The organism is Bacillus paranthracis (assembly GCF_001883995.1).
Lineage (GTDB): Bacteria > Bacillota > Bacilli > Bacillales > Bacillaceae_G > Bacillus_A > Bacillus_A paranthracis.
The window spans coordinates 57,672-173,014 of record NZ_MACE01000009.1 but is presented as its reverse complement, the minus strand read 5'-3'; the positions used below and the strand labels follow the sequence as shown (position 1 = coordinate 173,014).

123 protein-coding genes, 1 tRNA gene, 4 pseudogenes and 2 riboswitches (2 of these 130 cut by a window edge) are annotated in these 115,343 nt (G+C 35.3%); of the genes and pseudogenes, 40 read left to right on the top strand and 88 right to left on the bottom strand.

What is annotated here, in order from left to right:
• From BAQ46_RS03255 to BAQ46_RS03220, 7 genes and pseudogenes are all read right to left on the bottom strand, one after another.
• Positions 1-210: the 5' end (the start) of a nuclease gene (locus BAQ46_RS03255; RefSeq protein WP_001997017.1), read on the bottom strand. The gene continues 558 nt to the left of window position 1, outside the view; the window shows 210 of its 768 coding nt (coding positions 1-210); the start codon lies at positions 208-210; its stop codon lies beyond the left edge, outside the window.
• Between the two features lie 189 nt (positions 211-399).
• Positions 400-978, bottom strand: a pseudogene (locus BAQ46_RS03250) (ribonucleotide-diphosphate reductase subunit beta); the annotation flags it as partial.
• Between the two features lie 154 nt (positions 979-1,132).
• Positions 1,133-2,083, bottom strand: coding sequence for a ribonucleotide reductase large subunit (locus BAQ46_RS03245; RefSeq protein ID WP_074543497.1), 951 nt, complete (start codon positions 2,081-2,083; stop codon positions 1,133-1,135).
• Positions 2,084-2,465: 382 nt separating this feature from the next.
• Positions 2,466-3,593: pseudogene (locus tag BAQ46_RS03240) on the bottom strand (ribonucleotide reductase N-terminal alpha domain-containing protein); the annotation flags it as partial.
• Positions 3,580-3,939 carry a class Ib ribonucleoside-diphosphate reductase assembly flavoprotein NrdI gene (gene nrdI / locus BAQ46_RS03235; protein ID WP_000959450.1) on the bottom strand — a complete coding sequence of 120 codons (360 nt, stop codon included), beginning with the start codon at positions 3,937-3,939 and terminating at the stop codon, positions 3,580-3,582. The pseudogene BAQ46_RS03240 and the gene nrdI, both read right to left, overlap by 14 nt.
• Before the next feature lie 477 nt (positions 3,940-4,416).
• Positions 4,417-4,734, bottom strand: a complete 318-nt coding sequence (locus BAQ46_RS03225; RefSeq protein ID WP_000502211.1) for a hypothetical protein — start codon at positions 4,732-4,734, stop codon at positions 4,417-4,419.
• Positions 4,735-4,759: 25 nt separating this feature from the next.
• Complete coding sequence (locus BAQ46_RS03220) at positions 4,760-4,954, bottom strand: hypothetical protein (RefSeq protein ID WP_000356683.1); 195 nt, start codon at positions 4,952-4,954, stop codon at positions 4,760-4,762.
• A 245-nt stretch (positions 4,955-5,199) separates the two neighbouring features.
• Here BAQ46_RS03220 and BAQ46_RS03215 point away from each other — a divergent pair, with 245 nt between their 5' ends.
• Positions 5,200-5,778: a GNAT family N-acetyltransferase gene (locus BAQ46_RS03215; protein WP_071741613.1), complete on the top strand. Its 579-nt coding sequence runs from the start codon at positions 5,200-5,202 to the stop codon at positions 5,776-5,778.
• Between the two features lie 33 nt (positions 5,779-5,811).
• On the opposite strand, the gene BAQ46_RS03210 is transcribed toward BAQ46_RS03215, so the two are convergent.
• Together BAQ46_RS03210 and BAQ46_RS03205 are read right to left on the bottom strand one after the other, a co-directional pair.
• The gene (locus tag BAQ46_RS03210; protein ID WP_071741612.1) at positions 5,812-6,414 is read right to left on the bottom strand and encodes a histidine phosphatase family protein; all 603 of its coding nucleotides are present in this window, start codon (positions 6,412-6,414) and stop codon (positions 5,812-5,814) included.
• Between the two features lie 88 nt (positions 6,415-6,502).
• Positions 6,503-6,685: a hypothetical protein gene (locus BAQ46_RS03205; protein ID WP_001997014.1), complete on the bottom strand. Its 183-nt coding sequence runs from the start codon at positions 6,683-6,685 to the stop codon at positions 6,503-6,505.
• A gap of 232 nt (positions 6,686-6,917) precedes the next feature.
• Here BAQ46_RS03205 and BAQ46_RS03195 point away from each other — a divergent pair, with 232 nt between their 5' ends.
• Positions 6,918-7,103, top strand: coding sequence for a YkvS family protein (locus tag BAQ46_RS03195; protein ID WP_001165081.1), 186 nt, complete (start codon positions 6,918-6,920; stop codon positions 7,101-7,103).
• Positions 7,104-7,158: 55 nt separating this feature from the next.
• Here BAQ46_RS03195 and queF read toward each other — a convergent pair whose 3' ends face one another.
• From queF to queC, 4 genes are read right to left on the bottom strand one after another with little or no spacing between them, the layout of a single operon-like run.
• Complete coding sequence (gene queF, locus BAQ46_RS03190; protein WP_064476718.1) at positions 7,159-7,656, bottom strand: preQ(1) synthase; 498 nt, start codon at positions 7,654-7,656, stop codon at positions 7,159-7,161.
• 18 nt (positions 7,657-7,674) lie between these two features.
• A complete protein-coding gene (gene queE / locus BAQ46_RS03185) occupies positions 7,675-8,391 on the bottom strand; it encodes a 7-carboxy-7-deazaguanine synthase QueE (protein ID WP_000036283.1) in 717 nt (238 codons plus the stop codon).
• Positions 8,384-8,875: a 6-carboxytetrahydropterin synthase QueD gene (gene queD, locus BAQ46_RS03180; protein WP_000368413.1), complete on the bottom strand. Its 492-nt coding sequence runs from the start codon at positions 8,873-8,875 to the stop codon at positions 8,384-8,386. Before queD ends, queE begins: the two co-directional genes overlap by 8 nt.
• On the bottom strand, positions 8,875-9,537 hold the full coding sequence (queC, locus tag BAQ46_RS03175) for a 7-cyano-7-deazaguanine synthase QueC (protein WP_000711607.1): 663 nt from the start codon (positions 9,535-9,537) through the stop codon (positions 8,875-8,877). The genes queD and queC overlap by 1 nt, the downstream gene beginning before the upstream one ends.
• 93 nt (positions 9,538-9,630) lie before the next feature.
• A riboswitch (PreQ1 riboswitch) is annotated at positions 9,631-9,674 on the bottom strand.
• A 207-nt stretch (positions 9,675-9,881) separates the two neighbouring features.
• On the opposite strand from queC, the gene kinB reads away from it, so the two are divergent.
• Positions 9,882-11,090: a sporulation sensor histidine kinase KinB gene (kinB, locus tag BAQ46_RS03170; protein ID WP_001993722.1), complete on the top strand. Its 1,209-nt coding sequence runs from the start codon at positions 9,882-9,884 to the stop codon at positions 11,088-11,090.
• A gap of 11 nt (positions 11,091-11,101) precedes the next feature.
• On the opposite strand, the gene BAQ46_RS30995 is transcribed toward kinB, so the two are convergent.
• The 4 genes from BAQ46_RS30995 to BAQ46_RS03150 form a co-directional block, all read right to left on the bottom strand.
• Positions 11,102-11,218, bottom strand: a complete 117-nt coding sequence (locus BAQ46_RS30995) for a DUF6254 family protein (RefSeq protein WP_000066280.1) — start codon at positions 11,216-11,218, stop codon at positions 11,102-11,104.
• A gap of 99 nt (positions 11,219-11,317) precedes the next feature.
• Positions 11,318-11,851: a DinB family protein gene (locus BAQ46_RS03160; RefSeq protein ID WP_000941973.1), complete on the bottom strand. Its 534-nt coding sequence runs from the start codon at positions 11,849-11,851 to the stop codon at positions 11,318-11,320.
• Between the two features lie 138 nt (positions 11,852-11,989).
• Positions 11,990-13,684, bottom strand: a complete 1,695-nt coding sequence (locus BAQ46_RS03155; RefSeq protein WP_000008565.1) for a M3 family oligoendopeptidase — start codon at positions 13,682-13,684, stop codon at positions 11,990-11,992.
• Positions 13,685-13,845: 161 nt separating this feature from the next.
• A complete protein-coding gene (locus BAQ46_RS03150; RefSeq protein ID WP_000203342.1) occupies positions 13,846-14,292 on the bottom strand; it encodes a MarR family winged helix-turn-helix transcriptional regulator in 447 nt (148 codons plus the stop codon).
• A gap of 190 nt (positions 14,293-14,482) precedes the next feature.
• Between BAQ46_RS03150 and BAQ46_RS03145 the strand changes: the two genes are divergently transcribed.
• Positions 14,483-15,979: a DUF3149 domain-containing protein gene (locus tag BAQ46_RS03145; RefSeq protein ID WP_071741611.1), complete on the top strand. Its 1,497-nt coding sequence runs from the start codon at positions 14,483-14,485 to the stop codon at positions 15,977-15,979.
• Positions 15,980-16,008: 29 nt separating this feature from the next.
• Here the strand turns inward: BAQ46_RS03145 and BAQ46_RS03140 are convergent, their stop codons facing one another.
• Entirely contained in the window at positions 16,009-16,290 is a 282-nt protein-coding gene (locus BAQ46_RS03140) for an aspartyl-phosphate phosphatase Spo0E family protein (RefSeq protein ID WP_000493391.1), read from the bottom strand.
• 336 nt (positions 16,291-16,626) lie between these two features.
• Here BAQ46_RS03140 and BAQ46_RS03135 point away from each other — a divergent pair, with 336 nt between their 5' ends.
• Positions 16,627-17,397 (top strand): divergent polysaccharide deacetylase family protein, encoded by a 771-nt coding sequence (locus BAQ46_RS03135; protein WP_001234121.1) that lies wholly within the window; start codon positions 16,627-16,629, stop codon positions 17,395-17,397.
• A gap of 67 nt (positions 17,398-17,464) precedes the next feature.
• On the opposite strand, the gene cbpA is transcribed toward BAQ46_RS03135, so the two are convergent.
• The 11 genes from cbpA to BAQ46_RS30390 all read right to left on the bottom strand — a co-directional run bounded on the left by cbpA (position 17,465) and on the right by BAQ46_RS30390 (position 30,022).
• The gene (gene cbpA / locus BAQ46_RS03130) at positions 17,465-18,088 is read right to left on the bottom strand and encodes a cyclic di-AMP binding protein CbpA (RefSeq protein ID WP_001264219.1); all 624 of its coding nucleotides are present in this window, start codon (positions 18,086-18,088) and stop codon (positions 17,465-17,467) included.
• A 125-nt stretch (positions 18,089-18,213) separates the two neighbouring features.
• Positions 18,214-18,843, bottom strand: a complete 630-nt coding sequence (locus BAQ46_RS03125; RefSeq protein ID WP_000895995.1) for a class II aldolase/adducin family protein — start codon at positions 18,841-18,843, stop codon at positions 18,214-18,216.
• Positions 18,844-19,092: 249 nt separating this feature from the next.
• Positions 19,093-21,429: an NEAT domain-containing leucine-rich repeat protein gene (locus BAQ46_RS03120; protein WP_084638293.1), complete on the bottom strand. Its 2,337-nt coding sequence runs from the start codon at positions 21,427-21,429 to the stop codon at positions 19,093-19,095.
• A 413-nt stretch (positions 21,430-21,842) separates the two neighbouring features.
• Entirely contained in the window at positions 21,843-22,625 is a 783-nt protein-coding gene (locus BAQ46_RS03110; protein WP_000117662.1) for a DeoR/GlpR family DNA-binding transcription regulator, read from the bottom strand.
• Between the two features lie 40 nt (positions 22,626-22,665).
• Entirely contained in the window at positions 22,666-23,850 is a 1,185-nt protein-coding gene (locus tag BAQ46_RS03105; protein ID WP_071741609.1) for a saccharopine dehydrogenase family protein, read from the bottom strand.
• A complete protein-coding gene (phnW, locus tag BAQ46_RS03100) occupies positions 23,847-24,944 on the bottom strand; it encodes a 2-aminoethylphosphonate--pyruvate transaminase (protein ID WP_071741608.1) in 1,098 nt (365 codons plus the stop codon). Before phnW ends, BAQ46_RS03105 begins: the two co-directional genes overlap by 4 nt.
• A 15-nt stretch (positions 24,945-24,959) precedes the next feature.
• Complete coding sequence (phnX, locus tag BAQ46_RS03095) at positions 24,960-25,754, bottom strand: phosphonoacetaldehyde hydrolase (RefSeq protein ID WP_000687359.1); 795 nt, start codon at positions 25,752-25,754, stop codon at positions 24,960-24,962.
• A 21-nt stretch (positions 25,755-25,775) separates the two neighbouring features.
• Positions 25,776-27,533: a putative 2-aminoethylphosphonate ABC transporter permease subunit gene (locus tag BAQ46_RS03090; protein ID WP_000425420.1), complete on the bottom strand. Its 1,758-nt coding sequence runs from the start codon at positions 27,531-27,533 to the stop codon at positions 25,776-25,778.
• Positions 27,534-28,535, bottom strand: coding sequence for a putative 2-aminoethylphosphonate ABC transporter ATP-binding protein (locus tag BAQ46_RS03085; RefSeq protein ID WP_000006183.1), 1,002 nt, complete (start codon positions 28,533-28,535; stop codon positions 27,534-27,536).
• A 20-nt stretch (positions 28,536-28,555) separates the two neighbouring features.
• Complete coding sequence (locus BAQ46_RS03080; RefSeq protein WP_000750887.1) at positions 28,556-29,632, bottom strand: putative 2-aminoethylphosphonate ABC transporter substrate-binding protein; 1,077 nt, start codon at positions 29,630-29,632, stop codon at positions 28,556-28,558.
• 228 nt (positions 29,633-29,860) lie between these two features.
• Positions 29,861-30,022, bottom strand: a complete 162-nt coding sequence (locus tag BAQ46_RS30390; RefSeq protein ID WP_001997002.1) for a hypothetical protein — start codon at positions 30,020-30,022, stop codon at positions 29,861-29,863.
• 139 nt (positions 30,023-30,161) lie between these two features.
• Here BAQ46_RS30390 and BAQ46_RS03065 point away from each other — a divergent pair, with 139 nt between their 5' ends.
• Positions 30,162-30,497, top strand: a complete 336-nt coding sequence (locus BAQ46_RS03065) for a DUF3905 domain-containing protein (RefSeq protein WP_000725962.1) — start codon at positions 30,162-30,164, stop codon at positions 30,495-30,497.
• 38 nt (positions 30,498-30,535) lie between these two features.
• On the opposite strand, the gene BAQ46_RS03060 is transcribed toward BAQ46_RS03065, so the two are convergent.
• The 5 genes from BAQ46_RS03060 to phaR all read right to left on the bottom strand — a co-directional run bounded on the left by BAQ46_RS03060 (position 30,536) and on the right by phaR (position 35,742).
• Positions 30,536-31,885 carry a TrkH family potassium uptake protein gene (locus BAQ46_RS03060; RefSeq protein WP_001204709.1) on the bottom strand — a complete coding sequence of 450 codons (1,350 nt, stop codon included), beginning with the start codon at positions 31,883-31,885 and terminating at the stop codon, positions 30,536-30,538.
• Between the two features lie 23 nt (positions 31,886-31,908).
• Positions 31,909-33,102, bottom strand: a complete 1,194-nt coding sequence (locus BAQ46_RS03055) for an NAD(P)/FAD-dependent oxidoreductase (RefSeq protein ID WP_071741607.1) — start codon at positions 33,100-33,102, stop codon at positions 31,909-31,911.
• Between the two features lie 94 nt (positions 33,103-33,196).
• Positions 33,197-34,282, bottom strand: coding sequence for a class III poly(R)-hydroxyalkanoic acid synthase subunit PhaC (phaC, locus tag BAQ46_RS03050; protein WP_000206335.1), 1,086 nt, complete (start codon positions 34,280-34,282; stop codon positions 33,197-33,199).
• Positions 34,283-34,364: 82 nt separating this feature from the next.
• The gene (locus tag BAQ46_RS03045; RefSeq protein WP_000250412.1) at positions 34,365-35,108 is read right to left on the bottom strand and encodes an acetoacetyl-CoA reductase; all 744 of its coding nucleotides are present in this window, start codon (positions 35,106-35,108) and stop codon (positions 34,365-34,367) included.
• A gap of 151 nt (positions 35,109-35,259) precedes the next feature.
• Positions 35,260-35,742 carry a polyhydroxyalkanoic acid synthase subunit PhaR gene (gene phaR / locus BAQ46_RS03040; RefSeq protein ID WP_000566940.1) on the bottom strand — a complete coding sequence of 161 codons (483 nt, stop codon included), beginning with the start codon at positions 35,740-35,742 and terminating at the stop codon, positions 35,260-35,262.
• Positions 35,743-35,940: 198 nt separating this feature from the next.
• Between phaR and phaQ the strand changes: the two genes are divergently transcribed.
• The 7 genes from phaQ (at position 35,941) to BAQ46_RS03005 (ending at position 41,416) form a co-directional block, all read left to right on the top strand.
• Entirely contained in the window at positions 35,941-36,393 is a 453-nt protein-coding gene (gene phaQ, locus BAQ46_RS03035) for a poly-beta-hydroxybutyrate-responsive repressor (protein ID WP_000903020.1), read from the top strand.
• Between the two features lie 42 nt (positions 36,394-36,435).
• Positions 36,436-36,960 (top strand): polyhydroxyalkanoic acid inclusion protein PhaP, encoded by a 525-nt coding sequence (gene phaP / locus BAQ46_RS03030; RefSeq protein ID WP_000448589.1) that lies wholly within the window; start codon positions 36,436-36,438, stop codon positions 36,958-36,960.
• A 101-nt stretch (positions 36,961-37,061) separates the two neighbouring features.
• Positions 37,062-37,505 (top strand): MaoC family dehydratase, encoded by a 444-nt coding sequence (locus BAQ46_RS03025; RefSeq protein WP_071741606.1) that lies wholly within the window; start codon positions 37,062-37,064, stop codon positions 37,503-37,505.
• 148 nt (positions 37,506-37,653) lie between these two features.
• Positions 37,654-37,839, top strand: a complete 186-nt coding sequence (locus tag BAQ46_RS03020) for an alpha/beta-type small acid-soluble spore protein (RefSeq protein WP_001140707.1) — start codon at positions 37,654-37,656, stop codon at positions 37,837-37,839.
• Positions 37,840-37,953: 114 nt separating this feature from the next.
• Complete coding sequence (locus BAQ46_RS03015; protein WP_071741605.1) at positions 37,954-39,273, top strand: TrkH family potassium uptake protein; 1,320 nt, start codon at positions 37,954-37,956, stop codon at positions 39,271-39,273.
• A gap of 38 nt (positions 39,274-39,311) precedes the next feature.
• A riboswitch (yybP-ykoY riboswitch) is annotated at positions 39,312-39,477 on the top strand.
• A 90-nt stretch (positions 39,478-39,567) separates the two neighbouring features.
• Positions 39,568-40,362, top strand: a complete 795-nt coding sequence (locus BAQ46_RS03010; protein WP_000383322.1) for a TerC family protein — start codon at positions 39,568-39,570, stop codon at positions 40,360-40,362.
• 202 nt (positions 40,363-40,564) lie between these two features.
• A complete protein-coding gene (locus BAQ46_RS03005) occupies positions 40,565-41,416 on the top strand; it encodes a formate/nitrite transporter family protein (protein WP_061131191.1) in 852 nt (283 codons plus the stop codon).
• Positions 41,417-41,443: 27 nt separating this feature from the next.
• Here BAQ46_RS03005 and BAQ46_RS03000 read toward each other — a convergent pair whose 3' ends face one another.
• The 9 genes from BAQ46_RS03000 to BAQ46_RS02960 form a co-directional block, all read right to left on the bottom strand.
• Positions 41,444-41,755 carry a cyclic-phosphate processing receiver domain-containing protein gene (locus BAQ46_RS03000; protein ID WP_001103780.1) on the bottom strand — a complete coding sequence of 104 codons (312 nt, stop codon included), beginning with the start codon at positions 41,753-41,755 and terminating at the stop codon, positions 41,444-41,446.
• Between the two features lie 14 nt (positions 41,756-41,769).
• Positions 41,770-42,492, bottom strand: a complete 723-nt coding sequence (locus tag BAQ46_RS02995; RefSeq protein ID WP_000495748.1) for a prepilin peptidase — start codon at positions 42,490-42,492, stop codon at positions 41,770-41,772.
• A gap of 112 nt (positions 42,493-42,604) precedes the next feature.
• Entirely contained in the window at positions 42,605-43,315 is a 711-nt protein-coding gene (locus tag BAQ46_RS02990; protein WP_000147208.1) for a LutC/YkgG family protein, read from the bottom strand.
• Positions 43,315-44,736, bottom strand: a complete 1,422-nt coding sequence (locus tag BAQ46_RS02985) for a LutB/LldF family L-lactate oxidation iron-sulfur protein (protein ID WP_000061914.1) — start codon at positions 44,734-44,736, stop codon at positions 43,315-43,317. Before BAQ46_RS02985 ends, BAQ46_RS02990 begins: the two co-directional genes overlap by 1 nt.
• Positions 44,737-44,752: 16 nt before the next feature.
• On the bottom strand, positions 44,753-45,472 hold the full coding sequence (locus tag BAQ46_RS02980; RefSeq protein WP_000869149.1) for a (Fe-S)-binding protein: 720 nt from the start codon (positions 45,470-45,472) through the stop codon (positions 44,753-44,755).
• Between the two features lie 168 nt (positions 45,473-45,640).
• On the bottom strand, positions 45,641-46,330 hold the full coding sequence (locus BAQ46_RS02975; RefSeq protein WP_255256540.1) for a FadR/GntR family transcriptional regulator: 690 nt from the start codon (positions 46,328-46,330) through the stop codon (positions 45,641-45,643).
• Between the two features lie 223 nt (positions 46,331-46,553).
• The gene (locus BAQ46_RS02970; RefSeq protein ID WP_048557209.1) at positions 46,554-47,954 is read right to left on the bottom strand and encodes a sensor histidine kinase; all 1,401 of its coding nucleotides are present in this window, start codon (positions 47,952-47,954) and stop codon (positions 46,554-46,556) included.
• Positions 47,955-47,957: 3 nt separating this feature from the next.
• The gene (locus tag BAQ46_RS02965) at positions 47,958-48,629 is read right to left on the bottom strand and encodes a response regulator transcription factor (RefSeq protein ID WP_000049872.1); all 672 of its coding nucleotides are present in this window, start codon (positions 48,627-48,629) and stop codon (positions 47,958-47,960) included.
• Positions 48,622-49,596, bottom strand: a complete 975-nt coding sequence (locus BAQ46_RS02960) for a YncE family protein (RefSeq protein WP_001232400.1) — start codon at positions 49,594-49,596, stop codon at positions 48,622-48,624. The genes BAQ46_RS02965 and BAQ46_RS02960 overlap by 8 nt, the downstream gene beginning before the upstream one ends.
• Positions 49,597-49,732: 136 nt before the next feature.
• On the opposite strand from BAQ46_RS02960, the gene BAQ46_RS02955 reads away from it, so the two are divergent.
• The 4 genes from BAQ46_RS02955 (at position 49,733) to BAQ46_RS02940 (ending at position 54,996) form a co-directional block, all read left to right on the top strand.
• Positions 49,733-50,848: a CdaR family transcriptional regulator gene (locus tag BAQ46_RS02955; RefSeq protein WP_000898625.1), complete on the top strand. Its 1,116-nt coding sequence runs from the start codon at positions 49,733-49,735 to the stop codon at positions 50,846-50,848.
• A 117-nt stretch (positions 50,849-50,965) separates the two neighbouring features.
• A complete protein-coding gene (gene glcD, locus BAQ46_RS02950) occupies positions 50,966-52,378 on the top strand; it encodes a glycolate oxidase subunit GlcD (protein ID WP_000890742.1) in 1,413 nt (470 codons plus the stop codon).
• On the top strand, positions 52,375-53,703 hold the full coding sequence (locus BAQ46_RS02945) for a (Fe-S)-binding protein (protein ID WP_000209638.1): 1,329 nt from the start codon (positions 52,375-52,377) through the stop codon (positions 53,701-53,703). Before glcD ends, BAQ46_RS02945 begins: the two co-directional genes overlap by 4 nt.
• A gap of 465 nt (positions 53,704-54,168) precedes the next feature.
• The gene (locus BAQ46_RS02940; protein ID WP_000747582.1) at positions 54,169-54,996 is read left to right on the top strand and encodes a CAP domain-containing protein; all 828 of its coding nucleotides are present in this window, start codon (positions 54,169-54,171) and stop codon (positions 54,994-54,996) included.
• 40 nt (positions 54,997-55,036) lie between these two features.
• On the opposite strand, the gene BAQ46_RS02935 is transcribed toward BAQ46_RS02940, so the two are convergent.
• The 11 genes from BAQ46_RS02935 to inhA1 all read right to left on the bottom strand — a co-directional run bounded on the left by BAQ46_RS02935 (position 55,037) and on the right by inhA1 (position 68,173).
• Positions 55,037-55,642, bottom strand: a complete 606-nt coding sequence (locus BAQ46_RS02935; RefSeq protein WP_048557212.1) for a DUF1648 domain-containing protein — start codon at positions 55,640-55,642, stop codon at positions 55,037-55,039.
• Between the two features lie 91 nt (positions 55,643-55,733).
• On the bottom strand, positions 55,734-56,657 hold the full coding sequence (locus tag BAQ46_RS02930; RefSeq protein ID WP_000448363.1) for an RluA family pseudouridine synthase: 924 nt from the start codon (positions 56,655-56,657) through the stop codon (positions 55,734-55,736).
• 98 nt (positions 56,658-56,755) lie between these two features.
• A complete protein-coding gene (locus BAQ46_RS02925; RefSeq protein ID WP_000490297.1) occupies positions 56,756-57,172 on the bottom strand; it encodes a hypothetical protein in 417 nt (138 codons plus the stop codon).
• 101 nt (positions 57,173-57,273) lie between these two features.
• The gene (locus BAQ46_RS02920) at positions 57,274-59,466 is read right to left on the bottom strand and encodes an MMPL family transporter (RefSeq protein ID WP_071741603.1); all 2,193 of its coding nucleotides are present in this window, start codon (positions 59,464-59,466) and stop codon (positions 57,274-57,276) included.
• A gap of 110 nt (positions 59,467-59,576) precedes the next feature.
• Positions 59,577-60,194 (bottom strand): phosphatase PAP2 family protein, encoded by a 618-nt coding sequence (locus tag BAQ46_RS02915; protein ID WP_002027288.1) that lies wholly within the window; start codon positions 60,192-60,194, stop codon positions 59,577-59,579.
• A gap of 86 nt (positions 60,195-60,280) precedes the next feature.
• On the bottom strand, positions 60,281-61,330 hold the full coding sequence (gene potD, locus BAQ46_RS02910; protein WP_000772498.1) for a spermidine/putrescine ABC transporter substrate-binding protein PotD: 1,050 nt from the start codon (positions 61,328-61,330) through the stop codon (positions 60,281-60,283).
• Between the two features lie 39 nt (positions 61,331-61,369).
• Positions 61,370-62,170 (bottom strand): spermidine/putrescine ABC transporter permease PotC, encoded by an 801-nt coding sequence (potC, locus tag BAQ46_RS02905; protein ID WP_000714198.1) that lies wholly within the window; start codon positions 62,168-62,170, stop codon positions 61,370-61,372.
• 6 nt (positions 62,171-62,176) lie between these two features.
• A complete protein-coding gene (gene potB, locus BAQ46_RS02900; RefSeq protein ID WP_000715494.1) occupies positions 62,177-63,025 on the bottom strand; it encodes a spermidine/putrescine ABC transporter permease PotB in 849 nt (282 codons plus the stop codon).
• Entirely contained in the window at positions 63,022-64,005 is a 984-nt protein-coding gene (gene potA, locus BAQ46_RS02895; protein ID WP_000720320.1) for a spermidine/putrescine ABC transporter ATP-binding protein PotA, read from the bottom strand. Before potA ends, potB begins: the two co-directional genes overlap by 4 nt.
• A gap of 238 nt (positions 64,006-64,243) precedes the next feature.
• A complete protein-coding gene (locus BAQ46_RS02890; protein ID WP_071741602.1) occupies positions 64,244-65,611 on the bottom strand; it encodes an aldehyde dehydrogenase in 1,368 nt (455 codons plus the stop codon).
• Positions 65,612-65,782: 171 nt separating this feature from the next.
• Positions 65,783-68,173 carry a M6 family metalloprotease immune inhibitor InhA1 gene (inhA1, locus tag BAQ46_RS02885; protein ID WP_071741601.1) on the bottom strand — a complete coding sequence of 797 codons (2,391 nt, stop codon included), beginning with the start codon at positions 68,171-68,173 and terminating at the stop codon, positions 65,783-65,785.
• A gap of 341 nt (positions 68,174-68,514) precedes the next feature.
• Between inhA1 and BAQ46_RS02880 the strand changes: the two genes are divergently transcribed.
• Together BAQ46_RS02880 and BAQ46_RS02875 are read left to right on the top strand one after the other, a co-directional pair.
• Complete coding sequence (locus BAQ46_RS02880; protein ID WP_000276215.1) at positions 68,515-68,649, top strand: anti-repressor SinI family protein; 135 nt, start codon at positions 68,515-68,517, stop codon at positions 68,647-68,649.
• Between the two features lie 79 nt (positions 68,650-68,728).
• Positions 68,729-69,052: a helix-turn-helix domain-containing protein gene (locus BAQ46_RS02875; protein ID WP_000578880.1), complete on the top strand. Its 324-nt coding sequence runs from the start codon at positions 68,729-68,731 to the stop codon at positions 69,050-69,052.
• A gap of 75 nt (positions 69,053-69,127) precedes the next feature.
• Here the strand turns inward: BAQ46_RS02875 and calY are convergent, their stop codons facing one another.
• From calY to BAQ46_RS02845, 6 genes are all read right to left on the bottom strand, one after another.
• Entirely contained in the window at positions 69,128-69,721 is a 594-nt protein-coding gene (gene calY, locus BAQ46_RS02870) for a biofilm matrix protein CalY (protein ID WP_061131183.1), read from the bottom strand.
• 318 nt (positions 69,722-70,039) lie between these two features.
• Positions 70,040-70,834 carry a DUF4047 domain-containing protein gene (locus BAQ46_RS02865; RefSeq protein WP_071741600.1) on the bottom strand — a complete coding sequence of 265 codons (795 nt, stop codon included), beginning with the start codon at positions 70,832-70,834 and terminating at the stop codon, positions 70,040-70,042.
• A gap of 134 nt (positions 70,835-70,968) precedes the next feature.
• On the bottom strand, positions 70,969-71,556 hold the full coding sequence (locus tag BAQ46_RS02860) for a TasA family protein (protein ID WP_061131181.1): 588 nt from the start codon (positions 71,554-71,556) through the stop codon (positions 70,969-70,971).
• A gap of 62 nt (positions 71,557-71,618) precedes the next feature.
• Entirely contained in the window at positions 71,619-72,188 is a 570-nt protein-coding gene (sipW, locus tag BAQ46_RS02855) for a signal peptidase I SipW (RefSeq protein ID WP_061131180.1), read from the bottom strand.
• Between the two features lie 193 nt (positions 72,189-72,381).
• Positions 72,382-73,668 carry a D-alanyl-D-alanine carboxypeptidase family protein gene (locus tag BAQ46_RS02850; RefSeq protein ID WP_061131179.1) on the bottom strand — a complete coding sequence of 429 codons (1,287 nt, stop codon included), beginning with the start codon at positions 73,666-73,668 and terminating at the stop codon, positions 72,382-72,384.
• Between the two features lie 155 nt (positions 73,669-73,823).
• Positions 73,824-74,051 carry a hypothetical protein gene (locus tag BAQ46_RS02845; RefSeq protein ID WP_000251865.1) on the bottom strand — a complete coding sequence of 76 codons (228 nt, stop codon included), beginning with the start codon at positions 74,049-74,051 and terminating at the stop codon, positions 73,824-73,826.
• A 364-nt stretch (positions 74,052-74,415) separates the two neighbouring features.
• Here BAQ46_RS02845 and BAQ46_RS02840 point away from each other — a divergent pair, with 364 nt between their 5' ends.
• The 6 genes from BAQ46_RS02840 to BAQ46_RS02815 all read left to right on the top strand — a co-directional run bounded on the left by BAQ46_RS02840 (position 74,416) and on the right by BAQ46_RS02815 (position 78,639).
• Positions 74,416-75,171: a class I SAM-dependent methyltransferase gene (locus BAQ46_RS02840; RefSeq protein ID WP_071741599.1), complete on the top strand. Its 756-nt coding sequence runs from the start codon at positions 74,416-74,418 to the stop codon at positions 75,169-75,171.
• 283 nt (positions 75,172-75,454) lie between these two features.
• Positions 75,455-75,679 (top strand): hypothetical protein, encoded by a 225-nt coding sequence (locus BAQ46_RS02835; RefSeq protein ID WP_000929648.1) that lies wholly within the window; start codon positions 75,455-75,457, stop codon positions 75,677-75,679.
• 189 nt (positions 75,680-75,868) lie between these two features.
• Positions 75,869-75,941: transfer RNA gene (locus BAQ46_RS02830), tRNA-Val, on the top strand.
• Between the two features lie 120 nt (positions 75,942-76,061).
• The gene (locus BAQ46_RS02825) at positions 76,062-77,147 is read left to right on the top strand and encodes a tyrosine-type recombinase/integrase (protein WP_249024543.1); all 1,086 of its coding nucleotides are present in this window, start codon (positions 76,062-76,064) and stop codon (positions 77,145-77,147) included.
• 122 nt (positions 77,148-77,269) lie between these two features.
• A complete protein-coding gene (locus BAQ46_RS02820; RefSeq protein ID WP_249024542.1) occupies positions 77,270-78,007 on the top strand; it encodes a hypothetical protein in 738 nt (245 codons plus the stop codon).
• Between the two features lie 137 nt (positions 78,008-78,144).
• A complete protein-coding gene (locus BAQ46_RS02815; protein WP_071741596.1) occupies positions 78,145-78,639 on the top strand; it encodes a DUF6998 domain-containing protein in 495 nt (164 codons plus the stop codon).
• 315 nt (positions 78,640-78,954) lie between these two features.
• Here the strand turns inward: BAQ46_RS02815 and BAQ46_RS02810 are convergent, their stop codons facing one another.
• From BAQ46_RS02810 to BAQ46_RS30545, 10 genes are all read right to left on the bottom strand, one after another.
• The gene (locus BAQ46_RS02810) at positions 78,955-80,697 is read right to left on the bottom strand and encodes a phage major capsid protein (RefSeq protein WP_071741595.1); all 1,743 of its coding nucleotides are present in this window, start codon (positions 80,695-80,697) and stop codon (positions 78,955-78,957) included.
• Entirely contained in the window at positions 80,678-82,003 is a 1,326-nt protein-coding gene (locus tag BAQ46_RS02805; protein ID WP_071741594.1) for a phage portal protein, read from the bottom strand. Before BAQ46_RS02805 ends, BAQ46_RS02810 begins: the two co-directional genes overlap by 20 nt.
• 277 nt (positions 82,004-82,280) lie before the next feature.
• The gene (locus BAQ46_RS02800) at positions 82,281-82,511 is read right to left on the bottom strand and encodes a hypothetical protein (protein WP_249024541.1); all 231 of its coding nucleotides are present in this window, start codon (positions 82,509-82,511) and stop codon (positions 82,281-82,283) included.
• Between the two features lie 168 nt (positions 82,512-82,679).
• Positions 82,680-84,179: a terminase large subunit gene (locus tag BAQ46_RS02795; protein WP_249024540.1), complete on the bottom strand. Its 1,500-nt coding sequence runs from the start codon at positions 84,177-84,179 to the stop codon at positions 82,680-82,682.
• Between the two features lie 187 nt (positions 84,180-84,366).
• A complete protein-coding gene (locus tag BAQ46_RS02790) occupies positions 84,367-84,864 on the bottom strand; it encodes a phage terminase small subunit P27 family (RefSeq protein WP_000113655.1) in 498 nt (165 codons plus the stop codon).
• A 172-nt stretch (positions 84,865-85,036) separates the two neighbouring features.
• Positions 85,037-85,420 (bottom strand): HNH endonuclease, encoded by a 384-nt coding sequence (locus BAQ46_RS02785; protein WP_071741592.1) that lies wholly within the window; start codon positions 85,418-85,420, stop codon positions 85,037-85,039.
• Positions 85,421-85,470: 50 nt separating this feature from the next.
• Positions 85,471-86,337, bottom strand: coding sequence for a replication initiator protein A (locus BAQ46_RS02780; RefSeq protein ID WP_071741591.1), 867 nt, complete (start codon positions 86,335-86,337; stop codon positions 85,471-85,473).
• 29 nt (positions 86,338-86,366) lie between these two features.
• Entirely contained in the window at positions 86,367-86,537 is a 171-nt protein-coding gene (locus BAQ46_RS30550; protein ID WP_169823859.1) for a DUF5659 domain-containing protein, read from the bottom strand.
• A 51-nt stretch (positions 86,538-86,588) separates the two neighbouring features.
• Entirely contained in the window at positions 86,589-86,930 is a 342-nt protein-coding gene (locus BAQ46_RS02775; RefSeq protein ID WP_071741590.1) for a hypothetical protein, read from the bottom strand.
• Between the two features lie 30 nt (positions 86,931-86,960).
• Positions 86,961-87,113, bottom strand: a complete 153-nt coding sequence (locus tag BAQ46_RS30545; protein ID WP_169823858.1) for a hypothetical protein — start codon at positions 87,111-87,113, stop codon at positions 86,961-86,963.
• Between the two features lie 455 nt (positions 87,114-87,568).
• Between BAQ46_RS30545 and BAQ46_RS02770 the strand changes: the two genes are divergently transcribed.
• From BAQ46_RS02770 to BAQ46_RS02745, 6 genes are all read left to right on the top strand, one after another.
• Complete coding sequence (locus BAQ46_RS02770) at positions 87,569-87,814, top strand: hypothetical protein (RefSeq protein WP_071741589.1); 246 nt, start codon at positions 87,569-87,571, stop codon at positions 87,812-87,814.
• A gap of 227 nt (positions 87,815-88,041) precedes the next feature.
• Entirely contained in the window at positions 88,042-88,290 is a 249-nt protein-coding gene (locus BAQ46_RS02765; protein WP_071741588.1) for a hypothetical protein, read from the top strand.
• A gap of 156 nt (positions 88,291-88,446) precedes the next feature.
• Positions 88,447-88,659 (top strand): hypothetical protein, encoded by a 213-nt coding sequence (locus BAQ46_RS02760; RefSeq protein WP_071741587.1) that lies wholly within the window; start codon positions 88,447-88,449, stop codon positions 88,657-88,659.
• On the top strand, positions 88,656-88,832 hold the full coding sequence (locus tag BAQ46_RS30540; protein WP_071741586.1) for a hypothetical protein: 177 nt from the start codon (positions 88,656-88,658) through the stop codon (positions 88,830-88,832). The genes BAQ46_RS02760 and BAQ46_RS30540 overlap by 4 nt, the downstream gene beginning before the upstream one ends.
• Positions 88,833-89,156: 324 nt before the next feature.
• Positions 89,157-89,660, top strand: coding sequence for a hypothetical protein (locus BAQ46_RS02750; RefSeq protein WP_071741585.1), 504 nt, complete (start codon positions 89,157-89,159; stop codon positions 89,658-89,660).
• Positions 89,661-89,866: 206 nt separating this feature from the next.
• Positions 89,867-90,361, top strand: a complete 495-nt coding sequence (locus BAQ46_RS02745) for a hypothetical protein (RefSeq protein WP_071741584.1) — start codon at positions 89,867-89,869, stop codon at positions 90,359-90,361.
• A gap of 105 nt (positions 90,362-90,466) precedes the next feature.
• Here BAQ46_RS02745 and BAQ46_RS02740 read toward each other — a convergent pair whose 3' ends face one another.
• Positions 90,467-91,204 (bottom strand): hypothetical protein, encoded by a 738-nt coding sequence (locus BAQ46_RS02740; protein WP_071741583.1) that lies wholly within the window; start codon positions 91,202-91,204, stop codon positions 90,467-90,469.
• A 255-nt stretch (positions 91,205-91,459) separates the two neighbouring features.
• On the opposite strand from BAQ46_RS02740, the gene BAQ46_RS02735 reads away from it, so the two are divergent.
• Positions 91,460-91,918, top strand: coding sequence for an NUMOD1 domain-containing DNA-binding protein (locus tag BAQ46_RS02735; RefSeq protein ID WP_071741582.1), 459 nt, complete (start codon positions 91,460-91,462; stop codon positions 91,916-91,918).
• 219 nt (positions 91,919-92,137) lie between these two features.
• Here BAQ46_RS02735 and BAQ46_RS02730 read toward each other — a convergent pair whose 3' ends face one another.
• From BAQ46_RS02730 to BAQ46_RS02695, 8 genes and pseudogenes are all read right to left on the bottom strand, one after another.
• Entirely contained in the window at positions 92,138-92,734 is a 597-nt protein-coding gene (locus BAQ46_RS02730) for a DUF4878 domain-containing protein (protein ID WP_061131178.1), read from the bottom strand.
• A 157-nt stretch (positions 92,735-92,891) separates the two neighbouring features.
• Positions 92,892-93,065, bottom strand: a pseudogene (locus BAQ46_RS02725) (DUF6183 family protein); the annotation flags it as partial.
• Positions 93,066-93,230: 165 nt separating this feature from the next.
• On the bottom strand, positions 93,231-93,686 hold the full coding sequence (locus BAQ46_RS02720) for a hypothetical protein (RefSeq protein WP_071741581.1): 456 nt from the start codon (positions 93,684-93,686) through the stop codon (positions 93,231-93,233).
• A gap of 88 nt (positions 93,687-93,774) precedes the next feature.
• Positions 93,775-94,041 (bottom strand): hypothetical protein, encoded by a 267-nt coding sequence (locus tag BAQ46_RS02715; protein ID WP_071741580.1) that lies wholly within the window; start codon positions 94,039-94,041, stop codon positions 93,775-93,777.
• 18 nt (positions 94,042-94,059) lie between these two features.
• Positions 94,060-94,419 (bottom strand): hypothetical protein, encoded by a 360-nt coding sequence (locus tag BAQ46_RS02710; RefSeq protein WP_071741579.1) that lies wholly within the window; start codon positions 94,417-94,419, stop codon positions 94,060-94,062.
• 135 nt (positions 94,420-94,554) lie between these two features.
• Positions 94,555-94,737, bottom strand: coding sequence for a DUF3976 domain-containing protein (locus tag BAQ46_RS02705; RefSeq protein ID WP_001178301.1), 183 nt, complete (start codon positions 94,735-94,737; stop codon positions 94,555-94,557).
• A 28-nt stretch (positions 94,738-94,765) separates the two neighbouring features.
• On the bottom strand, positions 94,766-95,143 hold the full coding sequence (locus tag BAQ46_RS02700; protein ID WP_001109914.1) for a hypothetical protein: 378 nt from the start codon (positions 95,141-95,143) through the stop codon (positions 94,766-94,768).
• A gap of 2 nt (positions 95,144-95,145) precedes the next feature.
• Positions 95,146-95,355: a helix-turn-helix transcriptional regulator gene (locus tag BAQ46_RS02695; protein ID WP_000428510.1), complete on the bottom strand. Its 210-nt coding sequence runs from the start codon at positions 95,353-95,355 to the stop codon at positions 95,146-95,148.
• An 825-nt stretch (positions 95,356-96,180) separates the two neighbouring features.
• Here BAQ46_RS02695 and odhA point away from each other — a divergent pair.
• The 6 genes from odhA (at position 96,181) to BAQ46_RS02665 (ending at position 106,672) form a co-directional block, all read left to right on the top strand.
• Entirely contained in the window at positions 96,181-99,048 is a 2,868-nt protein-coding gene (gene odhA / locus BAQ46_RS02690; RefSeq protein ID WP_000197153.1) for a 2-oxoglutarate dehydrogenase E1 component, read from the top strand.
• Between the two features lie 133 nt (positions 99,049-99,181).
• The gene (gene odhB, locus BAQ46_RS02685) at positions 99,182-100,441 is read left to right on the top strand and encodes a 2-oxoglutarate dehydrogenase complex dihydrolipoyllysine-residue succinyltransferase (protein WP_000569915.1); all 1,260 of its coding nucleotides are present in this window, start codon (positions 99,182-99,184) and stop codon (positions 100,439-100,441) included.
• Between the two features lie 124 nt (positions 100,442-100,565).
• Positions 100,566-102,485 (top strand): putative thiazole-containing bacteriocin maturation protein, encoded by a 1,920-nt coding sequence (locus BAQ46_RS02680; protein ID WP_071741578.1) that lies wholly within the window; start codon positions 100,566-100,568, stop codon positions 102,483-102,485.
• Positions 102,482-104,431: a TOMM precursor leader peptide-binding protein gene (locus BAQ46_RS02675; protein WP_061131564.1), complete on the top strand. Its 1,950-nt coding sequence runs from the start codon at positions 102,482-102,484 to the stop codon at positions 104,429-104,431. The genes BAQ46_RS02680 and BAQ46_RS02675 overlap by 4 nt, the downstream gene beginning before the upstream one ends.
• 16 nt (positions 104,432-104,447) lie before the next feature.
• Complete coding sequence (locus tag BAQ46_RS02670) at positions 104,448-105,989, top strand: SagB family peptide dehydrogenase (RefSeq protein ID WP_071741577.1); 1,542 nt, start codon at positions 104,448-104,450, stop codon at positions 105,987-105,989.
• A 92-nt stretch (positions 105,990-106,081) separates the two neighbouring features.
• Positions 106,082-106,672 (top strand): class I SAM-dependent methyltransferase, encoded by a 591-nt coding sequence (locus BAQ46_RS02665; RefSeq protein ID WP_000025740.1) that lies wholly within the window; start codon positions 106,082-106,084, stop codon positions 106,670-106,672.
• Positions 106,673-106,704: 32 nt separating this feature from the next.
• Here the strand turns inward: BAQ46_RS02665 and BAQ46_RS02660 are convergent, their stop codons facing one another.
• From BAQ46_RS02660 to BAQ46_RS02650, 3 genes are all read right to left on the bottom strand, one after another.
• The gene (locus BAQ46_RS02660; protein ID WP_000996789.1) at positions 106,705-107,115 is read right to left on the bottom strand and encodes a DUF3908 family protein; all 411 of its coding nucleotides are present in this window, start codon (positions 107,113-107,115) and stop codon (positions 106,705-106,707) included.
• A 146-nt stretch (positions 107,116-107,261) separates the two neighbouring features.
• The gene (locus tag BAQ46_RS02655; RefSeq protein WP_061131561.1) at positions 107,262-107,750 is read right to left on the bottom strand and encodes a GNAT family N-acetyltransferase; all 489 of its coding nucleotides are present in this window, start codon (positions 107,748-107,750) and stop codon (positions 107,262-107,264) included.
• A gap of 102 nt (positions 107,751-107,852) precedes the next feature.
• Positions 107,853-109,187, bottom strand: a complete 1,335-nt coding sequence (locus BAQ46_RS02650) for an FAD-dependent oxidoreductase (RefSeq protein ID WP_071741576.1) — start codon at positions 109,185-109,187, stop codon at positions 107,853-107,855.
• 199 nt (positions 109,188-109,386) lie between these two features.
• Between BAQ46_RS02650 and BAQ46_RS02645 the strand changes: the two genes are divergently transcribed.
• Positions 109,387-109,818: a hypothetical protein gene (locus BAQ46_RS02645; protein ID WP_000332405.1), complete on the top strand. Its 432-nt coding sequence runs from the start codon at positions 109,387-109,389 to the stop codon at positions 109,816-109,818.
• 42 nt (positions 109,819-109,860) lie between these two features.
• On the opposite strand, the pseudogene BAQ46_RS02640 reads toward BAQ46_RS02645, so the two are convergent.
• Together BAQ46_RS02640 and BAQ46_RS02635 are read right to left on the bottom strand one after the other, a co-directional pair.
• Positions 109,861-110,087 (bottom strand): annotated as a pseudogene (locus tag BAQ46_RS02640) (YARHG domain-containing protein); the annotation flags it as partial.
• 76 nt (positions 110,088-110,163) lie between these two features.
• A complete protein-coding gene (locus BAQ46_RS02635; RefSeq protein WP_000649987.1) occupies positions 110,164-110,937 on the bottom strand; it encodes a zinc ribbon domain-containing protein in 774 nt (257 codons plus the stop codon).
• Positions 110,938-111,287: 350 nt separating this feature from the next.
• On the opposite strand from BAQ46_RS02635, the gene BAQ46_RS02625 reads away from it, so the two are divergent.
• Positions 111,288-112,121 (top strand): hypothetical protein, encoded by an 834-nt coding sequence (locus BAQ46_RS02625; RefSeq protein WP_000424508.1) that lies wholly within the window; start codon positions 111,288-111,290, stop codon positions 112,119-112,121.
• A 14-nt stretch (positions 112,122-112,135) separates the two neighbouring features.
• On the opposite strand, the gene BAQ46_RS02620 is transcribed toward BAQ46_RS02625, so the two are convergent.
• The 4 genes from BAQ46_RS02620 to trpA form a co-directional block, all read right to left on the bottom strand.
• On the bottom strand, positions 112,136-112,819 hold the full coding sequence (locus tag BAQ46_RS02620) for a DUF2278 family protein (RefSeq protein WP_001128586.1): 684 nt from the start codon (positions 112,817-112,819) through the stop codon (positions 112,136-112,138).
• A 90-nt stretch (positions 112,820-112,909) separates the two neighbouring features.
• Complete coding sequence (locus tag BAQ46_RS02615; protein WP_000974168.1) at positions 112,910-114,409, bottom strand: L-lactate permease; 1,500 nt, start codon at positions 114,407-114,409, stop codon at positions 112,910-112,912.
• A gap of 114 nt (positions 114,410-114,523) precedes the next feature.
• Positions 114,524-114,883 (bottom strand): DUF4029 domain-containing protein, encoded by a 360-nt coding sequence (locus BAQ46_RS02610; protein ID WP_061131559.1) that lies wholly within the window; start codon positions 114,881-114,883, stop codon positions 114,524-114,526.
• A 74-nt stretch (positions 114,884-114,957) separates the two neighbouring features.
• Positions 114,958-115,343, bottom strand: the end of a protein-coding gene (gene trpA / locus BAQ46_RS02605) for a tryptophan synthase subunit alpha (RefSeq protein WP_061131558.1). The gene runs 391 nt beyond the window's last position; the window shows 386 of its 777 coding nt (coding positions 392-777); the start codon falls outside the window, past its right edge — the gene reads right to left on this strand; its stop codon occupies positions 114,958-114,960.

Sequence of the window (115,343 nt, the reverse complement as noted above, 5' to 3'; positions counted from 1 at the left end):
CAATTCTTCCAATGAACATTCTATCTCCTCTAGAACTCCATATTCTAAGGTGAATTCATATTTACAGTATGCTGCTTGTAAATACCTATTATAATGTGTGCCACTCTTTAACATCCACATATGTTCCTTAATTCGTTTTAAATTCGAAACTTGCACATCTTTACCAATATAATACTTCCCATTGATTTTCAAATAGTAAATTCCGTACATGTTATCGCTAGATAAAGGCTTCGCTGCTGATTGCCCTATCAGCTATTCTCCTTTCCATCCATTGATAGTTAGAGAATAACCTGAATGTATGTATTCATCAATAATATAACAGATAAATTTACAATAGGGGTTCCCAGCAATTAAAAGGGTTTTTCAATTGGTATCTCTACCAAAAGCCGCTATTAGTTAACGGATAATAAGGTTAATAATCTCACCACTTGCTGTTAGTTTTCCTTGACCAGCTAAGTAAAGTGGATAGAAGAATCCACTATAGAATAGGTAACTTTCTAAGAACACACTTGCTACCATTGCCATGTATAACTCTTTTTTCGTTACTTCAGGCTTTAATAAACGACGATAGTAACTTGTAATAATACCAGCCTTTTTCTCAAGTAACGGATGGTTGTCTACCCATTCGAAAATATCATCGATTTCTTCTTCAGTAGCTAACGTTGTGAAAATATGACTGTAACTCTTCGCATGTACTTCTTCCATAGCACCCATGAAAGCTAATACACTTTTTGCTTGTAAATTTTCAAGATGAACAAGTACAAGAGGCATTCCTTCGCCACCTTGTTTCGTATCTAAAAGTGTTAAACCACCTAATACACGCTTATAAGCAATTTGCTCTTCTTTCGATAATTGCACCCAAGTATTTTTGTCAGACGAAACCGCAATTTCTTCTTCTGTCCAAAACTGAGCGATGTTTTGCTTCCAAAACATTAAACTGAAATCGTCTTCTTTTTTATTCCAGTTAACAGCGCGCATTGAATCACCCCTATATCTATTATTGTTCTACTGAACGGTTAAATTTCCATCTAATAATGAAAAGCTAACCGTTTAGTAGAACAAACCAAGTATGAGCAGGGTTCATAACCCTGCTCATACTTTTGGGTTATTCATTTAGTATGGCAATATGCCATTAAACGGTACAAGCCACACACTCTTCCACGCTTAATTTACGTGTTCTCGTATAATACAGACTCTTTAAGCCTTTTTTATGTGCATAGATGTAGTAACGTGCTAATTCACGTGTTGAAATATCACTATTAACGTAAAGAATTGTACTAATACCTTGGTCAATATGTTCTTGAATTTCTGCGATTAAATCAATTAATTTAAACTGATTCATATCGTAAGAAGATTTATAGTACCAGAACGTATCTTTTGATAAATACGGCATTGGATAATATGTTGTCGCATTCGCATACGTTCTTGATTCGATTTGACTTACGATCGGCATTACGCTTGAAGTTGCATTTTGAACGTAACTGATTGATTGCGTAGGAGCGATAGCAAGACGATATGAGTTATATAAACCATTCTTCTGTACTTGCTCTTTTAAACTTGTCCAATCTTCTTTTGTTGGAATATGAATTCCTTCAAATAATTGCTGAACTTTTTCAGTTACTGGACTGTAATCTGTCGTTTCATACTTTTCAAAGTATGTGCCATTCGCATAATCAGATTTATCGAAGTCTTTAAATGTCTCGCCTTTTTCTTTAGCGATTTCCATACTTTTCTCAATAGAGTAGTAATTTAACATCATAAAGAATGTACGAGCGAATTCTTTCGCTTCTGCACTTTCATAAGCGATTTTATTTTTTGCTAAATATCCGTGTAAGTTCATTGCGCCAAGCCCTACTGAATGAAGCTCATCATTAGCTTTTTTCACAGTTGGTGCATTCGGAATAATCGTCATATCAGAAACAGCTGTTAAAGCTTCCATTCCCGCATGAACCGCTTCACGAATTTCTTTGTTTTCCATTACATTTACGATATTTAACGATCCTAAGTTACAGTTAATATCACGACGAATAATGTCATCTGTACCGTAATCATTTATTTCAGAAGTTTCTTGAAGCTGGAAGATTTCTGTCTCGAATGTTCAACCGAGTTCGCTACTCCTCAGTCCGTTGCTCATGCAACTGCTGTATGTCACCATACAGGACAGACTATATCATCACCTACAGCATTACCTGATTAGGTGCTCCGCTTTTCGAACGCCAATCGCTTGCGCTCTACTCCCATAAGGGATAGTCGTTAGGCTTTTACTTATCTTAATCTTTCAGAAAGTCTCTTATTACTTTATGTTGTCCCATAACTCTGCTATACAAAATAATAAGATACATTCTGAACTTTTATATTTTCATTCTAAGATAAGATTTAGCACGGTAGGTTACCTCAAATTTGAGGCTTTCCCCGTTTAACGGAGTTTTCGACTAGCATTTCTACTAGAAGGTGCTACATATTTAACACAAGTTCGACATCTTCACAGTTCCAATATCCTTCAGTGGATGTTGATTATTTGCATTTGATTTAAACATTAAGTACGGATAACCCGACTCAAGCTGAATCATAGCAATTTTAATAAGCATATCACGCGCACTAATATCTAGCGGCTTCTTCTTCACTTTCGGATTGCTCATTAATTCATCGTACATTTCATCGATATCAATATCATCTAAATGCTTTCCGTATTCTTTATACACCGTATAAGGCGCGAAAACATGGAAAGGTTCGTTTTTCTCAGCAAGCTCAAAGAACTTACTTGGAACGATAATTCCGATTGATAGAGACTGAATACGGCTCTTCTCATCGGCATTTATTTTTTTCGTATCAAGGAATTCAATAATATCCCAATGGAAAATGTTTAAGTATACTGCGCCAGCACCTTTTCGTTGGCCAAGCTGATTCGCATATGAAAACGAATCTTCAAGTAACTTCATAACAGGTACTACACCACTTGCAGCGTTGTCGATACCTTTAATTTGCTCACCGCGTGCGCGTAGCTTAGATAAGTTTAAAGCTACTCCTCCGCCGATTTTTGATAATTGCATTGCAGTATTAATGTTAAAGCCGATTGAATTTAAGCTATCATCCATCTCTAACAAGAAACAAGACACCATTTCTCCTCTTCTGCTTCTTCCCGCATTTAAAAAGGTTGGTGTCGCTGGTTGGTAGTTTTGTTTGACAATCATGCTTGCGAATTGTTTTGCCTTCGCAACATCACCGCGTCCTAAGTATAATGACACAATTGCTACACGATCTTCATAGCTTTCTAAGTATTGTTTTTGATCATTTGTTTTTAACGCATAATCTTTGTAGAACTTAGATGCTGCCATATAAGATTGGAACTCGAAGTTTTCACCATAAGCGATGTTATATACCTCTTCTACTTCCTCCAAGTTATACTCGTCCAGAACGTTGTAATAGTAATCATGTTCTTTCATATACTCCATTCGCTCTGCCACGCTATTAAAATGAACGGTATTCTCTCTAGCTTCTTCCATAAAGACTTCTAATGCCTCTTTATCTTTATGAAGCTGATAAAAACCGTCCTGCATTTGCGTGATTTCATTATTCAGTTCAATGTGTCGCAATCTCCCGCACCCTTTCCTTAAAATATTCTACATCGTTATTTGTTCCTGATAACTCAAATTTTGATACAATAGGCACTTCATATTTAGCAGAAATTTTGTCAGCACTTGCACCGAACATGTCTCCCCAGTTACGATTGCCGCTTGCAGATACGCCTTTTAATTTTTCATTATTGCGCTCTAAAAATTCTAAAACACGTTCTGGTACATTGCCAAAACCTGTTGTATACGTAATTAAAATAAAGTCTTCATCTATTACTAGATCTTCACCAATTTGAACGGCCGGCATATTTAATTTGTGGATGAAACGCTTCACGTTTCCTGTCATAGAATCATATGCAACTAACATTTCCGACCCTCCCTTTTCAATCTATACTCTCTGTATGTTGTTTCTTGATTTCTCTATATATTGTATTACGTTTCAAAATAAGACACAAGATATATGTATAAATTCTTTCTTTTTTTTAACTTTTACTTTTCGACAAGACCGTCGATTTTTTTCAATACAATGACTATGAAACAACATTCTAAAACTCATGTCAATAAAGTGCTTTTCAAAAAAGTTGTCAACGAATTTAACCTTATTTTAAAAAAAGTTAACAATATATTTTGTCATAAAACGGCAAATGCTGGAGGAATATATTTCTCCAGCATCACGCAAAAAAGAACAGACATGAAACGATAATCTGTTCTAAAAAACGATTACATTTATCAACTTTACTTTATTAAATATTATACATATACTTTCGATTCGCGTTACATACTAAAAGATAACTATTATAGAAAAAGATTATTATTATGGAAATTCAACTTATTTATGAAAAGATTATGCAGAGTGCTCAATACGCAAAATATCTTTTACAAATATATGATGTGGATTTTCATCTTTATCAATCATTGTACATACAGGAGCTTCTTCATCAAAGTACACAATCATTCCTTCAACGTACTGACATGTATGTTGAACTTGTACAGTTACTTTAATTTCTACAGCCTCTTCATATGCTCTTTTTATTTTCTGAAGCATTTTTGTCGAACACTTTCTTTTCTCTGGATACATGACCATTCCCATAAATCGGTTGCCGGCTCTATCTTTCCACATATAATCCCAATGCGGTAATATGCCTTGTTTAAAATCGCCCATAAGTCTCCTCCCTATATTCTTCTAGTTACGAACGTGGCGTTTCTGAGTATGTATAAATGACTTGTCCGCCGCGCTGTGCGTTACCAATGAAATGTTTAAAGTCTTCTCGATTTACTAAAACTTCTCTGAACGTATAAAATACATCTTTCGTAACAACATACTCCTTTATTTCACCATTTTTCAGCTGATCCAAAATTGTATTTGCTAATTCTTTATCCATGTATTTCACCTCTATGCAATATTTTATTTTAACTTATATTCTATAGGTCAACAACTGTAAAATTATCCAGATGCTATACCTTCATTTCATTTTCATTATTTTTCAAAAGATATCTCTTAATTATATGTCCACTAAATATCATATACTAACATAGCTACTTCTCTATATCAAACATTTCGACATTCAATTATGCAAAGTTTCACACCGCTATGCTACAATATATGAATAGAACTAGGAGGGATACTATGATTCGGAAAGCAAAAAAGACAGATGCGAAACTGGTAGCACCTTTATTGTATAACGCTCTGCACGAAATTGCTGAAAAAATCACAGGTAGCACAGTTGAGACAGAAGTATTACTAGGACTTGAAACATGGTTCTCAAAAGAGAAAAATCGACTGAGCTATGAAAACTGTTTTGTATATGAACAAGACGGGGATGCAGTTGGAGTTATTGTCGCTTATCACGGTAGTGAAGCAACAATGCTTGATGCACCAATCGTACATCACTTAAGAGAATTACATAAAGATGAATCGATTACGTTAGAAAAAGAAGCCGAGCTTGATGAATATTACATTGATACTTTATCCGTTTCAAGTGTATATGGCGGAAAAGGAATTGGTTCTAAATTAATTGAAGCTGCTGAAATACATGCAACTGAAAAGGAGTATGAAAAAATCGCATTACTTGTTAATTTAGAAAACAAACGTGCCTATTCACTATACGAAAAACTAGGTTATAAAAAAGATCAAATCGTTATGCTTGTAGGCGAACCTTATGCACATCTCGTAAAACCATTAAACATCAAAATTTCTGTATCTTAAAAAAAGCACACGATTTATATAAATCGTGTGCTTTTATATTAAATTCGTATTTAATACATTTCCATTCATCGCCTCATGAAACGTATATGTTGTACATCCCCATGGCTCTCTGTGCAAGATAGGAGAACCAGACCACCCCATCGCTCTCAGTTCGGCACCAATCATTCCATTCATATAATTATGACCTACAAGAGCAATACTTCCATGTACGAGAGCGTAACGGTGTAATACGTAAGCCGCCTGCTTTGCCCTTTCTCTTGCTTCCTTATAAGACTCAACATCTTTATGGTAACCAAGTATCCATAATGTTCGTCCGATAAACATCCATACGTTAGGCTTGCATTTTATCCATTTCGGAGCATAAAAGCTCGTGGGAACTGCAGCTTCTCTAAAGAGAGGATTTTGTATAAACGATAAAGAATCCATTAATTCAGCTGCTGACTGTACAGCACACCGTTGATCACTTGATACAATCAATTTTGCTGCCTCAACCACTTCTCTTGTTTCCATTGGTATAGGTGCTTTTTCTGTTATAGTATGTAAGTCATATCCTTTCATCCATTCATGAAAGGATGTAACCGTCATTGGTTCTATAGTACGATTTAAGCGACCATGACGAATAAAAGAAATCTTCATTCTTTCCACTCTCCATTCATCACTTACGAACTCTATTATGTACTATTTTTACATATCATACCACGCAAAAAAAGAAAGTTATACACCTTTACATATCCCCGCCACTCTCATGTGTGACCCCAGCATGTATACCATCCATCCCATCAAAATATGTAGTCGTTTCATGATGACGAATCTTTTTTAAATGTATATAAGAAAATACAAATAAAATTAATGCTATAACACTCCCCACAAATTCAAACATCATTTTACCGCCTCTAATTTCTCCCACTTTAATAGGTTATTGTATTTCTTTATTATAACTCTATATAAAGATTTTTTCATTTCTCCTATTTTTTCTCAAAAAACATGGCTTTTCTACATATTTTCTTACAAAAAGTGAATATTTTTCGAATTTTTACTTTGAAAACATTTACAAAACAGGAAACATAGTTCAAAATAAAGGAAAATAAAAAATCCCAAATTATTCTTTTTTGGAAAAACTGTAACAAGGAGAGTTGCTTATGCAGATCGCAGAAACTGGAGATATCATTGAATTTAAAGGTGGAATGCAAGGCCGTGTTCAAAAAGTAAATCAAAACTCTGTTATTGTAGATATAACAATTATGGAGAATTTTAGAGAACTAGATATGGAACCTCTTACAGTTGTTAGTCATAAAAACTATACTGTCATTAATCAAAATGCATAATATAATAGAAAGAAAGGATCTGTATAACATACAGATCCTTTCTTTCTATTATATATTAACGATTATCAATTGTTTCTGGATATAAATCATGGTTCATCATGCGGTAGTCAGCCATTTTTTCATACTTCGTTCCTGGGCGACCGTAGTTACAGTAAGGATCAATTGAAATCCCTCCACGTGGTGTGAATTTACCCCATACCTCGATGTAACGTGGATCCATTAATTTAATTAAGTCATTCATAATAACGTTCATACAATCTTCGTGGAAGTCACCATGATTGCGGAAACTAAATAAATATAGTTTTAAAGATTTACTCTCTACCATTCTTTGTTCTGGAATGTAGCTAATATAAATTGTCGCAAAATCTGGTTGGCCTGTTTTCGGACATAAGCTTGTAAATTCAGGACAATTGAATTTTACAAAATAATCACGGTTTGGATGATTATTATCAAAAACCTCTAAAATTTCTGGGCTATATTCAAATAAATATTTTGTATTTTGATTTCCTAATAATGTTACATCTTTTAAATCTTCATCTAATCTTCCTGCCATTTTAAACATCCCTTCTCATTATACTCCGCGTTTATTTCCCCATACTAACGCATGAAGCTGCGGCAATACTTTTGCATTATTCATTTCTTTGCAGTTAACCGCTTTTTCAATAAGCCACTCATACTTATCTAATAGCTTTTTAATCAACATCGCATCATCCACAGTTTTTGTATCATCATTTCCTACTTGTAAGAAAAATGGTACATCTGGATAACGTTCGTGCATCTTAACTGCATACTCAAAATCATAATCGTCAAATACTACTACCTTTAAGCTAATATCTTTTCCTGCTAGCTTCTGAATTACATCATCTAACTTCTGAAAATCAGTATTCATCGTCGAGCTTGGCGGCTTCGGAGAAATCGTTATTTCATCAATTTCAAGTAACCAATCTTGCCATTTGCTCCCTTGCGTTTCGATTGCCGTTCGCATTCCATTCTCTTTTAATATAGAAAGAAGAAACTCAATATTTTTCAACAATACCGGATTTCCACCTGAAATCGTAACATGAGAAAAATTTTCGCCGCCAATTTCTACAAGCTCATTCCAAACGTCTTCTGCTGTCATCTGTCTAATTTGATCTTTAGCCGATCCATCCCACGTAAAAGCAGAATCACACCAAGCGCAGCTATAATCACAGCCAGCTGTACGGATAAACATCGTCTTTTGTCCTACAACCATTCCTTCACCTTGAATAGTCGGACCAAATATTTCTAAGACAGGGATTTTACTCATCGAGCATCCACTCCCGTCTTACTTCTGCATAACTAGTCGGAGTCTCAAATAGACGAACAAATTCAACACGAGCTCCTTTATATTCATTCACACGATTATCTTTTGTTAACGCTTCTGCCATCTTTTCATAAATCCAAACGACCATATTTTCAGCAGTTGTATTCATCGCTGGTAACGTTTCGTTTAAATAACGATGATCTAAATAAATTTCTATTTCATTCTTCCAAATTTCTTTTATATCTCCAAAGTCAATTGCAAGACCGATTTCATTTACATATCCACTAATCCCAAATACAACTTTATATGTGTGACCATGTAAGTTTTTACATTTCCCTTCATAACAGTGTAAATGGTGTGCTGCATCAAATGTAAATTCCTTGCTGACCATTACTCGTTTATTATGATATTTGAGCTGTTTACGCTGAATATCCTTGTCCATTTTTTGCAAATTTTCTACGATGCGAAATCCAAAGAAATTATCCATTAGTTACTCGCTCCTTCGCGTTCTTGTAGGTACGTATCTAATCCTGCTTTACGAAGTTGACATGCTGGACATTCACCGCAACCATCACCAATGATTCCGTTATAACATGTTAATGTTTTTTCTCGAACAAACTCGAATGCTCCAAGTTCATCTGATAATTTCCATGTTTCCGCTTTATCAATCCACATAAGTGGTGTATGAATCACAAACGGATAATCCATGGATAAATTTAAAGTAACGTTTAACGATTTCACAAACACGTCACGGCAATCTGGATAACCACTAAAATCAGTTTCACATACACCCGTTACAATATGACGTGCTCCAACTTGTTTTGCTAATACAGCAGCAAATGATAAGAATAGTAAATTTCGTCCATCTACAAACGTCGATGGTAATTCCCCTTCTTCATGTGTAATCTCCATATCCGTTCTCGTTAACGCATTTGGAGCAAGTTGATTTAATAGACTCATATCTAGTACTGTATGTTTAATTCCTAGCTCTTTTGCAATTTCCGCTGCACAATCAATTTCTAACTTATGACGTTGATTGTAATTAAACGTTACAGCCTCTACTTCTGCAAACTGCTCCATTGCCCAAAATAAACATGTCGTACTATCTTGTCCTCCACTAAAAACAACAACTGCCTTTTCTTTTTTCATTTCACTCATTCTCCTTCTCTACTACGAATAAGAAGAAAGAACGTTCTTGAACTGTCACAATAAAAAAACAAAACAATACCTAAAGATATTGTTGTTTCCATAGTTTTTTATAGAGGGAGTTCGCGAACCTCTCCCGTGCATTGCACGGAATTCCTTCTTTCATTGACAAAGCTTATTGTAACATATTGTATACTACCAGAAAAAATTTCTGATTTTTCCGCTATTTCTCATTTCATTTCTTTCATTTTATAGTATGATTAATTTACTATAAGAAGAGAGGAGGCATCCCACTGAAATCCTTTATTATTTATCTCTTTCTAAATATATTATTCATCCTTGTTACAATGCTCGTATACCATTTATTTTGGAATCAAAAAGGGAAACGCTCTCCTAAATTAAATTCAGCTATATTTATTGTATTATGCTGCCTCGTTACTATACTATGTATCACTTTCGCAGCAAAAACAAATTATGGATTTCAATTTGATATGCGTCATATCGTATTAGTTGTCGGTACATTAACCGGAGGTCCTATTGCTGGTGGATCAATATTAGTTGTATTAAATATATATCGCTTCTTATTAGGAGGAATAGGTGTTTTCCCATCGCTTATCGGTTCTATCCTTCTATTTATTGTTCTACTATTTACATATAAATTTTTCAATCGAACTTCTAATCGTATAAAAATAATACTCGCTATTATATACAGTCTCACATACGGATTGAGTTGGATACCTTTCTTCCTTTCAAAGGTTACAAATAAGACTGATTATATACCACATATTATTGTGTATGAGTTATGTACGATACTTGGTACGATTCTTATTTTATATTTACTACACATATTACAAACTCAAGTTCGTCTCCAAAACGAACTTATGAATGCTGAAAAATTTCATTTAATTGGCGAAATGGCAGCGTCCATCTCTCATGAGATTCGCAATCCGTTAACTTCAACAAAAGGATTTTTACAACTTTTGCAGTCAGGTACATGCACTGAGCAAGAGCGAAAATTATATATTGACATAGCCATCAACGGAATCGAACAAGCAAATCACGTTCTTACAGATTATTTAACCTTTGCAAAACCAAGTATTGAAAAAGAACAAACATTACAGTTAGAAGAAGAACTACTGCATGCATTATCGTTAATTACACCGCTTGCTAATTTAACAAATGTGCGTACACATTATATAAAGCAAAGTACTTCTTTTTTTATCGCGGGAGAAAAACAAAAACTAAATCAATGTTTGTTAAATATTTTAAAAAACTGCATTGAGGCCATGCCAAAAGGCGGTGATCTTTATTTCACATTAGTTCCTGATCATAAGCATATTCAATTATATATAAAAGATACAGGAGTTGGTATGGATCAAGAACAAGTAAAACGTCTTGGATCCCCTTTCTATTCAACAAAAGAAAAAGGTACTGGTCTTGGAATGATGGTCGTATTCAGTGTTGTGCAAGCTATGAACGGAAAAATTGATATTATAAGTGAAAAAGGTACAGGTACAACTTTCTTATTAACTTTTCCACTCATACAAAAAACGTGATGAAATACTCATCACGTTTTTTCTGTTCCTTCAACTAATTCAGCAAAAGCTTTCACTTTTCCATGTGGTTTTTGATTTTCTTTACGTGCTTTCCAAGCGCGCTCTTCTTCTTTCTTTTTATTGGACATACTTTTCAACTCCTTCTTTTCTTTCTCTCTGTAGTATTCCAAAATAAGAAGAAAAACTATGCACATATGAAAAAGAAGTGGTCTCCCACTTCTTCCTAATTATCGCTGTAAAATTGCGTGTTTCGCTTCTTTTAACTGCGTAAGATGTCTTTGTTCATGCAAATCAAGAAATTGAACCCACTGATATAAATTCAGATCATTAAAAACAGGATGCTTTAACCCATTTTCAAATAGGTCTTTTTCATCTATAACGCTATGAAGCGCATGTAATAGTTCTTGTCGTGAATGTTCTAGTAATTGGATTCCTTGCTGTTTTTTCATTAGCGTTTCTGTTGGTTTCATTTGCTGAGGAGCTTCTCGTTTATGTGTGCGATCCAGCGTAAGTTGGAGGTCTTTAAATGGAGTCGTGTTTCTTTCATTTTTTTGTAAGGCATATACAAGGGCAGACGTGACAGATTGTTCAACTAAATGCAAGTGATGCAAAATTTGAATAATACTCCATTTATCACGACGTGGCTTTACATTCACTTCTGTATCATTTAACATTTCAATTTCTGACAATAGCGTGCTTCGGGTAGACTGTAATGAGTTCACTAAACTTTCTAAACTCACATCCATATTAGATTGAAGCATACTTCTTTCCCCCCTTTTGTTGGTGAAAAGAGGCGCTCCTTATCAGAAACACCTCTTTAGTATTCTGAATTTTCTTTTATTATCTCATCATTTTCTCATTATGTCGATGTTAAACATGTGAAAAAAAGCGCATGTTTTTTACAATTTTGTGTCGTCAATTGCTTGTAGCCATGCTTCGATTTCTGTAATAACACTTTTCACACAGCCTTCAGCAAATGGCGATGTTAAATTGGCAACCTCTACCAATTCCAAGAATGATTTACTTCCACCTTGTTGGCACAGATTCACATAATCTTCCCACGCCTCTTGTCTATTATCTCTTGCACGTTTCCAAAATTGCAGTGCACAAATTTGCGCTAACGTGTAGTCAATATAGTAGAACGGCGAGCTATAAATATGTCCTTGACGTTGCCAGAATCCACCGCGCTCTAAATAATCATTATCTTCATAATCACGATGCGGTAAATACTTTTTCTCTATATTACGCCATGCTGTCTTACGATCTTCTGGTGATGCTTCAGGGTTTTCATATACATAATGTTGATATTCATCAACAGATACACCATACGGTAAAAACAGAAGTGCTGAACTTAAGTGAGAGAAGTAATATTTATCTGCATCTTCTTCAAAGAATAACTTCATCCATGGCCATGTGAAGAATTCCATACTCATAGAGTGAATTTCACACGCTTCATATGTTGGCCAATTATATTCTGGAATTTCAAATTTACGACTTTCGTATACTTGGAAAGCATGGCCTGCTTCATGTGTTAATACGTCAATATCACCAGACGTTCCGTTAAAATTCGAGAAGATAAACGGCGCTTTATAATTCTCAATATATGTACAATATCCACCGCCAGCTTTTCCTTTTTTCGCAACTAAATCTAATAAATCATTATCTAACATGAAATTGAAAAATTCATCTGTTTCAGCCGATAACTCTTTATACATCGTTTTTCCATGATTAACAATCCAATCCGCATCTCCTTTTGGAGTTGGGTTACCTGTAGGGAATTCAAAGTTTTCGTCGTAATATGCTAACTTCTCTACACCGATACGTGCTTGTTGACGTTTTCTCAATTCCGTTGTAACGGGAACGATATAATCTAGCACTTGCTGACGATAATTTGCTACCATTTCCGCATTATAATCTGTACGATACATTCTTGCATATCCAAGTTCAACAAAGTTTTTGAAACCTAAAGATTTGGCGATTTTCGTTCTCACTTTAACAAGCTCGTCATAAATACGATCTAACTCTTCTTCATTCTCAGCTAAAAATCCGTAATACGCCTCACTTGCTGCTTTACGTTCACTTCTCTCTTTCCCTTGCATAAATGGAATAAGCTGTGATAAAGTTCTTTCTTCTCCTGCAAAATTAATTTTTGCAGATGCTAATAATTGTGTATATTGTGAAGACAATTTATTCTCTAATTGTAAATCCTTCACGACTTCATCAGAATATGTTTTTAAATCACACTCCGCAAGAGCAAATAATTGCTTTCCATAATACGCTTCTAATTCTTCACGGAATGGAGAATGAATTAACGCATTATAATATTTTGTACCATATCCTTGTACAACTGGAGAGAATTCATCAAAGAAATCTTGCTCTTTCTTATAAAAAGCATCTGTTGTATCAACAGAATGACGAATGTAACAAAGATTCCCCATTGTACCAAAATCGTTACGAATTTCGTTAATTGAATGAATGACTTGTTTTTGTTCCTCTACAGTTTTTGCGTTATCAAACCTCTCTAAAGCAGCTGTAAACTTCTCTTTTAATTCTTCAATATTTGGCCTTTTATATTCATAGTCTTTAAATGACATGAACGAGCCTCCTCTCCATTAAATGCATCCTTTACTATAATTCAATACTTACTTCCAAATCTCCTCTTATTCTTCAACAAAATACGGCATATACTGCCATCATTACATGTAAACAAAAAAGCTTTGGATTTCTTTATCCAAAGCTCCTTTGGAACATATTATTACTTTTCATACTTTCCAATCTTTTTTAATAGATCCAGTAATTCTTCCTTTTCCTCTTTCGTTAACATTTCAAAAGACTGATGAATAACTTGCTCATGCCCTGGAAAAATAGAAGAAATAAAGTTCTCTCCAGATTCAGTTAATTGTGCATAAATAACACGTCGGTCATTCGGGCATGGAATTCTCTTTACTAATCCCTTTTTCTCTAACTTATCTACAACATATGTAATGCTGCCACTAGCTATTAAAATACGCTCACCAATTTGCTGAAGTGGTTGACCGCCTTTATGATATAGCAGTTCTAATACAGCAAACTCAGTTGGATTTAAACCGTTACTTTGTATAGACTTATTTGTCGTATCCATAACAGAACGATGTACACGAGATAATGCAATAAATACTTTTAAAGATTGAGAAATATCTTCTCGTTCATTATTTGATGTCATACAACTTTCAACCCTTCACTTAAATTCTCAATAATAAAAAGAACAAAATAGTACTTCATATAAATTCCGAATGAGTATTCACTCATTCATTATCTCTCCCCAAATATATTATGAATGATTCTTGAATAAAAACATGACAATTTTAACATAGTTTATATATAATGATAATAAAAAAGAAGGAGTACCAAATTTGAAATTCAAATTCCACAGCATAGTTTTATATATATTGCTTGTTATCCTACCAACAACAGGGATTGGTGCTACATTTTATTCATATCATTCGTATAAAATGAAACAAGAAAATAAACAAGTTGCCCATACGGTTCTCTTTTTATATAGAGACTATTTAGATCACCACCTTGGCGAAGCAATTTCTGCCCTAGAAATGCTCGCAAAGGTCGTAGGAACCGAGACTGGAAATATTAATGGGATGAAAGAAATTGTACATGATACAGATGGAAACGATGCACGTTTTTCTGGTCTATATTACGCTACACCAGAAGGTATCATTACAATCGCATCGGAAGGTGACCGACCACCTGTTGATGTCTCAGATCGTAAATATATTCAAAACGCATTACAAACTAAGAAAACAACTGTATCATCCGTCATTACAGATCGTGTTCTTGGCCATCAAGCTATTATGATTGCTTCCCCCATTTTTAATAAACAGAAGGAGCTCTCAGGCTTATTGTTAGCAAGTTTACGCTTTGACTACATTTCATCATCTTTAAATGCCATTAAGCCACAATACCATTTTGAAGTAACTGATAAGTATAATGTAGTTTTTCTAACCGATGATAATAACGAAACAAGTGATGCACATTCTAATATGCTTACTACTCCACTCCAAAGATTAGATTGGAAGGTCTCTGTTTCTCCGTTACCTATTCATCAAAAAACTTTAAACCAGTGGGTTGCCGTAGAATGTATAGCTACTTTATTTTTAATGTCAATTTTATTTTTACTCGCTCAATATATGTTGTTAAAACGACAAACAAAACTAGAAAGACAACAAAATGAACTACAAAAAATTGAATTAGTTGGAACTTTTGCAGCTAGTACCGCCCACGAAATCCGTAATCCACTTACCGGAATTAAAGGGCTCGTCGCTCTATTAAAAGAGAAATATAAAGATGAACAAGATCAGTTCTATTTTTCCATCATCGAACAAGAAATAGAACGAATTAATGAAATTGTAAGTGAATTTCTTATTCTGGGAAAGCCAACTGCAATCATTGAACAAACATATGATGTGAGAACCATTCTAAATGAGGTAGCATTAATTATTCAATCTGAGGCGAATCTACATAATATTGTATTCCATTTACATTTGCCAGACCGTCCTGTTCATATCCGATGCTCGAAAGACCATATGAAACAAGTGGTTTTAAACATTACAAAAAATGCAATTGAAGCTATGACTTTTGGCGATACACTAACTATTTTCGTAACAAACAATGAAACACACGCACAATTGCAAATTATAGATACTGGAAAAGGGATTCCAAAACATATTCAAAAACACCTCTTTCATCCGTTCTTTACTAATAAAGATACTGGAACAGGTCTTGGACTTGTCATATGTAAACGAATTATAGAGATGTACAACGGGCATATTTTTATTAACAGTATAGAAAACGAAGGAACGACAGTTCATATCGAAATTCCGTTACACATAGTATAATTATCCTTATCCCTAAAGGGTAATTATACTTATTTCATAAAACCAGCCACAAGCATTCGCCAAAAATTACTTGATTTCCCTTCATACCCAATTTGAAAAATAGGTACCTTTATAATTGATAACCATTTTGGTGTTTGTTTTTCTTTATAACACTGGTACTGTAAAATAAGCTTGTCCAATTCTTGACTAACTTGAATCGTCTCCGTACTATTTAACCCACTCGTTAAACCTAATTGAATCATCTCTTCACGTTTCATATGAATATCACGTGAAAGCTTTTCTAATGTGTACTTCCTTTTTGCAGTAAACATTCATATCCCCCTTATTATACTTCCATGCTCTCTACTTCACTTCTCCATTGAACTTTTAACTGCTTATCATATTTGAATTTGAAGAATCAGAAAATTAAACATTTTCTCCCTGTAATTTACAAATCTTTACCCTCACTTTGAGAATTATTACAAATTATTCTATCTTTGTAAATACATTCGCAATAATAGACAATTTTTTTATCTCCTTTTTTTACAAACACCAATTAAATAGCGGATTCCCTATTTTCCATATACTTTTCTTCGACATTTTTTGTTTAATTTATATAAAAACGCAAACCATAATGGTGATTGATAATATAGAAAGGAAATAGTTATATGCGCAAATATACGATTGCATTGCTTATTTTGACTATGTTTTTACCAGCCTTCTTGTTTCCTATTGAGGCTAAAGCCCATACAAATAAAGTAGCTATTGTCATTGATGACTTCGGCAATAATATGAAAGGAACTGATAAAATGTTATCACTTCCTATTCCACTAACTGTTGCTGTTATGCCTTTTCTTCCTTCCACAAAGGAAGATGCGATAGCGGCTCATAAGAAAGGACACGAAGTTATTATACATATGCCAATGGAACCGATTAAAGGTAAAAAAGAATGGCTTGGACCAAAAGCAATTACAACTGATTTAAGCGACGAAGAAATAAATAATCGACTCGAACAAGCGATTCAAGAAGTACCACATGCAATTGGGATGAATAATCATATGGGATCAAAGGTGACTGCAGACGAAAGAATTGTACGACTTATACTCGCAGCTTGTAAAAAACACGGTTTATTTTATTTAGATAGCAAAACAAATCCTAAGAGTGTCGTCCCAAAAATCGGGAAAGAATTAGGAGTACCAATTATTGAAAATCAATTATTTTTTGATGACGTGTACACAGCGGCACATATTTCAAAACAAGCCCAATTACTCATTAAAAAACTTCAAGAAAAACCGATTATGGTAGCTATCGGACATGTTGGGCCTCCAGGTGAAATTACATCACGTGTTATAGAAACCTCTATTCCTAAAATTCGTGAACATGCAGATTTTATTTTTTTATCCGATTTAGCATTATCTCCGCCTCCTGTTTCAAAATAAGATTCATGACTCAAACTAAAAAAGAGAGCAATCTGCATATAGCAAATTGCTCCCTTTCCTTTTCATCTTAAATATAATCTACATGACTCACCCTGAATCCTTTTTTCTCTATTTTTTCGATTAATTGCTTTAATCTTTTTTCATTTAACTCATCTGTTATATTGACAATAACGCGGCGAATATATTGATCGCCGTTATCTAGCGTAAATAGTCCACCGATATGAAATGCTTTCAACAATGTCCCAAGTTCTTTAATCGTTCCCTTACAATCTTGTGTTGCAATTGTTAATATATAACCACCCGTCCGCATACCAAATGAATCCTCAATAACATCAAATATATTGGAATGAGTTAAGATGCCAACAAATTCATTATAATCATTTAATACAGCTAAAAACGGCAAACGACGAATAACATAAAATGCTCTGAAAAAAGAGTCCTTTTCAAAAATAAATGCAGTGGAATCTTCCAGCATATGTTCCGTACTTAATTCCTCTAATCCACCATTACACTTCTTTTCTAAAAGATCCACTTTATAAATAATCCCCATGAATTTCTTTTCATCTTCTGCTAATACAGGGATTGCTCGAAATCCCGTTTCATTCATAATTTGCAGAGCCTTCTTACCTGAATCGTTCATTTTGCAAAATGTTACTTGCTGTTTTGGCAGAAAATGATATTTAACTCGCAAAATATGTTCCTCCTTACATGTCAACATGTAATCTATATATAATAAGGAGACCTATATTTTATGAGTAAAATTATTTTTAAAACGCTTTCATTTACTTATTGACTTGTAACGACATCACAAACATTTCATATAACAGAGCTCTTTGCACCTTTTATCATTAACAATTTTACATGGTAGTTCATTAAATATTCTATACCCTCCAACCATTTTTTCGCGTATTCTGGAGTTTTTCCCCACACAATCATGCCATAATTATGAACGAGAACTACTCCTCCACCTTCAATAAAATTCGGCACATTATTCTCTAATAAATCTGCGAATTTTTTCTCATCTTCTACAATGGGAATTGTCATTTCTGTTATACCTTCTTTTCCAAAAACACGTTCCACGCTACGTTTATCGAATGTTACTTCCCCTTTTTCTCCATACAACTCTGATATTAAATGACTATCTACAGTCTGTACTTGTAAAATACATTCTGCACTACTTTTTTTATAAATATCTGCATGCATAAATGATTCCGCAGCTGGTTTTTCTTCATTTTCAAATACTGGTTCACACATACAGTTTACAACAATAAAATCTTCTTCTGAAAATAACCCTTTATCTCTTCCTTCAACGTTTACTAAAAAAGTTAACGGCTCTTTTGACGTACAAAGTGATAAGCTAATTTTTGTACCATAAAACCAATCACGAAGTGCTAGTTCAGATTTCACATCTTTTAATTCATTCCATTTCTTTAGAAAAAATAACATTTCGTCACCCCCGGCGTAATATTCATATAATGTTCGAATCCTTTCTATGTAAAAGGAGTATTTTTTTGATTATTCTAAAAATTTAATTGAATTATCACATGAGAACGCCTTTTTGTCAATATAGTTTCACGTCTCTTCTTTAAAAAGGGCTATTCATATGTCTATACTCATGTATCTTGACTATTTCATTTTATACATAAAAAATACGTTATTCTTTTTCAATCAAAGAATAACGTATTTTCTCATCTTTTATTTCGTCATTGCGTTATATAAGAACTGTGCATATTGTTCACGTGTTACAAAATCATCACCTAAAAAGTTTCCTTTTCCATCACCTTTTGATATGTTATTGTCCGCTAACGCTTTCACATATTCTTCTGCCCAATGACCAGTTGGTACATCATTAAAGTTCACTTTATTATTTTCATCTTCTTTTAGCTGAAATACTTTATATAATACTACAGACATTTCGTATCGAGTTAATACTCCATCTGGACGAAACTCCCCAGTACCATCTCCTTGCATAATTCCAGCTTGCGCAACTGTAGCAATATCTTGCTCAAACATATGTCCTTTCGTATCTGTAAATCTCTCTTTCTGCTCTACTTTATGTTCTAATTTCAAATACCTTTGTACTAAAGACGCAACTTGTCCACGAGTAATACGATCCCCAAATCCAAATTGTCCATTTCCATATCCCTTAAAAATATTTTCTTTCGCTAAATAATGAATTGCTTCCTCTGACCAATGTCCTTTTGGTACATCTTTAAATTCTACTACTCCTACTTTTTCATCTTCTTTAGAATTATTGTCTTCTTTAGAATTATTGTCTTCTTTAGAAGTGTTATCTTCTTTACTTTCTACCACATTTTGAATCACAGATCCTGTGAAGAAGATTCCTGTATCCGCAAATGGATCTTTTACACCAAATTCATATACTTTCTCACCCGGTGTACTCCACTTAACTGCATCATTACTATACGTACCACCTTCGCTCTTTAAACGAACTTTTGTAGAGATTTTACCATCTTTCTCGTATATAGGTACTTTTACTTCTTTATTTACTTCTGTTTCCTCTAAAAATACTTTTTGATTTTGAACATTGATATAGGCTGTTTTACTTAGTTCTATAACTGGTCGAACATCACGAATTTCATTTGCAACAAAACTTAAGAATACTAACTTTTTCAAATTGCTAGCTGGTATTAAGTCTGAAATATAATTCGCTTCTAAATCAAGCTTTTGTAAGTTTACTAGACTTGATAATGGAGTAATATCCTTTAACTCATTGTTAGGTAAGTGTAATTGTTTTAACTGGGTCATCTTACTTAGAGGAGTAACATCTTTTATTTCATTTTTCCCGATCCACAATTCTTCTAATTGCTTCATTTGCTCAATACCGGATAAATCTTTTACTTTATTACGTGTTAATACTAAGTCTTTTAAAGGTAATGAATATAACGGTTTAATATCTTCAATTTGATTACCTGCTAAAGTTAAATATGTTACATTTTTCAACGCGCTTAATGGCGCAACATTCGTAATTTTATTATTTGCTAAATTCAAGTAATCTAGTTGTTCCATTTTCGCTAATGCTGTTACATCTTCTATTTGGTTACCTGATAAATATAAACTTTTTACATTTTTCATTTCAATTAGTGGTGCAACGTTCGTAATTTTATTATTACTTAAATCAAGAGAATCTAAATTATCCATCTTAACAAGTGGTGTTACATCTGAAAATTCATTACCACGTAAAGCTAAATGTTTCAATTGTTTTAAGCTCGTAAAGAATGATGGATCTTTTATCTTCGCATTCGCAACTGTTAAAGATTTTAAATTTGGCATATATTTTAATGCACTATAATCCAGTATCTCATTCGTATTTAAAAACAAGTCCTTTACTTGTAATAACTCTTCTTTCGTGATTGGTGTATTTAAATCTTTTCTATTAAATACCTTTTTATTAACAAGCTCTCTTAATTTATTATCTGTTATCATATTTTGATTATCAACTGGATGATCCGTCTCCATATTGCCTGAATTAGAGTTATCATCTCGTTTCTCTGTTTCTTTGTCACCTACAGTTGGATCTTTAATTTCAAATTGAACTTGATATTTGTGATCATATCCAATAGCCGGAATAAGTATATGCATTTGCATATTGTGCTTCTTCTCAAACTCGCCAATTTCAAATTGAACTACTTTCGTTCCATTCTTCCTCTTATCTTCTGACAAAACTTTCACATCATGAAATACGCCAGGTTGGTTTTTATCCTCTATTCTAAGGTATTGAAAATAATCGCTATCTTGCATTGTTACAGTTACAATTTTTTTCCCATCCGCAATCGTTACTTTAGGACCTTTTATATATTGAGAAACCATAGATGGCTCGTCTTTTTGATCCTTATATATTTTAATCTCAGTATCGTATGTACGTTCACTAGCTGCCGCTACCGATTGGTTTGCTTCAATTTTTATTGCTGCTAACGCTGGAGTAGAGTATGCAGCAAATGGAATTGCTAATGTTGTCGCTACTACTAGCGCCTTCATATAATTTTTTTTCAAAATAATATCCCCTATCATATATAATCTTTATAATTGATAAACATTATCAATTACTCATAAATAAATGATAATGAATATCATTATCGATGTCAACGAGAATATTACATTAAATTTATATTTTTAAAGGCAAAAAATAAAAAAGCCCTTTATTCAAAGAGCTTTTTTACCTATCGTATGAAGAATTTCATTTTTCTCCTTCTCATTGATGACACCAATTTTTTGCAAAATATTTGCATACAATACAAGTTTATTATATATCCGTTCTGACATACTTCCCCTTCTTTCCTTCGACCAACTTTTTTTGTATTGGTAAATTATATGAAAGAGATGGAAAAATGTGTCCACTTTTTTTGCATAAATACAAATCTTTTATCCCGCTATTTGCAGGCAGTAAAACTCCCACCTCACAATCAGGTGGGAGTTCTACGTATTTAACAAATTGTCCATTGAATATTATGCCTTTTAACTTCCTCTTCAAAACTATAGGGCATTTTCTTATCACAAATTACATGTTGAATGCGCGAAAACGCTGCTATTCGGTAATTTCCTTTTACGCCTACCTTTGTATGATCACATAAAATATATGTTTTCTCTGCTAATTTCATCATCGCTTCTGACAGTTTCGCCTTTTCTAATTCAAAACTAGAAACTCCAAAACCAGGTAATAATCCATCAATCGAAACAAATGCTTTATGAAAATGAAATTGCTGGATAACTTGCTGCGAAATAGATCCTGATACGCGTGAATGTTTTGGAGATACTTTTCCACCAATAAATAAAACTTCACCGTGAAACATCTTTTTATTAATAGAAGAAATTAATTGTGTCGCTACTGGAAATGAACTTGTTACAATCGTTAAATTTTTGCGATGTACAAGATATGGTACCATTTGAAGTGGTGTACTTCCGTCATCAATCGCAATCACATCTCCATCTTCTACAAATGTTGCTGCTTTATACCCAATTCGCTTCTTCTCTTCTATATGTAGCATCTCTCGTTCTAACATTGGTGCCTCTATTCCAGCTCCCGGAAGTTGGACGGCTCCACCATACACTTTCTTCAACTTCTTTTCACGATCCAATTCTTCTAAATAACGACGAATCGTCTCTGTTGATACAGCAAACTCTCTCGCTAATTCTGAAACTTTTACCTTCCCTTTAAACTCTACCTTCTCAAGAATGGTTCGCTTTCTTTCTTCACCTACTACAGACATAACCTCACCCCATTGATTTCTACCTCATACACTGCCTTACTTATACAAAGTTATAACTTTCCTTTTCAACGAAAACTTCCTCGTGAATATGAATACCACGCTTTTTTAGTTCATCAAAAATAATTTGTGGTTTGACAAAAGCTTCCTCGGGTGTCACAACACCAACTTTATTTACATTCCCATTTGCGATTAGCTCTGTAGCAATCCCAAATGGAATACCGACGTTTCTCGTATAAGCTCTTAATTTTTCCCATCCTACAACAGATCCATCAGATAACGGGTGTGTATGATATACTACACGTCTTTGTTTCTCATTATTTTTCATACCTATTACTTCTACATGAAGTGCATAACCGTAAATCTCTGTTTCTTGTCCTTCTTTCGATTGCAATAAATACTTCGCAATACAATCCATTATGCCGATTTCTTTTCCATTTATTTCAACTGGATCATTACGCAATATACCGTAATCATACAATGCACGTACGAGCTGCATATTTTGCTTTGGCCAAGTTCCTCTCGTCTCTATTAGTTTAACGCCTTTATTTTCTAATGCTTTTGCTAACGTAATCGTTTCAGAATGCGGTATGATATACTGCGTTGTCTTACCATAAGGCGCCGGTAATTCAATTTCTCTTGGACACGCAAACGGAGGCACTTGCTTAAACTCACCATCTTCATACACTGTACGCGATGGCAAATGTGGATCATATTCATATGTCGTTGTTTCTGTAATGGATGCAGAAAAAGCAATAGGACGATACGAACCATGACTTACACGAACTGACTCTACAGTATGTAACTGATTTGCTGCATGCATCGCCATCATTTGCGTTACACCTGGCGTCATACCAAACCCAGGTAAACATGTTTTTCCGTTTTGAACAAATATAGAATGCGAATCATTTTCTTCACCAAATCCATTTAAATTCACACCGTGACAACCTGCTTCTGCAATACATCGAGTAGATAATCCATTTAACTTAATTGTTGTACCATCCATTACAATGTCATAGCCCTTCATTTTTGCAACCGTATCCTCATGATTCGTTACATCTACTTTCACAAAATCAACGCGAGGATCGTTGAGCCATTCTACTACTTTAAGCCCCTCTTCTTCGTTAAAATCTGCTACTGTAATCGTCTCAAAAGATGAAAATTGCACTAAATCTAAAATTGCTTCACGACAAATTTTACCTGCTCCACCTAAGCAAAATACTTTCAACCTATAACAACTCCTTTAGCGATACTATCAACTAAGCGATGAATATCTGCCTCATGTACATCACCGATATTTCCAATGCGGAATGTATCTACTTTTGAAATTTTACCTGGATATATAACAAATCCATCACGCTTTAATTCATTGTATAATTGATCAAAATCAAACCATTCTTCTGGATAAATGAAAGATGTAATAATAGGCGATTGATATTTTTCATCTACTAGTGGCTTAAATCCGATTTCTCTCATTCGATTCACTAATAGTTTTTGATTGTTATCATATCGATTGTAACGTGCTTTTACTCCGCCCTCTTCTTCTAATTCAAGTAGTGCTTGATAAAAAGCGTGTACAACATGTGTAGGTGATGTAAAACGCCATTTTCCATTTTGATTTTCCATCGTTTCCCATTGATCGTATAAATCTAAAGATAATGAACGTGCCTGCCCTTTACATTTCAACAATTCATTGCGCTTTGCAATAACAAATCCGAACCCTGGAACCCCTTGAATACATTTATTCGCACTACTAATTAGAAAGTCAATTTGCAACTCAGCGATATCTATTTCAATACCACCAAAACTACTCATTGCATCAACTAGTGTTACTTTTCCGTATTGCTTCCCTAATTTACATACATCTACAATTGGATTGATAATACCTGTTGTTGTTTCACAATGAACAACTGCAATATGTGTAATCTCTTTATCTTGTTGTAATATCTTTTCTACTTCTACAATATTAGTAGGCTCCCACTCTTCTGTTTGACTGACCACCACATCTATATGTAACATCTCTGCCATTTGTACAATTCGCTTACCATACGCACCATTTGTACAAACAAGCAGCTTTCCGTTTTTTGGAATGACAGAACCGATTACTGCTTCAACTGAAAACGTACCGCTTCCTTGCATTAATACTGTTGTATATCTCTCTTCTTCCTTCGTTGCTAACGATACAAGTTTAGCTCTTACCTGTTGCACCATCATGTTATATTCAACATCCCACGTACACCAATCGTATAGCATAACTTCTTTTACTGTTTTTGTTGTCGTTAATGGTCCTGGCGTTAATAATAAGTAGTGATTTTCAGTCATGATCCTATTCCCCTTTTATGAAATAATAAATTCTTGTTTCTCGATTTGTTCAATTACGTTTTCGAGTCCCTGCATCGTTTCAATTGTAAAATGAGCCCCGTTTTCAACGAAACGCTTTCGAACTACTTCCATTTTTTCACGAAGTTCTACCGGATCCATAGTTTCAGCTGCCCACTCGCTTAAGCCGAGCTCACTACTACCGAGAATTACACCCACAGTCCACATACCAGCATTTCTGCCCTCTTTCATATCTGACACTGTGTCCCCGACTTTTATCATATGATTCATCGGATACACACCAAGTTCCATCGCATTTTTATAACACATCCAAGGGTACGGACGGCCTGCTGAAACATCATCTGGCGTCACAAGAACATCAGGTTTATATCCTTGTATTTCTGCTTCTTTTGCAACGATGTCCATCATTTCTCTCGTATAACCAGTTGTTGAGCCAATTTTAAGGCCTCTTTTACGTAATGAAGCAACCACTTCTTTCACCCCATCAATTGGCGTGGCATAGTGTGGCAAAATAGTAAAGAGTATTTCTTCAAACTCTTCATACATCTCGTGAATGTCTGCTTCTGTTGGTAAATGTCCGAAAACACGCTCCCACTCATTCGCAATACGAGGCATTTCTGTTAGTGCCCTTACATGATCGATCTTTAATAATCCCATCGGTTTACGGGCTTCTTCATCTGTAATTTTAACACCACGTTTACGAAAAATTTTTATGAATACTTCCAGTGGTGCAAAACATCCGTAATCAACTGTCGTACCTGCCCAATCAAAAATAACTGCTTCTATTTTCATTCAATCCATCACCCTTCTCACTTATCTTTTTTGCCATTGTGACGTTCGGTTACGAAGTGCTTTCGTTCCCCATTCATATACAACTCTTACTACAATATTTGTAACAACAATAAGTACACTCATTGCAGCTGCTGGCGCTACATTTCCTGCATCATCCATATTTACGATTGATACGGCAGCTAGTTTAAAATCAGCTGCGTATAAGAATACAACCGCTGACACAGTTACCATCGAATTGACGAAATAGTACATGACCATTTCTAAAATTGCTGGTAAACACATCGGTACTGTTACTCTAAAGAATGTTTTATAAAACGGAATGCCCATCGACTGCGAAACAAGCTCAAACTCTCGGTCTAATTTCTTTAAAGCAGTCGTTGCGGTAACGAATGTTACAGAATAAAAATGAATGATGTTTACTAGTACTAGCACAGCAATTGTTCCGTATAAAGAATGAAACGGATTCGTTACTGAAAGTCCAAGTATTTGAATCGTTGGTTGACTAAAGAAAAAGACGTATCCCAATCCAAGTACTAAACCTGGGATTGCTAAAGGGACAATCGAGAAAAAGTAGCCTGTTTTTCGGAAAAACTTTAGCTGATCTATTTTCTCAATCGCATATGCGAACATAAATGTTAAAATTGCCCCAATAACTGCTGTAACTGCTGAGACAATCACACTATTTTTAAATGCTTCAAGTCCATCTCCTGTTAAACTCGAAAAATTAAAATGCTCAAATGTAAAACTCATATTATATGGCCATACTTTCACACTTGCAGCAATACCAACCGCCACAAATAAAAGAATAATCATAAGTGTAATCACACTACAATATATGAATGAGACTACATCTCTTTTCTTATTAGCCGTTATTCTATATGGCACTGCTTTGGAAGATAAGAAATTTGCCTGCTTTCTTTGCGTAATGCGATCAACTGCAAATGCAAATATAGCTGGAATTAATAAAATCATTCCGACAGTTGCACCCATCGGCATATTTTGTTGTCCAATTACTTGTTTGTATACATCAGTAGCAAGTACATTATATTGCCCACCAACAATTTTTGGTGCGCCAAAATCAGTAAAACTAAGTGTAAACACAACAAACATCGCACTAATTAATCCATACTTTACACTAGGTAAAGTAACAGTGAGAAATTGCTTTGTTTTACTCGCTCCCAACATATTAGAAGCTTCATATAAACGATAATCAGAACCTTGGAAAGCAATTAATAATATAAGAAATGCTTGCGGAAATGTATACATGACTTCAGCCATTACAATTCCTACTGGTCCATATAAAGGGATTTGTATACCTTCAAATAAACCAAACATCCCTTTCGTTACTAATCCTTGATTACCAAATAAATATGTCAGTGCGATACCATGCATCATCGTTGGTGCGAATAATGGTAACAACGCGACATATTGAAATACACGCTTTCCAAATACATTCGTACGAGCGATCGCATAGGCGTAAGCGAAAGCAAGTGTCACTGCAATAATTGTTGTCGCGCCCGAAATCCATATCGTATTTTGTAATGATTGAACTAATGTTGGGGTTGTGAAATATTTACTGAAATTCGCAACACCAATGAAAGCTCCATCTTTATCATAAAAAGCTTGTGTAAACAATTGTAATAGTGGTAATACAAGCATAATCAAAAAAGCAAGAATCATACCAATAATTAATAGTCTTTGTATCCATTCTTCTTTACCGATACGTCTCTTAATCTTTTTTTTCGTACTTTCTACCTTTAAGTCTTCTAACATCTCCATCTATACAACAACCTTCTTTCCATATGACAACATATGATTTTCTGAGAAAGAGATTTGAATCGGATTTCCTTTCCTAATAGCTGTTTTTTCTACTTCTGATGCCAATATATCTACAACGATTTTCTCATTATATAGATGTGTTTTTTCATCTATAACTCGCACTTCTGTCCGGTATACAGATCCACGAAATTCCATACTTTCCACAACCGTTTTAATACCATCATTTTGTACAATCGTTACATGTTCAGGACGAATTGCATGTTCTTCATTATTTTTCGAAAAGAAATTAATAGAACCAATAAAATCTGCCACAAACGGATTGGCTGGTCTTTGATAAATCTCCTCTGGTGTTCCAATCTGCATAATTTCCGCATGATTCATTACAACAATTTTATCAGCCATCGTTAATGCCTCTTCTTGATCATGCGTGACCATAATAGTTGTTACTCCTACTTTTTCTTGCAAATCACGCATTTCTCTACGTAACTTTTCACGTACTTTTGCATCTAAAGCAGATAACGGCTCATCGAGTAACAAAATATCCGGAGACAGAGCGAGCGCACGTGCAAGTGCTACTCGCTGCTGTTGTCCACCAGACATTTGAGCAGGATATTTATCTTTTACATTCAGTAAATCAACTAGTTCTAACGCCGATAGCGCCTTCTCTTTTACTTCTGCTTTTCCATACTTTTTCGTCTTTAAGCCGTATTCAATGTTTTCAAGTGCTGTTAAATTCGGAAATAATGCATATGATTGAAACACCATTCCGAAATTTCTCTTTCCAGGAGGTAATGCTGTAATATCTTTTCCATTCACAGCTATACTGCCTGTTGTCGCCTCTTCTAGCCCTGCTAAAATTCGAAGCAATGTTGTTTTCCCACAGCCACTTGGGCCTAATAAACATACAAACTCATTTTTTTTCACAGTAAAAGAAATATCTTTTAACGCTGTAAATGCATCAAACTGTTTTTGAATGTGTTGAATTGATAAATATTCGCTCATTTTTTCTCTCTCCCACTCACTTACTTTTTCGGTTCTGCTTTTTGGCCAAACTCTTTTTCCCATTTTTCTAAAATTTTGTCGCGATTTTCTGCTGCCCACTTAAAGTCATTCTTTTTGTATAATTTTTCCGTCACATCTTTAGGGAATCCATCTGGAAGTTTATAATCATTTTTAATTGTCGCAAATCCATTTTTCTCGAAGTATAACTTCATTACATCATCAGTAATTGCCCAATCTAAAAATGCTTGCGCTAATTTTTCATTTTTTGCATTATCTTTTTTAATAAGTGCGTTCGCTTCTACTTCCCAACCTAATCCTTCTTTTGGCAATACAACTTCAACTGGTGCACCTTTTTGTTTCTCTTTCAAAGCACTATAAACCATCGATACACCAACTGGATATTCACCCGCCCCCGCTAATTTCGCTGGTTTTGAACCTGAATGAGTATAAGTTGCCATATTATCATGAAGTTTCTTCATGTAATCCCAGCCTTTATCTTCACCCATAATTTGTAACCATGCAGAAACTGTTAAAAATCCTGTTCCAGAAGATGCTGGATGCGGCATAACAAGCGTTCCTTTATACTCTGGTTTCGTTAAGTCTTCGTATGATTCTGGCATCGGTAAATTTTTCTTCTTTAATTCTTCTTTATTTATAGCAATCCCCGTCATAAATGCAGTATTTCCTACCCATTTTTCTGGTTGTTTATCATCTTTAAATTGCGGTAAAACGCGATCCGCTCCTTTTGGAGAGTATCCTTTTAACATATCTTTTTTATCTAAAGCTAATAGACTTGAAGCTGCAGTTCCCCATACAACATCTGCTTGTGTATTTTTTCCTTCAGCTAGCAATTTTGCTGTAATAACTCCAGTTGAATCACGAACAATATTCAGCTTCACATCTGGATATTTCTTTTTAAAAGAATCAAGATAAATTGGTACAAGTTCTTCTTCAATTGCTGTGTAAACAGTTAATGATCCAGATAATTTATCATCTTTTACTTTTGCCCCAGCACTTTCTTCTTTCTTTGCACCACACCCCATTAATAACGAAAATACCATTCCAGTTGCTACAGCTTTAAAGATTGTTTTTTTCACTGTCTCTCTCTCCTTTTACAAATCTTATGTACAACTCAAATATAAACAACTAGTGTAAAAGCAGTATTAAACCAACATTAATCTTTTGTTTGTTGTTTGTTTTTGTGTAATACGTTGCTACTTCTATGTTTTTTCGCATTTTTCTGCTAATAATGAACACTAAATTTACAAATAATTAAAAAAACCTTTATAATCCCACAAAAAAATGAGGCGTTTGTAAAAAACGCCTCACTTTTGTTTACCTTTTTTTGAATTACGATTTGCATACTTCGCGCTATTTTCTCCTTCATACTCTAATGCAAATTCTGCATCTGGTAAGCTTTCTTTCGGAGTTTTATTATTGTTGATTGCCGCATTTTGTTTCACTTTTCTTTTTACCAATACATTCACCTGCTCTCAAAAATTCACTTTCTACTCTAGTTTGAAGCGAGCTAAAATAATTATTACTGGCAAGTGTTAACAAGTACATAAGAACTGTTAGATGGAAATACTACATATGAAGAAATCATAATAAAAAGGAGCTCTTATTTTGAAGAAGAAAGATAAAATCCAGTCACCCATTTTAGATGAAACGCTCCCGCATCAAATGAATTTCCCATCTTTTAAAGGAACAGGAAAGAAGATGCAACAACCTTTCATAAATCAATATGACGTCGTAATCGGAGACAGTAAATATGATTCCGAGAACAGTCCACTTCACAATTGGAGTGATGATGTAGATCCTGCCATTATGGCTGGAGAAGAATGGATCCATCCTACAAATGATATTGGTTGGATTTCAGAAGAAAATCAAGAGTTACTAAAAAAAGAAGGAGATAATAAGAAGGATACTTTTATGCATCCGCAATTTGGCATTAATGACTAAAAAACCATTCTACCTATGTTAGGTAGAATGGTTTCATACTATCCAATAATAATTCTCTCTTTCGGATATTTATAGCGAGGTGGCTGTTCTCTTCCGCCACTAGCTAGTATAAATGTTAAAATACCGACACGCCCGATAAACATAAGTACAATGAGTACAAGTTTACCAACAGTTGTTAAATCTGGCGTAATACCTGTCGATAGTCCTGTCGTCCCGAAAGCAGAACAGACTTCAACAATTAAACTCATAAGCGGTACATTTTCCGTAATAGATAAAATAAATAGTGCTGTGGCACATAATAAAATCCCCATTGTCATAACGACAGATGCTTTCAGCACGTCCTCTTCATGTAGCTGACGTTTGAAGACTCTAACCGTTCTCCCGCCTCTTGCAAAAGTGTATAGTGACAATATACTAACAGCAAATGTCGTTGTACGTATCCCGCCCCCAACCGAACTTGGAGATGCTCCTATAAACATTAATATACTCATAAATAAAAGCGTCGGTTGTGACAATTCAAGTATATCCATTGTAGCAAGTCCCCCGCTTCGCGTCGTCACAGATTGGAATAGTGTATAGAAAACTGTTTCATGCCATGACTTTCCTGCTAAAAAATGATTTCGTTCTAGTAAAAAAATCATAATCGTTCCAACGACCACGAGCGCAAAAAATGTTGTTGTCGTCAATTTTGTAAATAGCGAAAAACGAAATAGTTGCTGTCTCCTTTTACTAAGGAATTGTTTCACTTCCATTAATACAGGGAAGCCGATTGCTCCTAAAATAATAAGTAACATATGAATCATTTGAACAATGTAATCTTTTTTATACGGAATTAGCGATTGTCCTGTTAAATCAAATCCGCCGTTCGTAGTTGCACTAACAGCTGCAAAAAAACCGTGAAAATAAGCTTCTTGCCAAGTTGGAAAGTAAAGTAAGAATCTTGTACCTAATAATATCGCTCCAATAAGCTCTATTGAAATAATTACAATTAAAATAGAACGCATCAATTCTACAAGACCTGATAAATTCCCTTGATTATGGTCTGCCATAATGAGTCTTCTTCTCTGCAAACCAATCTTTTTTCCTGTTATAATCCAAACGAATGTACCTAACGCCATAATTCCTAAGCCGCCCAATTGTAAAATAAGGGCTAAAATAATAATTCCTGCCGTAGTAAATGTATCTGAAATCGTAACAACAGACAGGCCCGTAACACTTACCGCACTAACCGATGTAAAAAGTGCATCTATAAATGTCCATTTGACACCAGGCTTCGTAACAAACGGTAAACTAAGCAATATCACCGATACAACTACCGCTAATAAATAAAACAGAACAATGAGTTGTACAGGGCGTAATTTTTGTAAAAACTTTTTTATATCTCTCATTCCATCACTTCGCTACCTTTTTTCTATCGATTAAATAAAGAAAAATCTTTACTTTCTTTATTTGTAAATAACTGCTCAAATATTTTAGCAAATACCATTCCATACACAGTTCCATTACCTCCATATGGCAATGCATAAAATAAATTATGTATCTTATTATCTTCTTTTAAAATAGGGAGACCATCATGACTACCGCCAAATGCTGCCGCCCAATAGTAGTCTGCCTGTATATCTTTATACTGCGGGAACATCTCTTTTATAATGTTAATAAGGACATCACGCTTATGCAATAATTTCGTATCACCGATTGTTTGAATTTGCATTGCTTCATCTAATCCGCCTACAATAATACGGTTTTTATACGTTCGAAAATATAAATACGGCCGTGCTGTTTCCCAAATTAATGATCGCTCATACCAACCTTCAAACTGATCTATTTCATTTGTTACAATTGCATAAGAAGTTTCTACTATTGTATTTTTTTCTTTCTTTCCAAAAAGTGCTTCATAACCCGTCGCCATAATAATATTCTTTACTACAATTTGATTTCCTGTTTTCGTATAACAAATTAAATCATTTTGACGTTTTTTTATATATATGGCCTCTGTATGTTCATATATAGTAGCACCCATTTGATTTGCTTTATGCAAAAGGCTATGCGCTAATAAATACGGATTTACCTCAGCATCACCGTGTGTATATAATGCCGCTTGTTTTGTAAAAGGATACCGTTCCTTAATATCAGATGCTGTAAAATACTCAACTGGAAACTCATAATTCTGTAACGTTTTGTATTCCTCTTGTAAAAATGAGACATCTTCACTTTTACTTGCATAATATAAACTGTTTCGCGGAATAAACTGGGGATCGATATCGAGAGTCGGTACAACTTTCTCCATTGTTCGTAACGCTTCATAACAAAGCTTATATGCTCGCACCCCTTTTTCTTCGCCAAATGTATGGATAAGTGAGGTTAACGATTTATCATGAAGAAATTGTAATAACCCTGTATTAGCAGCTGTGCTGCCACATGAAATCATATTTTTTTCAATAAGTGTAACGCACATTCCCATTTTCGCTAACGAATACGCTATTTGAGCACCCGCTTCGCCACTTCCAACTACAAGCACATCACATATCATATCATTTTCTAACGATGGATAACAAGGCATAGAAGCTCCTGTATCCCAAAACAACTTACCAATCATAAGCTTCATAATTATACTCCTAAAATATAAATTTCTCCTTTCTATGTTTTGTTATTTTACATAAAAAAATCCAACTAACATATGCTAGTTGGATTTTTTATTTTTACTTAGAGCGCTCGTCAAGCCAGTCTCCAATCGTCGGATACGTTTGTTTTACCGCTGTTCCACCGTAAACAATCGACATATGTCCCGTTGGTAAACATACATATTGTTTATCTGTGCTAGAAATATGATCTAGCAACGCTTCTACTTGGCACGGCAGGGCGATATGATCACGTTTCCCTGAAATATTTAAGACATTCGCCTTAATATTTGCAAGGTCTACCTTTTGTCCGCGAATCACAAGTTCACCCTTAACCAATTTATTATTTTGATAAAAATCACGAATCCACTGTCTGTATGATTCACCTGGGAACGGAATACCATCGCCAACCCACTTTTGAACTAACCTCCAGCTTTCAACGAAGCGCTCATTCTCTGAACGATCTACTAAAGCAACATATGGACCAACAAAGTTCGTAATTGGTTTTAACATTTTGTTTCCGAAATCAATCATTTCTGGCGGAATATTTCCAAATGTATCAACCGCTTTATCTAGATTGAAGTATTTCTCATCTAATAAAGGACCATATAATCCTGTTTCAGAGAAATCAAAAGGACTTGTCATAAAGATTAGGTTACGAATTGGCATGTGCGGATGAAGTGCCGCATAAATAGAAGTTAGCGTTCCCCCCATGCAATAACCAAGTAAAGAAATCTCGTCCGATTTTGCAGTTCGCATTACTTTTTTCACTGCTTTTGCAATATAATCAAACACAAAATCATCAAATTTCAAATGACTATCTTCTAAACCAAATGTGCCCCAATCAAGCATATACACATCAAAACCACGGTCCACTAAATATTCCACTAAACTATTTCCAGGAGTTAAATCCATAATATATGGTTTATTAATAAGAGCATATATTAATAGAATTGGGACTCTTTGTGTTTTTTCTTGTTTTGGAATGTAGCGATAAAGCTTCGTCTTATTCTTCGTCCAAATAACCTCTTTCGGCGTTAATCCTACTTGTGGCTCTGGTTCACGTAATAAAATTTCACTCGCCCTTTTCACTCGGCGATATGCTTTTCGGTACTCTTCTGGGTATAGCTCTAATTGCTTTTCCCATTCTGTTGCGAATGTAGTCATTTTTCTATCTCCTTTTTGGTCAATTTCCTTCTAAAAAAAGAAGTGCATTCCTGCTATGGATATGCACTTTTTTCTTACTTCATTACATATATAATCCGCCGTTAATGTTTAATTGCTGACCTGTGATATAAGCACCGTCACGGCATAGGTATACTACACCTTTTGCAATTTCATCAGCTTGACCAAAACGTTTTTTCGGGATTTTCGCAACGATTTTTTGGCGTACTTCTTCTGGTACTTCTGCTACCATTTCAGTATCAATAAACCCTGGGCAAATAGCGTTTACAGTTACATTTGTTTTTGCAAGCTCTAATGCTAATGATTTTGTAAATCCTAGCATACCTGCTTTCGCTGCTGAGTAGTTTGTTTGTCCAAATCCACCCGCTTGACCAATAATAGAAGAAATGCTAATAATTCTACCTTCTTCCGCTTCCGTTATGTATGGAAGTACCGCGCTTGTCGTATTAAACACACTGCTTAAGTTCACGTCAATTACGCGTTCCCAATCTTCACGATTTAACTTTTTGAATGTACGATCTCTTGTAATACCAGCATTATTAACAAGAATATCAACTTTACCAAAATGATTCACTGCTTCTTCTACAAGTCGGTTTGCGTCTTCTACTTTAGAAACATCTGCTTGAACTGCATAAACGTCATGTCCTTCTTTTCCTAGTTCATTTACTAAGTTTTCAGCTGCTTCTTTACTGCTGTTATAGTTAATAACAACTTTTGCGCCCTCTTGTGCTAACGCTACTGTGATTGCTTTTCCAATCCCTTTTGCCCCACCTGTTACGATTGCTACTTTGCCATTTAATTGAACCATTTCTTTTCCCCCTTAAATGAATTTGTGAACGACTATTATGAATCATTTTGGTACTCATACTATGGAGTCCCTATATAATTATGTTTCGCTGTTTATACATAGAAAAGAGATTCTCCCTTTCTCTTTCATATGTTATAAACAAGCGCTATTATCACTTTTTATTTTCTGGCTTATTCGTAGGTTTTACTTCTTCTTTTACAGGTTCTTGTAGTTTTGCTAGTACTGCATTTTGCTTTTCTAGCAATTCTAAAATTTGATCAACTTTCGTTTCTAATGTGCGAATATCTTGTTTTACTTTCGTAACATCGCGCTTTAATGTAGGAGCTTGTCCTACTGACTCTACCTTATCTTCTAGAAACTCCTCAATGTTATCCACTTTATTTTCTAAGTTAATAACAAGCGTAGCCACTCTAGCGATATCCTCTTTCGTAGGCACATTTACCTGCTCTAAATAATTTTTTGTCGTATCATTTAATGCTTTTTGATAAAACAAATTCAAATCTAGAACGCTGCCCATCCAAGCAGAATATTCTTCTGTTTTAATTGTTTCATTGAGCGCTTTTCCCCAAAATGTTTCGGTTTGTTCATAAGCATTTTTCCATGCTTGTAGTGGATCGAATTTTTGATCAATCACTTTACCTACACTCCCTTTTTCGTTTTTGAAACAATTCAACCTATTCATTATTTTCTAATATTCTGAATAAAACTTCAAGTCTATATTTTATTTTTTTCTATTTTCTAACAAATGTATTGACTTTAAAAACAGATAGGTGTAAATTGCACTTATAAGCAAAAAATTCCATCTAACTGATTCATGAGGTGATGCACAATCATGCTACATAATGAACCAGAACAACGCGAAAGTTTGGAGAACAACCAAGCAAAACAACCAAACTCCATGCCAAAAAACTTCTTAGTTCCCTTCTTACTTCTCTGTCTTAAAGACTGGAGTCTTCATGGTTACAAACTTATTCAAATGCTAATGGATATCGGCTTTTCTTCTGTTGACCAAGGTAATGTGTACAGAACACTACGCAAATTAGAAAAAGAAAACCTTATTTCTTCTACTTGGGATACAAGCGACGGAGGGCCAGCAAAAAGAATTTATTCTTTAACTGAATATGGAGAGCAATATTTAACAACATGTGCGACTTCTTTTGAGCATTATCAAAATATGTTGCGGACGTTTTTCACGTTATACACCAATGCATTCTTTCCATTTTCTACTTCTCCAGAAAAGGATGAAAAAGATTCTTCATCTTCACCTGGTGATACAGCAGAGTAATCTGCGTTCACAATATGTAAAAAAACATTTGGGGGTCAAACAATGGAAACTAAACCATACGAATTAGTCGATGCATTTTGGAAAAACTGGTCTCAATCACTTTCCCTTTTCTCTTCAGCTGGGAAACAATTAGAGCAACTTACTTTAGAAACATTAAAACAACAACAAGATGCTTTGCATAAATTAACATCAGGAGTAGATGAACTAGAAAAAGAACTGCAACAATTTACTACTCAATTCAATAATCAGTATACAGATTACGTGAAGCAATTAACTGGAAACTCCTTAAATGATCAAATTAATGAGTGGCAAGACAAATGGAAAGAGCTTTCTGCTCATATGCAACAGCTAACTGTTTCTCCTACAAAAACATCTTTGTCTATCCTTACTCAAACAAGCGGTCAATTTGAAGAAACAACGAAGCAATTTATTGAACAACAACAATTACAACGTGAAGAGGCTCAAAAACAGTTAGAAGGTTTTTTGGAAGATTTCAAGACAAAACAGTTGGAACTCGCAAAAAAGTTCGAGGAAAACTCAAAAAATCTATTTACTTCCATCAAGTAAGAAAAATGTGGGAGCTAACTGCAGCACAAACAAAACTCTTTCTTCCTCCTACTACATCAAGATGGCTAGCATTTTTCGATATGGAAAAGAAGGAGGACAAAATGAATCTATTTCAAGAAGCACAAACCGTCCCGGAGCTTCGTTATGATGAGATTCAAGTCGGTGATCAAGCATCACTTACAAAAACGATTACGGATGAGGACGTTATCAATTTTGCAAAATTGACTGGAGATGTGAATCCTATTCATATTTTAGATTCTTTTGCAAAAACGACAATGTTTAAAGAACGTATTGCTCATGGTATGCTCGTTTCAAGTTTTATTTCTACCATCCTTGGAACGAAACTCCCGGGTAAAAATACGATTTATTTATCTCAAAACGTTTCATTCCGCGCTCCTGTCAAAATCGGCGATACACTTCGCGTTGTGGCAGAGGTCATCAAAAAACGTGACGATAAAAAAATCATTACGTTGCAAACAAATATATATAATCAATCGGATGATATTGTCGTGGAAGGTACAGCGACAATACTAAAAAAAGAGTAGCAAAAATTGCTACTCTTTTTTCTATCCAATAACTTCTAATCACACCGATTACTTCCGCGTATGAGCACGCCGGTTCCACATAAAATAACGGTACCAGTTCAGATACATACTTAGCTGAACTGGATTACTCATAAGGATGTGTATCATCATGGCAAAAACAAACAAATTACTAGTTCCAGGTGCTGAACAAGCACTTGATCAATTTAAATATGAAATTGCACAAGAATTCGGCGTAAGCTTAGGGTCTAATACTGCATCACGTTCTAACGGATCAGTTGGCGGTGAAGTAACAAAACGTCTTGTTTCTTTAGCTCAACAACAATTACGTGGATAACAATATAACATATGGCTTAGAGGCAGATATTCTCTGCCTCTTTCTATTTTTAACATACATAATGGTGCTTTTTCACATACTAGTAAAAGCAAACTGAAAGGAACGATATGTAACATGAAACGGATTAACATTCACATGAGTCCTCCCCGTGTTCTTACTTTGTCTTTTATTATGTTATCAATTATCGGTACATGCTTATTAAAATTGCCAATTGCTACAACGACGTCTATTTCATGGCTCGATGCTTTATTTACAACCGTTTCTGCTTGTACGGTTACAGGGCTTGGTGTTGTGGACACTGGGAAAATATTTACCTTATTTGGCCAATGTGTCATTTTAATACTTATACAAGTGGGCGGACTTGGCATTATGAGCTTTGCCGTTTTAATTGCGATTATGCTTGGCAGAAAAATTGGCCTTCAAAACCGAATTTTATTGCAACAAGCATTAAATCAAACGAATATAGGCGGTGTCATTCGTCTTGCCAAAGCATTATTTTTATTCTCTTTTACAGTCGAATGTATCGCTGCTTTCATTCTTTCTTTTGAATGGGTACCGAAATATGGGATTGCTAAAGGGATCTATTATAGCTTTTTTCATTCCATCTCTGCTTTTAACAATGCAGGTTTTTCTGTTTGGAGCGATAATTTAATGTCCCACTCTCACAGCATTCTTGTCAATCTCGTCATTTCCTCCCTCATTATTTTAGGTGGGATTGGTTTTACAGTAATCGTAGATATAAAAAGAAAGAAAAATTTTAAAAACCTTACATTACACTCAAAACTTATGCTCTCTTCTACTCTAATCATCAATATTATTGCGACTGTTTTTATTTTTATATTCGAGTTTCACAATTCTCTTTCTATGAGAGGCTTTACCCCATTTGAAGAAGGCATGGCTGCTTATTTCCAAGCTATTTCAACGCGTACTGCCGGGTTTAATACAGTTGATATTTCCGCATTATCAAAGCCTTCCCTTTTATTAATGATGCTTCTAATGTTTATCGGAGCCGGTAGTGCTTCAACTGGCGGTGGGATTAAATTAACAACCTTTTTAATCATGTTTTTTGGGGTATTTAAATTTTTACAAGAACAAGATGATATTGTCGTGTTTAAAAAATCCATTAAAGATACTCTCATTGTCAAATCATTAACCATCGCTATTATTTCTATTTCATTTATTTTTTTTGCTATTTTAATTTTAAGCATTACTGAGCGAGTTCCTCTATTGATGAGTGCTTTCGAAGTATTTTCAGCATTTGGGACTGTCGGTCTCAGTATGAATTTCACACCACACTTAACGATGATTGGAAAAGCTATTATTATCTTTATGATGTTTTTTGGGAAGATGGGGCCTTTAACATTAGCTTTTTCATTTGCACGTAAAAAGAACCGGAAAATAAAATATCCGAATGAAGACATTTTAACAGGTTGACAACCGTATAAATTATCCATATAATGAGAGTACAATAGCATATCTCCAAAGGGGAGTAGCGTCCAAGAATATTTCTTGGAAACAAAGTCGTCATTACGTAGAACTTAGTTCTTCCGGCTTTGTTGGCATTTTCATTACATATGTCTAGCAAGACCTTTGCCTATTAACGGCAGAGGTCTTTTTTGCATTCATTACCAAATTCTTCCAAAGTTAATAGGCAGGAGTATGGGGAAACTAAATAGTGGGGAAATTCTTCACTTATTTAGTACTTATAGAAATGAGAGGAGAATGTACATGGATGTATCATTATTATTGGAGTATGGTTGGGTACTACTCATCCTAATTGCACTAGAGGGGATTTTAGCGGCTGACAACGCTCTTGTTCTTGCAATTATGGTAAAACATTTACCAGAAGAAAAAAGAAAGAAAGCACTATTTTATGGATTAGCAGGGGCATTTGTTTTCCGTTTCGGATCGTTATTTATGATTTCGTTCCTAGTCGACGTATGGCAAGTGCAAGCAATCGGTGCCATTTACCTTATGTTTATCGCTGGTAATCACTTATTTAAAACGTATGTTAAAAAGAATACAGATGAAGAAACAGAAGAAAAAGAAGCAAAGAAAAAACAAGAGAACTTTTGGTGGACTGTATTTAAAGTTGAAGTTGCAGATATCGCCTTCGCAGTTGATTCTATTTTAGCTGCTGTTGCATTAGCAATGACTTTACCAAAAACAGGATTAGGTACAATTGGTAGTCTTGATACTGGACAATTCGTTGTTATCTTTGTAGGTGGACTTATCGGATTAATCATTATGCGATTTGCGGCAACTGCTTTCGTACAAATTTTAAAACGTAAACCAGGACTTGAAACTGCGGCATTCTTAATTGTAGGTTGGGTTGGTGTGAAACTAGCAGTTTATACGTTAGCACACCCTGCATTAAATGTAATTCCGCACTCATTCCCAGAATCTACACCATGGAAGCTTACATTCTGGATTGTATTAGTTGGAATCGCAGCTGGTGGTTGGTTCTTCTCAAAAGAAGTAGAAACAAAAGTAGAAAAGAATTTAGACGAAAAAGCGCTGTAAATACAGTGCTTTTTCTTTTTTCCTTGTCCCCTCTCTATGTCCAGAAAAATTCTATTATACTATCTTCCGTAAACGCTTTCTTAATATATGTATGTCCTTTTTGTGAAACATTGCACAAACTTATTGAAACTATAAAAGAATCCATGTACTTTATTCATATAAGGAGTATTTATAGATGATGTACTAAAGGAGCGTATTACTCATGCTAGAACAAGGATTAGATTATGTTGTCAAACTGGCTAAGGGCAAAAAACAAATGTTAGATACAAACCCGATGCAATATTTCATTCGTGCAGCACTTGCGGGTATTTATATCGGTTTTATTATTGTTCTATGCTTTAAATTAGGTAACTTTTTTCACATTGCAGATTCACCAGCAACTTATTTAGCTGCTTCTATGTTTTTCGGAATTGCTCTCGTACTTATTATATATGGTGGTGCTGAATTGTTTACTGGAAACACAATGTACTTCACTGTAGCAACATTAAGAAAAGAAACAACACTATCTGATACACTTCGTAACTGGTTTGCTTGTTATGCAGGCAATTTAGCTGGTGCTTTATTCTTTGCCTTACTATTTTACGCAACTGGCATTTTTGAAGCAATTGATCACGGTCATTTCATGAATAAAGTAGTAGAAGGAAAAATGAATACACCTACAATGCAACTATTCTTTAAAGCAATTTTATGTAACTGGCTTGTATGTCTTGCTTGTTTCTTACCTTCTCAAGTTAAAGGTGATACAGCAAAAATTATGATGATGATGATGCTCGTTTTCACATTCTTCTTATCTGGTTACGAGCATAGCATCGCAAACTTATCACTGTTTGCTTTATCCTTAGTTTCACCGCATCCTGAGACAATTTCTTTTGCAGGTGCTATTCATAACTTAATTCCAGTTACAATCGGTAACATTATTGGTGGGTCTGTATTTGTCGGTATGGTATACCATTACTTAACAAAGAAAGTACCTGACGTGAAACAAGAAGAAACTGAATTAGGAGCAGCTCAACAAGAAGAAATCATTCCGTTGCAAGCGCATATGAAACATTAAAAACTCCAAAGTTTTACTTTGGAGTTTTTAGCTCCCCACATATTTAACAACAAGATTAGGATTAATCTCTCCTTCTTCCTTTCCCTTATTCATTCTCTGTTTCATCTTATGCATACCGATGACATCATTCGTATGAAAGTGTATTTCATTTACATATAAACCCTCTTTACAAAAAGCTTCGACAAAATCTAATCCACTTTTTTCTCCCCATCCCATATTGAAATCAAGGGAAAGAACATTCACCTCATAATCTCGTACCATTTGCAAAGCACATTCTACTGTAGTTGCGAGCACGTAACCGTACGGACAACTTCTTTGATCATCCATATATACATTCATTTTCTATCCCCTCTCTATTTTGCATACGTGACCAACATGTAACATATTGCCCCAAGACTAATAAAAGGACCAAACGGTATTTGAGTCCTCATTTTCATACGTTTTAATACGAGACCAGCTCCAAAGAAACAAAGACTAAAACAAGATGCTAAAAATAAAACGATAAAAATCCCTTTCAGTCCCACTATAAATCCAAGTAACGAAAGTAATTTTATATCCCCTCCCCCAAGCCCTTCTGGATATATCTTTTGCATGCAGTATAACAAAATGAATATAACGCAACTACCAACTATACTATCTATCCAGGTGACTAACGGTATAAAAGCACATTCTAAAATGAGTAAACAAGCAAACCAAGCTAAAATACGATTTGGAATTAACATATATATGTAATCTGTAACTGAAATAATAAGAAGTAACGAAAAAAGTGATAAAACGATAATAAGCTCTCGTTCCACCCCAATCATATATACAGTAAGAAGGCATATCATTCCAGTTACAAGTTCAAATACTACGTACAAAATTGAAATTTTCCTCTTACAATTCGTACAACGCCCTCTTTGCATACAAAAAGAAATGATTGGAATCAATTCTTTTGGCTTTAGCACATACTTACAATAATGACAATATGAACGCGGGGTTATGATAGACTCCCCTAGCGGAACTCTCATCGCAATTACCATAAAAAAAGAACCAAACACCATCCCCGCTAACAATGCATATACATAAGTGAACATCCCTTCCTCTCCTTTCCAGAAGAACATAGCAAAAAAAGGAGAGAACTTCTACTTCATATTATCTCTATTCTATTAAAAAAGCAGGCCATTTTCTGGCCTGCTTTCCCCTATTTTATACGATGAAATATACTGCTTTTAATGGTCCATGTACTCCGACAACAAGATTCATTTCTATATCTGCCGAGTTACTAGGTCCTGTAATAAAGTTAATACAAGATGCCACTGTCTCGCCATTTTCTACACGCTTGTTCATATCCTCAACTGCTTGTGTAATACGAGGTACAAGTGTTTCACGTGGAATAATAGCAAGGTATACAGTCGGTAAAAAGTGTAAAGAACGGCCTTGACCTTTATGACTTTGCACAACGATCGTACCAGATTCGGCTAAAGTATAATCACTAAATGCAATTCCAATATTCGCTCTTTCCGCGATACGCATATTCTCTTCTTTTTTCTCAGGATCCCATACGTTCACTTCAACATTTTGCTTTGGAAGTTCTTCTTTAAATAAAGAAGTCAATCCATAAGAATCAAAACGTTCATCTGCCGATAACATAATAGGTCCCCCGCCGTTTTCAACGATTACTTTTTGAATATCTTCACGTAAACGGTCATTTGTCGTTTCCACAACAGTTGTATGAATGTTTGTACATTGATTTTTAAATACTTCTAACAATTCTTCTTGTGAATAATTTTTTAACGTTTCTTTATTCACATTGTTTTTCCATACTGGACGTTTTACACCATCCGTTTTACGCGCGCGTCCAAGTTCTTTTGCAATATTTTCCAGAAAGGACTCACGGTTTTGAATTAATCCTGTCATTATTTGTCCCCGCCTTTCTTATGATCTTTATACCAATCACGGAATCGTTCTTTACTTGGAGCCGGGAATTCACGAATATCTGTCCAATTTTTAAGTGGCCCAACACCTTTTGATACACGGTTACCAGATGTAAATGGACTCATTGCTGCTGGCGCCATCTTTGATCCCATTTTATATAAAGCTGCTGAAGATGCACCCATACTAAACATTTTCATTGCTAATTTTTCTGCAAGTGGAGCACGCCCTTCTTGCTCAACGATAACTTGACGATGTTTTAATAATAAATCATGCAATGGAATTTTTACTGGACAAGCTTCTGTACACGCTCCGCATAAACTAGAAGCATAAGGAAGCTCTTTGTAATCATCATATCCACCTAAAAGTGGTGTTAATACCGCCCCAATTGGTCCTGAGTATATAGAACCATATGAATGTCCACCAACATGTCGATATACAGGGCATACGTTCACACAAGCAGCACAACGAATACATTGCAACACTTGACGGAATTCAGATCCGAGAATTTGAGAACGACCATTATCAACCACAACTAAGTGGAATTCTTCTGGGCCATCTACTTCCTCTTCTTGAATTGGTCCCGCTACCGTTACATAACTTGTTAACTTTTGACCTACTGCACTACGACATAGTAAACCAACTAAAACATCTAATTCTTCCATTGTCGGAACCATACGTTCCATACCCATAACCGCAATTTGTGTTTTTGGAATCGACATAACAAGGTCGGCATTACCTTCATTTGTTACTAAACAAAGAGAGCCAGTATTTGCAACAGCGAAGTTACAACCTGTCACACCAATTTCAGCATCCATAAATTTTTCACGAAGTTGTTTACGAACAAACTTTGTCATTTCGTATGGATCATCAGAATTTTCATAGCCAAGCTTTTCTTTAAATACGTCACGAATTTGCGTTCTATTTTTATGAAGAGCAGGCGCAATAATATGTGAAGGTGGATCGTTATCTACTTGCAGAATATACTCTCCTAGATCACTTTCTAACACTTCACAACCGATTTCTTCAAGCGCATGGTTCATACTAATTTCTTCTGTTACCATTGACTTTGATTTTACTACCTTTTTTGCCTGCTTCTTTTTTGCAACGTCTTGAATATACTTTGCTGCTTCCTCTTTCGTTTTCGCAAAGTACACATGTCCGCCTCTTTTGGATACATTTTCACTTAACTGCATTAAGTAATAATCAAGATTTTCTAACGTATGTTGACGAATTTCTTCACCGAGTTCACGCCATTCTTCCCAGTTCCCTAATTCATCTGCTGCTTTTAAACGATTCGTATATAAGCGTGTTTGTGCAGAAGATACTGCTCCGCGCATAAACGAATCTTGAATTCCATCGCCAACGCGATCATTAAATTTTTTCTCACTGATTTTCATAGACATAGCTTATGTTCCCCCTTCATGAGCGACTATTCAGTACCTCAGCAATATGCATTACTTTTATTTCTTTTCCTAAACGCTCAATACGTCCGCCAATGTTTAACAAACACCCACAATCTGCACCGATTAAATAATCAGCGCCTGTTTCCATTGCACTATCTACCTTTTCATCTACCATTTGCTCAGAAATTGGAGTCATCTTCACTGAAAACGTTCCCCCAAACCCGCAACAATTTTGCACATTTGGTAACTCTCTCACAGTTAACCCTTTTACATTTGATAATAAAATTCCTGGTGCCTCTGTTACTCCAAGCATACGTGTCATATGACATGATTTATGAATAGTAGCAATCCCTGGTAAACTTGCACCAACATCAGTAACCTTTAAAACGTCTACAATAAATTGTGTAAATTCATATGTTTTATCAGCAACTTTTTGTGCACGTTTAGCCCACTTCGGATCATCTTTAAAAACATGCGGATACTCATGAAACATTGTCGCACAAGAACCAGATGGCGTAACGATATATTCTGCATCTTCAAAAGTTTCAATCATATGTTTCATCGCTTCTTTTGCAGCTTCTACATGGCCGCTATTATAAGCAGGCTGACCGCAACAAACTTGTGCTTCTGGAAATTCAATTTCACAACCTAAACGCTCCAACACCTCAACTGTTGCTTTGCCGACATTTGTTTCAAACATATCGACTAAACAAGTAACAAATAAAGTAACTTTCATAATTATTACTCCCCCTTTTTACAACTCCACCAACAAACATATGGTCATCAGATGACTAAGGAGAGAAGAAATAGGCTCAACCATGGCCTATCCTCTCCCTCTTCTAAAGAAAACGCTTACTTAATCTCTCTCTATTTTATCAGAAAATTAGATTTTTAAAAGATTAAATTAAGAATTTATATCGTTGCTACCTGTGACAATATGTTCTACATTTGTTAAATGATCTAGCATTGCTTGCTGCGCTAATTCTACATCTTGCTTTAACACTGCATCATATATAACTTGATGCTCTTCTATAAGTCGTTCTGATGTTGTTTGTTCACCATATAAAATAATGCGTCTTGATTCACCAATCGTTTCAGCAATCATCTCTGAAACATGATTCATGAGTTCAAGCAAAATGTTGTTATGCGAAGACTCCGCAATTCCCATATGGAACTGAAAATCTGCTTTTTCGCCAGCCTTTTCATCTCCAATGCTCTTTGCCATTTCATCTAACCAATGCTTCATATTTTGCAAATTATCTTCCGTACGTTTTGCCGCAGCTGCTCGAACTGCCCCCACTTCAAGCACCTTTCGTACTTCTAATAAATTCAAAATATCTTCTTTCTTCATCAATAATCTATTGTTTAATGATTTTGTTAATGAAGAAGAATCAAAATTCTTCACATATGTACCTTCTCCTTGTTTCATCTCAATTAAGCCCATCGCTCTTAGCGCACTTAGCGCTTCACGAACAGCAGATCTGCCAACTTGAAACTGCTCAGCTAATTGATGTACAGGAAGTAGTTTGTCACCAGGTTTTAACGTACCATTTTTAATCATTGTTAAAATAGCTTCAGATACTTCTTCGTAAATTTTTTTCGGTTTAATAGATTTGTACTCCAGTTAAATCACCTCAGTATCTTCCAAACAACAATTGAAACGATTTATAAGAACTTTGCATCATAACCATTTTAGAACGAATTGGTAAGAAGTACAAATGTTTTGTTCATAAAATCGTCAAAATTTCGATATTTATTACATATTAATTAATACTTTTACGTATAACTGTTTTCTAAAGAAGAGCATGCCCTAAAAATTAGAACATGCTCTCCTCATCCTGTACTTTCAATTTAATACTAACCGTCGTGCCGTTCCCTTTTTCACTTTCAATTCGCCACTGTCCTTCATGTATATGAACAATTTGTCTTACAATTGCCAGGCCTAAACCTGTTCCACCATGTTGACGACTTCTCGCTTTATCAACTCTGTAAAAACGTTCACCAAGGTTTTCTAAATGCTCCGTATCAATACCGATTCCTGTATCTTTTATGTTCAATTCACAGTAATCATCTATCTGCCTAAGCGTTATCATAATATCCCCGTTTTGATTTGTATACCGTATCGCATTATCTAACACGTTATGAAGCACTTGTTGCATACGATCCTCATCAATCATTACAATGATTTCTGGATTTAAATTTGTTGAAATACGAATTTTCTTTTCTATAAACTTAATCTCATACGTATCTAACACATCTTCAATTAGTTGTGAAAAAACGATAGGTTGTTTCTTTAAAGGGAAATGTTCCCCTTCTAGTTGTGCTAAATCTAATAAATCATGAACGAGACGCTGCATACGATCTGCTTCTTTATGAATGAGCTGTGTTACTTTTTCCTGCTGCGGTCCCTTCGCTACACCATCTAAAATAGCCTCGCTATACCCTTTTATATAACTAAGCGGTGTTCTTAGTTCATGCGAAACGTTAGCTAAAAACTCCTTACGCTTTACGTCTTCTGTCTCTAAAGAATTTGCCATCTTATTAAATGCTTTTCCTAATCGTCCAATTTCATCTTCAGAAGAAATTGTAATTCGTTCTGAGAAATCTCCCGTAGCCAAATGATTGGCAACTCGTTCCATTTGCGAAAGTGGTTTCGTAATAGCAATAATAATTTTTCTACCAACCCATATTGTCAGTAAAGTTATAGCAAGTGCTAACGGTGCTAAAATAAGACCCATATCATATATTAAGTCTTTTATACTTTTTAAAGGAATATAAGAATATACAATACCAACTAATTTTTTATTTTCTAAAACAGGGATGACAACCCCCATAATATTACGGTCAAAATGTTCCTCGTATCCTATCTTTGTCACAGTTTTTCCATCTAATAATGCTTGCCTGTCCCCTTCACTTATAAGAGAATGATGGTGCACATCAAATGGTAAACATGCACTTAAATCACGTGGGTTCGATACGAAAAGAACGTCTGAACTAGATATTTGATCAAATGCTCTTACTTTCTCTTCAAAAATTGATATTCCTTCACGCTTATCATATTGCGCAGCAAGACGCTTCCCTTCCATTACTAATGAATCTTTTAAATTATCAACGTATAGTTTTTCATACGAATATAAAGATACAAAGTAAAGAAAGGAAACTGTTACAAATACTGCACATACTACTGTCAGCCAAAGCTTCTGTACCATCGTAAACATACGTTACACCTCAAATTTATAGCCTACACCCCAAACAGTTTGAATGTAGTTTCCACTTTCTCCAAGCTTCAAACGCATCGTTTTCACGTGCGTATCTACGGTTCTTGTACTTCCGGCATAATCATATCCCCATACCTTTTCCAGCAATTGTTCCCGGCTAAATACTTGTCCTGTATGTTGGCAAAGAAAATAGAGTAAATCAAACTCTTTTACTGTAAGAGAAATCGGCTCACCATCCACCTCAATTTTCCTGCTTTTTTCATTAATAAGGATCGGCCCAAACTGAAATTCCTCTTGTTGCTCTTGCTTTGTATAACGCCTTAACACAGCTTCCATACGAGCAATTAATTCGCCAGGACTAAATGGCTTTACAATATAATCATCTGCTCCCATACGTAAGCCGTTCACCCTATTCCACTCTTCACCTTTTGCTGTTAAAAATATTATTGGTACATCTGACGTTTTTCTAATTTCTTTACAAACTGAAAGTCCATCCATCTCTGGCATCATAATATCTAGTACAACGAAATCATAATGATTTGTCTCTAATTTTTTTAGAGCTTCTTTTCCATTTTCAGCTTCTTCCCACTCGTATCCGAAATTATCTAAGTACATTCCAACAAGTTGCCTCATATCACTTTCATCATCTACAACTAGCACCCTATATTTACTCATTGTCCTTCCCTTCTCTCTCTATGAGTTGAAACGGTCCTTTTCCGACTTTAATTGTTTGTTTTATTTTCAAATTCTTCATATCCATGACGCAAACTTCATCACTATCATAGCTTGCTACGTACCCTTCTGCTCCGCTCTTCAAAAATGCAAATGGGTTTGATCCTACTTCTACAGAAGCCACCTCTTTATACGTGCTAACATCAAACTTTCTAAGCGTATTCGAACCGTGACTTAATGCATATACGTACTTATGATCCTTCGTAATATTCACAGGCATAAACGGAGCGTGTAAAGAACGTACCATTTCTCCGCTCTGCAAAGAATACACTAATACTTTCTCATTTACCTGATTTCCATCACCATGTCCGCCAATCCATATTTCTTTCCCATCTGGACTAATTGTCGCCCCCGTTGACGCTGGTGGAATCATAAAGGTTTGTATCACTTCTTTTTTCTTTGTATCAATTGTCGTTAGCTTCGTATCATAAAAGTTTAATACAGATAACTGGTTATGGTACTCTACCATCGTTATTGGCCCTTTTCCGGTTGACACACTTCCTGTCTCTTTGCCTTTTATCGTAAAGAACCTTACCTTTTGGGCATTTTGATCGGCAGCAAATAATTGTTTTTTATCTTCGGATACGATTACATTTACAATACCTTTTCCAGTTTTATATTTCTCCACTTGTCTTCCTTCAACTAGTGAATATACATACATGTACTCTAACTGCTTTCCATATACAAGTATGTCTTCACCATTTGGAAGTAGTAGGATTCCTGCCATCGGCTCGTTAAGTTCCCATGTCGTAATTAACTTTTTAGTTTGCTTATCGACAAAACTAATACTGCCTTCTTTTATATTCGTTGTTATAATAACACTTTTATCTTTAGCAATCGGTGTATACGAGCTTCCTTGACACCCTACTAATAGAAATACAAAACAGAGAAGAAAAACAGACTTTCTCAAAAGATTCCCTCCATCTTCGGATGATTTCGTTATAATTGTAAAATAACAAATAAATGTGTGGAAAGTGTGAAATTTCCCTTTCCTACTTCATTTACATATATAATGTACAACAAATAGAATTTGAGGTGTGCCAATTATGCTTTTTCCTGATTTAGCAAATAAAATTGTACGAGAAGTACGCAGACTAATTAAAGAAAATATTATTATCATTAATATACAAGGCGTTATTATCGCAAGTACAGATATAGAAAGAATCGGTCAATTTCATGAAGGCGCACTCCGCTGTGCGAAACAAAAGAAAACTGTCATTATTACAAAAGAAGATGAACGACGTTTGCATGGCGTAAAAGCGGGTATGAATCTCCCTTTACTATTCCATGACGAAGTAATTGGTGTCATTGGAATTACAGGCGAACCTGAAAACATTTCCCAATACGGAGAAATATTACGTAAAATGACCGAACTACTCATTCACGAAAACTACTTTTTAGAACAGCTAGAACTTGAACACCGTTCTTATGAAGCATTTGTCTTTGATTGGCTCCAAAATACAGACTGGTCTCCAAGCTTTCTCGATCGTGCCAAAACACTTGGTATTGATTTATATAAGAAGAAACAACTTATTTTGTTCTCTATCGATCAAAATGACACGATGCTTCAGCGTAAGATTTGGCAACACGTACGCAATCTATTAACAAAGGAGCATCTATTTGTTCGCTGGGGAAATGATCGATTCATTTTATTTACAGCCACGAACTCCAAAGAGCAAACATATCAATTTTTAAAACGATTAAAACAAGACTGTGAAACTTTGTTTTCTGTTCCTTTATATATCGGGATTGGACAATCTGTTACGCCAAACAATATGAATTTATCGTACGAACAAGCATTACAAGCTCTTTCCGTATCACTTGAAACGAAAAAGATTGTATTTAATGAAGATTTACGTTTAGAAATGTGCTTACAAGATATTTCTGCGGAAACGCGGGAACAGTTTCTAAAGCGCACCATCGAAAACTTACTATCATCGCCTGAGCTTATGCACACTTTACGTTTATTTATCGATTATAACCAATCCTATAAACAAACAGCGGAGCAATTACATATACACATTAACACATTGCATTACAGACTTAAAAAAATTGAGGAGTATACAGGACTCGATCCGAAACAGTTCAAAGACTTAAACATTTTATACTTCTCGCTCCTCTTATTAGATAATCATACAAAAAAGAATGATAAAACAGATTAATCTTTAGATGATTATACATAGAAAGAATCCCCCGACTTTTTTATCATTATAATGAAAGCACTGTGACAACGTTTTTTATTATGACTCATTACGTTAACAGTTTGAGGGGGATTTCCAATGTTAGAAAAACAAATTATTGATTCATTCGTATCCATTGTTGGCGAAGATAATGTAGATACATCCAATATGGGGCGTTTAACGTATAGTTATGATGCCACTCCAAACTTCCAAGCAATGCCTGATGCAGTCATTGCTCCTCGTAATACAAATGAAGTAGCTGAAGTATTAAAAGTATGTAACACTCACAAAATCCCTGTATATGTTCGTGGGTCTGGAACAAATCTTTGCGCAGGGACATGTCCACTTGAAGGCGGTATCGTCCTTATCTTCCGCCATATGAATAACATTTTAGAAATTGATGAAGAAAATTTAACAATTACTGTACAAGCTGGTGTTATTACGCTTGATATTATTAAAGCAGTAGAAGAAAAAGGTTTATTTTATCCACCAGATCCAAGCTCAATGAAAATTTCTACAATTGGCGGTAACATTAATGAAAACTCGGGTGGATTACGTGGATTAAAATATGGCGTAACACGTGATTATGTGATGGGGCTTGAACTTGTCTTACCAAATGGTGATATGATTCGCACTGGTGGTAAATTAGCAAAAGATGTAGCTGGTTACGATTTAACTCGTTTATTTATCGGTTCTGAAGGAACACTTGGCGTCGTAACAGAAGCAATATTAAAACTTGTTCCTATGCCTGAAACGAAGAAAACGATGCTTGCACTATATGAAGATATTAATGAAGCTGCACGTGCTGTTTCTTCTATTATTGCAAATAAAATCATTCCAGCGACACTTGAGTTTTTAGACCAGCCGACAATTGAAGTAGTAGAAGAGTTTGCTCAAATCGGTTTACCAACTGACGTAAAAGCAATTTTATTAATTGAACAAGACGGTCCACCTGAAGTTGTTAATCGAGATATTGAAAAAATGGCTAACGTTTGTCGTTCCATGAATGCAGTTGATGTTCGCGTCGCAAAAGATGAAGCGGAAGCAGATGCGCTTCGAACAGCTCGCCGTAGTGCACTGTCAGCACTGGCAAGATTAAAACCTACTACAATATTAGAAGATGCAACGGTACCACGCTCACAGATTGCTCCGATGGTTGAAGCTATTAATGCCATTGCCAAAAAATATAATATTCCTATTTGTACGTTTGGCCATGCTGGCGATGGCAACCTACACCCAACTTGTATGACAGATGCTCGCAACGAAGAAGAAATGCACCGAGCTGAACAAGCTTTTGCTGAAATATTTGCGAAAGCAATTGAACTTGGTGGCACGATTACTGGTGAACATGGTGTTGGTGCGATGAAGGCTCCGTATTTAGAAATGAAGTTAGGTAAAGAAGGTATTGCTGCTATGCAAGGAATTAAACAAGCCTTCGATCCAAATAACATTATGAATCCAGGAAAGATGTTCGCGAAGGACACTCGTAAAAGAGTGGTGGTTGAGCGATGACAACATTAAATAAAGAAAACATTCAAAAGGAATTTAAAGAACGATTAAGTGAAGATGAACTACTAAACTGTATGCGATGCGGTTTCTGCTTACCAACTTGCCCTACTTACATTCAATCTGGATATAAAGAATCACATTCCCCGCGTGGACGTATCGCATTAATGAAAGCGGTCGTTGACGGCTTAATTGAGCCAGATGAAGATGTTGAAAACACATTAAATGTTTGCCTCGGCTGCCGTGCTTGTGAACCTGTTTGTCCATCTGGTGTGAATTATGGACATTTATTAGAAGAAGCTCGTGATATTATAAATCAAAACAAAAAGTTTTCAATGCCAGTGAGAGCTGTTCGTAAAGTCGTTTTTGAAGGACTTTTCCCGCATCAAAATCGAATGAGAACATTAACAGGATTAATCGGATTTTACCAACGTTCCGGTTTACAAACGCTAACACATAAAACAGGGATTATGAAGTTATTCCCTGAAACACTTGCAACAATGGATCTCGTTTTGCCTAAGGTCCCTAAAATGAAAGCAATGAAAGATCGCCCTGAATTTTTACCTGCTGAAAGTACGAAGAAGAAACAAGTTGCATTCTTCACAGGTTGTTTAATGGATACAATGTTTTTAGAAACAAATAACGCAACGATGAAACTGCTTCAGTTAGCTGGTTGTGATATCGTTATTCCGAAAACACAAAGTTGCTGCGGGGCATTACATGGACATGCTGGTGAGAAAAATGGGGCAAAGGAATTAGCAAAACGCAATATAAAAGCATTCGAAGATTTAAACATCGACTATATTATTACGAATGCTGGTGGTTGCGGAGCTTACCTCGTAGACTACGATTACTTGTTAAAAGATGATCCACAGTGGGCTGAACGTGCAAAGCAGTTCGTTTCTAAAATTAAAGATATTACTGCTATTCTAGTAGAACTAGATTTCCATAAACGTAATGACTTACGAGTCACGCCGCAAGTTATTACGTATCAAGACTCTTGTCACTTACGCAATGTTATGCGAACATCTTCAGAACCTCGTATGTTACTAGAAGCAATTCAAGGCGCAACATACCGCGAAATGAAAGATGCAGATCGCTGCTGTGGTTCTGCTGGTATTTATAACATTGTTCATTCAGAACTATCTATGGAATTTCTAGATTACAAAATGGACCGTGTGCATGAAACAGAAGCAGCAACCATTGTTACTGCAAATCCAGGTTGTTTATTACAAATGAAATTAGGCATTGAACGAGAAGGTCTTTCTCATAAAATGAGAGGAATTCACATCGTTGATTTATTATTAGAAGCAATTGAAACCAACTCGTAATAACTCGTAACATACGTAATAATAGGAAAACGGCTATCTCCTTCGTCTATGTAAAGAGATAGCCGCTTTTTTGTCCGCTACAACATTAAAAATATGTTACTTTATTATAAAAAAGAACAACAGAAACATTACAGTTTTGTAAAAATCAATCCAGTATATTCCTCAAAAAAACGCTCAAACCATTGATACAATAGGATTCTTCATTTTCAATATAGGTACATTTATCCAAAAAACGCGTCTTATAACCAAGTATAAAAATGCTGAAAATTCCTTTTATACTCTATGTTTCTCTTATTTTTCCCCTTTTCCCCTCTTAGGATAAATTAGGTAAATTTTAAGTCTATGAATTTTTTTCCATCTTTTTTCTCACAAAATCTATGCTACGATGAATTTGTCAGTCAGACAGGCTGTCAAAAACAAATCGTGTGAAAACAAATTAAAACTTTATATAGGGGGACACACATCATGAAAAAGCGTGTTTTATTATCTGTAGCTGCTGCAACGGCTCTTACTTTAGGAGTATCTTCTCTAGATGCACAAGCTGCAACAGTACAACCATCTAACATCAAGGTTCAAAATATTCAGCATTCAAAAGTGATGATGAAGCAAATGAGCCAACAAGAATTACAAGCATTCTTACAATCTATGGGCGTTGAGTCATTAGCACAATGGCAACAAGGAAACTTCCAACCAAATTGCATTATTCCTGGTCAACAACCTACTGAAAATGTTGTAACTGAGCAACCGACAGCTAAGCCAGAAACTCAAAAGCCTGCTGAGCAAAAACCTGCCGAGCAAAAGCCTGCTGAAGAAGTTCAAAAACCAGAAGCTCAAAAGCCTGCTGAAAACAATAATACGCAAAAACCGGCTGAACAAAAACCAGCTGAGCAAAAGCCTGCTGAAGAAGCAAAATCTTTAAGCGAGTTCGAACAACGTGTTGTTGAATTAACAAACGCTGAGCGTGCAAAACAAGGTTTACCAGCTTTAAAAATCGACACTGAATTAAGCAAAGTAGCACGCATTAAATCTGAAGATATGCAAAAAAATAACTACTTTGATCATAACAGCCCTACATACGGGTCTCCGTTTGACATGATGAAGAAATTTGGTATTTCTTATACATCTGCAGGTGAAAACATCGCCCAAGGCCAACGTACACCTGAAGAAGTAGTACAAGCTTGGATGAACAGTGCTGGACACCGTGCAAACATCTTAAATAATGGATTCACTCACATCGGTGTTGGCTATGTAGAAAGCGGCAACTACTGGACACAACAATTTATTACGAAGTAAATAGATTAAAAGAGTCTTCTCATAATGAGAAGACTCTTTTTTACGTTTCATAACTTTCTATTATGTATGAGTATAAAGCGTAGAACATAAACAAAATAGAACCACCACTTATTACGCTAAGTAACACATAAAATCCCCATTTCAAGTTCAAAAACAATGAAAACAATATACTACATGCCATCACTTGAAAAATCCGTCTACTCACTAAACGGATCTTTTTTAATTTGATTGGGTCTTTTTCCGTACTCTGAACTTTTTTAAACGCCTTACTAAGCATAAAAAGAAACATACTAATCCCTATTGTTAGTCCTGTTTGAAAGGATATCATGCTTCCAAAATTAATAAAGAGAATGAGCATATGGATAAACAACATAAATAAAGTAATCGTCTTTAGAAATCCACTTATAATGACATGCTCGTCTTCATTAAACTTATATATATTATGTGAAATAATATACATCAATCCATGTAAGAAAATAATAAGACAAGGAATAAGTGCTATAACAACTTGTTTACTCATAAACTCGTTTGGCCGACCATTTACATCCCAATGTACCGCCATATGCTCTTGTAAATATGGATAGAGACATAGAGTAACTAAAAGACAAGCGAAAAATATTCCTAGTATATATTTATATTTGATCAAGTGATTCTCACCCCTCTTTTCTCTTAACGGCTTCGCTTCTTTTAGAGAAATTCCTGCAAAAATCTACTTTTCTCAACTTTAAACTTACACTTTACGCATTTACTCTTTGAAATTCTTTCATTGTGTCATTTAATTTTGTAGGAAATGGTACATCCACTTCAATCTCTTCTTTCGTAATTGGATGTAAAAAGTTTATCTTCATCGCATGTAACGCTTGCCTAGACATATATTTCGTTCCTCCACCATATAAAACATCCCCAACTAACGGATTACCATTATAGCTCATATGAACACGAATTTGATGGGTTCTACCAGTTTCTAATTGTAACGTTACAAGCGTAACATTTTGTTTTCTAAAATACTTCTCTACTTTATAATATGTAATTGCTTGATCTCCCTTTGGAGAAACACGTCGTCTCGTCGCATGATGGCGATCTCTTCCGATAGCCGCATCAATTGTTCCTTGCTTTTTTTTCACCTTGCCTTCTACAAGAGCTGCATATGTTCTTTTAATTTTTCGTTCCATTAATAAACGATCCATAATTGCACCAGCAATTCTATGCTTCGCAAACACGACACCACCTGTCGTATCTTTATCTAACCGATGAATATGACGAACCTTCGTCTCTAAACCTTGCATTTGAAAATGAAAGGCAACAAGGTTTGCAAGTGTTCCCATCCCGCCTTTTTCAGAAGGATGCGTATCCATCTTCTCAGGCTTATTTACAATGAGTACATGATCGTCTTCATATACTACATGTAATTCACCATATTCAGGCTCTACATCGTATTCTTCCTCCATAAACATATGAACTTGCAACTTATCGCCTTCTTTTAAAAGCTCATTCCATCTTCTCTGTTCCCCATTAACGGTAACACCTTTTTCCATACGAAGCTGATGTAACAACTTTTTCGGTATTTCCCATTCTATTTTTAATAACGACTCAATGCTTATACCATTCCATTTCGCTGGCACAGTCATTTCGCACCATTCGCCCTTCTTCTTCGTTTCCATACTGTATCACCTTATTTCTATTGATTCTCTCATTGTAACGGAAAATACACTTTGATGCACCGTCAAAAATAGAGGACAGTCTTATAATAGACTGCCCCTCATGCTCTACGCCTTCTCATTTCCTGCAACACTTCTTCCGCTTTTTGTTCATATGATAAATCTTTAAAGAAATCCGCCAACCTCTTATAATCGTTATACGTATCTAATAAGTCATCCATCTTTTCTACTTTCATCACTTGTTGTTTTTGCTTCATTTTTACCGGATAACGATAGCCCGATACTTCTTGTATTTTGTAATACTCATCCTCTACTTGAATGACCTTTACAAGTTCCTCTTCTTCCGCATCCATCGTATACCCATCAAAATCTCTAAGCAATTCATAAATAATATGAGTCCATTCATCTTTTGGATAAAATCCTTTTTCTAACCGATAACCGACAATGCGATACATATGCCCATCGTTTTCTGCAAACTGTACTGTATCATTTAGCTTAAATTTAAAATAACGAAACATTGCCTTCACCTACTTATATGTAATGTTCTTATCACATACTATTTGCAAAATGTAGGTCTTGCTATTCATAAAAAAATACTCATCTATAAGATGAGTATTTTTTACGATGATTTTTCTTTTTTCTTTCGAAATGGTAACCACCAGTTCCAGTCTCCAAACAATTTCATTAAACTTGGTACGAGCATAAGACGAATAATTGTTGCATCAAGAAATATCGCTAATGCAACGCCAAGCCCCATTTGTCGTACTGGTAAAATATCAGTAAAAGCAAACGCACCAGTTACAACAATCATAATTAATGCAGCTGATGTAATAATTCTACTTGTTGACACAAGTCCTTCTAACGTCGCCTGATCGTTATCCCCTGTTTCTTCATACAGTTCATGAATACGCGAAATAAGAAAGACTTCATAATCCATGCTAAGCCCAAAGACGAGGCCGAAAATGAAGATTGGTAAAACAAATAGAACTGGACTTGCTTCTAAACCAAAATGACCACCTTCGAATAACCAAACAACAATTCCAATTGTTGCGCTTAAACTAAGTATATTCATAATAATCGCCTTAATTGGAATGAGTATAGATCGAAATGCAAATAATAATATAACAAAAGTCGATCCAAATATAACAGACATACCAATTGCAACTTTATCTTTAATTTCATCTTCTAACTCTTGTTGGAACGTCGTCATTCCGCCTAGATAATATGTAACGTTCGTTTCTTTATAATTTTGTTTAAAATCACGCACCCACTGTTTCGCAATTTCTGTACGTGGTTTTGTATGTAAAAAGACTTCGATTGTTGTCTTATTTCCTTTCGTATACGATTCAAATACCGGAGCTATTTTAGCAGCTTCTGGCGACTGTAACATCCCCGCAACTTGCTCTGATTTCATTCCATTTAAACTGTCGTATAAACTTCTTACTTCATATACTTTCTTATCATCTTTTAACTTTTGAACGACTTCTTCTACCTTTTGTAAACTTTCTTTTTCTTTCATATCTTTTTTCGTCTCTACCACTAACGTAACATCAGCATGTGTTTTTGCAGTTTTATTAAATGCCTCTTCGTACTTCTCATATGCAATTCTTGTATCACTTTGTTTAGGTAAAGCTTCTACGTCAGGGAACTGTAAATTAGCTGTACGTAATGGTAATAAACAAATCACAATAAATGTTGTAACAACAATAATCATCGCAATTGGATGTTTCATTACAAATTGTGCAAATGTACGCCATGCCTTTGCCGGCGTATGTGCTACTTGATTCTTTTTTAATATTCGTTTACCAATTAATGATAATAACGCTGGAAGAAGTGTGAGCGAGAATACAATACTCATAATCACAACAATCATTCCACTAATTGCGACAGACTGAATATAATCGATTTTAAAGAAAAACAAACCGGATAGGCCAACGAATACACATAATCCTGAAAATACGATTGCCCGCCCTGCTGTCTGATATGTAATTGCTATTGCTTCTTTTACCGTTCGCTTTGCAACTTCCTCTCGAAAACGATTTACAAATAATAGCGCAAAATCAATAGATAGCGCAAGTCCGATCATCGGTGCAACATTTAGCACAAAGATAGATAGTTCCTTATCACTACCTATAAAATATAATATGCCCATCGTACTAATAACACTAAGTGCCCCATTTACAATTGGTAAAATAGATGCCAAAAGGCTACCGAATGAAAATAGTAATACGAGAAATGCAATTGGTAACCCAATCATCTCTGCCACTTTTAAATCATTTTGCGTTCTTTCATTAATCTCTTTATTAATTTTCGGAAACCCTGTAGGTGTTACTTTTAATGCTGTATTACTTTCCTTTTCAATTTTATCAGCAAATTGTAATGTCTTTTCCATTCGTTCTTTATTGGTTTTTCCGGAAAATAAAATTGTCGCATAGCCGATATCATCTTGTAACATTTCTTTATTTTGCACTGGATGATGGAAAGATTCATATGTCTCTTTCTCTTGAACATTCTTTACAATTTCCTCTAACTGCTTTTTAAATTCCTCATGTGAAACACCTTTATTTTTTTCAAAAACGAGTAGGAGCATATCTTGAGACCTCTTAAAATCTTTATCTAAAATTTCTTTCGTTTTTTGATAGTCCCCTTCTGTTTGGAAACCGTCACCACCTAATACTCCCGGTAGCTTTGGAGCGAAAATACCGAGCGCTATCGCAACCAATAGTAATGCTACTATTACTGTATAACGAAACTGATACAAAAAAGCTCCTAATTTTCCCCACTTATCTACTTTATGTACATTTGTTTTCACACATTTTCACCTACTTTACATCATTCAATTGTTACTTATAATGTATCACATCTTCATGCAAACAAAAAACGTCTGGAAACACTATAATGATAGTTTTTCCAGACGTCTTTTTATCTCTCTTTATTAAGTCCCAATCTCTCGGTAAGTAAACGATGGCAATAAATCGCCATAATTAACAAAATACCACCTACGCAATAACCTGCTAAAATATCAGTTGGATAATGTACATTTAAAATAACTCTACTTAATCCAATCGATACGATTACTATTCCCATGAAAAGCGTTATCACATATTTTCCGGTCACACTCTTCAAATTTGCCACAATGATATAAGTAAGAAATCCAAATGTCATAATAGATAACATTGCATGCCCACTAGGGAAACTATATCCAAGCGCATCCAACGTTTCATTTAACGACGGACGATCCCTTTTCATAATTTCTTTTATCCCTTTATTCACAAGATGTGTTGTTAAAATGCCCATTGGATATACAATCATCGCAGCATAATAACGTTTTCTCCAAAAAACAAGTAAACTTATAATAAGCACAGTTACAATCCCAATGGCAGAACCTAATTTTGTATAGTGTGAGAAAAATGTAAGCGAACTTTCTGTTTGTAACCCTTTTACTACCCCTCGGACATATGTATCCATCACTGTAACGCCGCCAGCATGTACTCGCCAAGCAACAATGCCAAATACAGCAAATAATAAACCGATACACATTACCTCATATTGATGCAACTTCTTCAAACGATTTCCTCCTACTATGAAAAAATGCGATTTCTACTGTAGAAACCGCATTTTCTTACTTATTTACCTTTTGTTTTTAACTCTGTCCAGTAACGGTCGTAGTCTTTTAGCTTATCGTCTACATCAACAAGCCATTCTGTACGATCTAATTCTTCTTTCGTTAAGAAGATCATGTGGTTATCACGATATTCTTTACTATGAAGAGGGTGAGCTTTTTCATTTGGATTACTGTATCCAATTGACTCGTAGTTTTTCACACTTACTTTTTCATCTAATAAGTAGTTCATAAACTTCTCTGCAAGCTCTTTGTTTTTTGCACCTTTTGGAATTGCTAACGTATCAGCCCAAATTGTGCCGCCTTCTTTTGGTACAACGTACTCTACATCTTTATTATCTTTTGCGATAAATGCTGCATCCCCAGACCAAACTGTTCCGATCCAAGCATCTTCTGTAATGAATTTTTGTTTAATATTATCTGTATCAAATGCTAATAAGTTTGGAAGTAGCTTCTGTAAATCAGTTGCTGCTGTCTTTAACTGTGCATCGTCTTTCGTGCTGTTTGAGAATCCATGCTTCTTAAGACCCATTCCTAACACTTCACGAGAATCATTTAATAAAGTTACATGCCCTTTATATTTCTCATTCCATAAGTCAGCCCAGCTTGTAGGTGCTTCCTTCACATACTTTTTATTGTATGCAATACCTGTTACGCCCCAAGTATATACTAAAGAATATTTATTCTCTGGATCAAACGCAGGTGTTTTGAAATTAGAAACCATGTTTTCGATATTTGGGATATTCTTTTTATCTAACGGCGCTAATAAATCCATTTTCGCCATCGTTTTAACCATATAATCCGACGGCTGAATTAAATCATACTTAGCGCCACCTGCTTGTAATTTCGCAAGCATTTCTTCATTACTTGCATACTTATCATAGTTAATTTTCACGTTATATTTCTTTTCAAAATCTCTTAGCACTTGCTCATCAAAATTGTCAGCCCAGCTATAAATGTTTAACTCTTCTTTTTTTTCACCACAACCAGCAAGTACACCAGCAACAAGGCTAAAGCTAATTGCTGCGCCGGCTAATCTTTTCATTAATTTCATCGGTTTTATTACCTCCTCGTACTTTCTATATCGTTCGTATTATAAAGGAAGGTGTCCTCCAGAGTTTTCTTCACCATCTGCACCTTTGTTACGGAAGATTTCAGATAGAACCATTAATCCTACGATAGCCACAATTAAAATTGTAGAAAGTGCATTAATTTCTGGTGATACTCCGCGCTTAACCATACTGTAAATGTATAATGGCAATGTTGTTGATCCTGGTCCTGATACGAAGAAACTAATTACAAAATCATCAATTGATAATGTGAATGTTAATAATGCAGCCGAAATAACTCCTGGTGCAATTGCTGGGAAAGTTACAAAACGAAACGTTTGCCACGGCGTTGCTCCTAGATCGTTCGCAGCCTCTTCTAAATCACGTCCCATACCAGAAAGGCGTGCTGCTAAAATAACGACAACAAATGAAATACTAAATGTAATGTGTGCAATAATAATTGTTGTTTTACCAAGTTCCATACCTAATTGACTAAATAAAATAAGTAAAGATAATCCCATTAAAATATCAGGAATTAAAATTGGTAAATACACAAGACCATTAATAGCACCTTCATAACGATATTTATAACGATGTAATGCAATTGCGAAAATCACACCAAGAACAGTCGTTACAATCGTCGTTACGATCGCAATCGTCATACTATTTACAAATGCATCAATAACATCTTGTTTTTGAAATAAATCTGTATACCAATGGAATGTGAACCCTTCCCATTCCGCATTAATGCGAGAATCATTGAAGGAATATACCATTAAAACCATCATTGGAAAATACAAGAACAATAAAATTAACCAAGAATAAGAAACTAAAAACTTCTTCATTTTTGCCTATTCCCCTCCGTTCCCATCATATTTATATACTTTCGTTGCACGATAATATAAGTAAATTAACAGAACAGAGAATAGAACAACGATCATAGATAACGCAGATCCAAACGGCCAATCACGCGCTCCTAAGAATTGATTTTGAATTACGTTTCCGATTAATGCTACTTTCGATCCACCCATAACGTCTGATACAACAAACATTCCGATAGAAGAAACAAACACTAAAATAGAACCGGTAGCAATCCCTGACATCGTCATTGGTACTGTAACATTCCAAAATGCCTTTACTGGTGTTGCCCCTAAATCATAAGCTGCTTCTAGCTTACGCTTATCAAGCTGCTCAATCGCTGCATACACCGGTAAAATCATAAATGGTAATAAAGAATATACCATCCCAAGTATTACAGAAGGTGTATTGTATAGTAAATTTAAGGGTTCACTAATAATGCCTAGCTTCAATAACAATGTGTTTACAAGACCTTGTGAACGTAAAATAACAATCCATGCGTAAGAACGAACAAGGAAGTTAATCCAAAACGGGATCGTTGCCAATAATAAAAGAATGGAACGATATTTACGATCAACAATTGTAATTGTATATGCAAATGGATAACCGATCAGTAAACATATTACTGTCGTGATAACCGCAATTTTCACTGTTTCCCATAACGTCCCCATATATAATGGGTCAAATACACGTGCTATGTTCTCTAATGTAAATTGCATTTCCACTGTCCCATATGCTCCGCGCTGCATGAAGGCAAATGCCAATACAAACAGAAGGGGAATTAGGAAGAAGATTAACAGCCATGCGACTGTAGGTAGTGCGAGTAATTTCCCTTTTTTCAATTTAAGGTCACCTCGTCCTCTTGCTCCCAGCCTACGTATACATTATCTCCAATGCTCCACTGCGCTGCTTCTTCAGCAGTTTGATATGCCATTAGTAATTCTGATGTTTTCTCATCACGTACATAAAGCTTTTCCATATTTCCAACAAACTCAATGTCTTCAATATGTCCAAGGTGGTATTCTTTTAAAATCTGCTCTTCAACCGAACGCACTTTTACATTTTCAGGGCGAATTGCTACATAGCCTTCCCCGTTTTTCACAATATTATTTTCACCGATAAATGTCGCAACGAACAACGTTTTCGGCTTATTATAAATTTCTTTCGGCGTTCCGATTTGTTCAATATGGCCTTTATTCATAACAACGATACGATCACTCATGCTCATCGCTTCTTCTTGGTCGTGCGTTACGTATATGAACGTAATTCCTAAATTACGTTGTAAGTTTTTCAATTCACGTTGCAAGTCTTTTCTTAACTTAAAGTCTAATGCTCCAAGTGGCTCGTCTAGTAATAATACACGCGGGTTATTTACAATCGCTCTCGCAATTGCTACACGCTGCTGCTGTCCACCAGAAAGCTTTGCAGGTTTACGATTACGGAACTCAAGTAACTGCGTTAAACGCATTGCCTCTTCAGCACGCTCTTTTTGCTCTGCTGCCGGTACTTTCTGCATTTTCATACCGAAACAAATATTTTTCTCCACATTCATATGTGGGAATAACGCATAGTGTTGAAACACTAAGTTCATATGACGCTTATATGGTGGCAAATCGTTAATCTTTTCATCATCTAACAAAAGATTCCCTTTAGTTGGTGTTTCAAACCCTGCGATCATACGAAGTAACGTCGTTTTCCCGCAACCACTCGGCCCTAAAATCGTTAAAAATTCCCCTTCTTTAATATCTAAAGAAAGCGGTGGGATAATCACTTGATTTCCAAAATGTTTTTCTACTGCTTCAACTTTAATAATCTTTTTCATTTTCCCGTCCTATCTACCTCAAATTTAAATTTTTATATTCATGAATACATATTTATGTTCTATAGACTATTTTTTGTTTCGATCCAAACAAAAATGGTTATTTAGCAAGCGTTCACTTCTATTCTTTATGTAGTATGTTTGATTCATTTTCGCCTGATACATAATGTCGAACAGAAAAACCCCTTCCATTGCGAAGGGGCTTTTATCATACGGCTACGCCTACTGATAAACACCATCATCATTTTAACAACTTTCGTATGAATTTTAAAGCACTTTTTGTAGAAGAGTAGCGAATTTTCATATCGAATGCCGTAGATTGGGCTAAAATGCTTTTATAATGTGAAAAAGTCCGAAAACTTTCTTCCCCATGATAACTCCCTAATCCACTACTTCCAACGCCACCAAAAGGTAAATATGGCGTTGCAAGATGATAGACGACATCATTAATACAGCCTCCGCCATATGAAATATTACTCGTCACTTTCTTTTGTACCTCTTTATCTTCAGAAAATACATATAACGCTAACGGCTTCGGATGTTGCTGGATTGTGCCAATTACATCTTCTATATTGTCATACTCTATGATTGGTAAAATCGGACCAAAAATTTCATCTTCCATAACGGAACTTTTCCATGTAACATTAGTTAACACTGTTGGTTCTATATGTAAAGTCTCTTTTTTATAGTTCCCACCAATTACAGTTTTCCCATCTTTCAAAAACGTACATAAACGTTCAAAATGACGCTCACTCACAATTCTTACATAATTATCATTGTGCAGTGGCTCTTTTCCATACTGCTCCTCAATTTCATGTCGCAACGCTTCAATTAACTGTTCTTTCACGGAAGCATGCACATACATATAATCAGGTGCTACACATGTTTGTCCTGCATTTAAAAACTTCCCCCACACAATCCTTCTTGCCGTTACATCTACTTTCGCATCTTTATGTACAATACATGGACTTTTCCCGCCAAGTTCTAACGTAAGCGGCGTCAACTGTTTTGCTGCTGCTTCCATGACAACTTTCCCAACGCCCACACTACCTGTGAAGAAAATATAATCAAATGGTTCTTTCAGCAAAGCTGTACTCTCTTCAACGCCGCCTTCTACTACCGCTACAAGCTCTTCTTGGAATAAATCCTCTAACATCCTTGTAATCACTTTGGAAACGTTTGGCGTTAACTCCGACGGTTTTAAAACGATTGTATTTCCAGCTGCTAGAGCTCCTACAAGCGGTGCAATTGCTAATTGAAACGGATAGTTCCACGGTGCAATAATAAGTGTCACACCGTACGGTTCGGGCACTACTTTCCCCTTTGATCCAAAATGAGTAAGTGCTGTTCGAACACGCTTCGGTTTACTCCACGATGAAATATGCTTCAATTGAAAAGAGATTTCTTTTAATACATATCCCACTTCCGTTGTAAATGACTCATGAACTGACTTATTTAAATCTAATTTTAACGCCTGAAATATTTCTTCTTCAAAACGCTGAATGCCTTCATAAAGCTTCTTCAAATTATTCTTTCTCACTTCTACACTTCTCGTATGGCCATTATAAAAATATTCCTTTTGTTTATTTACAATAGAAGAAACACTCATTCATTCACCTTCTCCCACTATTTTCATCCAATTCTTTCATTATTTATATAGACTTCATATATAATAAATTTCTATTCGTAAAGTTACATTATATATAATTTCTTTTTGTATATAAAATTCATTGCTCACAAAAAAACTACCGAAAGAAAATCTCTCGGTAGTTTTGCTGTATTAACGATATAAACGAACAGCACCTGCAGAATTATCATCAGCTTGTCCTACTACTTCAAACTTCAGGCCAAGATTCGGTAAAATACGTCCTGCATCTGGAATCTGTTGATTAATATATGTTTTTGAATCATCAAACTTCGGTACACCCGCTAAGCCATCATACGTAAATGTTCCACGCGTTGGAGATACAACTTTCCAAGCTGGTGTTTTGTCGAATGAGAACGCCGCATCAGCAATTTGGAATCGTGTACTACTCTTAACTGTCGGTTTACCATTTAAAGTTCCTACAATTGCTTCTGGGTGAGAATCAACTACGCCAAGGAAACCGTGTCCTGGATGTACGCCAACCCAGTTATCTGTGTAAGCTGAATCCGCATACCATACAACCATACCAGTGTTAAATACTGGACCGCGTGCAAATTTCAATGCGTTATCTGCACCAGCATAGTTTCTCCACTCTACATAATAGTTATGTTTTTTCTTCTCAGTTCCGTTAGATACAACGAAGCCGTCTAATTTTAATTGTGGTGTCCCTTCTGCATCATCAGAGAATACTACTTTACCATCTACTGTTAATGAAGCATTATCAAGCGCAAATCCATTTAATGCTAAACCACCATCAGTAATGTAATCAAATGTTAATTTTACTTTCTTACCTTTGAATTGGCTTAAGTCATATGATTTGTCAATCCATTTTCCATTTGTCGAATCTGCATTTCCACTATTAGCTTTCTCACCAAGTCTTTCAATTAACGTTTGTTTACCATCTTCTGTTACAGCATGTACTTCAAGGAAGTCATACTCTGCTTCGATTTCATATAATGATTTGAAATCAAATTTTGCAGTAGTTGCATTCGTTAAATCGAACAGCGGTGTTTCCATCTTCGTATGAAGATCGTCACCTTTTGTGCTGTAGTAATACTGTTTTCCAAATGCAGGATCAATTGTTTTTACATCTTTATCAGGTAAGTTAACACGAATCATACCTGGGCGGTTAGATTTCGTAACACTTTGGTCTAAATATGTCGCTAAACCGATACCTTTATTTAATTTCTCGTAATCCACTTCTACGATATTTGCCCAGTTACCACCGATTGTTTTTTGGAAAAACTCTTTATTTTGCGGTGAGAAACTCGTTGGCGTTGTTCCTGCAATTTTACCAGCCCAGCTTCCGCCACTCATAACAGACCAAGCTTCAATTGGCTCACCTTGACCGCTATATTGTGTATCGTACTCATCCGGAAGGCCTAAATCATGACCATATTCATGTGCGAATACACCAACCGCTCCATCTTCTGGTTCAATTGTGTAGTCAAATGCTGCAATCTTTCCGCCCCAATATGGAACTTTTGCTTGCGTGCCTTCAATTGGGAATGGCTTTGGTCCAACAGTCCAGCGATGTGACCAGATTGCATCATCACCTAATTTACCACCACCTGCTTCTTGTCCAACACCCGCATGAATAATCATTAAGTGATCGATTAAACCGTCCGGTTGATTTTGATTTCCATCACCATTTACATCGTATTGATCGAACTGGTCAAACTCTGATAAATCAATGCCGCTATCTACAGCTGCTTTTAATGCATCTTTTACTAAATCACGAGGTCCTTTTGGCCCTTTATTATCATGACCACCGCTCGCAGCATCTGCACCGTAATCAGCAGCTTTACCAGGAACTGTTAACCATTTTGTAACTGTTCCGTCTACTGTATAACTACCGCCAGATTGCTCTTCATAATATTGTTTAAACGTTTCGATTTTACTTCCGTCATCTAATGTGAATGGCTCATTACCGAATAACATTTTTTCATAATGTTCTTTGTTAAAGTCTTCCGAATACATATAACCAGGTTCTTTATCGATATTGTTATGTTTAAAGTCAGCGTACTCTACAAGTAAAACGAGTACTTTATCTTTACGAACATCACCGTTATACGCTTTTTGCTTTGCCGGAGATGTTGGTACTTTACCATTTAGACCACCTTTAACTGGTCCTGTCGCTGCTGGTGTTCCTGTTGCAGGTTTGTCTAACTTTTCTTTCGTATCTGCTTTCGCATCTTTCACTTTCTTTATAAAGTCAGATGCTTCTTTCGTAAGTGGATCCCCATTTGATACTTCTTTCCCAGGATTTTCACCCTTTTTGTTCTCTACGTATTTTTCGACAGCTTTCTTTGTTTCTGTCTCTGAAGCCTTCGAATCAATTACCCCGCGTTTTTTTAGCGCATCTGCTAAACGTTCTTCCGGAATTAAATGATCATCAACTGGGCTCGTAGCTGTCTTATTAACAGGCGTTTCAGCATATGCAGACTGACCACCTGCTCCGAATGAAAGACCTAATACAGCTGTCAAAGCGATCGATGATAAAACTTTGAACGGTTTCTTGTTCATCCCTTATTTCCTCCCCTAATAAATAATATGTATTACAAATTGAATTTTATTAAAAATTCAATATTTTTTCAATATTTAGTCATATTATGTAATGTTTTTAATATATTTGTAAAAATTCCATAGTTAGCATACGAATATATCACAATTCAACAATGTTTTCTGAAAATATTGAAAATATTTGTCAGAAACTTTATAATCGCCATAGAGGGAATTTAATGGGGATTTTATCTTTGTTTTATCTACAAAATATTTGATAATTCACTACATAAATACAAAATCTGATTGTATTATCACGTATTCTGTAGCAGCAGTTATGACCGATAATTAGGGAGGAATTACATTTGTACAAAGATAAGACTGACGCATTGGATCAAGAATGGATTGATTTAATACTTGAAGCTCTAGACGCTGGTATCGCCTTGCAAGATATCGAACATTTTTTCCAACGTATGAAGCCGGCCACTCAGGCTCAATAGGTTTGTTCTTTTTAGCGAAGTTTATGTTATAATAATGACATCATAAGACGACGACATATTGATAGAAAGGTGCGCAAATATGATTGGAGAACGTATAAAACGCCTGCGTTTACAAAAAGGTATTTCATTAACTGAACTTGCCGAAAAAGCTGGCGTTGCTAAATCTTACATTAGTTCTATAGAACGAAATTTACAAAAAAACCCTTCCATTCAGTTTCTTGAAAAAATTGCAGCAGTTCTACAAATTCCAGTTGATACTCTACTTCATGATGAAACAACAAAGGAAAATCACTTAGACTCCGAATGGACACAACTCGTTAAAGATGCAATGAACTCCGGCGTCTCCAAAGAACAGTTTCGTGAATTTCTTGAATTTACAAAATGGAAGCAAGATCAAAAATAATAAATAGAAAGAAGTGCTTACAATCGGCACTTCTTTTTTCTTTATAAAAAAAAGCGGGGGATACCCGCTTTTTTATTATTTTTCTTCTCCAGCTTCTTGGTTAGCATTGAACGTCCATTCTAAATTCAATGAATCACCTTGGAAGATATTTTGGTCTTTTCCATCATCTACAAATTCAAATTGTACCCATAAATAATCCTCTGTACCAGCTTCTAATCCACCCTTTTCTCCCCACTCAGGAGCAAAGATGTCTTTAGCTAAAAGATCTGGATCAGTTTTTTGTAAGTCTGCTAAAGTTGTTTCATATACAGGCTCACTTTGTTTATCCCAGTTCCAAAGGAATTTCACTTTAACGTGCTTACCAAAGTCTTCACCAGCATTATCGCCCTTTGCATCTTTCACAGTATACTTTGTCGCTAGTTTAACGTCTTTAATTGTTAATGAACCGCTATTCTTTAATAAGAACTCTTTCTTAACAGAATCCCCTGGTTTTAAATTTTCAATATTCACAAGCGTTGTAGGGTCTAATGTAAGATCTAACGTCCCAGCTGCAAATGTATTGTTCGATACTTCTTTATCGCTAAAGTATGCGAATGTTCCTCCACCAATTAAAGATAACCCCAATGCTGCTGATGCAACTCCCATACCTAATTTCTTTTTCAGACTCACAATCAATTCCCCCTAGCTGTTTTTTTATATTTTTATTGCTATCTCTTATTTAAAATAAGAGATGTAACTAAAACTATATTAGCATTAGCTAATATTTGTTCTTTTTTAAAAACCTTATGTTCATTATAACGAACAAACCTATATAAATACAACAAATATTTATTAATATTTTCAGTTATTTTTATTTCTCAATATTATTTTGATTTTTCTGAATTTGTATACATATATTTTAAGAAACGGAATAAGTGCGAGGGAAAATACTCCCTCACACTCATTTACATCATTTTTCCCATAACTGGAGTCCGTTTATTCTAATGATTACTTATGCTTTTCATGAGTTCCTTGCTCAAGATTTTTAGCTGTCTCTACTTGTTTCTGTTCTTCTACTTTCTTCTGTTCTTCTGCTTTCTTCTGTTCTTCTGCTTTCTTCTGTTCTTCTGCTTTCTTCTGTTCTTCTGCTTTCTTCGATTCTTCTGCTTTCTTCGATTCTTCTGCTTTCTTCTGTTCTTCTGCTTTCTTCTCCTCTTCTGCTTTCTTCGATTCTTCTGCCTTCATTTGAACTTCTGCCTCTATCGCATCATTTAATTGTTGGTGAAGAATCTGAATTTGTTCATCAATCGCTTGCAAACTAGCTTCTTTCATAATATAATCGCGCTTCTCTTTTATACTGTGAAAACCTTCATTCACATATACGGCCACTTGTTGAATCGATTCACTTTTATTCACTTTTAATTCTTCTTGTATTTGATTATAAGGAGTTTCTATTTCAATATATACATTTTGTAGCGCTTCCTCCTCAGAAGCAATTTTCTCACGTCCTTGTTGCCACACTACAATTGCCTGTTCAATTTCTTCTATAGAAGTTACTGCCAACTTCCCCTTCATTTCTCCATACTCATGCTCAATAAACTGTTTGTGTTTCTCAGCTTCCTCTTTTAACGTATCAACTGTTTTTGGAAATATAATCGCTGTAGAAAGAGCGGCTTCCACTTTCGTTTCATGAATAAATGCAGCTTCTGTATACGTCATAATTTGAGATCCTAAATAAAACGTAATAGAGCACATACAAGGCAATATAAGCATCTTTTTTAATTTCCGAGGTGTTTTCAGCATCTTAATCTCTCCTATCGAACAAGATGTTCTCTATATAGAACGTTACTTTTATTATAATAAAGAACGATACAAAATGATAGCTATATACTAGAAAAATAGAAAAAGGACTATCCATTCGATAGCCCTTTTTCATATTATTTTGCTTCCCCTTCTGTTTGTTGTGCATCAAACGTCCAAGTTAATTGTACCTTATCGCCTTGGAATTCGTTTTGATCTTTTTTATTATCAACGAATTCAAATTTCACTTTGAATTTATCAGATTTACCTGCAGAAATACCTTTTTCATCCCAGAACCAAGCTGATAAATCGTTATCAACCGCTGTAAGTGTATCCTTCTTCAATTTATCTAATGTGGTTTTCTTCACAATAGTCTCATGTTTATCTACATTTTTTAAGAATGTTACTTCAATATGTTTACCGAAATCATCTTTATTATCTTTCTTTGTATCTTCTACTTTATATTCTGTTTGTAATAAAACCTTTTTAATATCTAAAGAGCCTTTATTTTCTAGTTTAAATTCCTTTTCAATTGTATCGCCAGGTTTTAAATTCGATACATTAACAACTGTTGATGGATTTAATGATAAATCAAGCGTACCAGCCGCAAATGTATTGTTTGACACTTCTTTATCACTGAAAAATGCAAATGTTCCTCCACCAACTAATGCTGCCCCTAACACTGCTGATGCGATACCCATACCTAATTTTTTCTTTAAAGTCATGTCCATATCCCCTTAATCTATATATTTGTTAACTTCCTAAACGGAAAGTATAACCAAATGAATTAGACGGATTGTTCTACTTTTTTCCCTTTCTTTTCGCCGTCAATGCTACGAATCGCACTAAAAATAGTAATAGCGGAATATCCTAGTAAAAAGACTCCTGGAATAATAAGAAGCAAAGCCGCTCCAGCTTTTGAACTAGCATAATTTAATGCATACCCTACATAAGGAACTGTAATATCCGCATATTTCCCAATTACATTCTCTGCACGTACTGGTTCTAAATCTGGGCCGTTGTTGTTATCCCCTTTTGTTTCATACGTTACTTTTCCATTTGTATCTTTCACACCGATAATACGGTGAGTGATAATTTTTTCATCTTTCTCTTTAAAGGTAATCACATCACCTTTTTGATATTTAGAGCCATCTTTCGTCGGCTCTATCGCAATGATTGATCCCGTTAAAAATGTTGGTTCCATCGATCCTGATAAAACTGATTTAAATTGATATCCCATCACCGTTGGATCCCCACCGCTCGCTTTTGAAGAAATAACTACAAATGCTAAGCAAATCATCAATGCAAATAAAACAAATGAGATAACGTTGCTAATCACCTTCCAAATTAATTTCATCGTTTCTCTTCCTCTCCGTTGTTTTATATTATTTGAAGTATGCAATATTCACCTTTGTTCTTTAACAAGAACACAAGTAAATAATATAACGAACAAACTAGAAATGCAATAAGAAGATTTACAATTATTAGTTATTTTTAATATAAAAAAAAAGACTGTGACAAATTCCCTTCACAGCCCTTTAAACTAGTATTTATTTCTCTTCTGACTTTATTCCTTTTGTATTTCTACGTAGTACTACAAATAAAATAGCGCCAAATAATAGGGCAGCACCTATCCCAATACTTATTATTTTCACATTTGATTCGTTTACTTCAGGCTCGACCGTATCTTTTTTAGGCATCGCAAAAGTAACATCTTCTTTAGAAAGAACATTTACCGTCGCAATTGTTTGATTATTCTTCGTAATATCAACTGCCCCAACAACCTCACCACGATGAATTCCTTTATGATATAAAGAATCTTTATCTAATGAAGCCGCCCTGAACGTCGTCTTCACATTTTTCCCTTCATCTTTCTTGAGCATCAGTTCTGCACTTTGTTCAAGTTCGCTATCAATATCTTTATTTAAATACGTTGTCTTTTGGTGCCAACTATGTTTATCGAGTACAGTTTGCTTCACAAATTGACCAAAAGAATAGTCCGCCATCTGCTTCAAGTCTTCATAAATTTCAGGTCTTTGAGAAGCCATTACTACATTTATAATACGATTTCCATCCTTCTCATTTAATAAAACGAGCGTATTGCGTGCTTCATTTGTAAAACCCGTCTTACCGCCAATACTATATGGATTTTCAAAATAAGTAGATTTATTAAAAATAGACACCGTCTGTCTAGATGTAGTAACTGTCGTTCTTTTCGTGTTCATCGCTTGTAAAATCTCAGGGTACTTTTGCACACCTCTCGTAATCATAGCCATATCAAATGGCGTAGTATAATGGTTCGGATCATGCAATCCATTCGGTGTGACAAAATGACTATCGGTAGCGCCTAATTGTTTCGCTCTCTCATTCATCATATTAGCGAAATTCTCAACACTTCCGCCAATACGCTCCGCAATCGCATACGACACATCATTTGCACTCAGCACCATTAAAATCATAAGTGCAGTATTTCTATTAATCGTCTCACCAGGTTGAAACTCAATTTGATAATTACTCTTCTCTTGATCTAATGCTAATTGTGAAAACGTAAATTGATCCTCTGGCTTCGTATGCTCCATAAGTAAAATCGCCGTTAGTACTTTCGTCATACTAGCCGGAAATGCGCGATGATGTGCGTTTTTATCATACAAAACATCTCCAGTTTTCGCATCAATCGTAGTTGCAAACTGACTAAAAACATTTGGTCCTTCCTTAGGTGGTGGCGCCACTTGTTCTGGATTCACTCCAATATTCGTCTCAGCACGTAACGTCATAGGTGTCAAAAAAAATAAACAAATAACGGTAACAAAAGCCAAAATTTTCTTTAAATTTACCATATGACTCTCCCTTTTCACTATACTCTCACAGTTTAAAAATTGAATCTACCAATCTATATGTAATTTGTATTAAATTGGAAGAATATTCACTGTTTTTTACTATATCATACTTTTACGATAAAGAACATAAATACACAATAAAAAATAAGAAAGAATTATTCTTTCTTATCCTTCTCATCAATCAATGAATCTATTAAATTTTGACTAGCTTCCTCAGGTGTAATCTCATCTGTCATCCCCATAAACGACCAACCTTTAGAATCGACCCACTCAACAAACTCTTGTAAAAACTCATCATGTGTAACATCCACATCAAGAATTGAGCCATTAATTGAAATCGTTCTATTTCTAGATACGCGCATCTTGAACGTCTTCCTTACCATTACAATAATTCTCCCTCTACTTCTGAATAATTATAAAATAATCTTGTATCTCTGTTATACATGATTTTCAGTAAATTGTAAAAAGGATATATTGGCCAATTTGGATATTAAACGTAGAAATCTCTTATCCTACATAAACCTCGTACGATATACAAATGGTCATAGTATTCAACAATTAGACCATTTAGATGAATAAAAATTATGGTCTTTTGGAAGATATCACGCAAAATAGTATAATTTGAATAAGAGCACTAAGGCAGCTCCTTTTAGATGAACTTTTACGTTGTAGACTTAGAGACTGATGCGGAAATTACTATTTGGTTCCTATGTCTATACATAATATTGCTGGAAAGAAGGTAGTACGGTGAAAACAACAGAAAATTTTACTGACAAGGCCGATATATATGCGAAATATCGCCCTAGTTATCCTAATGAATATATTGATTATTTGCTTTCGGCTAACGAACTAAATGAGAATCAAATTGTGGCCGATATTGGTTCAGGTACGGGGATATTTAGCCGCCAGCTGCTTGAAAGTGGTTTACATGTTATTGGAGTTGAGCCAAATGATGACATGAGAAAAATGGCAGAACAATCGTTAAACCAATATCCTCGTTTTCAATCTATAAAAGCAACTGCTGAAAATACCACTTTAAAAGAAAATAGTGTAGATTTAGTGACTGTTGCCCAAGCATTTCATTGGTTTGATAAAGAAGCTTTCAAAATCGAATGCCAACGAATTTTGAAACAAAAAGCACATGTTGCTCTTGTTTGGAATAGTAGAGATGTAACTAGTCCACTTATTAAAGAGAACGCAGAAATTTGCCAGAAAACCTGTCCAACCTTTAAAGGCTTTAGCGGTGGAATAGATGAAACGCCAGAAATGTTTAACAGCTTTTTTAAAGATGGAAAATACGAGTTTAAAGAATATCAAAATGATTTACTTCTTGATTATGATGGATTTTTAGGAAGGAATTTATCAGCGTCCTATGCTCCGAAAGAAAATGACGAACAGTATAAAAACTTTATTTTTCTCCTATCAGAGCTATTCGAAAAATACAGTAAGAATGGAAAAATTATTCTCCCAAACTTAACGCGAAGTTATTTGGGCAATGTGTAAACGCCGGACATATAATTAACCCTCACCAATCGGGCATGATCATTGAATAAACCTTAGCTTTATTGTTATATGTTGAGTACAATGCAGTACACTATATTGAAAATTAAGCAAGCATACTCCCGGTCTGGAATTAGGACGGGGGTATGCTTGTTTCGTGTGATGAAATTTAATAGCTTTATTATCTTTTTATAAAAAACTCACATTTTATCACACGAAATACACTTGACTTTATTACAATGAAATGGAATATATTAGAAAATACCGAAAACCGAGGAGGAACTTCATGGCGCACTGTACGTATTGTAAAACGAAATGGAAAGTAAAAGATGTATGGTCGATACTCGTAACATTTGAAAAAGATTGTCCGTATTGTTTCGGAAGGCAATACCTATCAAAGAAAACAATAAACGCTATGCCAGAACTTATAAGCTTACCTTTACACTTCTTATTCCCTTTTCTTGTTCATTTAAGTGATGAGGGGCCTTTAGATTGGTATCGAAAAAAATAATATAACCGCTTTATTCAAACCCTCTTTTCATTACATTCTCTACTTATATATTCCTTAATACACTACTAACTTGATCCCAAATTCTTTCCTTTCAAAAGATGACTATAAAAATATTGTAAAATTTCAGTTAATTATATATAATTGCTTTAACATAATGAGTAAAGATGCTATTACATAAGTATTTTTGAAGATCCCGTAGCTCAGCAGGGAGAGCGCCACCTTGACAGGGTGGAGGTCGTGAGTTCGAGCCTCTCCGGGGTCATATCCTTTTGTATCAACTGTTGATAATTTCATATTTTGACCAAAACTAACGGTGAGTACCGCTCATGTTTTGATTGAAACTCCTCCTTTAACTCTAAATGAGAATGAAGGAGGTTTTTTTATGTCTTTAACATACTTCACTGAAAAAGAAATCGTAAAAAAACGACAACCCCACAAACGAAAAACAAGCAAAATTTCAAAAGAAAATTCTGTTGAGCGTGTATTTGAAAGATTTATTGATAGCAAAGTAAAACAGAATTTACGTCCCAAATCATTAAATCAATTCCTTCTTATGTTTAATAGTATAAAAGCATTTCATGAAACACAAAATGCTCAAACATTTTATATGACTGACATTACAACACACTTCATTTCTGACTGGGTTTATTGGTTAAAAAATGAATATGTACGCTTTGATGGTCATGCTTACGTGCCTGAAAGTGCTCAAACTGTTGGATTAGCGGATGAAACGATTTCCAGTAGAATCAAACGTTTGAAAACATTCATCAATTGGTGTTTACGCCAAGAAATCATCAGCAAAAATCCATTCAATAAATTTGACGGATTCCGTAAAGATAACACGCAAATTGATATTCTCTCAGTTGATGAATTGAACAACTTATTGAAAGTGGCGAAATCATATTCCAATAAGAGTTTCAAACATTTTCGTGATTACGTATTATTACACCTTCTCGTTGATGGCATGTTTCGTATCACTGAAGCATTGTTGTTATCGCCATCAGATATTGACCATACAAATCGAGCGGTAATTATTCAATCCAATAATGCCAAATCACGCAAAACCCGTACTGTACCATTATCAAATAAAACCTATCGTTTACTAATGCAATTGCTAGAAGAAAACGAAGCATTTGAAGATGATGTTGATGATTTAATTTTTCTATCACTGAGTGGTCGTATGCTAAGTAAAAACAATGTATTACGTGATATGAAGAAATACGCCATTGAAGCAAAAATAAAAAAACGTTTTTATTTACATTTGATACGTCATTCAGCCGCTACACATTATTTATCATCTTCTGGTGACGTTGAATCGTTGCGGAAAATCCTTGGACATGCTGACTTACGAACAGTGCTCATATACAGTCATTTAGCGGATACTACCGTTCAAGAAAAACATGCTACTCATGGATTTTTCGGAAGTGAAAATGTAATCAATCGTAAACGAAATAATAGAAGAAAATAAAAATAAAACCGTCTACTCCCCCACCGACCAAAGTTTGGGATTAAACGGTTCAGCACAAATCCCAGAAGGACTTGCTTATTTAATTGTAGCAAAGTTTCTTCTCCATGAAAAGGAGAACACTTATGTGTATTAAAAATGAAATCAACCACATTCAGAAACGGTTGCTTGAACGACTGCACGTTAAAAATGGATCGACGTTATTTACTATTATCAGGGCAATTTCTCAACAAGCATACGCAAAAGGCTCATTCGTAGTGTCACAAAAAAATTCCACATTAGCGGTTAAATGTGATGTGACCGCTTCTACTATTTCACGCAACTTAAAGAAAATTAAGGACAAATGCTCTGATTTAATTCAAATTGAGCAAAATCGTAATACATCAGAACAATTCGCTTCACTAGTATTTACGCTGATTCCACAAGCCAACTTAGGCGAAATGTCTCAGTTAAATGATGAACGTCAAACGGTAATGTCAAACGGTGAACAAACGGAAGAATGCAATGATGATGCGGTATTTCATGATATTGCTGAATCGCCTTCTGAAAATTTTTCTATTCATTCCGAAGTATATATTTCTAATCCTAATAAAGTTATTGATACTAGTATTGTTAAACAAGAGGACGTTATACAAAATGCTATTATTCACGAGGAATATGTACATGCACGAAAAAACGGAATCAGTAAAAACCTATTTTTTAAAGTGATTGATGGAATTAAAAATAAACGTGGCATTAATAGTTTAAGGGCATATATCCGTGGAGCAATCAATAATGTAATACACCATATATCGTTCCGTCGTGGAGAAAAAACATACGATAATCCAATGAACCAATTCTTTTATGAATGGCTGCACGAATGAAATAGGTCGAATTTTCGGCATATCTAGCGATATTTAAGCATATTTTATTGAATATTAATATTCAACGAACAGTCGTTTGAATGACCGTTTTTCCTAAATGTGGTAATAATGATGTATGCCATATAAGGAGTGATTGTATGCCATCTGATGAAGAATATGAAAATATGACTATCGCTGAAGGTTTAGGAGAATATAGTAAATTAATGAGGATGTTTAAAAAGCGTGGTGCTACGAGGACAAATAATTTCGTAGGAGACATGGGTGAATCTATTGCAATTGAACATTATAATAATTCGCCACAACTACCAAATTTACGTATGGTTGACGTAGGAATGAAGTACATAGATGCCATTAGCGATAATAATGAACGTTACAGTATAAAAGCGACACGTACTAAAATGACAGGAGTGTTTAATGGATTGAATGACCCTGATTCCGATATGCCACAAGAACAATTATTTGAATATGTGATAGTGGTGTTATTTGATGAAGAAGTTTCGCTCAAAGCGATATATGAGGTTGATTGGGAAGCGTTTATGTCATTGAAGAAGTGGAACAGTTCAAAACGTACATGGTATTTAACCATCACCAACGTGTTGAAGCGTAAAGCGAAAATAATATATGAACAGTAAACAAAAAAAATACCACACACCAAATTAATGATGTGTGGTCGTTAGAACATTGACATAGACTTCGCTATCTAACCGAAAAGAGCAAGTAACAGAAATGGAAGGTTTAAGTTACTTATACTACTATTATAGGGAATGGATCGGGTTTGTAAGGAAGCCAAATAGAAAAAGATAGAACTTTTTTCATATGTTTGCTTTACAATTGAAATCAATCCACTACAATAGCATTGTGAAAAGAAATTGACCTTTGATAATCTAATAAAATGCTGATTTTACTCATAAAAAAAAATAGGAGCCGATTTCTCGACTCCGTATTGATTACTTCATTTTTAAAGCTTTGATAGCATCTTTATTTAATACTTTACCATCCATGTAACCATCTAATAGCAATAAGTGAGAACCACGTAATGCTTGAGTTGTGTCGTCAGAGATGTGTTTTAAAGTTAAACCTTTTTTAGTCATTGTAGCATAACCTTCACCAAGGTTCACGAATAGAATCGCACGTTTACCAGTTTCCATGTTTGGCATAGCTTCTTGGATTAATACAGGTTGTCCAAATAATTTGTAGATTGGGCCAGTTGTTGCAACGTCACGTACTAGGAAGTAGTCACCGTTAGTATTTTTTAATTTTGAAATTTTATTAAATACTGGACGAGACATTACCCAAACTGCTTCACCGATGTACTCAGGGTTCATTGAGTTGTAAACATCTAAAAGGTCGTCGATTGTAATTTCAGTAGATGAAGCTGAAGTGATATCTTCATATGTTACGTTGTTTAAGATACCTTCAAATTCACCTTTTGTTTCGTCACCGACTAAAACGGTAGCATCAAGTTTTATACCTAGACGACGAGATAAGATGTTGATAGCATAGTTAACTACATCAATACCAGAGTCATTTACTAAATGTTCTGATAATTCGATAGCTGAACCAACACGTTTTTGGTCTAAGCGGATTTTATCCAGTGTGAAATCATTTGCCATGCTTTGTGTGTTCATTTCACCAACGAAAGCTGCTGTACCGATTGATTTCTCACGTAGGATTTCTAAAAATCCATTTACAGGCGTAAAGTTTTTTGTACGACCAAAAATTTGTGCCGATTCATTTAATTTTTCAACAATGATATTTGATAAATGAGTTGGAACTGTTAAGCTACCTGGTGTTGCTCCAGTAGTTACCGCACGAACTTCACGAATTTCATCGCCATCTGTTTTACGTAAAAATTGTTCTACCGCACGAATTTCTTTTTCTTGTGTTAATTGAGTATTTGTCATTATAATTTCCTCTTTTCTTTGAGATAGGTTTCTTGATTCAACAGATTGAATTTGCTCTTTGACCTTTTGAACTTTGTCCCAAATTGCTTCTTGACGGAGTTGTTCAGAAGGAGTAATAGAACGGTTTTCGGTTTCGACTTTGTCGTCAATTTGTTGTGATTCCGCTAAAAGTTCTTGTTTGTATTCATCCAGTTCTTTGACTGACATAGAATTTAATTTCATAATTTTCTGATTCCTTTCTTCGAGATTAGGCACTTCAACGTCCTGACGAATATCGTTTGAACGTGCTTCCACAGTGCTTTGTGTGTACGCTGGGTCTGAAACAATCGAACATTCGTATAACGCCAATTCAGTGATGGAACGCTTATTTACGCCATTTTCTTGTTTCCAATCATCGTCGAGGACGACCATTCCAAAGGACATGTTGTTTAATGTCCCTCGTTTGATAAGAGCGTGAATGTGTTCTGATTGATTGCTCGGAACAAGATTTGCTTCCATTTCCAAACCTCTTGATGTTTCTGTAAGTTTCAAAGTTTCATCTTTTGTTCGTGCCAGTAACATGTTGTTGTCATGTTCAAGCAAAAGTTTTACGTCATTGCCACGTTTTAACGCATTTTCAAATACACTTGGCATTACACGTTCAACGAATGGATTACCGTGTTTGTCGTATAATGTTTGTGACCATTCACCAGTTGGATTAACCAAACCACGCACAAAAAACCCGTCAGATGATTGGTTAACCTCTGACAGGCTGAAACTTCGTTGTTCAATTTTTTGGTTCGTCATTAGCAACGACCTCTTTCTTTTTATTTTCTGTGCCACCGTCCATGTTAGGCACTTTCATATCATCCGTTTTTGGATTGTATAAAACATGATTTAATCCCCACATGAACACATTCTTTTCGATGTTTGGTAAATCAAGTTTTTCACGGGCTTCATTGATTGTTAATAACCCCTTTTCGAGTCCTAAAGCAATTGCTTCTGTGCGCTCTTTTTCTGTAGCACGTAACAATTCACTGACATCGAAACGGAAGAAATAACCCTTCACTTTCTTTTCTCTGGTCGTTAATAATTGACGGTCAAACGCTTGTTCAAGAGCGACGAGAATAGGAGCAATTGTGTGCTTTAAGAAATGCAAACTGTTTTGTTCGACAGAATTGTATTTGTTTGCTTTGGAACTAATCATGCTTTCAGGTACGCCAAACAATTTACATATTCTTGATTCAGTTCTATCCATTGTTTCATTCATTTGAATTTCATTAGGATTCATTGAAATTTTTTCATATTCCATACCTTCTTCAAGAATTACAGTTTTCGCTGAATTGCGAACGCCACCGTAAAGTTTTTGCCATGCGAGACGTAAAGCGTTGATTGCTTTTTCATTCAATCGTGCTTTCGTTTTTAAAATTCCTAAAGGCAATGCTCCACGTTCGTAAATGCCATTTGTATGTTCAATTTCTGCTAATGCTTGTTTGAATAACTTATCACCACGTACCAATAAACCTTCGCCTTCAAATGCGTTAATCGGATTGTTCAATACTCGCAATAATTCATTTGGTTTGAACGTTTTGTGTGTATTTCCACCAACATATTGACCTGTAAATGCGGTCAGTTGATATTCGACATCTGTATGTTTGATGCCATCGTTATATCTTTTTGTGATTTCCATATTTTTTGCGGGTAAATAATTCAGTTCTTTTAATGTACGTTTGAGCTCACCACGAACCGTTTCATGTTCATTTTGCTTATATGCAAATGCTTGTCCGTGTAATAAGTAATCTTTGACCATGTTTTTTATTAAATCTCGAGAAGACATGTTTTCTTCGTTTTCTTGGTTCAATAAAAAATGACGGTCATCTTTTTTAATTTTCTCAACCGATCCATCTTTGTTTTGTTGTTTTAAATCAATCGGCAAACTTGCGATTGTATTTGCGATTAAACTTACACACGCTTCGACAGTTGGAATTTCCATTACTGTTTTTTCATTAACGGTCATTCCACCGAACAACGCACTGTTTGTTGTAATTTCAACGCCACCGAATGTTGGTTTTTCTTCGATACTACGTTTTTCGGTTTTATTCCAAAACGCCATATTATCAATTCCTTTCATTAGAGATAAAAAAATAGACGTAACATCACGTTACGCCTACGTTAAATATTTAATTGCTTTATAATGCCAACAAATGGAGGTTGTTGACACTAAAAGAAATTAAACGGGTTGTGTGTGCAAATGTGAAGAAGTGACATTTACACGCTCCGAAAAACAGTAACAGAAATGGAAATAACGGTTACTGTAAATATGGTGTAATTTCCGTTACACCAGTTATCACCGTAGGGGAATAAAACGATGATAATTGCTATAACGGAAATCATTTAAATTCATTCCACCAACCTTTAATCCATGACAATGTAAACGGTGGTCGGTCATTTTCCGCTAACATTTCATTAATTTTTTCTAATGCTTCCACTTGTTTTAATTCTGTTTCTCTTTCTCGTATTTCTTCAAGTTCCATTACTGCAAGAATCCTGTAATATTCATCTTCGCCAATGATTTTAATTAACGATTTATCAAGTACTGCCATGTGGTCACCATCTTTCATAAAAAATATCCCGCCTTTTTTCCGATAAAGACGGGACGATTAAAAATAACCTAAGGAGAATGCTTATGTCAGAAGCATCAATTTGAAGGTCGTGCTAAGTGACCCTCATAACATATATATACTAAATGGTAGAATATAAAGAGCAAAACGCAAAAAACCGAAAATTTTTTACAAAGTAATAAACCCTCGGTCTTCATATACGCTTTTACCTTCCAATAGTTCAAGGTTCCATAGATGTACAGCATTTATTGTTGCTGCTAACATATCAATCTTACCTGTTGATTTCTTTTTATTTACGTAACCACTCAAATTGTTATCAAGCACTTCACGAGCGTTCGCTACGTTGATTTCAAATAGTTGGTTTGCTTCATATTTAAATTTTTCATTGAGAACCATTTCTTTCAGCAATTTTGTAGCGGGGTGTAAAACAGATGAATGTTGTTTGATTTCAACAGTATTATATCCAGCATCATTCCATTTGTTAGCGGAAGAAATGGCATTGTATCGGTCATAACCAATTTCACCGATGATTACTCTGTAATTATCTTCAAGATCCATGACGAATCTTTCAATATCACCATAATTGATTACTTTATCACCGCTAAAGATACAGAAACCTTGCTTTTCATAAATGCGATAATCAACTTTTTCATCTTTCATTTTCTTTTCCACTTGACCCTCAGGTAAAAATGCCCACACTTTAGTGATGAATTTATCTTCTTTTTCATCGTATGTAACCATTGATACTGCGGTATTATCATTACTTTGTGATAAATCGACTCCGATGTGAACTTTACGACCTGTCCAATCGAAATTGCTGATTTTTCCTTTACGTAAATCATCAGTGGAAACATATACTTCGGCAATATCGCCATCTACGAAAATATTAAGATGTTTCGTTTTAAAATTGGTTTGTGCTGATGGCATTGCAATTGCCTTATCACGCTTCTTTTTCAATTCGTCCAAGTTCTCGGGCAATTCAATCGCTAGAGGATTCGCTTGAAGTAATGCTTCATCGCTTGTCCAATCTTTCATGTTGTCGGGTTTGTAAAGCAATGCGAATAATGTTTCATCGTTAATATGACCATCCATTACTTTTTGAGCAAATTCGATTTGGTCAACCATTGGATTGTGCATTGTATCGTATGCGGTAGAAATCAGGATTCCTAAACGGTTCACTGTGTTCAACTGTGATGATTCCATTGCTTCAATAGGATAAGATGTTTTTAATGCCCCAACTTCATCAGCGACAAATCCTGTTGCGAGTCGTCCGTCCATTCGGTCATTAGATGTTGCTAATGGTTCGAATTTATTTTTCGTAATCAAGCAACGAACTTCTTTGAGAACAGTTTTAAAATGTTTGCTGATTCCAGGGCTTGCATCTAGCATTTTTGCAATTTCCTTTTTGATGATAGAAGAGAGGTCACGGTCAGGAGCAACGGAATAAAATTCACTGTGCTTTGGTTCGATTAACATTAAAATCAAAATTAACAATGCGGTTAAAAATGATTTACCACTTTTACGAGCGATTAATAACACACATTTCTCGTATCGTCGTTTAGTCGGTTTATCTTTGTGTTTCCAACATAATGCGTTAACAATAAAAAACCACTGAAAACCTGCGAGTGCTTCATAAGAGGAAACACCTACACGTAATCCAGTGGGCATGTTAATTAATTTGGTTATGTTCTCAATCAGTTTCAATAAATCTTCATCAATGAAGTATTTACAGTGCGGATCGAAAATGTCATCTATAAAATTCTGACAGGCCTTCTTAATGTATTTTGCGGAAACGACTTTTCCGTCAACTACATCTTTAGCGTATTGATATGATTTATGTTCCAGTATATACATTTTATATAGTGCCTCCTAATAATTGTAGTAGTGGGTCGGATTCTTCTTGTTTTTTATCAATTTGCATTCCTGCTAATTGGGCACGAGAAGAAGGGGACATTCCAAGTTGTGTCGATAGCGATTTGAATTGATTCATGTACGCCATTTTTGTTTTCACTGTTGGATGTTCTTTCATGATTTCATTTCCGTTACGGTCAAATTGTTTAATGAGGATTCCTTCAGTGTTTAAAATATCGTCGCATTGTCGCAACTTGCTTAATGAATCTGCGGTTTGCTCTAGAATTGGTATATCGAGATTGGTTAACAAACCACTGATTTCTAATTCCGTAGTTAAAAATTTGTAATATGCCTTTGCGAGTGGGTCGAGATAATCAGGGACAGTTTTCAATTTATCCGTGTTTCCCATCAGTCGTTTTTCCTGTTCTTCACGAACTTGTAATTGTTGTTTATTTTCCGAACGACCTTTTTTAAATCGTGCGGGCTTACGTGGTCTTGCCATATGTATCACCTTTCTTTGTTTCAAATTTTGACCAAATATTTCGTTTAGGGAGTTCCATAAAAAATTGTTCCCCCTGTTGTCCGTACACTCCCCATAAGATTTTTTTAGTAACATAGTGGGGGATATCTACTTAATTGCATAAAAAAATAGAGTTCATCATTTTCGATAAACTCTACAATTTGTATTCATATTCGTTTGGTATTTCATAATTAAAATCCAATTGTTCTCGAGTTCCTAATTGCCTATTACATGTCATACATAAACAAACTAAGTTGCTTTCATCGAAGAACAATTCAATATACTTTGATGCTGGTTTGATGTGATGTGCTGATAGTTTGCTTGTCGTTATGATGTTGTATTTAATCCAACAACGCTGACATATACAATCATCACGCTCAATAATCTTTTCACGTAACCTTTTCCACCTGCGAGTGTTACGTAATTTATCTACATCATTTGGTTCACGCTTGATACGTGCTACCGTTTGTTTATTACAATCACATGTAGTTCCTATTGGTATCAATTTACCGTGACTACACGTCGTTAGCATTGCCATAAGCACCACTCCTATATAATTGTATTAGTAGAATAATTGAATATAGATATTCAACTTTCATACCTAATTTCATATTTACCTTCCGATGCAATGTCTTGCATAATAAAGGTGTCATGTCTGTTAATGTCAATTGTACTTTTGGTTCGCTTTAAGAACTCACGAACATTCAATGTATCAACAATCTTACCATTATGTGCAATAACAAATTCCGCTACATACGTACCATCGTAATCCTGTTTATCAAACACACGGAAATACATTTGTTTTATCGGTTGTTCCTCGGTGGTTTCCTGTGGTTCTGGTGGTAATTCTTTAACACCATCAGGTAAACTATCATTGAATTGCTTCTCTTGTAGTTGATAATCTGCTGTGTCCGCTTTTGTATCAAACATTCTTTCATCTTCTAATTGTTCGTTTTCAACTTTACGTTTGGTAGATTTTTTACGATTTTTCTTTTCTACCATTTGTTGCGCTTCTTTTTTCATTTGGGTAGTAGTATAATCGCTATCCAAAAAGAATTGATCTTCGCCATCGTAATCAGGTGCCATAACATAATATTGACTTGTACTTTTGTCTTTGCGTTGTTTCACTCTCAAAAGTCCTAATGCGTATAAAGGATTTGTTAATTTATTTAAAATACGTTGTGTAGTTGAATCACTGACACCAAGTGCCACCGCTAGTGATATATATGATGATTCGATATATACATTTCCCTTTTCATCAACTTGTCCTTTATGTAATGCTTTCATGGATAAATCGTACATTTCTTGATACAACAATTTCTCCGTAGGACTTAATGTTTTACGATATTTGTCGCCTTTCATAACAACTTTTGGTGCTGAATAATACACACCAGTTTTTTGCTCCTTATCACGTAATTTATCAACGTAACCTTGTGTAATGTATTGTTTTTTCATCAGAATATTTCCTCCAGAATTTAATCGTTTTATTTTTTCATTGAGTATTCCTTCATTAATCGTTTTACCTGTGGTGTTGCTTCAAAGTAATAAACCATTTCTTTACTTTTGAATTTGTTTCTTTTTATTTCTTTCATCGGCACATTATTTTTTAATAAATGATTTGCCATCCCAAATGTGTGAACAGTAATTGGTTCCATGTTTTTCATCTCCTAATTTATAAAAATATGAGAGTCACCGAAGTGACCCATTCAATCTTGATTGAATCCAATTTTCTTTTGACATTCAATCATTGTGCTTTGATTTTTAATAATTTTCTCTTGGCATTCAATGATATTATCAGCGATTTCATTTATTTCTTCTTCTCTATTGATAGTGAAACATAAACTTGAAATCAATAATTCTAACATTGGGATTGAATAAGAACTCCAATTTTGTGTAATACACATTGTTACAATATCAATGATTGCTAAACCCAACCATAACCAACCGAAAAACTTATTGAATTTGAATTTCTTCTTTTTAGGTTTTGTTGTTTTTACTGCCTGTTCCGTTTTTTCTCCATTTACAATATCTTCAACATAATTTGTCATAATAATTTTCCTCCATTTAATTTTTGAATATTAATTTTCAATTTTGCCTGCTTTTTTCAAATCCGCACGAACCAATTGTTCGATATAAACACTTCTGCTGAATCCCAATTCTTCTGCACGTTGTTCCGCTAATGGTCGGATTTTTTTATCAATTTGTAAACTTAATTGTATTTTAGAAGCCATATAAACTCCGTCCTTTCATCGTTATAAAATATATATACACTGCTCGTACGAAACGAAAGAGGATTTGTATATTTTTTATATGTTTTTCGAATGCACGATTATTGTATTGTTTATTTAAAATTTGTAAACATGGCTCGGTCATTTTGTTGGAATTATTTTTTTCTTCATTATATAGACCTCAAAGAAACCCCAACGGGGAAGAACGACAGGTAAAGGTGCAACCTTTACTAATATATTTTTATTAAATATTTTTATTTCGTACTCATTTTGAGTACAGCAATTAACTCAATTTGAGTACAGATTTTCGTGTATTAACTCATTTTGAGTACAGATCCATCGGATAATTTATGTACTCATTTTGCATACAGGATTATTACCTCTTGTCAGTAGGTTTAGAAGAGTCATATAATAAAATTAATATTTTACCAATATATGGTAGTTAGGAGATGGAACAAATGAAAAGACAAAGCGTACATTCATCAATTTCCGCTTTAACGACTATATTCTATGGACATAAGGACAAAGAATTAGGAATTGCGACTTTAGAGTTCTACATTGAGAATGGGTTATTAAATGATAAAGAATTGATAGCCGAGATAATGGAACAAACACAATGTTATGACCTATTGAATGTAATTAAGTTGTTCGATATGGTGGCTGCTGAACAAATCGAGGACATCTTGAGAGGTGTTAAATCCTAAAATTGTTTGAAACAATGTTGGATTCCAAACGTGCAAAGTTTGCACGTTAAGAATTTAGAAGTGTAAGTTATGCACTTCTGGATTTTCCGATATGCAAAGTTTGCATGTCAGGATTTCAAATTTAGTCTCACAATTTTGTGAGACTAAACATATGAATCATAACGAAAAAATACGCTTTGACCTCGCAAAATTGCGGGGTTAAATCATTTTATATAAGGAGCGATACTATGGACGATGTATATATAATGCAACCATTTGATAAACGAGAATGGGCTCGTGAGAATATTTTATTAACTTCGGAAGCAATTGAGATATTGGGTATCAGTCGTTCACGTATGAATATGCTATTGAAAAAAGGTCAACTTGAACCCATTAGACGTACGACAGGCGTGAATCTGTTTTTACGTGATGACATTGTGAAGAAGAAGGAAGAACTCATCAAGAAACGCAAGCAATACGGTTATAGGAATGATTGACCTGCTACACATAAAGAGTGTAGGAGATATAACCAGTAGTTATAACACATACATGAGTGCGATACTATCGCCTTCAGATGTCCACAATTTTGTGGAGATAGAGCGAAAAATCGGCACATCTTCAAATGACCAATTGCAAAAAAGGGAGAGATACATATGAAAAAGAAAAAACCATTAAAGAACGTATACAAAAAAACTTTAGCGATTGAATTAATACGATTGGGTCATGACTTAAATCATACAATGCGTAATAGGAAAGATGAGAGATTCCAAGTGTATGCTTTCGTGGAAACTCCTGAACTGATACGAGATATGATGGAAATAAATAAACGAAATGATGAAACATACGCTAAGTTATTTAAACGATGAAATCACGAATTGAGTTGATCTTGTTATTTCTGTCAGTTGTAATAATGATGATGTTGTTTATGTATCAAATATACAATAACCTATTCGCTAAAGATGATGAAACGATACGGATAGAACAAGAGCGAGAAGAAAGGCGGATTCAACGTGAAGAATGGTTAAAAAATATGGAGTGAAGGGTTCTCATAATGTGAGAGCCCTTTTTGTTATTTCAAGGGTAGTCACAATGTGACCACCGTTGGTAAGGTATGCCCTAAATTGGGGTAGACCTCATAAGTGTGCTTTAAATTGAAGCCTACCTAACAGGTATACGGTGATTCACCGCACACCTACTATTTCCATAAAATGTATTGAATATTAATATTCAGAAAATTCTTCTTTACACGGTTAACATTTGTTGGTACTATAGAAATATATCGAATATGACAAAGTTCGACAAATTACACGAATACCTCCAATTACACGAATGAATTAAATTATAATTCTTGGAGGAATATATTATGACAACAAATCAACAAAGTAAAGTAATGACAACTAAGGAAGCGATTGAAACATTCGCTAGTTTTGAACAAGCACAAAAATATGGACAAGCGTATGTTCACATTTTTAATGTTGCTAGAGCATATGCAAAAAAAGAAAAGAAACACATTTTCCAATGTAGCAAAAAAAGTAAGCAAAGCATGGCTTTAAATTCGTTGGAACAGTTAGTGACCATTATACCAACCGAACCAATGGATAGTATTGCTTCTGCAAAAACAATGGATTATGTTATAGATTTTATTGAAGCACATGATGAAAGAATTGTGCTATTACCAGAAATCATTGATATGATGATTGACGAACTTATTAAACATTTTGATGAAATGCACAAAGCCACCAACGAGGAACAGTATTTTTCTTACAAAGAAAGTGCTGAAACGCAAAAATGGATATGGGAAGGCATGATAAAACTTCGTCATGCTAAAATAACTCCTACTGCTGATGGATTTGATGTAGTTGAATAATATAAATTGAATAAATGGATCGAAACCAATACATTTTGTATTGGTTTTTTTGTTGTATATATATGAAGAAAGTCGACTTAGAAAAAGTTTTTTAAAAAAGGTTCATTTTCGACCTTACAAATCGTACGAATTAAATACAATAGTCGTGTAAACAACGTCAAAACGACGTCACAATAAAAAATCAAACACACGGAGGAATATATATTATGAAAACAACAACAAAATTAAACGATACGATTCAAGGAATTGCGGAAGATGAAATAGAACAATACGCACGATATATAAAAAAGGTAAAAGAAATTAATGAAATGAAAACGATGGAAGAAATTTTAAAAGATGTGAAAGAATCATTTGATGATGAATCGCTACCATATGAAACACGCTCAAATGAAATACAAGCGATGTTCTACAATAAAATACAATTAGCTGATGAAATTGAAGAAGGATTTATTACAGATGTAGAAAAAGCAAAAAAATGGTTGGAATTAATTGAATTAATATATGAATGGTCGCTCGATGATGAATTTGAAATGGAACACCGATTACACTTCGACGAGGGTGTTCTTGAACTCGACAGTATTTCCGAATACTGCGGTGGAGATTGGATTCTTGATTACAAAGATGGAGTGCTTTATTTAGATGGTGAGAATCACGGTGATTCAATTTTACACTTATTAAATTACATCGAATCAACACTATAAGATACATGACCGCTGACTCTATGAGTTGGCGGTTGATAAAACAAAATTGATCCCAATGAAAATGTTGCCACCTGTCACATTATAACAGGTGGTTCCTTTTTCATATCATTCATCATCTATAGTAAGTAAAATACCTTCTTCAACTTTTCTCATTTTAAAGTTTTTTAAAGTATCTGCGCTTTCCAAATTTAAAACAATATCACTGATGTCACCAAGATTTACTGTCAATGAATCGCCTTCTACAGGATGTGAAGTTATAATGCGATATTCTTTTTGTGCCTTGAAGAAATTTCTTTTGTAAAAGAATGCTTGAATCATATTTTTTTCATATTCTTCTCTTTCGAATGGGGTTTCCGCATGTTCATCAAAATATTTAACAGAACCATGACTAGCATGAATATTTTTTTCTTTCAAAGCATTGTGTAATCTATTAAAAAACTCATCTTCATTTGTTATTAATATCGGTATTCTATTAGGAAACTCTTCTTTCAAATATTCTATTACTTCATTTTTTATTTTTTGTGTATTATCATCAATATGTTCTATTTCTTCTCCAAAAATACCTGTAAAACAAGTTAATTGAAATTGACGTACTGCTTCATATGTTTGAGTAAAATAACCTTTAGTAACATTTATTTTATGCATTTGTCCACCTGGGAGCCCAATATGGATTTCCCCTTTTGTCGGGTCAAAATGTCGAAAGTGAGAACCTTCATATTTATCGCCAATTCCTTTATCACCATACTTTTTTTCTAAGTCGATAAAATAACCTGTATTTTTGAAATACAAATTCCCATCTAAGAACATTTGAAGGTATTGTGGTTCAAAAAATTTAATTAACATCGCAAACACCCCTTTTCCGCTTTATTCCATTATATCATATTTTCATAGAATGAACGTTCGTTCCGTAACAAACATATCACTAACATTGTTTATTTTCGTTTGTGGTGCATTTTATCTGATTCACGACAATTACTATACGTTTCAATTTAAAGTCCGATACAAATGAATCTGAACGGTCATTTTTTTGTTTGGTTCTGTCTGACAAATCATTTTTTCTCAATACAATACTACTACATTAGTATTGGAGGAATTAACATGACAAACAAAAAGAAACATCCACTATATCAAACATGGAAAAATATGAAGGATAGATGTTATAGTAAAACAAACGGAAATTACAAATATTACGGTGCCAAGGGCGTAACAGTCGCTGAAAGATGGCATGATTTTGATAACTTCGTGTATGACATTGACAATCGAATGCTAAATGGACATTTATTATATAGTCGTGACTACCAACTGGACAAAGATTTAAACGGTGGTAATATATATTCTTTTGAGAATTGTGTTGTTATGACTAAAGATGAAAATTGGAAAATGGCATATCAAAAACAACAAAAACAAATTGTTGCAATGAATGAAAATGAAGAAATTACGTTTCGATCCATTTCCGAAGCGGGTCGAAATTTGAATATCCCACGAAATACAATTCAACATTATTTAAAAAATGGAAAGTGTCACCCTGCTGGTTATCAATTTAAATATTGTTGTTAAAATCCCTTGTAGGGTTTCAATCAAATATGTATAATTGTGTTAATAGAGTTATCGGAAACGTTGAATTATCAACAATTATACATATAATGATACCCTATATTCACTGTCAAACCTTGACAGGGTGGAGGTCGTGAGTTCGAGCCTCTCCGGGGTCATATAAAAAAGAGACACCATATCAACCTTCTACGTGATATAGTGTCTCTTTTTTATCTAATTCAATTACTTCCCACCAAAGATCTTCTCCAAAGACTTCGCATTTGCAAACAATACTTCTTTTAAGTTATCGTCAGCAACGATTTTATAGTCGCCATCTTTGTCTTTCTTTAAGTTCAATCTAACTTCGCGAGTTGCCATTGCTGCATCTTTATCCGTTAAGTTTTTGATGATAGTTGAGGTCATTGTTTTTTCGATTGCTTTTTCAGATTGTTCTTTGTCTTCACTAAATGCGCTAGCGAAGGCCATTGGCATAACTTCTCCCACTGCTTTTGTTACAGCAACGGATAGATCAGCAGATGTAATTTTCACTTTCACTTCTGCTTTGTCATCCTTTTTCGATACTTCTTCTATCTTTTCAAATTTAAAGTTCTTTGTAATTGCACTTAGCATTTCTTTTGCCTCAGCATCATCTGTTTTTTCATTTAGCTTATTAAATTCCTTGTCACTCTCAACAAATGTACGAGCCTTTTCTACATCACCTTTTTGTATCGCTGTTAAAAATTCTTCTGTAGTATCTTTCGGATTTGCACACCCTGCTAAAACACCTGCTGTTAATCCCACTACCATCATTAATAGCAATAATTTCTTTATCTTTTGCACGCTCATTCTCCTCTTATCTTTTCTAGTAAGTCAGCATTATATAATAGTATGAAACTGACATTACAAACATTTTTTAGTATATCATTTATATGATTCGTTTTCTATTAATTCCCAAAAGATAAAGGGCCTTGCAGCATTCCTACAAGGCCCTCCTCTATCAATCCGTATCCGTAGCACAAATGAGCCACATTTTCTGCTCCTTACTATCTAACACCATCCAAGTAACATCCCACGCAACATCGTAAAACCATTCTGTCCAAGGGCGGTAGCTTTGGAACACTTTAATATCTTCGTATCGATCTTAGAACATGTATTTACATACATTTATCGCTATTTTTCTAGTGAAAACCGGACGTTCTTAAAATTCTATATGTACCCCGCTCCACTATACAAGTATTCTTCCTTAAATGTAAGCATAAATTACTCAAGAGATAAATGATTCATTTCTTTTTAAGTATTACTAATTACCCTTTTCCATCTTTAACTTCTTTATACTTTAAATTTTATCTATACGCTTTTCTTCTTTTTCTTTTTCTTTTTCTTTTTCTTCAATATATATATCTAATAGATTTAAAAGGTAATGACCTGATTCTATAATCTTTTTAAACCTCTTTTCTAAAAACCAAAATGAAAAAAATATAACTGTAAATATCCCACTACACATTATTACTACAAAAGGAGCATTATCTTTTGCATTTATTGTCAAAACTGTTGTTAGCATTATTGTTATAATCGCAACAGCAAATGTTACCACAGTATTGAAATGTGGAGTAGGCTTCATTACTTCTAACTTGGATTTAATATACGCATTCATCATTTTCAAATCATTTACTTCCATATGCTCTATCCCTATACTTGATACATCTAATTTACACTCAATTATTAAACCCTCAATTTTCTTTTGTAACTCTCTCTCTACCTTTCCTATATAAAAATATTCAGCTATTTTCATATTACTTTCCCCATTTATATAACTTATAGTATATATTAGAAAATTACTCTTCAAAGCCTGTCCTTAAGAAGTTTAGTTTCCTTGTATATTATTTCTTATACACAACTAAAAACACAACAATCATCCCAAGCACATAATGCCCCGCTACCATCCACATACTCCGATCAAAAATCATAAGCGATAACCAAAGCGATATATTAATAGCAGCAAATAATACGTATAAAATGAAGTCTCTCTTTTGTAGCGCCCCTCTATTCATTACAATGTAGATTGCACCGATTGGTGGAAGGATAAAGCAAAGGAAAAAGACAAACGCTTTTCTTAACGACCATGGATATGAAGTTACTGTCTGCATAGGAATCTCCTTTTCACTTTATAGTACTTTTAACATTGGCCTCACAATTCTATATTCCTCACCATCAGGCTCCTTTATGATTAAAGGTGAGTGGGGACCTTTTTCTTCTTCTATCATTGTGAATACTTCTGTTTTTTCCTGTACTATGTTGGATTCACTATTTTTAATAGGTTTTTCACTTGTTTCAATTTTCTTTGTTATTTCTCCTAGCCTTTGCCCCACTTCTTCTGCTTTGGCCGGTTCATTTGTTATGTAGTATTCTTGCCCCTCCCATACTAACATAGGTGGCACTTGTTCTCGTTTGTTACATATTATATAAGTAATACTAGCTATAAGTAGTAGGCATGTTAATAAAAAGAAGATAGTTTTTTTATTCATATACTCTTCTCCCTATCTATCATTTTATTAAATTATATAATATCCATTATATACAGTAAATGGATATAGTAGGAATTTTCGGATTTTACAAAAAAAGAGAAAAACCTTACTGCTGTAAGGTTCCATTTTTATATTCTATAGTGACCGATTTATTAAAACGATCATGACGATAATCGCTATAAACATAACAACTAAACAGCCGATCATTTTATAAAAGCCTCGTTTCGTTAACGTCCCACCTTGCACGTCTTTACGAATAAATAAGAATACGGCTAAAAATAATACAAGTCCAATGCCAAAAGCATACATCATTTGCATATGTTAATCTTCCTTTCTCTCTTCCATCTTAATATCTTTTTGCCAAAACAACAAACGAGATAAAGACGGTACTCATCGTGAGTGCCATAAGTATGTTCAGTAGTTCAACTGCAGATAGTGTAATAACATTTAAGTTTAAGCCAATAGAGAAAAGAAGATAATACGCTGTTAATGCAAAAAAGCTGAAGAACATGCCTTTATAACGAATTAATTTCATCCGCTCGTCTTTTTCTTTAAATTGCGGATGTAAGTAGCTTAAGCAAAAGCACATGATCATCATCGCAAGCACTGTATAAGTTGGAGTTGGTGGTGCAGAATGCGTCATTATTCCTGTTAGGATCATAAATCCACTCATGAATAGAAAAATAATTCCCATGATAACGAAGTACTTTTGTGAATAGTTCATCTTTATTCCTCCCCTTCTTTTCCTTCATAAATAAATACATGTTCTATCGTTGTCTGAAATGTTTTCGCGATTTCAAATGCTAACGGAAGTGACGGATCGTATTTTCCCTTTTCAATTGAAATGATGGTTTGTCTGGAAACGCCAAGTTTCTCAGCCAATTTTTCTTGTGATAGTCCAAATTTTTTTCGGTATTCGACCATTTTATTTTCCAAGGAAATTTCTCCCTCCTTCCTTATAACGAGTATATATGTAAAGCAAACTTTACGTCAAGTTTCCTTTACATCTGTTTTGTTTATTTTTCGTTCTATTTATATAGAAGAAACTTTTTAATTTCAGCACGTCTATTTTGAAACAAAATACGGAACACTGTAACTAACAGTTACTATATCTCCTCCTCTCTTTTTTTAAAATTTAATATCTCCATATTTGTTTTATCCTTTTAAAATATTTCATTTATCCCTTTATTCGGCGAAATGTGTTATTGGTTTTACGGTGTTTTTCGTCATATTTATAGAAACTAACTGTTTATAAAGCATTTTTTATGTTTAGCAACTTTTTTTGTAGAAATCCTTCACTTTCCTTTCAATATTTAACACTATCTAAATAAAGTTTACGATAAATTCATAATTTTTTATTTTTTATACTATATTCCGTTATATTGTTGTATAATATCAATGAAAGCGCTTATTATTTCAATATACATAATTCGAACTCATTTTTATCAAAACATTCTAACTATTATACTTATATTTACATGCTACAATTTTAGTTATTTGTATAGGTATACCAAATATATCCACCCTATTTTTCTGTAAAATTACTTTATAACATGAAAGATTAACTTGGGTGATAAGTTATTGTGAATGTTTTTTTACAAAACAGATAAGTAATAGTGTTTGGTATTATGTAAATTATTGTAATAACATAAGAGTAAAGAAAAACATTTACATTGATTATTGGTTCATCAATTATTGAAAAGAGCAAAATGCACCTTTTTGTATGGAAAAAGGATTATATGCATTGGGAGGTTTAAACAAATGACGAGGAAGAATACAACGACAAACCCTTGGGCCAAGTTCCACGGTCCGAACCTTGGTTATGTTATTGAACAGTATGATCTTTACGTAACTGGAGCAGGTTCTGTTGATCCGGAATTACAAGAGCTTTTTGAAATTTTTGGAGCTCCTTCGTTTCAAGATGATGTCGTAACAGGGGACAACACAGCAACACATTTTTCTCCTCAAAACACAGGGAACATTGAAAAAATTCTTAAAGTCGTTCAGCTTGTTGAACAGATTCGTTCTTTCGGGCATACGTTGGCTCACATCAATCCGATGGAAGATGCTGCAAATGGACAATCTCTTCTTGAGAAAGCAATGAACGAACTGAGCGACGCTGATTTGAAAGCGATTCCAGCAAAAACAGTATGGCAAGATGCACCAGAAGGTATTCACACTGCACTTGATGTAATTCATAGATTAAAAGAAGTGTATACACAAACTTTAGCTTATGAATTTTCTCATATACAAGATAGTGAAGAACGCGCGTGGTTGCATCAAATGGTGGAATCAAATTCATTGCGTCAACCACTATCAAATCAAAAACGAACTGCTCTTTTAAAACGTTTAACAGCTGTTGAAGGTTTCGAGCAATTCTTGCATAAAACATTCGTTGGGCAAAAGCGTTTCTCTATCGAGGGCGTTGATATGCTTGTACCCGTTCTAGATGAAATTGTGCTAGAAGGTGCTAAAAACGGCGTAGAAGATGTCATGATTGGTATGGCTCACCGCGGTCGCCTAAGCGTACTTGCACACGTATTAGAAAAACCATATAGTCACATGTTTGCTGAGTTCAAACATGCAAAAATAGAAGGCGCAGTAGCAAACTCTGGTTGGACTGGCGACGTAAAATACCATTTAGGTAGAGAACAAGTCGTTAGTAACGAAGAAGTTAGTACTCGCGTTACATTAGCAAATAACCCAAGTCACCTTGAGTTCGTGAATCCTGTTGTAGAAGGTTTCGCACGTGCGGCTCAAGAAAATCGTAAAAAATCTGGTCTTCCAGAACAAGATACTTCAAAATCATTCGTAATTTTAGTTCACGGTGATGCTGCATTCCCTGGTCAAGGTATTGTATCTGAGACACTCAACTTAAGCAGATTGAATGCATATCAAACAGGCGGAACAATTCATGTTATCGCAAACAATGCAGTTGGTTTTACGACTGATAGCTATGATTCTCGTTCTACGAAATATTCAAGCGACCTTGCAAAAGGTTTCGATATTCCGATTGTTCACGTGAACGCTGATGATCCGGAAGCTTGTCTTGCTGCTGCTAACCTTGCGATTCAATATCGCATGTTGTTCAAAAAAGATTTCTTAATCGATTTAATTGGTTACCGCCGCTACGGTCATAACGAAATGGATGACCCAGCAGTTACACAACCACAAGTGTACAAAAAGATTAAAAATCACCCAACGGTAAGAGCAATTTATGCAGATCAATTACAAGCTGCTGGTGTTCTAAATGCAGATGAAATTGAAACAATTACACAGTTTACGCAAGAGCAATTAAAATCTGACTATGCACAAGTACCGCCAGCTGATACGAGCGATGCAACAATTCACGTTAAAGTGCCAGATGTCGTTGCAAAGGGCATTCAGTCAATTGATACTGGTGTTGAGCTTGATTCACTTCGTGCAATTAATGAAGGTCTGCTATCTTGGCCAGAAGGCTTTAACGTATATCCGAAAGTGAAGAAAATTCTTGAGCGCCGTAAAGACGCTCTTGAAGAGAACGGTAAAATTGAATGGGCACTTGCTGAATCATTAGCATTCGCTTCTATTTTACAAGAAGGTACACCAATTCGTTTAACTGGTCAAGATTCACAGCGTGGTACATTCGCGCATCGTCACATCGTATTACACGATACGGATACAAATGAAACATATTCACCATTACATCGCTTACCAAACATCAACGCTTCATTCTCTGTTCATAACAGTCCATTATCAGAAGCTGCTGTTGTTGGTTACGAGTATGGTTATAACGTATTCGCTCCAGAAACGCTTGTTATGTGGGAAGCGCAATATGGTGACTTCTCAAATACTGCGCAAGCATTATTTGATCAATATGTTTCAGCTGGAAGAGCAAAATGGGGTCAAAAATCTGGTTTAGTTCTTCTATTACCACACGGTTATGAAGGTCAAGGGCCAGAGCACTCTAGTGCGCGTCCTGAACGTTTCTTACAGTTAGCTGCTGAGAACAACTGGACAGTTGCAAACTTAACGAGCGCGGCACAATATTTCCATATCCTGCGTCGTCAAGCATCTATCTTAGGAACAGAAGCTGTTCGACCATTAGTATTGATGACGCCGAAAAGTTTATTACGTCACCCACTTACGCTTTCAACTGCTAGTCAGTTAAGCGAAGGACGTTTCCAACCTGCTTTAGAACAAGAAAACCTTGGCATGAAACCAAACAAAGTAAAACGTCTTGTTTTAAGTACAGGTAAAATGGCGATTGACTTAGCAGCAGAAATCGAGTCTGGTAAGCATGAGTACAACTTAGATGAAATTCATATCGTTCGTATTGAACAGTTGTACCCATTCCCTGCTGAGAAAGTTCAATCTATTATTAAACGCTTTAAAAACTTAGAAGAAATTATTTGGGTTCAAGAAGAGCCTCGTAATATGGGCGCATGGCATTACATGGCTCCAATTCTGTTCGAACTAGCTGGAGATAAAGTGAAAACAGGTTATATTGGACGCCCAGATCGCTCTAGCCCATCTGGCGGCGATCCATTCGCTCACAAAGCTGAGCAAGAACTAATTGTTTCACACGCTTTAGACGTGAAGTATAACTTCCGTCAAGATAAACTAGAAATTGAAGTTTTCAGCAACTAAAAAGTAACAATGAAGATTTCTAGCTTGTTCCTTGGGCAGATATTCTGCCCAAGGTCAGGCTAACAAATGGAGATTACCGAAGACAAAAGAAGAAAAAACACACCGTTAGGCAAATAAGGGGAGGACATTTAAAATGATCGAAATTAAAGTACCTGAGCTTGCAGAATCTATTACTGAAGGAACTATCTCACAATGGCTTATCAACGTAGGCGACAAAGTTGAGAAAGGTGGCAGCGTTGTTGAGCTTGAAACTGATAAAGTCAATGTAGAAATCATTGCAGAAGATTCAGGTATTGTATCGAAGTTACTAGGCGAACCTGGGGATACAGTTGAAGTTGGCGCAACTATCGCAATTTTAGATGCAAACGGAGCACCAGTTGCAGTAAGTACGCCTGCACCGTTGGCTGAGCAACCAAAACAAGAAACAGCTGAAGCACCAAAAGCTGCGGCACCAAGTGCTGAACAAACTGCAACTTTACAAGGTTTACCAAATACAAACCGTCCTATCGCATCACCAGCTGCTAGAAAAATGGCTCGTGAATTAGGAATCGACTTAAACGACGTACGTAGCACAGATCCACTTGGCCGTGTGAGACCACACGATGTACAAGCTCATGCTGCAGCACCAAAAGAAGCACCAGCTGCTCCAAAAAGTCCAGCTCCTGCTCCAGTTGCAAAAACTGAATTCGAAAAACCAGTTGAGCGCGTGAAAATGTCCCGCCGCCGTCAAACAATTGCAAAACGTCTTGTAGAAGTTCAACAAACATCTGCAATGTTAACAACATTTAACGAAGTTGATATGACTGCAATCATGGAATTACGTAAAGAGCGTAAAGATGCTTTCGAGAAAAAACATGATGTACGTCTTGGTTTCATGTCATTCTTCACAAAAGCAGTTGTTGCAGCATTAAAACAATTCCCATTATTAAATGCTGAAATTCAAGGCGACGAGCTTATCATTAAAAAATTCTATGATATCGGTATTGCAGTAGCAGCTCCAGATGGATTAGTTGTTCCAGTTGTACGCGATGCGAACCAATTAAACTTCGCTGAAATCGAAAGCGAAATTCGTGAATTAGGTAAAAAAGCACGTGATAACAAACTTTCACTAAAAGAACTACAAGGTGGTACATTTACAATTACAAACGGTGGTGTGTTCGGTTCTCTAATGTCAACACCGATCCTAAACAGCCCACAAGTTGGTATTTTAGGAATGCACAAAATCCAAGTACGTCCAGTTGCAATCGATAACGAACGTATGGAAAACCGCCCAATGATGTACATCGCTTTATCTTACGATCACCGTATTGTTGATGGTAAAGAAGCAGTTAGCTTCCTTGTTGCTGTTAAAGATATGCTTGAAGATCCAAAATCATTATTATTAGAAGGTTGATAGATTTATAATCTATTACAAGCTGTAGAATATATCATTCTACAGCTTTTTTTATTGCATTCATACGGGACAAATCGCATGACATAAGTTAATAATGTATGCCTAAAAAGTAAGGAGGATTAAAATGAGTAACCTTCCAGCACATGCAAAACTAAAAGCAAATAAAGATACTTTCTTCCTCCCCGACTCAAACGGGGGTGTCTATTTTCGAAATAACGCCAGTTCATTTCGTATGGACGGTGACGGAATTTATAACTGGATTGAAAAATTAATGCCAATGTTTAACGGTAATTATTCTTTAGCAGAAATAACGGATGGTCTCCCTCTCCCCTATCAAAATCGTGTATTTGAAATTGGAGAGATTTTATATACAAATGGGTTTGTCCGTGATGTAAGTCAAGATGCACCTCATGAATTAAACAGTGCATTACTTGATAGATATGCTTCGCAAATTGAATTTCTAGAAGCAGATTTTCATTCAGGCGCTTTAAAATTCGAAACGTACCGCAATGCAAATGTACTTATAATCGGCTCTGGAGATATGCTTACTTCCTTAGTTTCTTCTTTATTAGAATCCGGATTACCTACCTTTCATTACCTTGTGACAGATTATGAAGAAACGAATTACGACCGTATTCACGAGCTAGTAGAACTTGCGCATGAAGTAGATGATGCTGTACTTGTTCAAGAAATAGATACAACAATTGATCGTCCCCTGCATGAAGTGTTCGAGCCTTTCGACTGGATTTTATACGTTTCGCAAAATGGAGATATCGAAGGACTAAGAGCAGCTCACACGATTTGCAAGGAAGTAGGAAAGAACTTCATACCAGCCGTTTGTTTATCAACACTTGGTATAGCTGGTCCTGTCGTAATGGCTAATCGTGAAGAATGCTGGGAATCCGCATGGCATCGGCTACATGAAACAACTTTACAAAATGAATATTCATCAGCTTCATTTTCACCAATTACATCTGCAATGCTAGCAAATATAATCGTTTTTGAATTATTTAAGCACGTTGCTAATGATTCTTACCGAGAAAAAGAACCTCAATTCTTTTTATTAAATTATGAAACACTCGAAGGAGCATGGCATCCTTTTATAAAACATCCTCTCGCCACTGATGAAAGTTTTACAATTGATACGATAGAAAACCTTTCTGAACAACTTGAGCATCGGTCTAACCAACATACCTCAACTGATTTATTCCGCTTTTTCGATTCATTAACTTCTAAAAAAACTGGTATATTCCATGTATGGGATGAACAAGATTTATATCAATTACCATTATCACAATGCAATATTCAAGTAGCTACACCGCTATCAGATGGTCCAACTTCCCTCCTTCCTCTTATGACTTGCGCTGGTTTGACTCATAACGAAGCGCGCCGAGAAGCTGGTTTAACAGGAATTGAAACCTATGTAACAGAAATTATGCACCGCCTTATCCCTGAACATAACGATATCGGTATTGGCGCTGGAGAAACGATGACAGAGGGTGTATACCGGGCACTACAACAACATTTAAATCACAAATTGTATGAACGACAATCACATATGCTAGAAGAAATTACGACGGTCGACTTAACGGACATTCATGATAAACATTGTAGATATTATTACGATGCCCTCGCTACCATTCATGAAACACCTAAAATCGCAATGGGTGAAGAGATTCTCAGCTTTCCAGTCGTTTGGGTTGGTATACATGATCGATGGTACGGTGCATCTAATATTAATATGACGTTAGCGTTACGAAACGCACTACAACTATCGCTTCTTCATATTCAAAATGAAGAAACTCCTTACAGAGCTAATATCTTGCCGGAATCCTCTATTATTTTATATGACACGGATTCTTTTAGGTTAGAAATACAAGCAGAAGAAGAAATTCCAAGTACGCAATCTGTACAGCTTGCCCTGCAACATTTAGAAGAACATCATTTTTATCCATTCGTGTTTGATTTAGCGATTGAATCATTTTTGAAAGAAAACTTAGATGGTGTGTACGGGGTATTAATTGCAAAGGAGGACGGTCTATGACTCAAAATATATTACTTATAGGGGATGGCATTCTTGCAGACTATGTACATGATCGATTATGCAAACAATATTCCATCATTCGCCAACATACAATTGCAGACGAACTCCCTGAAAATATCGATCTCGCTCTCGTATTACACGACGGCTCTCCTTCTACTATTCATCATGACGCTGAGCTAATTTTCCGTTCAAATCATATTCCGTGGCTACGTGGTTTTACTTCATTTGGTGAAGGTATTATCGGTCCTTATATTCATCCTCTTGCAGCAGGATGTACTCATTGTGCCGATGGACGACGCTTTATCGCTGGATTTGATCAAAAAGAGATGTGGGAGCTACAACGAAAATATGCGGTAAAAGAAGAAAACGTAACAAGGCGTGATGTACGTGCCACCCAAAATGGCATTCTGCAAATGTGCCATCTTATTTGCGCAGAAACAGAGAAAATATTAACTCATACTCATTCTTCTTTAGAAAATGAACTCATTTTACTAAACTTACAAACACTGCAATGTACGCGGCATTCTTTTCTTCCAGATCCGCTCTGTCCTGTATGTAGTAATTTGCCTGATGACACGGCAGATGCAGCAGCGATTTCATTACAACCGAGCTTAAAAACAAGTGATGCAACATATCGCTGTCGTTCCATTCATGAACTAAACACATTTTTAACGAAGGACTATTTAGATTACCGAGTCGGTATGTTGAACGGAAAAATGCAGCATTCTTTATTACCATTTGCTGACGTTATTATAAACATGCCATTAATGTTTGGAAATGAAGGGGTTGCAGGCCGAACTCTTTCATTTGCAATAAGTGAAGCAACTGCTATTTTAGAAGGTTTAGAGCGATATTGTGGTATGTCACCTCGAGGGAAAAAGACAAATGTGCATGCTAGTTTTCATGATGTAGAGGATCATGCACTAAATCCCCTTACGCTCGGTGTACATACAAATGAACACTATAATCGTGATGGTTTTCCATTTAAACCGTTTGACCCTGACTATGAACAAAACTGGGTATGGGGATATTCATTGTCACAAAACCGTCCAATTTTAGTTCCTGAATCAATCGCTTATTATAGCCTCGGTCATCGAGATGCTTACGTATATGAAACATCAAATGGATGTGCTATTGGTGGTAGTTTAGAAGAAGCAATTTTTCACGGTATTTTAGAAGTTGTAGAGCGTGACGCCTTTTTGCTCACTTGGTATGCCGAATTACCTCTTCCCCGCCTTGATCTTAGTTCAGCAAATGATACGGAATTACAATTAATGATTCAGCGGCTGTACACGATTACCGGTTATGAATTACATGCTTTTAACGCAACGATGGAACACGGCATCCCAAGCTTATGGGTAATCGCGAAAAATACGCGTGAAAATGGAATGAACGTTGTTTGTGCTGGAGGCTCTCATTTGGACCCAGTCCGTGCTTTAAAGAGTGCCATCCATGAAATAGCAGGCATGTTACTTATAACAGACGATGAACTCGAACAAAAAAGAGAGCACTACGAAAATTGCTTACAAGACCCTTATCTCGTAAATAAAATGGAAGACCATAGTATGCTGTACGGATTGAAAGAAGCAGAAGAACGTCTTCACTTCCTTTTACGTGACGATGCTCCGGTGCAATCGTTCCAAGAAATGAACGGATTACAATCAGTTGATCTGGATTTAACATCCGATCTTAATCAACTTGTAAACCGCCTGCAGCAAACCGGACTTGACGTAATCGTTGTAAATCAAACAGTACCTCTTATAGAAAAAAACGGATTGCATTGTGTAAAAGTCATTATTCCAGGCATGCTACCGATGACGTTCGGTCACCATCTCACTCGACTTACAGGGCTAGATCGAGTGTATACCGTACCGATGACACTTGGATATACAGACGAACCTTTAACGACTGAACAATTAAATCCACATCCGCACCCGTTTCCATAGTAAAGGAGGGGATTTCATGCAACTAGATACTTTTTTACATCATCTCCATTTCTCTATCGATGAAATTATGCCAAATCATGAAATAGACTGGGAAGATGCACCGCTTCCTTATAAATTATATCGAAACTTACCTATTATCCCTCTCTCTTTAGAAATCCCATTCTCTTTACCTAACTCTTCTACTACACCTACTTTGAAAGAGATTGGTCATTACCTTTGGTGTTCATTTGGTTTAACCCAGTTATGTCAGCTAAATAGCGAGAAAATTTTATTTCGAAGATCTATCCCTTCCGGCGGCGCTTTGTATCCAAATGAATTGTATATATATTTAAAAATTGACGATTATCCAGACGGCATTTACCATTACGACGCCGCGCATCACCGACTTATTTTACTTCGCGAAGGAAATTTCGATTCTTACCTTACAGAAGCACTCGGCAATCGTTGTAACATACAATCTTGTTTTGGTGCTGCATTCGTATCCACTATGTTTTGGAAAAACTACTTTAAATACAATAACTTTTCGTATCGGCTTCAAGGGTTAGATAGCGGTGTTCTCATCGGCCAATTACTGGAATGTGCCAAACAATTTGGTTACACAAATGGTGTATATTTTCAGTTTCTAGACCGTGCAATCAATCATTTACTCGGACTGTCAGAAGGCGAAGAAAGTGTGTATGCTGTCGTTCCTTTCAGTACAGAACCGCAATCTAATTGGTTTCACAATGATTACCGTGAACATAAAACAATTACTTCTCATGAGCTATTACAACAAATTCCGCCTTTAGCACATGAACATTTCGTTCGCTCAAAGCATGTAAATGAGTATCCGATGATAACAAAAATAAATGAAGCTTCTATGATCGAATCGACAGCACAGTTCCAAACACTAGCTCATGAAGAGCACTATCAACATCATGCGCATGCTGTACAACTGCCGAAAGTAGAGCGTTTATCTTATGATTTCTTACAACTTTGCCGAAAACGGTATTCCCCTGATGCTGACTTTATTTTTACAAAATGGGATGCAGCCGAGCTCGCTACTTTACTACAAGAAGCGAGCCTCTCCTTCCCTTATTACAACGACATTGATGGTACGTATGTAAATGAAAATGTGCGCGTCTCATTATATGGATGTTTCTATAACGTAAAAGATATAGAAAACGGCGCTTACACTTATAACAGTAAAACACATTCCATACAATCACTTCGATATGGGGACCTTCGTTATCCCCTTCAATCTAGTATGACGATGGATAACGTAAACCTTTTTCAAGTACCACTTTGCTTACATGTAGTCGGAAAGAAAGATTACTATACAAATGCATTAGGCTATAGAGGGTACCGTATTCATCAAATGGAGGCAGGTATACTCGTTCACAAACTCGTTTTTGCAGCGACCGCAATGGGGATGGGCGGGCATCCTTTACTTAGTTTTGATACAAATTCATGTGATCAGTTGTACGGAATAGATGCTGGGAATGAAACGTCACTTATTCAAATTCCTGTTGGAGCGTATCGAGCGCGGAATTGGTTAAAAGGGGATTTGCGTATTTAGAAGCACGCCGCTCATCGGCGTGCTTTTTTTAAAGGACTTACTTAATAAAAAGAGAAGTGAGTATATATTCTTACATAAAAGGAGAGTTTAACTTGAGCATTTTACAACGATTAATCCAGCAAGCAAAAAATCCTCGGGGGACAATTGGTTCTTCCATGCTTTGTATTATGAACAGTGCACATACGAGACTAACCAATTGGGCATTACAAAAAGTATATATAAAGAAAGAGGCAATTATATTAGATATCGGTTGTGGCGGCGGTAAAACGATACACACTCTTTCAAAACGAACTCCACTTGGAAAAATATACGGGATTGATTACTCCTATCAAGCTGTAAAAAATTCGATACAGACGAATATAAAAGATGTTCAAAAACAAAAAGTCATTGTTCAACAAGCAAGCGTTTCTTCTATTCCCTATCATACGAACTTCTTCGATCTCATTACCGCTTTTCAAACACACTACTTCTGGCCTGATGTGGAACAAGATATAAAAGAAGTATTTCGTGTCTTGCAACCGAAAGGATCCTTTTTATTAGTGGCTGAAACTTTCAAAATTCAATATCATATGGAGAAATGCAAAACGAATGAAGAATTAGTAAACCTATTTTATAAAACAGGATTTACAAGCGTGAAATGTTATGAAGAAAGAGGATGCCTTTGTGTAATAGGGACCAAGTAAAAAAACAGACCCTTTGAGGTCTGCTTTTTTTACTAGATTAATTTGAAAATGCTCTTTATTTGTCTCGCAAATAACCAGTTTTTCGTACCGTAGTTATCATTTAAACTATCTAAATTGATAGATTGTCCGTTAGCAAACTTTAATTCTAACGTTGTATTTTTATCGTTTGTTTTTAAGTTACTATGTGTAATAGCATCATACTTTAATTTTTCAATTTCAACATATTCGTCTTTTTCTTGTCCGATCACGACATGGTCTTGGAAGAAGAAAAATACTTCTACTTTCTTACCGAAACAAAATACGTTTTTCGTATAAATTAATGTCGCGTTATCAAGTCCAACGCATACTTCTTTCATCTCTTCAATAACGTGTCCAAAGTCTTCTTCCTGTCTTGCGTTTGATTCAGCAATCCATTCTTCGATTGTTTTCATGTTAATTGCCATACTGTGCCCCCTGGTTCGTTCATTGCTTTGTTAAAAAATAAATACTATATGACAATATAAGCGATACGTACTATGTTTTCAAGGGTGAACGGTATATTCAAAATAAAGTTAAATTTCAAAGTAATATACAAGTAGAATCCATTTCATTATATTTTAAACGTTCGCACGAGACATTCTTCCTCATCGATTAACTGTATTTTCTCATCAAATTCGATGTTTAGTTCCCTATATACTTTCTTCCAAAAAGAAACGGCTGGTACATTTTTCACAAGTTCGATAACGAAATATTGTCCTCGTTTCTCTTTTAGCAAACTCTCAATAACTTGTTTACCGATTCCTTTTCCTTTGTACTGATTCAATATGAAAATGTCATTTATACCAAAATCGTTTTCCTTCTTCAAAAACGGGCGTTCCAGTAGTAATAAAAATCCTACAATCTCATTATCACTTTTAATAAAATACGGAGTGATTCCATCATTTTCCCAGAACATATGTAAATCTTCGTATTCAAAAAATCCATTTGCTCCAATCGTTATATTAGGTGTGAACTTAGAGAGGTCATGTAGATATAGTGCGTACAAATTACGTAATATCTCTTTTTCTGATTCTTGAACTGCTTGAAGTGTTATAAACATTTTTAATGATCCCCCTTCCCTATATGTAACTATTTCCCAACCCTCTTCATTCGACAAAAATGATGATTACCCTTTAACGAAAAAAATAGCACTTAAAAAGTGCTATTCCGCTCGTCTTGCCGCTTGCTGAATTGGATCCCAAACGCTGTTATATGGTGGTGCATAACTTAAGTCGACATCTTCTAAATCGTGAATGCTCATTTTATTGAAGAGTGCCATTGCGATCACATCAATCCGTTTATCTACACCTTCTTCTCCAATTACTTGTCCGCCTAATAATTGTTTCGTGTCAGAACGGTATAGTAATTTCAAGTAAAGTGGTTTCGCATTTGGATAATAGCCCGCCATATTTGTCGAATCTACTTTGACTGTTTTATACGGGATATGTAATCCTTTTGCTTCCTTTTCATTTAAGCCTGTTCTTGCGAGCGTCAAATTCATAAATTTAATAATGCCTGTACCCAACGTTCCTTTAAAAGCTCTTCGTTTATCCAGCATATTCAGTCCAGCAAGTCGCCCTTGTTTATTTGCAGTTGTTCCAATTGGAATATGATCATGAATTTCTTTTATAACGTGATAATGTGTCGCACAATCACCAGCTGCATATACGTCTTGCACATTCGTTTGCATATATGCATTTACCTCGATTGCCCCTTTATGATTTGTACGTATATTCGTTCCTTCAAGAAAATCAGTATTCGGCTTCACTCCGACAGATACTAGAACAAGATCCGCTTTATACGTACCTTTATCCGTTTCAACTGCTTCTACTCGTTCATTCCCTTTAAACGCTTTTACATTTTCATTCGTTAAAATTTCAATATGATGTTTATCTGCTTCTTTATGTATATATTCCGCCATATCTGCATCGTAAATTGTACCAATATGATCATTTCGCTCAATCATTCTTACCTTTTTACCAAGTTCAACGAATGTTTCTGCCATCTCAAGCCCAATTGCACCGCCGCCAATAATGGTTACATCTTCAACTTTATTCGTTTCTAGCGTTTTTAATATGCGCTCAGCATCCGGAATTGTTTTTAAAAGATGAACACCTTGTAAATCTCGACCTTCCCATTCTGGCATAACAGGACGCACGCCAGTCGCAATTAATAAACGATCGTACGGAAATTCAAAGACATCTTTCGTCTTCGTATGCTCTGCGTATACCATTTTCTTTTCCGTATCTACTTTCGTTACTTCATGTCGTACTTTCGCATCAATTCCGTATTTATCACGAAACATCTTTACATTACGCGCGATTAACTTTTCCGTTGAAGCGATAGCACCACTAATGACATATGGTAACCCACACTGCGCGTACGAATAAATTTCACCTTTTTCTAACGTTACAACATTTGCATTTTCATCGTTTCTAACAATTTGCATCGCTGCACTCATACCAGCTGCATCTCCGCCAATAATGACATAGTTCACTTTACCACTCCTTCTTTTTTACATACTCTTTACGTTTTCCATATTTTATAGAAATAACACCTACTTCCATTGTAAAGAAAGAGAATTTCATCTTCAAATTTGGTGCACAAACCTATGCCTGAATAGGTAACCGTCGTGTCTTATAAACAACATGTTTAATATGCTATAACAGTAACAATTGAAAGTAGGTGAAACATACATGTGCGCCGGCCTTCTCGCCCAGCTTCCAGATGAACCGCAAGAACCAAAAGAACCGAAACCCGCCGTCTCACTTGACCAAGAATTTTCCATTAATGCAACAATATATAGCGCTCGTGCTTGGTTATCTAACGATGATACATTTGCGCAAGATATTTGGAAAGCTACCCAATTCGCTTCAGCATCACATGCTGGCAAGTCCATCTTTCCAGTCGGTTCTGTTAAAATTATAAACTTCTCTGATGATACAATTACTGTTATTGCTTCACCAGAATCAGATCATGCGCTCAAAATAGTCGTCCCACCCCATTCCGAGGCAGCCCTAACGTCTGGTCCTTTATCACATATACAAGCTAGTACATCAGGAGGATCCAGTAAAGTCACATTTCTCTTTCACATCTTTTTCTCAAGGGATCCTGGTTCAGATAAATAACGATAAAAAGGTACAGTTATGCACTGTACCTTTTTATCGTGTTTATTCTCTTGATTTAATGAGTTCAACATTATAAGATTCAATATCCGTTAGCTTTCCTTTATAATACTTGTTTTCTCTATACCAAGACTGCTTTGAAAAATATGTCCATGCCTTGCGTATATTTCGTTTCTCTCTATTTTCAATTGTTCTTTCGATAAGTATGTTAAGTCCCCACTCGTTAATTTTCGGATATCACTATCAGGAAAGATGAAGCCATTATATACATACTGAGGTTTTGACAAAATTGAACACCGTCTTCAAAATGAGTGCCACACTTTGTACATACATTCATCCACCTTTTCGTTAGAAGCCAGTGAATCCCTGTGTAAAGGTTTGAATTATCGTGCTAATGTAAGACCATAATACAATGAATGTTGCAATTCCAATTAAAACATTTGCGATAAGAAGTGTATAAATAGGGTCTAATCCGCCGTTATCTAGCTTTACTATAGCGACAATTATGCTAATTGACATATACGTTGTAGCCAGCCCTAATAAGATTGGTAAGAAAAAGATTAATAAAAAGCTAAACAGAAAAGAAAGAACTAATATAGCAATAGCTGGCGTCGCTATCGTTCCCCACACACCGAATACTTCAAGAAATGAAAATGAAGATTTCATCATCTTTCCACTTACAAAAATAATAAATCCGACAAATAAAGTTAAAATTAGTAAAAATAAAAAGACCGTTACAGAGTCCCAAAAGAAATTAGGAGTCGTTATATCTGGTGCAAATGTTCTCGTAACAGCAGCTGCTGTGCTCATCATTCTATAAAAAATACATGCTCCTAAAAAACAAATAAGAACAAGACTTACAATTCCATTTCGTACTTCAATCTTGCCGCTTTTCATAATCGCTGTCGGTGCTTTGAAAGCATGTTTAAAAAACTGAAAATATCCACTCGCAAATCGCTTCGCTTGCTCTACCGTTTCATTTGTTCGAGTTTTCTTTGCTAAAGCTACGCGTTCCTGTTGCTCACCTTCACTCGCTACGGCTTCCTCCGTTAACGAATGTCCACAATTCCCGCAAAACTTTGCCTCTGCTCTATTTTCTGTATGACACACCAGACATTTCATTCTCGCATTCCCCCCCTTAAGCAGATACCGTATAGGGTGTTACAAATTCAATATATGACTTTGTACATAAAACATGACTACAAGAAAAAGATTCTGAAATCCTCCTTCCGAAAGAAAATATATGTGCTAGCAATCTTGAAAAAAAATGCTATTATGAAACAGAATAAAGTGAAACTTTAATCAGTGGGGGTTTTCTTCATCCCCCACTGATTATTAGTTGAACCAATCGGACTTTTATGGGCAGTTGATCCCCTACCTAACTTCTTTGCTTTCGCTGAATTTTGAGGTGGGGGTCTTACTGCCCATTAAAGTCGGATAAATAATGTTTCTAACAGATTGGATGACTGGCAATGGAATTGGTAAACTCAATTTTTCAAATACTCCTTACAAGCGTAATCCAATTATTTTCTTTAATTGGCGTTATCATTGTAATCGGATTTCTATTAGGCTATTTAGAATCACTAACACGGATGTATTGGTCGAGAGCATTTGGAAGAAAAGGATTCCTTTTGACTGCTTGGATTGGTGTTCCTATTCATGAACTTGGACATGCCATTATGTGCGTACTATTTCGTCATAAAATTGTAGCAACGCAGTTTTTCCCAACAGATACAAGCCAGGGCGCTTTAGGCTACGTACAACATCAATACAATCATAAAAGTGTATATCAACGAATTGGAAACTTCTTTATCGGCATCGGGCCTATTATTTCTGGTATTACCGCACTAATCCTTTTAATGCGCTATTTCGTACCAAATTCATATTTTTTATTTCATACAACTCTCGAAAAAACAATCACTTCTACTTCTATTAATGTAGAAATGGTTCAAAACATGCTCTTGTCGACGTTCGTATTATTGAAAAGTTTATTTACAATAAATAATGTATTGAATCCTTCCTTTTGGCTATTTTTATTTATCGCCATTTGTATTTCTGCACATATCGCTTTAAGCAAACCAGATATTCAAGGATCAATAGACGGTGTTATCGTCATGTTTATCGTGTTATTTTTATTCAACATCATAGCGGGATTGTTTCAGTATGATAGCAACCAACTAATTGGAAAAGTGATGAAGTATAATATGTACCTCATTGCGTTTTCTAGTGTAGCACTGCTGTTCTCTTGTATTTCTACACTTGTTAGTTTTGGGTTTTATAAAATAAGAGGAGGGCGTTCTTTTTGAACGCCCTCTTCTTCTCAATTATTCCTCTTATAATCACAATGCTCAACCGGCACACGAGCATGTCCCTCTTCATCGGTACACCATGACTGTGACTGGAAGGCAAGGAATATACCGATCCATTTTTCTTCCTTTTCAAAGTGAATGAGTATTCCTCCGTCTTGCCATATACCATTATCACCTTTCCATTTTTCTACATTCCCTTGATTCATGTGAATATCATGTATCCCGTTTCCTGGTTCGAAATGAAAGTAAGAATCGGGTGTATTTTCTTCTGGTCCCCATCTTTCACCGAATGCGTAAATAATTGCTTTTTCTTCTATTGCTTGTTTTATATAACGTTCTATTTTTTCATTTAAATCATTATCCACTCCTGCTTTTTCAGCAGGTAAAGGAATCATTTGCTTGGAATCAAATAAATTACCTCTTACGTAGTCTAAAGCTACTTTCGGTTCATTGTTTTTTATTTCTGTAAAACCAAATGGTAATGTTGGTAAAATATGAATCGCTTCTGACCGAATATTGTCGCTTGCAAAATATAAAACTTCTGACGGATAACTTTGCGACTTTACGTTAATTGCAATACGATAATCTACTTCTGCTTCGCCTTGTAAATGAACTTGATAATGAGGTGTTTTCCCTTTTCCGATTTTAGATTGTATAACTGTACCTTTTAACACGCCATAGTTTTTTAGGGGCATACATTTCATCTCCTATTCATTTAATAGAAGCTATTCATGTTTAAAACATTATCCACTCATAACAAAAATCCTCCTATGTCAGGAGGATTTTTAATTTCTCAACATATACCAAACAACAACCTCTACCACTATAAGCAACACCGCACCAAAAATCATTAACGTCGTCTTCTTTAATAGTTCATTTTCACGATACGGAATATTACATAAATACGCACCTAGTGTAATCCGTGACGGGCAAGCGATCGTCGCTACTGATGATGCGGTGTTTTGCAATGTTGTGACGTATTGCCACGGGAGTGCTACATTTTGTGCCGTTTGCATTTGTAGTTTTATGAACATCGCATTTGAGCCTGCATTACTACCTGTTAAAAAGCCACCGATACCACCGATAAACGGAGCAACGAAAACGAAAAATGTTCCAAATGTTTCACCAGCCGTTTTTGCAAGTAATGAATGCATGCCAGATGCACCCATTAATTCTGAAATGGCGATAAACATTGTCGTCGTAATCGCAAAAGGAATCCATTGTTTGATCGTTTGTGAGAGTGATTGTTTAATAATATTAGACGGGATGCGGAAGAAAATAATAGTAAATAAGCAAGTCATACCGAGCCAAAATCCTGGTGAATATAGTAACTCTAGTTTGTAAGAGTATGATTTCAAATCAAGAACCGCATATGATCTGAACAAATCATGTAATGCTGGAACGAGGCGAGAAAGTAAAATACAAACTGTTAGAAATATATAAGGGCTAATAATTTTTATAATAGATACTTCTCTCTCCGTTGCAGCCGCATGCTCTGTTATAAGATTTTGCCCACTTTTTCCTTTTAATTTAATGATAAGAAAACCAAATGTAATCGTAATGATAGAACTTAGTATACCTGCTAGTTCAACACTTACGTATGCGTTAGAAAGATAGATTCCGAGAGAAAATAATAGAAAGAAACCGAATCCTTCCTTCCACTTTTCAATAACCGCCTGCCAGCCGCCAACAACGTGTAAAGAAAGAATGACGAAATAAGCAAACATCGGGATACTTAATAGCGCTGTATTTGTACCGAGTGTTGTAAGCGGCATATTGATAAGTTGCGAACCGATAATCGTACCAGTTGCCATTGCCCCCCATGAACTAGCTAGTAAGCCGATAAACGAGAGCAGTACAGCTTGGAACGGTTTATAACCTAATGAAAGAAAAATAGGTGCTGCAACCATAAAACCAATTCCGAATCCACTTACCGATTCAATTAGTGGGCAAATACCAAAGCACATAAGAAGCATTTGTAATAAACGATCTTGCGTCACTTCTTCTAAAAAACGCGCTACTTGGTCGATGTACCCCATTTTGTTCATGAGGTGAAATAAAAAAATACCGAAAAATAAAACGTACCCGACAATAAAACAAATTAACCACCCTTTAATCGTTGCGTGCACAGTTTCACTTATCCCTAATTGAAACGTTGGCGAGAGTAAAACGATTCCAACACATACCGCATAAGAAATTAACGAGGATCTTAATGACGTTTGTTTCAATAAAAATAAGCAAATGAAAATCATCATAATTGGGATAAGTGCCAAAAATATGGCCATGTTATCATCTCATTTCGTTTAAAATACAATTTTTAACTATTATATAACAGATGTCATAATTTTCAATTGTTTTTACAACAGTTTCAAAAAAGAGCCGTTTGGCTCTTTTTTGAATCACTCCCATTTTCTATTATCCTGAAAAACTGTCTGCTGGCCGACTATTTTGTCTAACACAACAAACACAATATAAGCACATATGACTTGCAATACAGCATTCCCAAATTTCATGAATTCAAATGAGTGGATCCATCGGAATAATTCATTTAACAATACAATCGAAACGATACTAAATAATTCTATACTAATCGAAAATATACATATTTCTAAAATAGATTGCTCTTGAATGCGATTTAAGTTGGAAAAGATGAATACATATCCTAAAAATAGAGCCATCAACTCTATTTTTGTCATGCTAATGAGCCAAGCGTATAGTGGTACAGTTAGAAGTAGATATAATAGTTTCCGTCTTAGCATGCTTTCTCACCCTCTAAATTACATGTATTTTCTGTATATTTTAACATTTATTACACAAAACAAAAAGAAGAGACTTATGCCTCTTCTTTTTGTTTTGTTGCCTGTATGAATTCACATATTTCTTCTCGTTTTTCATTTTCTAACAGTTCAATAATTTTACTTCCAACGACAACCCCGTCACATATTGTAATCATTTCTTCTACATGTTCCTTCGTTGAAATACCGAACCCTGCCACTACCGGTAAATGCGTATGTGATTTTACTTTTTCTAAGTAACTATGAATCTCCTCTTTAAAATTTTGACGTACGCCTGTTACGCCCGCTACTGTAACGGCGTAGACGAACCCTTCTGATTCACTCGTAATTTTCTCAATTCGCTCAATTGGGCTTGTAACGGTAACGAGTGGGATTAAAGCGATATTTGCAGTTCGGAGAAGCGGTGCAATAATGTCTTGTTCTT

Excerpts from the sequence above, each read along its gene's own strand:
- potC (WP_000714198.1), bottom strand. The coding sequence starts at position 62,170 with ATGAAGAAGTTTTTAGTTTCTTATTCTTGGTTAATTTTATTGTTCTTG.
- BAQ46_RS02940 (WP_000747582.1), top strand. The coding sequence starts at position 54,169 with ATGAAAAAGCGTGTTTTATTATCTGTAGCTGCTGCAACGGCTCTTACT.
- BAQ46_RS02965 (WP_000049872.1), bottom strand. The coding sequence starts at position 48,629 with ATGAGTAAATATAGGGTGCTAGTTGTAGATGATGAAAGTGATATGAGG.
- BAQ46_RS02810 (WP_071741595.1), bottom strand. The coding sequence starts at position 80,697 with ATGACGAACCAAAAAATTGAACAACGAAGTTTCAGCCTGTCAGAGGTT.
- BAQ46_RS02620 (WP_001128586.1), bottom strand. The coding sequence starts at position 112,819 with ATGCCCCTAAAAAACTATGGCGTGTTAAAAGGTACAGTTATACAATCT.
- BAQ46_RS02775 (WP_071741590.1), bottom strand. The coding sequence starts at position 86,930 with ATGACAAATTATGTTGAAGATATTGTAAATGGAGAAAAAACGGAACAG.
- phaP (WP_000448589.1), top strand. The coding sequence starts at position 36,436 with ATGGAAACTAAACCATACGAATTAGTCGATGCATTTTGGAAAAACTGG.
- BAQ46_RS03020 (WP_001140707.1), top strand. The coding sequence starts at position 37,654 with ATGGCAAAAACAAACAAATTACTAGTTCCAGGTGCTGAACAAGCACTT.
- BAQ46_RS02845 (WP_000251865.1), bottom strand. The coding sequence starts at position 74,051 with ATGGTAAGGAAGACGTTCAAGATGCGCGTATCTAGAAATAGAACGATT.
- BAQ46_RS02765 (WP_071741588.1), top strand. The coding sequence starts at position 88,042 with ATGGACGATGTATATATAATGCAACCATTTGATAAACGAGAATGGGCT.
- BAQ46_RS02930 (WP_000448363.1), bottom strand. The coding sequence starts at position 56,657 with ATGGAAACGAAGAAGAAGGGCGAATGGTGCGAAATGACTGTGCCAGCG.
- BAQ46_RS02675 (WP_061131564.1), top strand. The coding sequence starts at position 102,482 with ATGACTCAAAATATATTACTTATAGGGGATGGCATTCTTGCAGACTAT.
- BAQ46_RS03125 (WP_000895995.1), bottom strand. The coding sequence starts at position 18,843 with ATGTTATTTTTTCTAAAGAAATGGAATGAATTAAAAGATGTGAAATCT.
- BAQ46_RS02835 (WP_000929648.1), top strand. The coding sequence starts at position 75,455 with ATGGCGCACTGTACGTATTGTAAAACGAAATGGAAAGTAAAAGATGTA.
- BAQ46_RS03215 (WP_071741613.1), top strand. The coding sequence starts at position 5,200 with ATGATTCGGAAAGCAAAAAAGACAGATGCGAAACTGGTAGCACCTTTA.
- nrdI (WP_000959450.1), bottom strand. The coding sequence starts at position 3,939 with ATGTTAGTTGCATATGATTCTATGACAGGAAACGTGAAGCGTTTCATC.
- queF (WP_064476718.1), bottom strand. The coding sequence starts at position 7,656 with ATGGCAGGAAGATTAGATGAAGATTTAAAAGATGTAACATTATTAGGA.
- BAQ46_RS03210 (WP_071741612.1), bottom strand. The coding sequence starts at position 6,414 with ATGAAGATTTCTTTTATTCGTCATGGTCGCTTAAATCGTACTATAGAA.
- BAQ46_RS02995 (WP_000495748.1), bottom strand. The coding sequence starts at position 42,492 with ATGTTCACTTATGTATATGCATTGTTAGCGGGGATGGTGTTTGGTTCT.
- BAQ46_RS02980 (WP_000869149.1), bottom strand. The coding sequence starts at position 45,472 with ATGAAAGTTACTTTATTTGTTACTTGTTTAGTCGATATGTTTGAAACA.
- BAQ46_RS03025 (WP_071741606.1), top strand. The coding sequence starts at position 37,062 with ATGAATCTATTTCAAGAAGCACAAACCGTCCCGGAGCTTCGTTATGAT.
- BAQ46_RS03135 (WP_001234121.1), top strand. The coding sequence starts at position 16,627 with ATGCGCAAATATACGATTGCATTGCTTATTTTGACTATGTTTTTACCA.
- BAQ46_RS02785 (WP_071741592.1), bottom strand. The coding sequence starts at position 85,420 with ATGGCAATGCTAACGACGTGTAGTCACGGTAAATTGATACCAATAGGA.
- BAQ46_RS02735 (WP_071741582.1), top strand. The coding sequence starts at position 91,460 with ATGACAAACAAAAAGAAACATCCACTATATCAAACATGGAAAAATATG.
- BAQ46_RS02615 (WP_000974168.1), bottom strand. The coding sequence starts at position 114,409 with ATGGCCATATTTTTGGCACTTATCCCAATTATGATGATTTTCATTTGC.
- sipW (WP_061131180.1), bottom strand. The coding sequence starts at position 72,188 with ATGAAATTAATTTGGAAGGTGATTAGCAACGTTATCTCATTTGTTTTA.
- BAQ46_RS02705 (WP_001178301.1), bottom strand. The coding sequence starts at position 94,737 with ATGCAAATGATGTATGCTTTTGGCATTGGACTTGTATTATTTTTAGCC.
- inhA1 (WP_071741601.1), bottom strand. The coding sequence starts at position 68,173 with ATGAACAAGAAACCGTTCAAAGTTTTATCATCGATCGCTTTGACAGCT.
- BAQ46_RS02865 (WP_071741600.1), bottom strand. The coding sequence starts at position 70,834 with ATGCTGAAAACACCTCGGAAATTAAAAAAGATGCTTATATTGCCTTGT.
- BAQ46_RS02925 (WP_000490297.1), bottom strand. The coding sequence starts at position 57,172 with ATGTTTCGTTATTTTAAATTTAAGCTAAATGATACAGTACAGTTTGCA.
- BAQ46_RS02795 (WP_249024540.1), bottom strand. The coding sequence starts at position 84,179 with ATGCCCACTGGATTACGTGTAGGTGTTTCCTCTTATGAAGCACTCGCA.
- BAQ46_RS02700 (WP_001109914.1), bottom strand. The coding sequence starts at position 95,143 with ATGAACTATTCACAAAAGTACTTCGTTATCATGGGAATTATTTTTCTA.
- BAQ46_RS02820 (WP_249024542.1), top strand. The coding sequence starts at position 77,270 with ATGTGTATTAAAAATGAAATCAACCACATTCAGAAACGGTTGCTTGAA.
- phnW (WP_071741608.1), bottom strand. The coding sequence starts at position 24,944 with ATGACTGAAAATCACTACTTATTATTAACGCCAGGACCATTAACGACA.
- BAQ46_RS02720 (WP_071741581.1), bottom strand. The coding sequence starts at position 93,686 with ATGAAAATAGCTGAATATTTTTATATAGGAAAGGTAGAGAGAGAGTTA.
- BAQ46_RS02850 (WP_061131179.1), bottom strand. The coding sequence starts at position 73,668 with ATGGTAAATTTAAAGAAAATTTTGGCTTTTGTTACCGTTATTTGTTTA.
- BAQ46_RS02635 (WP_000649987.1), bottom strand. The coding sequence starts at position 110,937 with ATGAAATGTCTGGTGTGTCATACAGAAAATAGAGCAGAGGCAAAGTTT.
- BAQ46_RS03155 (WP_000008565.1), bottom strand. The coding sequence starts at position 13,684 with ATGTCATTTAAAGACTATGAATATAAAAGGCCAAATATTGAAGAATTA.
- BAQ46_RS03150 (WP_000203342.1), bottom strand. The coding sequence starts at position 14,292 with ATGACATCAAATAATGAACGAGAAGATATTTCTCAATCTTTAAAAGTA.
- BAQ46_RS30540 (WP_071741586.1), top strand. The coding sequence starts at position 88,656 with ATGAAATCACGAATTGAGTTGATCTTGTTATTTCTGTCAGTTGTAATA.
- odhB (WP_000569915.1), top strand. The coding sequence starts at position 99,182 with ATGATCGAAATTAAAGTACCTGAGCTTGCAGAATCTATTACTGAAGGA.
- potD (WP_000772498.1), bottom strand. The coding sequence starts at position 61,330 with ATGAAATTAATGAAAAGATTAGCCGGCGCAGCAATTAGCTTTAGCCTT.
- BAQ46_RS02890 (WP_071741602.1), bottom strand. The coding sequence starts at position 65,611 with ATGAGTGTTTCTTCTATTGTAAATAAACAAAAGGAATATTTTTATAAT.
- BAQ46_RS02915 (WP_002027288.1), bottom strand. The coding sequence starts at position 60,194 with ATGTGTATCGGTTTATTATTTGCTGTATTTGGCATTGTTGCTTGGCGA.
- BAQ46_RS03225 (WP_000502211.1), bottom strand. The coding sequence starts at position 4,734 with ATGGGCGATTTTAAACAAGGCATATTACCGCATTGGGATTATATGTGG.
- BAQ46_RS03010 (WP_000383322.1), top strand. The coding sequence starts at position 39,568 with ATGGATGTATCATTATTATTGGAGTATGGTTGGGTACTACTCATCCTA.
- BAQ46_RS02985 (WP_000061914.1), bottom strand. The coding sequence starts at position 44,736 with ATGTCTATGAAAATCAGTGAGAAAAAATTTAATGATCGCGTTGGCGAT.
- BAQ46_RS03060 (WP_001204709.1), bottom strand. The coding sequence starts at position 31,885 with ATGAGAGATATAAAAAAGTTTTTACAAAAATTACGCCCTGTACAACTC.
- phaQ (WP_000903020.1), top strand. The coding sequence starts at position 35,941 with ATGCTACATAATGAACCAGAACAACGCGAAAGTTTGGAGAACAACCAA.
- BAQ46_RS03090 (WP_000425420.1), bottom strand. The coding sequence starts at position 27,533 with ATGGAGATGTTAGAAGACTTAAAGGTAGAAAGTACGAAAAAAAAGATT.
- BAQ46_RS03000 (WP_001103780.1), bottom strand. The coding sequence starts at position 41,755 with ATGAATGTATATATGGATGATCAAAGAAGTTGTCCGTACGGTTACGTG.
- BAQ46_RS02815 (WP_071741596.1), top strand. The coding sequence starts at position 78,145 with ATGCCATCTGATGAAGAATATGAAAATATGACTATCGCTGAAGGTTTA.
- BAQ46_RS30545 (WP_169823858.1), bottom strand. The coding sequence starts at position 87,113 with ATGGCTTCTAAAATACAATTAAGTTTACAAATTGATAAAAAAATCCGA.
- BAQ46_RS02760 (WP_071741587.1), top strand. The coding sequence starts at position 88,447 with ATGAAAAAGAAAAAACCATTAAAGAACGTATACAAAAAAACTTTAGCG.
- BAQ46_RS03055 (WP_071741607.1), bottom strand. The coding sequence starts at position 33,102 with ATGAAGCTTATGATTGGTAAGTTGTTTTGGGATACAGGAGCTTCTATG.
- BAQ46_RS02955 (WP_000898625.1), top strand. The coding sequence starts at position 49,733 with ATGCTTTTTCCTGATTTAGCAAATAAAATTGTACGAGAAGTACGCAGA.
- BAQ46_RS02790 (WP_000113655.1), bottom strand. The coding sequence starts at position 84,864 with ATGGCAAGACCACGTAAGCCCGCACGATTTAAAAAAGGTCGTTCGGAA.
- BAQ46_RS02625 (WP_000424508.1), top strand. The coding sequence starts at position 111,288 with ATGGAATTGGTAAACTCAATTTTTCAAATACTCCTTACAAGCGTAATC.
- BAQ46_RS03005 (WP_061131191.1), top strand. The coding sequence starts at position 40,565 with ATGCTAGAACAAGGATTAGATTATGTTGTCAAACTGGCTAAGGGCAAA.
- BAQ46_RS30550 (WP_169823859.1), bottom strand. The coding sequence starts at position 86,537 with ATGGAACCAATTACTGTTCACACATTTGGGATGGCAAATCATTTATTA.
- BAQ46_RS02970 (WP_048557209.1), bottom strand. The coding sequence starts at position 47,954 with ATGTTTACGATGGTACAGAAGCTTTGGCTGACAGTAGTATGTGCAGTA.
- BAQ46_RS03160 (WP_000941973.1), bottom strand. The coding sequence starts at position 11,851 with ATGCTTCAATCTAATATGGATGTGAGTTTAGAAAGTTTAGTGAACTCA.
- BAQ46_RS02745 (WP_071741584.1), top strand. The coding sequence starts at position 89,867 with ATGAAAACAACAACAAAATTAAACGATACGATTCAAGGAATTGCGGAA.
- BAQ46_RS02860 (WP_061131181.1), bottom strand. The coding sequence starts at position 71,556 with ATGACTTTAAAGAAAAAATTAGGTATGGGTATCGCATCAGCAGTGTTA.
- BAQ46_RS02610 (WP_061131559.1), bottom strand. The coding sequence starts at position 114,883 with ATGCTAAGACGGAAACTATTATATCTACTTCTAACTGTACCACTATAC.
- BAQ46_RS02825 (WP_249024543.1), top strand. The coding sequence starts at position 76,062 with ATGTCTTTAACATACTTCACTGAAAAAGAAATCGTAAAAAAACGACAA.
- kinB (WP_001993722.1), top strand. The coding sequence starts at position 9,882 with ATGCTCGTATACCATTTATTTTGGAATCAAAAAGGGAAACGCTCTCCT.
- BAQ46_RS03085 (WP_000006183.1), bottom strand. The coding sequence starts at position 28,535 with ATGAGCGAATATTTATCAATTCAACACATTCAAAAACAGTTTGATGCA.
- BAQ46_RS02710 (WP_071741579.1), bottom strand. The coding sequence starts at position 94,419 with ATGAATAAAAAAACTATCTTCTTTTTATTAACATGCCTACTACTTATA.
- BAQ46_RS02740 (WP_071741583.1), bottom strand. The coding sequence starts at position 91,204 with ATGTTAATTAAATTTTTTGAACCACAATACCTTCAAATGTTCTTAGAT.
- queE (WP_000036283.1), bottom strand. The coding sequence starts at position 8,391 with ATGAGTAAAATCCCTGTCTTAGAAATATTTGGTCCGACTATTCAAGGT.
- BAQ46_RS03120 (WP_084638293.1), bottom strand. The coding sequence starts at position 21,429 with ATGATAGGGGATATTATTTTGAAAAAAAATTATATGAAGGCGCTAGTA.
- BAQ46_RS03195 (WP_001165081.1), top strand. The coding sequence starts at position 6,918 with ATGCAGATCGCAGAAACTGGAGATATCATTGAATTTAAAGGTGGAATG.
- queC (WP_000711607.1), bottom strand. The coding sequence starts at position 9,537 with ATGAAAAAAGAAAAGGCAGTTGTTGTTTTTAGTGGAGGACAAGATAGT.
- BAQ46_RS02800 (WP_249024541.1), bottom strand. The coding sequence starts at position 82,511 with ATGAAAGATGGTGACCACATGGCAGTACTTGATAAATCGTTAATTAAA.
- BAQ46_RS02875 (WP_000578880.1), top strand. The coding sequence starts at position 68,729 with ATGATTGGAGAACGTATAAAACGCCTGCGTTTACAAAAAGGTATTTCA.
- BAQ46_RS02805 (WP_071741594.1), bottom strand. The coding sequence starts at position 82,003 with ATGGCGTTTTGGAATAAAACCGAAAAACGTAGTATCGAAGAAAAACCA.
- BAQ46_RS03140 (WP_000493391.1), bottom strand. The coding sequence starts at position 16,290 with ATGTTTACTGCAAAAAGGAAGTACACATTAGAAAAGCTTTCACGTGAT.
- BAQ46_RS02780 (WP_071741591.1), bottom strand. The coding sequence starts at position 86,337 with ATGAAAAAACAATACATTACACAAGGTTACGTTGATAAATTACGTGAT.
- BAQ46_RS30995 (WP_000066280.1), bottom strand. The coding sequence starts at position 11,218 with ATGTCCAATAAAAAGAAAGAAGAAGAGCGCGCTTGGAAAGCACGTAAA.
- queD (WP_000368413.1), bottom strand. The coding sequence starts at position 8,875 with ATGGATAATTTCTTTGGATTTCGCATCGTAGAAAATTTGCAAAAAATG.
- BAQ46_RS02750 (WP_071741585.1), top strand. The coding sequence starts at position 89,157 with ATGACAACAAATCAACAAAGTAAAGTAATGACAACTAAGGAAGCGATT.
- potA (WP_000720320.1), bottom strand. The coding sequence starts at position 64,005 with ATGAAAAAGATTATTAAAGTTGAAGCAGTAGAAAAACATTTTGGAAAT.
- BAQ46_RS02770 (WP_071741589.1), top strand. The coding sequence starts at position 87,569 with ATGAAAAGACAAAGCGTACATTCATCAATTTCCGCTTTAACGACTATA.
- odhA (WP_000197153.1), top strand. The coding sequence starts at position 96,181 with ATGACGAGGAAGAATACAACGACAAACCCTTGGGCCAAGTTCCACGGT.
- BAQ46_RS02660 (WP_000996789.1), bottom strand. The coding sequence starts at position 107,115 with ATGGCAATTAACATGAAAACAATCGAAGAATGGATTGCTGAATCAAAC.
- BAQ46_RS02655 (WP_061131561.1), bottom strand. The coding sequence starts at position 107,750 with ATGTTTATAACACTTCAAGCAGTTCAAGAATCAGAAAAAGAGATATTA.
- BAQ46_RS02680 (WP_071741578.1), top strand. The coding sequence starts at position 100,566 with ATGAGTAACCTTCCAGCACATGCAAAACTAAAAGCAAATAAAGATACT.
- BAQ46_RS02645 (WP_000332405.1), top strand. The coding sequence starts at position 109,387 with ATGTGCGCCGGCCTTCTCGCCCAGCTTCCAGATGAACCGCAAGAACCA.
- glcD (WP_000890742.1), top strand. The coding sequence starts at position 50,966 with ATGTTAGAAAAACAAATTATTGATTCATTCGTATCCATTGTTGGCGAA.
- BAQ46_RS03220 (WP_000356683.1), bottom strand. The coding sequence starts at position 4,954 with ATGGATAAAGAATTAGCAAATACAATTTTGGATCAGCTGAAAAATGGT.
- BAQ46_RS02945 (WP_000209638.1), top strand. The coding sequence starts at position 52,375 with ATGACAACATTAAATAAAGAAAACATTCAAAAGGAATTTAAAGAACGA.
- phaC (WP_000206335.1), bottom strand. The coding sequence starts at position 34,282 with ATGACTACATTCGCAACAGAATGGGAAAAGCAATTAGAGCTATACCCA.
- BAQ46_RS03110 (WP_000117662.1), bottom strand. The coding sequence starts at position 22,625 with ATGTCTGTAGTAGGTGAAGAAAGAAAGCGAACCATTCTTGAGAAGGTA.
- BAQ46_RS03015 (WP_071741605.1), top strand. The coding sequence starts at position 37,954 with ATGAAACGGATTAACATTCACATGAGTCCTCCCCGTGTTCTTACTTTG.
- BAQ46_RS02670 (WP_071741577.1), top strand. The coding sequence starts at position 104,448 with ATGCAACTAGATACTTTTTTACATCATCTCCATTTCTCTATCGATGAA.
- BAQ46_RS02990 (WP_000147208.1), bottom strand. The coding sequence starts at position 43,315 with ATGACAGGATTAATTCAAAACCGTGAGTCCTTTCTGGAAAATATTGCA.
- BAQ46_RS02715 (WP_071741580.1), bottom strand. The coding sequence starts at position 94,041 with ATGCAGACAGTAACTTCATATCCATGGTCGTTAAGAAAAGCGTTTGTC.
- phnX (WP_000687359.1), bottom strand. The coding sequence starts at position 25,754 with ATGAAAATAGAAGCAGTTATTTTTGATTGGGCAGGTACGACAGTTGAT.
- BAQ46_RS03045 (WP_000250412.1), bottom strand. The coding sequence starts at position 35,108 with ATGGTTCAATTAAATGGCAAAGTAGCAATCGTAACAGGTGGGGCAAAA.